The 115,343-nt window shown below is 44.3% G+C and carries 111 protein-coding genes, 3 tRNA genes, 1 riboswitch and 1 other annotated feature (1 of these 116 cut by a window edge); of the genes, 43 read left to right on the top strand and 71 right to left on the bottom strand.

Annotation, left to right across the window (positions count from 1 at the left end; genetic code table 11):
* Positions 1-314, top strand: the 3' portion of a protein-coding gene (locus tag AC0VYQ_RS03300) for a diguanylate cyclase domain-containing protein (RefSeq protein ID WP_475404254.1). Its footprint begins 1,528 nt before the window's first position; only the last 314 of its 1,842 coding nucleotides appear in the window; its start codon lies off the left edge, out of view; the stop codon is at positions 312-314.
* Between the two features lie 12 nt (positions 315-326).
* Positions 327-2,117 carry a diguanylate cyclase domain-containing protein gene (locus tag AC0VYQ_RS03295; RefSeq protein WP_475404253.1) on the top strand — a complete coding sequence of 597 codons (1,791 nt, stop codon included), beginning with the start codon at positions 327-329 and terminating at the stop codon, positions 2,115-2,117.
* Positions 2,118-2,175: 58 nt separating this feature from the next.
* Here the strand turns inward: AC0VYQ_RS03295 and AC0VYQ_RS03290 are convergent, their stop codons facing one another.
* From AC0VYQ_RS03290 to AC0VYQ_RS03280, 3 genes are read right to left on the bottom strand one after another with little or no spacing between them, the layout of a single operon-like run.
* Positions 2,176-2,820 (bottom strand): hypothetical protein, encoded by a 645-nt coding sequence (locus tag AC0VYQ_RS03290; protein WP_029332733.1) that lies wholly within the window; start codon positions 2,818-2,820, stop codon positions 2,176-2,178.
* Positions 2,817-3,989, bottom strand: a complete 1,173-nt coding sequence (locus tag AC0VYQ_RS03285; RefSeq protein ID WP_029332732.1) for a DEAD/DEAH box helicase — start codon at positions 3,987-3,989, stop codon at positions 2,817-2,819. Before AC0VYQ_RS03285 ends, AC0VYQ_RS03290 begins: the two co-directional genes overlap by 4 nt.
* 28 nt (positions 3,990-4,017) lie before the next feature.
* Positions 4,018-4,449 (bottom strand): hypothetical protein, encoded by a 432-nt coding sequence (locus AC0VYQ_RS03280; protein WP_475404252.1) that lies wholly within the window; start codon positions 4,447-4,449, stop codon positions 4,018-4,020.
* Between the two features lie 347 nt (positions 4,450-4,796).
* Between AC0VYQ_RS03280 and pflB the strand changes: the two genes are divergently transcribed.
* From pflB to abc-f, 3 genes are all read left to right on the top strand, one after another.
* Positions 4,797-7,046, top strand: a complete 2,250-nt coding sequence (pflB, locus tag AC0VYQ_RS03275; RefSeq protein WP_285800501.1) for a formate C-acetyltransferase — start codon at positions 4,797-4,799, stop codon at positions 7,044-7,046.
* Positions 7,047-7,070: 24 nt separating this feature from the next.
* Entirely contained in the window at positions 7,071-7,790 is a 720-nt protein-coding gene (gene pflA / locus AC0VYQ_RS03270; protein WP_475404251.1) for a pyruvate formate-lyase-activating protein, read from the top strand.
* 272 nt (positions 7,791-8,062) lie between these two features.
* Entirely contained in the window at positions 8,063-9,739 is a 1,677-nt protein-coding gene (gene abc-f / locus AC0VYQ_RS03265) for a ribosomal protection-like ABC-F family protein (RefSeq protein WP_475404250.1), read from the top strand.
* A gap of 173 nt (positions 9,740-9,912) precedes the next feature.
* Here abc-f and rsgA read toward each other — a convergent pair whose 3' ends face one another.
* The gene (gene rsgA, locus AC0VYQ_RS03260; RefSeq protein ID WP_475404249.1) at positions 9,913-10,962 is read right to left on the bottom strand and encodes a ribosome small subunit-dependent GTPase A; all 1,050 of its coding nucleotides are present in this window, start codon (positions 10,960-10,962) and stop codon (positions 9,913-9,915) included.
* Between the two features lie 269 nt (positions 10,963-11,231).
* Here rsgA and AC0VYQ_RS03255 point away from each other — a divergent pair, with 269 nt between their 5' ends.
* The 5 genes from AC0VYQ_RS03255 to AC0VYQ_RS03235 are packed head-to-tail and all read left to right on the top strand — an operon-like array spanning position 11,232 to position 14,682.
* Positions 11,232-11,612 carry a lmo0954 family membrane protein gene (locus tag AC0VYQ_RS03255; RefSeq protein ID WP_475404248.1) on the top strand — a complete coding sequence of 127 codons (381 nt, stop codon included), beginning with the start codon at positions 11,232-11,234 and terminating at the stop codon, positions 11,610-11,612.
* 30 nt (positions 11,613-11,642) lie between these two features.
* Positions 11,643-12,257 (top strand): hypothetical protein, encoded by a 615-nt coding sequence (locus AC0VYQ_RS03250; RefSeq protein ID WP_088836391.1) that lies wholly within the window; start codon positions 11,643-11,645, stop codon positions 12,255-12,257.
* A 57-nt stretch (positions 12,258-12,314) separates the two neighbouring features.
* Positions 12,315-13,034, top strand: a complete 720-nt coding sequence (liaF, locus tag AC0VYQ_RS03245) for a cell wall-active antibiotics response protein LiaF (RefSeq protein ID WP_029332724.1) — start codon at positions 12,315-12,317, stop codon at positions 13,032-13,034.
* Positions 13,031-14,056, top strand: coding sequence for a sensor histidine kinase (locus tag AC0VYQ_RS03240; RefSeq protein ID WP_034801180.1), 1,026 nt, complete (start codon positions 13,031-13,033; stop codon positions 14,054-14,056). The genes liaF and AC0VYQ_RS03240 overlap by 4 nt, the downstream gene beginning before the upstream one ends.
* The gene (locus AC0VYQ_RS03235; RefSeq protein ID WP_029332722.1) at positions 14,053-14,682 is read left to right on the top strand and encodes a response regulator; all 630 of its coding nucleotides are present in this window, start codon (positions 14,053-14,055) and stop codon (positions 14,680-14,682) included. The genes AC0VYQ_RS03240 and AC0VYQ_RS03235 overlap by 4 nt, the downstream gene beginning before the upstream one ends.
* Before the next feature lie 499 nt (positions 14,683-15,181).
* On the opposite strand, the gene AC0VYQ_RS03230 is transcribed toward AC0VYQ_RS03235, so the two are convergent.
* From AC0VYQ_RS03230 to AC0VYQ_RS03180, 11 genes are all read right to left on the bottom strand, one after another.
* Positions 15,182-16,873 carry a b(o/a)3-type cytochrome-c oxidase subunit 1 gene (locus AC0VYQ_RS03230; RefSeq protein ID WP_214893824.1) on the bottom strand — a complete coding sequence of 564 codons (1,692 nt, stop codon included), beginning with the start codon at positions 16,871-16,873 and terminating at the stop codon, positions 15,182-15,184.
* Positions 16,874-17,344, bottom strand: coding sequence for a cytochrome c oxidase subunit II (locus AC0VYQ_RS03225; RefSeq protein WP_088836389.1), 471 nt, complete (start codon positions 17,342-17,344; stop codon positions 16,874-16,876).
* A 12-nt stretch (positions 17,345-17,356) separates the two neighbouring features.
* Positions 17,357-17,470: a cytochrome C oxidase subunit II gene (locus AC0VYQ_RS03220; protein WP_152638917.1), complete on the bottom strand. Its 114-nt coding sequence runs from the start codon at positions 17,468-17,470 to the stop codon at positions 17,357-17,359.
* A 647-nt stretch (positions 17,471-18,117) separates the two neighbouring features.
* Complete coding sequence (locus tag AC0VYQ_RS03215; protein WP_088836388.1) at positions 18,118-18,825, bottom strand: Crp/Fnr family transcriptional regulator; 708 nt, start codon at positions 18,823-18,825, stop codon at positions 18,118-18,120.
* Between the two features lie 164 nt (positions 18,826-18,989).
* Entirely contained in the window at positions 18,990-20,129 is a 1,140-nt protein-coding gene (locus AC0VYQ_RS03210; RefSeq protein ID WP_475404247.1) for a CDP-glycerol glycerophosphotransferase family protein, read from the bottom strand.
* A 56-nt stretch (positions 20,130-20,185) separates the two neighbouring features.
* A complete protein-coding gene (gene tagD, locus AC0VYQ_RS03205) occupies positions 20,186-20,575 on the bottom strand; it encodes a glycerol-3-phosphate cytidylyltransferase (RefSeq protein ID WP_475404246.1) in 390 nt (129 codons plus the stop codon).
* Between the two features lie 15 nt (positions 20,576-20,590).
* Complete coding sequence (locus AC0VYQ_RS03200) at positions 20,591-21,775, bottom strand: CDP-glycerol glycerophosphotransferase family protein (RefSeq protein WP_475404245.1); 1,185 nt, start codon at positions 21,773-21,775, stop codon at positions 20,591-20,593.
* 39 nt (positions 21,776-21,814) lie between these two features.
* The gene (locus AC0VYQ_RS03195; protein WP_475404244.1) at positions 21,815-23,197 is read right to left on the bottom strand and encodes an aldehyde dehydrogenase; all 1,383 of its coding nucleotides are present in this window, start codon (positions 23,195-23,197) and stop codon (positions 21,815-21,817) included.
* Between the two features lie 192 nt (positions 23,198-23,389).
* Entirely contained in the window at positions 23,390-24,097 is a 708-nt protein-coding gene (gene deoD, locus AC0VYQ_RS03190; RefSeq protein ID WP_029332717.1) for a purine-nucleoside phosphorylase, read from the bottom strand.
* A gap of 28 nt (positions 24,098-24,125) precedes the next feature.
* Positions 24,126-24,830 carry a response regulator transcription factor gene (locus AC0VYQ_RS03185; RefSeq protein WP_088836386.1) on the bottom strand — a complete coding sequence of 235 codons (705 nt, stop codon included), beginning with the start codon at positions 24,828-24,830 and terminating at the stop codon, positions 24,126-24,128.
* Complete coding sequence (locus AC0VYQ_RS03180) at positions 24,830-26,587, bottom strand: sensor histidine kinase (RefSeq protein WP_214766662.1); 1,758 nt, start codon at positions 26,585-26,587, stop codon at positions 24,830-24,832. The genes AC0VYQ_RS03185 and AC0VYQ_RS03180 overlap by 1 nt, the downstream gene beginning before the upstream one ends.
* Positions 26,588-26,795: 208 nt before the next feature.
* Here AC0VYQ_RS03180 and AC0VYQ_RS03175 point away from each other — a divergent pair, with 208 nt between their 5' ends.
* Entirely contained in the window at positions 26,796-28,085 is a 1,290-nt protein-coding gene (locus tag AC0VYQ_RS03175; RefSeq protein ID WP_214893819.1) for an NCS2 family permease, read from the top strand.
* A 107-nt stretch (positions 28,086-28,192) separates the two neighbouring features.
* On the opposite strand, the gene AC0VYQ_RS03170 is transcribed toward AC0VYQ_RS03175, so the two are convergent.
* Positions 28,193-29,476, bottom strand: a complete 1,284-nt coding sequence (locus AC0VYQ_RS03170) for an ABC transporter substrate-binding protein (protein ID WP_475404243.1) — start codon at positions 29,474-29,476, stop codon at positions 28,193-28,195.
* Positions 29,477-29,665: 189 nt separating this feature from the next.
* Here AC0VYQ_RS03170 and AC0VYQ_RS03165 point away from each other — a divergent pair, with 189 nt between their 5' ends.
* A complete protein-coding gene (locus AC0VYQ_RS03165; protein WP_475404242.1) occupies positions 29,666-31,129 on the top strand; it encodes a potassium/proton antiporter in 1,464 nt (487 codons plus the stop codon).
* Between the two features lie 18 nt (positions 31,130-31,147).
* Here AC0VYQ_RS03165 and AC0VYQ_RS03160 read toward each other — a convergent pair whose 3' ends face one another.
* From AC0VYQ_RS03160 to AC0VYQ_RS03140, 5 genes are all read right to left on the bottom strand, one after another.
* The gene (locus tag AC0VYQ_RS03160; protein ID WP_214766664.1) at positions 31,148-31,747 is read right to left on the bottom strand and encodes a DedA family protein; all 600 of its coding nucleotides are present in this window, start codon (positions 31,745-31,747) and stop codon (positions 31,148-31,150) included.
* A 20-nt stretch (positions 31,748-31,767) separates the two neighbouring features.
* On the bottom strand, positions 31,768-31,986 hold the full coding sequence (locus tag AC0VYQ_RS03155) for a hypothetical protein (protein WP_214766666.1): 219 nt from the start codon (positions 31,984-31,986) through the stop codon (positions 31,768-31,770).
* A 161-nt stretch (positions 31,987-32,147) separates the two neighbouring features.
* Positions 32,148-33,122: an aspartate--ammonia ligase gene (gene asnA / locus AC0VYQ_RS03150; RefSeq protein WP_475404241.1), complete on the bottom strand. Its 975-nt coding sequence runs from the start codon at positions 33,120-33,122 to the stop codon at positions 32,148-32,150.
* Positions 33,123-33,188: 66 nt separating this feature from the next.
* Positions 33,189-33,446: a binding site (T-box leader), on the bottom strand.
* Positions 33,447-33,589: 143 nt separating this feature from the next.
* Positions 33,590-34,477, bottom strand: a complete 888-nt coding sequence (locus tag AC0VYQ_RS03145; protein WP_088836378.1) for a carbohydrate ABC transporter permease — start codon at positions 34,475-34,477, stop codon at positions 33,590-33,592.
* Positions 34,474-35,364: a carbohydrate ABC transporter permease gene (locus AC0VYQ_RS03140; RefSeq protein ID WP_088836377.1), complete on the bottom strand. Its 891-nt coding sequence runs from the start codon at positions 35,362-35,364 to the stop codon at positions 34,474-34,476. The genes AC0VYQ_RS03145 and AC0VYQ_RS03140 overlap by 4 nt, the downstream gene beginning before the upstream one ends.
* A gap of 167 nt (positions 35,365-35,531) precedes the next feature.
* Here AC0VYQ_RS03140 and AC0VYQ_RS03135 point away from each other — a divergent pair, with 167 nt between their 5' ends.
* Entirely contained in the window at positions 35,532-37,211 is a 1,680-nt protein-coding gene (locus tag AC0VYQ_RS03135) for a formate--tetrahydrofolate ligase (RefSeq protein ID WP_214893814.1), read from the top strand.
* 10 nt (positions 37,212-37,221) lie between these two features.
* Positions 37,222-38,190 carry an alpha/beta fold hydrolase gene (locus tag AC0VYQ_RS03130; RefSeq protein ID WP_475404240.1) on the top strand — a complete coding sequence of 323 codons (969 nt, stop codon included), beginning with the start codon at positions 37,222-37,224 and terminating at the stop codon, positions 38,188-38,190.
* A gap of 202 nt (positions 38,191-38,392) precedes the next feature.
* Here the strand turns inward: AC0VYQ_RS03130 and AC0VYQ_RS03125 are convergent, their stop codons facing one another.
* Complete coding sequence (locus AC0VYQ_RS03125; RefSeq protein WP_088836374.1) at positions 38,393-38,812, bottom strand: hypothetical protein; 420 nt, start codon at positions 38,810-38,812, stop codon at positions 38,393-38,395.
* Positions 38,809-39,354 carry an imm11 family protein gene (locus tag AC0VYQ_RS03120; protein WP_235195200.1) on the bottom strand — a complete coding sequence of 182 codons (546 nt, stop codon included), beginning with the start codon at positions 39,352-39,354 and terminating at the stop codon, positions 38,809-38,811. Before AC0VYQ_RS03120 ends, AC0VYQ_RS03125 begins: the two co-directional genes overlap by 4 nt.
* A gap of 172 nt (positions 39,355-39,526) precedes the next feature.
* Here AC0VYQ_RS03120 and AC0VYQ_RS03115 point away from each other — a divergent pair.
* Together AC0VYQ_RS03115 and AC0VYQ_RS03110 are read left to right on the top strand one after the other, a co-directional pair.
* Positions 39,527-39,600, top strand: a tRNA-Gly gene (locus AC0VYQ_RS03115).
* 142 nt (positions 39,601-39,742) lie between these two features.
* Positions 39,743-40,552: an MBL fold metallo-hydrolase gene (locus tag AC0VYQ_RS03110; RefSeq protein ID WP_475404239.1), complete on the top strand. Its 810-nt coding sequence runs from the start codon at positions 39,743-39,745 to the stop codon at positions 40,550-40,552.
* Positions 40,553-40,885: 333 nt separating this feature from the next.
* Here AC0VYQ_RS03110 and argF read toward each other — a convergent pair whose 3' ends face one another.
* Genes argF through argC form a run of 7 tightly spaced genes read right to left on the bottom strand, consistent with a single transcriptional unit; the run spans position 40,886 to position 50,032 of the window.
* Positions 40,886-41,818: an ornithine carbamoyltransferase gene (gene argF, locus AC0VYQ_RS03105; RefSeq protein WP_475404238.1), complete on the bottom strand. Its 933-nt coding sequence runs from the start codon at positions 41,816-41,818 to the stop codon at positions 40,886-40,888.
* Positions 41,815-44,850: a carbamoyl-phosphate synthase (glutamine-hydrolyzing) large subunit gene (carB, locus tag AC0VYQ_RS03100; protein WP_475404237.1), complete on the bottom strand. Its 3,036-nt coding sequence runs from the start codon at positions 44,848-44,850 to the stop codon at positions 41,815-41,817. The genes argF and carB overlap by 4 nt, the downstream gene beginning before the upstream one ends.
* Positions 44,840-45,892 (bottom strand): carbamoyl phosphate synthase small subunit, encoded by a 1,053-nt coding sequence (locus AC0VYQ_RS03095; protein ID WP_214766678.1) that lies wholly within the window; start codon positions 45,890-45,892, stop codon positions 44,840-44,842. Before AC0VYQ_RS03095 ends, carB begins: the two co-directional genes overlap by 11 nt.
* Positions 45,889-47,034, bottom strand: coding sequence for an acetylornithine transaminase (locus tag AC0VYQ_RS03090; RefSeq protein WP_159172760.1), 1,146 nt, complete (start codon positions 47,032-47,034; stop codon positions 45,889-45,891). The genes AC0VYQ_RS03095 and AC0VYQ_RS03090 overlap by 4 nt, the downstream gene beginning before the upstream one ends.
* Positions 47,000-47,773: an acetylglutamate kinase gene (argB, locus tag AC0VYQ_RS03085; protein ID WP_214893807.1), complete on the bottom strand. Its 774-nt coding sequence runs from the start codon at positions 47,771-47,773 to the stop codon at positions 47,000-47,002. The genes AC0VYQ_RS03090 and argB overlap by 35 nt, the downstream gene beginning before the upstream one ends.
* The gene (argJ, locus tag AC0VYQ_RS03080; RefSeq protein ID WP_475404236.1) at positions 47,770-48,987 is read right to left on the bottom strand and encodes a bifunctional glutamate N-acetyltransferase/amino-acid acetyltransferase ArgJ; all 1,218 of its coding nucleotides are present in this window, start codon (positions 48,985-48,987) and stop codon (positions 47,770-47,772) included. The genes argB and argJ overlap by 4 nt, the downstream gene beginning before the upstream one ends.
* Positions 48,988-49,000: 13 nt before the next feature.
* The gene (gene argC / locus AC0VYQ_RS03075; protein WP_475404235.1) at positions 49,001-50,032 is read right to left on the bottom strand and encodes an N-acetyl-gamma-glutamyl-phosphate reductase; all 1,032 of its coding nucleotides are present in this window, start codon (positions 50,030-50,032) and stop codon (positions 49,001-49,003) included.
* 910 nt (positions 50,033-50,942) lie between these two features.
* On the opposite strand from argC, the gene nhaC reads away from it, so the two are divergent.
* A complete protein-coding gene (gene nhaC, locus AC0VYQ_RS03070; protein ID WP_214766686.1) occupies positions 50,943-52,316 on the top strand; it encodes a Na+/H+ antiporter NhaC in 1,374 nt (457 codons plus the stop codon).
* Between the two features lie 242 nt (positions 52,317-52,558).
* On the top strand, positions 52,559-52,768 hold the full coding sequence (locus AC0VYQ_RS03065) for a DUF3006 domain-containing protein (protein WP_029332693.1): 210 nt from the start codon (positions 52,559-52,561) through the stop codon (positions 52,766-52,768).
* Between the two features lie 92 nt (positions 52,769-52,860).
* On the opposite strand, the gene AC0VYQ_RS03060 is transcribed toward AC0VYQ_RS03065, so the two are convergent.
* The 5 genes from AC0VYQ_RS03060 to nfsA all read right to left on the bottom strand — a co-directional run bounded on the left by AC0VYQ_RS03060 (position 52,861) and on the right by nfsA (position 57,041).
* Positions 52,861-53,316: a hypothetical protein gene (locus tag AC0VYQ_RS03060; protein WP_214893805.1), complete on the bottom strand. Its 456-nt coding sequence runs from the start codon at positions 53,314-53,316 to the stop codon at positions 52,861-52,863.
* Positions 53,317-53,320: 4 nt separating this feature from the next.
* On the bottom strand, positions 53,321-53,866 hold the full coding sequence (locus tag AC0VYQ_RS03055; RefSeq protein WP_475404234.1) for a TlpA family protein disulfide reductase: 546 nt from the start codon (positions 53,864-53,866) through the stop codon (positions 53,321-53,323).
* Between the two features lie 124 nt (positions 53,867-53,990).
* On the bottom strand, positions 53,991-54,701 hold the full coding sequence (locus tag AC0VYQ_RS03050; protein WP_029332690.1) for an NAD(P)H-binding protein: 711 nt from the start codon (positions 54,699-54,701) through the stop codon (positions 53,991-53,993).
* A gap of 339 nt (positions 54,702-55,040) precedes the next feature.
* Positions 55,041-56,279: an LCP family protein gene (locus AC0VYQ_RS03045; protein WP_475404233.1), complete on the bottom strand. Its 1,239-nt coding sequence runs from the start codon at positions 56,277-56,279 to the stop codon at positions 55,041-55,043.
* Positions 56,280-56,294: 15 nt separating this feature from the next.
* Positions 56,295-57,041: an oxygen-insensitive NADPH nitroreductase gene (nfsA, locus tag AC0VYQ_RS03040; RefSeq protein WP_214802482.1), complete on the bottom strand. Its 747-nt coding sequence runs from the start codon at positions 57,039-57,041 to the stop codon at positions 56,295-56,297.
* Between the two features lie 140 nt (positions 57,042-57,181).
* Here nfsA and AC0VYQ_RS03035 point away from each other — a divergent pair, with 140 nt between their 5' ends.
* Positions 57,182-58,093, top strand: coding sequence for a hypothetical protein (locus tag AC0VYQ_RS03035; RefSeq protein WP_475404232.1), 912 nt, complete (start codon positions 57,182-57,184; stop codon positions 58,091-58,093).
* A gap of 245 nt (positions 58,094-58,338) precedes the next feature.
* On the opposite strand, the gene AC0VYQ_RS03030 is transcribed toward AC0VYQ_RS03035, so the two are convergent.
* Entirely contained in the window at positions 58,339-58,602 is a 264-nt protein-coding gene (locus tag AC0VYQ_RS03030) for a hypothetical protein (RefSeq protein WP_029332686.1), read from the bottom strand.
* A gap of 127 nt (positions 58,603-58,729) precedes the next feature.
* Between AC0VYQ_RS03030 and AC0VYQ_RS03025 the strand changes: the two genes are divergently transcribed.
* Positions 58,730-59,578 (top strand): GNAT family N-acetyltransferase, encoded by an 849-nt coding sequence (locus AC0VYQ_RS03025; RefSeq protein ID WP_475404231.1) that lies wholly within the window; start codon positions 58,730-58,732, stop codon positions 59,576-59,578.
* Here AC0VYQ_RS03025 and AC0VYQ_RS03020 read toward each other — a convergent pair.
* From AC0VYQ_RS03020 to AC0VYQ_RS03000, 5 genes are all read right to left on the bottom strand, one after another.
* Positions 59,536-60,486, bottom strand: a complete 951-nt coding sequence (locus AC0VYQ_RS03020; protein ID WP_475404230.1) for a hypothetical protein — start codon at positions 60,484-60,486, stop codon at positions 59,536-59,538. The two genes, AC0VYQ_RS03025 and AC0VYQ_RS03020, sit on opposite strands and share 43 nt — an antisense overlap.
* Before the next feature lie 114 nt (positions 60,487-60,600).
* Entirely contained in the window at positions 60,601-60,960 is a 360-nt protein-coding gene (locus AC0VYQ_RS03015) for a hypothetical protein (RefSeq protein WP_088836360.1), read from the bottom strand.
* Between the two features lie 270 nt (positions 60,961-61,230).
* Positions 61,231-62,403 (bottom strand): IS200/IS605 family element RNA-guided endonuclease TnpB, encoded by a 1,173-nt coding sequence (gene tnpB, locus AC0VYQ_RS03010; protein WP_475404229.1) that lies wholly within the window; start codon positions 62,401-62,403, stop codon positions 61,231-61,233.
* 79 nt (positions 62,404-62,482) lie between these two features.
* Entirely contained in the window at positions 62,483-62,959 is a 477-nt protein-coding gene (locus tag AC0VYQ_RS03005) for a GNAT family N-acetyltransferase (protein WP_475404228.1), read from the bottom strand.
* A gap of 25 nt (positions 62,960-62,984) precedes the next feature.
* Positions 62,985-63,500, bottom strand: a complete 516-nt coding sequence (locus AC0VYQ_RS03000; protein ID WP_088836358.1) for a GNAT family N-acetyltransferase — start codon at positions 63,498-63,500, stop codon at positions 62,985-62,987.
* A gap of 297 nt (positions 63,501-63,797) precedes the next feature.
* Between AC0VYQ_RS03000 and murB the strand changes: the two genes are divergently transcribed.
* Positions 63,798-64,709 (top strand): UDP-N-acetylmuramate dehydrogenase, encoded by a 912-nt coding sequence (gene murB, locus AC0VYQ_RS02995; protein WP_088836357.1) that lies wholly within the window; start codon positions 63,798-63,800, stop codon positions 64,707-64,709.
* A gap of 86 nt (positions 64,710-64,795) precedes the next feature.
* Here the strand turns inward: murB and AC0VYQ_RS02990 are convergent, their stop codons facing one another.
* Positions 64,796-66,019: an aminopeptidase gene (locus tag AC0VYQ_RS02990; protein WP_214766694.1), complete on the bottom strand. Its 1,224-nt coding sequence runs from the start codon at positions 66,017-66,019 to the stop codon at positions 64,796-64,798.
* Positions 66,020-66,117: 98 nt separating this feature from the next.
* Between AC0VYQ_RS02990 and AC0VYQ_RS02985 the strand changes: the two genes are divergently transcribed.
* Positions 66,118-66,537 carry a DUF1232 domain-containing protein gene (locus tag AC0VYQ_RS02985; RefSeq protein WP_029332678.1) on the top strand — a complete coding sequence of 140 codons (420 nt, stop codon included), beginning with the start codon at positions 66,118-66,120 and terminating at the stop codon, positions 66,535-66,537.
* A 49-nt stretch (positions 66,538-66,586) separates the two neighbouring features.
* Here AC0VYQ_RS02985 and AC0VYQ_RS02980 read toward each other — a convergent pair whose 3' ends face one another.
* Positions 66,587-67,423: a formate/nitrite transporter family protein gene (locus tag AC0VYQ_RS02980; RefSeq protein ID WP_088836355.1), complete on the bottom strand. Its 837-nt coding sequence runs from the start codon at positions 67,421-67,423 to the stop codon at positions 66,587-66,589.
* Positions 67,424-67,612: 189 nt separating this feature from the next.
* Positions 67,613-68,224, bottom strand: a complete 612-nt coding sequence (locus tag AC0VYQ_RS02975; protein WP_475404227.1) for a hypothetical protein — start codon at positions 68,222-68,224, stop codon at positions 67,613-67,615.
* A 129-nt stretch (positions 68,225-68,353) separates the two neighbouring features.
* On the opposite strand from AC0VYQ_RS02975, the gene AC0VYQ_RS02970 reads away from it, so the two are divergent.
* Together AC0VYQ_RS02970 and AC0VYQ_RS02965 are read left to right on the top strand one after the other, a co-directional pair.
* Complete coding sequence (locus AC0VYQ_RS02970; RefSeq protein ID WP_088836353.1) at positions 68,354-69,223, top strand: YitT family protein; 870 nt, start codon at positions 68,354-68,356, stop codon at positions 69,221-69,223.
* A gap of 241 nt (positions 69,224-69,464) precedes the next feature.
* A complete protein-coding gene (locus tag AC0VYQ_RS02965; RefSeq protein WP_214893793.1) occupies positions 69,465-70,073 on the top strand; it encodes a CHASE3 domain-containing protein in 609 nt (202 codons plus the stop codon).
* A gap of 90 nt (positions 70,074-70,163) precedes the next feature.
* Here AC0VYQ_RS02965 and AC0VYQ_RS02960 read toward each other — a convergent pair whose 3' ends face one another.
* From AC0VYQ_RS02960 to AC0VYQ_RS02930, 7 genes are all read right to left on the bottom strand, one after another.
* Entirely contained in the window at positions 70,164-70,538 is a 375-nt protein-coding gene (locus tag AC0VYQ_RS02960) for an ArsR/SmtB family transcription factor (protein WP_475404226.1), read from the bottom strand.
* 77 nt (positions 70,539-70,615) lie between these two features.
* Positions 70,616-71,053: a hypothetical protein gene (locus AC0VYQ_RS02955; RefSeq protein ID WP_475404225.1), complete on the bottom strand. Its 438-nt coding sequence runs from the start codon at positions 71,051-71,053 to the stop codon at positions 70,616-70,618.
* Between the two features lie 20 nt (positions 71,054-71,073).
* The gene (gene thiE / locus AC0VYQ_RS02950; protein WP_475404224.1) at positions 71,074-71,712 is read right to left on the bottom strand and encodes a thiamine phosphate synthase; all 639 of its coding nucleotides are present in this window, start codon (positions 71,710-71,712) and stop codon (positions 71,074-71,076) included.
* A complete protein-coding gene (thiM, locus tag AC0VYQ_RS02945) occupies positions 71,702-72,472 on the bottom strand; it encodes a hydroxyethylthiazole kinase (protein ID WP_088836348.1) in 771 nt (256 codons plus the stop codon). The genes thiE and thiM overlap by 11 nt, the downstream gene beginning before the upstream one ends.
* Positions 72,453-73,262 carry a bifunctional hydroxymethylpyrimidine kinase/phosphomethylpyrimidine kinase gene (thiD, locus tag AC0VYQ_RS02940; protein ID WP_475404223.1) on the bottom strand — a complete coding sequence of 270 codons (810 nt, stop codon included), beginning with the start codon at positions 73,260-73,262 and terminating at the stop codon, positions 72,453-72,455. Before thiD ends, thiM begins: the two co-directional genes overlap by 20 nt.
* A gap of 116 nt (positions 73,263-73,378) precedes the next feature.
* Positions 73,379-73,489: riboswitch (TPP riboswitch) on the bottom strand.
* Positions 73,490-73,550: 61 nt separating this feature from the next.
* Entirely contained in the window at positions 73,551-74,825 is a 1,275-nt protein-coding gene (locus AC0VYQ_RS02935) for a murein hydrolase activator EnvC family protein (protein ID WP_475404222.1), read from the bottom strand.
* A gap of 204 nt (positions 74,826-75,029) precedes the next feature.
* Positions 75,030-76,487 carry a murein hydrolase activator EnvC family protein gene (locus tag AC0VYQ_RS02930; RefSeq protein ID WP_475404221.1) on the bottom strand — a complete coding sequence of 486 codons (1,458 nt, stop codon included), beginning with the start codon at positions 76,485-76,487 and terminating at the stop codon, positions 75,030-75,032.
* Positions 76,488-76,747: 260 nt separating this feature from the next.
* On the opposite strand from AC0VYQ_RS02930, the gene AC0VYQ_RS02925 reads away from it, so the two are divergent.
* On the top strand, positions 76,748-77,155 hold the full coding sequence (locus AC0VYQ_RS02925) for a VOC family protein (RefSeq protein WP_029332666.1): 408 nt from the start codon (positions 76,748-76,750) through the stop codon (positions 77,153-77,155).
* Between the two features lie 53 nt (positions 77,156-77,208).
* On the opposite strand, the gene AC0VYQ_RS02920 is transcribed toward AC0VYQ_RS02925, so the two are convergent.
* From AC0VYQ_RS02920 to AC0VYQ_RS02895, 6 genes are all read right to left on the bottom strand, one after another.
* Positions 77,209-77,721: a type 1 glutamine amidotransferase domain-containing protein gene (locus AC0VYQ_RS02920; RefSeq protein WP_475404220.1), complete on the bottom strand. Its 513-nt coding sequence runs from the start codon at positions 77,719-77,721 to the stop codon at positions 77,209-77,211.
* A gap of 26 nt (positions 77,722-77,747) precedes the next feature.
* Positions 77,748-77,915 carry a hypothetical protein gene (locus AC0VYQ_RS02915; RefSeq protein ID WP_475404219.1) on the bottom strand — a complete coding sequence of 56 codons (168 nt, stop codon included), beginning with the start codon at positions 77,913-77,915 and terminating at the stop codon, positions 77,748-77,750.
* A gap of 24 nt (positions 77,916-77,939) precedes the next feature.
* Positions 77,940-78,380: an organic hydroperoxide resistance protein gene (locus tag AC0VYQ_RS02910; protein WP_475404218.1), complete on the bottom strand. Its 441-nt coding sequence runs from the start codon at positions 78,378-78,380 to the stop codon at positions 77,940-77,942.
* 139 nt (positions 78,381-78,519) lie between these two features.
* The gene (locus tag AC0VYQ_RS02905) at positions 78,520-79,863 is read right to left on the bottom strand and encodes a hemolysin family protein (RefSeq protein WP_214893861.1); all 1,344 of its coding nucleotides are present in this window, start codon (positions 79,861-79,863) and stop codon (positions 78,520-78,522) included.
* 182 nt (positions 79,864-80,045) lie between these two features.
* Positions 80,046-80,528 carry a DUF456 domain-containing protein gene (locus AC0VYQ_RS02900; RefSeq protein WP_214893785.1) on the bottom strand — a complete coding sequence of 161 codons (483 nt, stop codon included), beginning with the start codon at positions 80,526-80,528 and terminating at the stop codon, positions 80,046-80,048.
* A 61-nt stretch (positions 80,529-80,589) separates the two neighbouring features.
* On the bottom strand, positions 80,590-81,795 hold the full coding sequence (locus AC0VYQ_RS02895; protein WP_214893784.1) for a DUF2254 domain-containing protein: 1,206 nt from the start codon (positions 81,793-81,795) through the stop codon (positions 80,590-80,592).
* Positions 81,796-81,988: 193 nt separating this feature from the next.
* On the opposite strand from AC0VYQ_RS02895, the gene AC0VYQ_RS02890 reads away from it, so the two are divergent.
* Entirely contained in the window at positions 81,989-83,473 is a 1,485-nt protein-coding gene (locus tag AC0VYQ_RS02890) for an aldehyde dehydrogenase family protein (protein ID WP_475404217.1), read from the top strand.
* A 60-nt stretch (positions 83,474-83,533) separates the two neighbouring features.
* The gene (locus AC0VYQ_RS02885) at positions 83,534-83,923 is read left to right on the top strand and encodes a tautomerase family protein (RefSeq protein WP_088836339.1); all 390 of its coding nucleotides are present in this window, start codon (positions 83,534-83,536) and stop codon (positions 83,921-83,923) included.
* Positions 83,924-84,366: 443 nt separating this feature from the next.
* Here AC0VYQ_RS02885 and yidD read toward each other — a convergent pair whose 3' ends face one another.
* Positions 84,367-84,651 carry a membrane protein insertion efficiency factor YidD gene (yidD, locus tag AC0VYQ_RS02880; RefSeq protein WP_088836338.1) on the bottom strand — a complete coding sequence of 95 codons (285 nt, stop codon included), beginning with the start codon at positions 84,649-84,651 and terminating at the stop codon, positions 84,367-84,369.
* Positions 84,652-84,752: 101 nt separating this feature from the next.
* On the opposite strand from yidD, the gene AC0VYQ_RS02875 reads away from it, so the two are divergent.
* The 4 genes from AC0VYQ_RS02875 to AC0VYQ_RS02860 all read left to right on the top strand — a co-directional run bounded on the left by AC0VYQ_RS02875 (position 84,753) and on the right by AC0VYQ_RS02860 (position 89,374).
* Positions 84,753-85,718 (top strand): quinone oxidoreductase family protein, encoded by a 966-nt coding sequence (locus tag AC0VYQ_RS02875; protein WP_475404216.1) that lies wholly within the window; start codon positions 84,753-84,755, stop codon positions 85,716-85,718.
* A 200-nt stretch (positions 85,719-85,918) separates the two neighbouring features.
* Positions 85,919-88,276 carry a YhgE/Pip domain-containing protein gene (locus tag AC0VYQ_RS02870; protein WP_214845868.1) on the top strand — a complete coding sequence of 786 codons (2,358 nt, stop codon included), beginning with the start codon at positions 85,919-85,921 and terminating at the stop codon, positions 88,274-88,276.
* Complete coding sequence (locus AC0VYQ_RS02865; protein ID WP_214802488.1) at positions 88,263-88,823, top strand: TetR/AcrR family transcriptional regulator; 561 nt, start codon at positions 88,263-88,265, stop codon at positions 88,821-88,823. Before AC0VYQ_RS02870 ends, AC0VYQ_RS02865 begins: the two co-directional genes overlap by 14 nt.
* Before the next feature lie 272 nt (positions 88,824-89,095).
* Positions 89,096-89,374 (top strand): hypothetical protein, encoded by a 279-nt coding sequence (locus AC0VYQ_RS02860; RefSeq protein WP_214845867.1) that lies wholly within the window; start codon positions 89,096-89,098, stop codon positions 89,372-89,374.
* 47 nt (positions 89,375-89,421) lie between these two features.
* Here AC0VYQ_RS02860 and AC0VYQ_RS02855 read toward each other — a convergent pair whose 3' ends face one another.
* Positions 89,422-90,156, bottom strand: a complete 735-nt coding sequence (locus AC0VYQ_RS02855; RefSeq protein WP_475404215.1) for a metallophosphoesterase family protein — start codon at positions 90,154-90,156, stop codon at positions 89,422-89,424.
* A 359-nt stretch (positions 90,157-90,515) separates the two neighbouring features.
* On the opposite strand from AC0VYQ_RS02855, the gene AC0VYQ_RS02850 reads away from it, so the two are divergent.
* The gene (locus AC0VYQ_RS02850) at positions 90,516-91,514 is read left to right on the top strand and encodes a PTS sugar transporter subunit IIC (protein WP_214802563.1); all 999 of its coding nucleotides are present in this window, start codon (positions 90,516-90,518) and stop codon (positions 91,512-91,514) included.
* An 89-nt stretch (positions 91,515-91,603) separates the two neighbouring features.
* Here AC0VYQ_RS02850 and AC0VYQ_RS02845 read toward each other — a convergent pair.
* A tRNA-Val gene (locus AC0VYQ_RS02845) sits at positions 91,604-91,676 on the bottom strand.
* Positions 91,677-91,842: 166 nt separating this feature from the next.
* On the opposite strand from AC0VYQ_RS02845, the gene AC0VYQ_RS02840 reads away from it, so the two are divergent.
* Positions 91,843-94,950, top strand: coding sequence for an efflux RND transporter permease subunit (locus AC0VYQ_RS02840; RefSeq protein ID WP_475404214.1), 3,108 nt, complete (start codon positions 91,843-91,845; stop codon positions 94,948-94,950).
* A 144-nt stretch (positions 94,951-95,094) separates the two neighbouring features.
* Here the strand turns inward: AC0VYQ_RS02840 and AC0VYQ_RS02835 are convergent, their stop codons facing one another.
* Entirely contained in the window at positions 95,095-95,571 is a 477-nt protein-coding gene (locus AC0VYQ_RS02835) for a DUF456 domain-containing protein (RefSeq protein WP_088836332.1), read from the bottom strand.
* Positions 95,572-95,761: 190 nt separating this feature from the next.
* On the opposite strand from AC0VYQ_RS02835, the gene AC0VYQ_RS02830 reads away from it, so the two are divergent.
* On the top strand, positions 95,762-96,307 hold the full coding sequence (locus AC0VYQ_RS02830) for a methyltransferase family protein (RefSeq protein WP_475404213.1): 546 nt from the start codon (positions 95,762-95,764) through the stop codon (positions 96,305-96,307).
* 22 nt (positions 96,308-96,329) lie between these two features.
* On the top strand, positions 96,330-97,820 hold the full coding sequence (locus AC0VYQ_RS02825) for a phytoene desaturase family protein (RefSeq protein ID WP_475404212.1): 1,491 nt from the start codon (positions 96,330-96,332) through the stop codon (positions 97,818-97,820).
* A gap of 66 nt (positions 97,821-97,886) precedes the next feature.
* Here the strand turns inward: AC0VYQ_RS02825 and AC0VYQ_RS02820 are convergent, their stop codons facing one another.
* From AC0VYQ_RS02820 to AC0VYQ_RS02810, 3 genes are read right to left on the bottom strand one after another with little or no spacing between them, the layout of a single operon-like run.
* Positions 97,887-98,438: a histidine phosphatase family protein gene (locus AC0VYQ_RS02820; protein WP_475404211.1), complete on the bottom strand. Its 552-nt coding sequence runs from the start codon at positions 98,436-98,438 to the stop codon at positions 97,887-97,889.
* Between the two features lie 12 nt (positions 98,439-98,450).
* On the bottom strand, positions 98,451-99,134 hold the full coding sequence (locus AC0VYQ_RS02815) for a response regulator transcription factor (RefSeq protein WP_475404210.1): 684 nt from the start codon (positions 99,132-99,134) through the stop codon (positions 98,451-98,453).
* A gap of 5 nt (positions 99,135-99,139) precedes the next feature.
* Positions 99,140-100,501 carry a sensor histidine kinase gene (locus AC0VYQ_RS02810; RefSeq protein WP_475404209.1) on the bottom strand — a complete coding sequence of 454 codons (1,362 nt, stop codon included), beginning with the start codon at positions 100,499-100,501 and terminating at the stop codon, positions 99,140-99,142.
* A 167-nt stretch (positions 100,502-100,668) separates the two neighbouring features.
* Here AC0VYQ_RS02810 and AC0VYQ_RS02805 point away from each other — a divergent pair, with 167 nt between their 5' ends.
* Positions 100,669-101,238, top strand: a complete 570-nt coding sequence (locus AC0VYQ_RS02805) for a YdhK family protein (protein WP_475404208.1) — start codon at positions 100,669-100,671, stop codon at positions 101,236-101,238.
* Positions 101,239-101,283: 45 nt separating this feature from the next.
* Here AC0VYQ_RS02805 and AC0VYQ_RS02800 read toward each other — a convergent pair.
* Both AC0VYQ_RS02800 and AC0VYQ_RS02795 read right to left on the bottom strand, forming a co-directional pair.
* Positions 101,284-101,356, bottom strand: a tRNA-Val gene (locus AC0VYQ_RS02800).
* A 237-nt stretch (positions 101,357-101,593) separates the two neighbouring features.
* Positions 101,594-102,220, bottom strand: a complete 627-nt coding sequence (locus AC0VYQ_RS02795) for a nitroreductase family protein (RefSeq protein WP_475404207.1) — start codon at positions 102,218-102,220, stop codon at positions 101,594-101,596.
* Positions 102,221-102,412: 192 nt separating this feature from the next.
* Between AC0VYQ_RS02795 and yhfH the strand changes: the two genes are divergently transcribed.
* The 4 genes from yhfH to AC0VYQ_RS02775 all read left to right on the top strand — a co-directional run bounded on the left by yhfH (position 102,413) and on the right by AC0VYQ_RS02775 (position 105,290).
* Positions 102,413-102,559 (top strand): protein YhfH, encoded by a 147-nt coding sequence (yhfH, locus tag AC0VYQ_RS02790; RefSeq protein ID WP_084157661.1) that lies wholly within the window; start codon positions 102,413-102,415, stop codon positions 102,557-102,559.
* 220 nt (positions 102,560-102,779) lie between these two features.
* Positions 102,780-103,625, top strand: a complete 846-nt coding sequence (locus AC0VYQ_RS02785; RefSeq protein ID WP_084157660.1) for a polysaccharide deacetylase family protein — start codon at positions 102,780-102,782, stop codon at positions 103,623-103,625.
* Between the two features lie 12 nt (positions 103,626-103,637).
* Complete coding sequence (locus tag AC0VYQ_RS02780; protein WP_475404206.1) at positions 103,638-104,288, top strand: YkyA family protein; 651 nt, start codon at positions 103,638-103,640, stop codon at positions 104,286-104,288.
* Positions 104,289-104,381: 93 nt separating this feature from the next.
* Complete coding sequence (locus tag AC0VYQ_RS02775; RefSeq protein WP_029332642.1) at positions 104,382-105,290, top strand: EamA family transporter; 909 nt, start codon at positions 104,382-104,384, stop codon at positions 105,288-105,290.
* Positions 105,291-105,349: 59 nt separating this feature from the next.
* On the opposite strand, the gene nagE is transcribed toward AC0VYQ_RS02775, so the two are convergent.
* The 3 genes from nagE to AC0VYQ_RS02760 all read right to left on the bottom strand — a co-directional run bounded on the left by nagE (position 105,350) and on the right by AC0VYQ_RS02760 (position 108,535).
* Positions 105,350-106,858, bottom strand: a complete 1,509-nt coding sequence (gene nagE, locus AC0VYQ_RS02770) for an N-acetylglucosamine-specific PTS transporter subunit IIBC (protein ID WP_475404205.1) — start codon at positions 106,856-106,858, stop codon at positions 105,350-105,352.
* Between the two features lie 159 nt (positions 106,859-107,017).
* Entirely contained in the window at positions 107,018-107,215 is a 198-nt protein-coding gene (locus AC0VYQ_RS02765; RefSeq protein ID WP_475404204.1) for a CsbD family protein, read from the bottom strand.
* 117 nt (positions 107,216-107,332) lie between these two features.
* Positions 107,333-108,535 carry an ornithine--oxo-acid transaminase gene (locus tag AC0VYQ_RS02760; protein ID WP_475404203.1) on the bottom strand — a complete coding sequence of 401 codons (1,203 nt, stop codon included), beginning with the start codon at positions 108,533-108,535 and terminating at the stop codon, positions 107,333-107,335.
* Between the two features lie 181 nt (positions 108,536-108,716).
* Between AC0VYQ_RS02760 and AC0VYQ_RS02755 the strand changes: the two genes are divergently transcribed.
* Positions 108,717-110,756, top strand: coding sequence for a sensor domain-containing protein (locus AC0VYQ_RS02755; protein ID WP_475404202.1), 2,040 nt, complete (start codon positions 108,717-108,719; stop codon positions 110,754-110,756).
* 56 nt (positions 110,757-110,812) lie between these two features.
* On the opposite strand, the gene AC0VYQ_RS02750 is transcribed toward AC0VYQ_RS02755, so the two are convergent.
* Positions 110,813-112,210 carry a basic amino acid/polyamine antiporter gene (locus tag AC0VYQ_RS02750; RefSeq protein WP_214845905.1) on the bottom strand — a complete coding sequence of 466 codons (1,398 nt, stop codon included), beginning with the start codon at positions 112,208-112,210 and terminating at the stop codon, positions 110,813-110,815.
* Positions 112,211-112,324: 114 nt separating this feature from the next.
* Here AC0VYQ_RS02750 and AC0VYQ_RS02745 point away from each other — a divergent pair, with 114 nt between their 5' ends.
* Together AC0VYQ_RS02745 and AC0VYQ_RS02740 are read left to right on the top strand one after the other, a co-directional pair.
* Positions 112,325-113,008, top strand: coding sequence for an MgtC/SapB family protein (locus AC0VYQ_RS02745; RefSeq protein ID WP_475404201.1), 684 nt, complete (start codon positions 112,325-112,327; stop codon positions 113,006-113,008).
* 108 nt (positions 113,009-113,116) lie between these two features.
* A complete protein-coding gene (locus AC0VYQ_RS02740) occupies positions 113,117-114,751 on the top strand; it encodes a peptide ABC transporter substrate-binding protein (protein WP_214766725.1) in 1,635 nt (544 codons plus the stop codon).
* Between the two features lie 98 nt (positions 114,752-114,849).
* Here the strand turns inward: AC0VYQ_RS02740 and AC0VYQ_RS02735 are convergent, their stop codons facing one another.
* The gene (locus AC0VYQ_RS02735) at positions 114,850-115,107 is read right to left on the bottom strand and encodes a hypothetical protein (protein WP_214893752.1); all 258 of its coding nucleotides are present in this window, start codon (positions 115,105-115,107) and stop codon (positions 114,850-114,852) included.
* Between the last annotated feature and the right edge of the window lie 236 nt (positions 115,108-115,343).

Raw genomic sequence — 115,343 nt, 5'->3', positions numbered from 1 at the left:
CAGACCGGCTACAACAACTAATTCAAGGAGAAGAGCTTGTCGCCCGTTTAGGAGGAGACGAATTCATTTTATTCACCGTTCGAGACGAAGATGAGACGACTGCATTTGCGAGTAAGTTGCTCGCATCACTCAATGAGCCGTTTTATATTAAAGATCAAACGATGTCTGTCACACCGTCCATCGGAATTTCACTTTATCCGAGTGATGGAAAAAGTTCGAATGTCCTTTTGATCCGTGCAGACGAAGCCATGTATCACATTAAAAATACGAACAAAAATAATTTTCAGTTCGCGGCTCAACTAAAACGCAACTAGGAGGAAACGCATATGCAACGATCCCCCTACTTCATCAGATGGTTTCCTTCTCTACTAATCATCTCTTTGATTTTAATTCTCTATTCATACACGCAAGGCTCATTCATGAACCACCTTGTCGAACAAGTTCTAGAATACTTGTCGTTTCTTTTAATCGGACTTTTCATCCTCATCGCCTATAAAAAAGAACGTTCACTCGTCGTGCCAAAGCGAAAATTTTGGATTATCGCCTTCATCTCACTTATCTTCTCGCTAGCTGCTTCGATTTTTGAAACCATTAACTTATTCAGTAATACGCTGTCCTTTCCGAACAGTTATAGCTTAATTTGTTTCTCCATATCGCACTATATATTTTTAATCGGGCTTTTTTACCGGATTGCTTCGCAAAAGAGTTTTTCACAACACCTGCTTGCATTCATGGATGCTCTAATCATCGTCGTTTTTTTAGGACTTGCTGCTTTTCATACATTAAGCGAGCTGGCCGACCCGGCAGCTAGTACGTTCCCGTACGATATGATCGTCGTCCTCAACACTTCACTTGGATTGTTTGTTTTCTTCTACTTCTTTTTTGTTCAAGAAACACACTGGGTTTCCCGAACGACGTTATCTCTATTATTCTTGTCACTGTTCATCCGTGGTATGTATGAAGTATCTGCTGTATACTTTCCAGATTTCACGGAACAATATTTAGTCTTTTCTCCTATATTGATTCGCCTTGCCCAAAGTGCGGCAATCTTATGGCACCTTGATCACATCACTGAAGGGAAGCAAGCGTCTCCTGTCGTTCAGAGAACTTGGCTGCCTTTGCTCGCAATCCCACTATTTTTACATTATGTCATCGAACTCGAAGGTAAAAAGTTTGATGTATTCATCATCTTATTGTTACTAATCATTCGACAAATCATCATCGCTCGGCAGCATACGTTGCTCGTACAAAAGTTAAACGAGCGAAACGAACAGTTAGCCGAACGCATCGAACATCGGATCCGGCAAATCAAAGAAAGTGAGCAACAAGTCCTGCCACTGTTTTCAAGTCACCCTGATCCAATCATCCGCTTTGATCAAAACGAAACAGCGACGTATGCCAATCTTGCGGCTCAAGCAACGTTTAAGCTTTCTGCCTTATCCATCGAAGTACCTACTCACTCAGTCTTACATCTTCAGTCTTCCTTACAGCTTGATTCCAATCGTTATCTCGATGAATCCAATCGCCAATATGAATTAACAAAAATCCCTATCCACATCGCTTCAAAATCAGTTGGTCACTTTTTAGTCTTACACGACGTAACAGAACAAAAGGAGCGGCAACAACGGATTGAATACCACGCGTTTCATGATGTCTTGACTGGAATCGGCAACCGTCGTTCGCTCGAACGAACATTCCTATCATTGAAAAGTTCCGTAAACTATCTTGCTTTACTCGATTTAGATGGCTTCAAGCTAGTAAACGATACGTACGGACACGAAGCCGGCGATTACGTTTTAATTGAAGTCGCTCGCCGAATGGATCATGAACTTGAAGGCGATGAATCAATTTATAGACTAGGAGGCGATGAATTTGCATTACTGACTTCGGCTGAAGATGAATTCTCACTCCGGCGTCGTTGTAAACACTTCTTGCACCTATTACGTCGCCCTTATGTTTATAAAGGGCAAACGTTACATGTCTCGGCCAGCATCGGAGTCGCTCCTTTTTTCGAAAACGATGATTTAGAAAGTTGGCTGAAACATGCTGACCTCGCCATGTATCGCATCAAAAACCGTGAAAAAAATGACATTGCACTGTACCATCAAGATTTTTAAACGAACAAACGTCCATTCACCCTGCACTAGGGTTGAATGGACGTTTGTTTTTTTACTGTTATGCTTCAGGTCGTGGTGTAATGTTTCCCTCTTCGATATCGAGTAATAAGTCAATCAACTCTGCACAAAATTCAGGATACTGACGCAGTAATGCGTCGTCACCGACTTCATCGACAAAATCAGCTAAAAGAACACGCACTTCAGGTACAAGTGCCCGTGCAACCTTCATATAGGCGATTGCGAATCGCCATTTGCCTGAAATGTAGAGAAGTTTGCCGACTAACATATCGCCAACCGCAACGTCAATCTCTGTCAAATCGGTCTGATACGTTTGTTCCGACATGATGTCGAAGACGCCGTCTTCTTTTACAAGGAAAAGCGACGGAACAGGATCGGCCAGTCCTCTTAAGGCACGATACAGACTTTGAGACATATCTTCTTTGACTTGTTCTAAAAAACGACCATGCGGTGTTTTCCCTTGTTCATCGGTCTCATAAAAAATCGCCCAATCGACGAACAAGTCTCGGAATAACTCAGCATCTTTTAAATACCAACGTCCTTCCGTCGCGATTTCTTCGATAAATGCGACCCAATCGGTGCTTCGAGCAGTGGCTGCCTCTTGATATAAAGTTTTGAGCGCTGTGTTCATCTCTGCTTCGGATACAGTCGTCGGAAACGGGATAATCTTTCGCTCACTTTTCATCGCGTTGATCCTTTCCGGTGTGGTTTCGCCGGACTTTTAAGTGCTTCGGGTTCCATGACTTCACGTTTTGGAATCAATTCCCCGCCATAAATCTCCATTGGTTCAATTTCCACACCCATTTGTTTCGCTAATGTTTTCAGGTGTTTTAAATCATGATCCGTGACGAGCGCAAGGACCATACCTGACGCGTTCCCACGTCCTGTTCGACCTGAGCGGTGGACAAAATCATCAAGGGATTCCGGTAAATCATAATGCACGACATGCGTCACGGCATCAATGTCTAGACCGCGTGCAGCAAGACCGGTCGTGACGAGTAACGGAAACTCTCCCCGTTTATACGAACGTAACGTCTCCATCCGTTCTCTTTTCCCTTTTTCGGCATCTAAAATCCGGTATTTCAATGAAAACTTGCTTAATTCACCGTTTAACGGACCGAGGAATGAGCGGTTGTTAATAAACGTCAACACTTTAACTTGTTGCATATTAGACAAACGACGTAACATTTCCGGTTTCAGGCGACGGGATGTTTCGATGTAACCAAACTTGACTCGTGACGTCTCCGTTCGTTCGACTCGGATGACTTCCGGTTCGTTCGACAGTGTCCGTCCCCATTCTGCCGTCCGTTCAGGCAATGTTGCTGAAACGAGTGCTAACTGACGGTCACGAAGCGCACTGTTCGCGATTCGTGTCGCCGAGGCGCTCATTCCACTTTCGTAGATTTGATCAGCTTCATCTAAAACAATCAATTTCACTTTATGCATCTTCAACTTTTTCGAGTCAATCAATTCGACTAAACGTCCGGGTGTCCCGACAATGATTTGCGGCTTTTTCTTGAGACGCTCATATTGACGTTTTAACTCAACACCACCGATGAACGCACCTGACTTAATTCCACTTCCTTGAGCAAACAATTGGATGACTTGATGAATTTGCATGACCAGTTCTCGTGTCGGTGCCGTGATCGCGACTTGAACGTGTGGTTCATTCGGATCGATGCGCTCGAGGGCCGGAATGACATAAGCGAGCGTTTTCCCAGTTCCTGTCGGTGCTTCGACCAAAACATCTTTCCCCTCACGGATTAAAGGAATAGCTTGTTCTTGGACGGGCATCATTTGTTCAAAGCGTGCTCGTTCCCACGCTTCATTAATAAAAGGTTTCATAAAATTCATAACGTATCTTCTCCTACTCTCTTGTTCATCATTCGGTTACGTATTCAAAACGATCATCAGTTTCAGTTTTAATACCACGTAACGTCTGCGTATACTCATTTCCGGAATCGATTAACCGAATATGAAAAACGATTTCCGTCTCACTTTGTTGATCTGCACTTAACACTTCGAAACCTTGCGCCATTCGATCTTGCAACTCAACAGCAAGTGTTTCAAAACCAGCAAGTACTGGATAAGTTGCTCTGACATCGATTGGGCGTCGAACTAATCGTGCGAGGTACTTCTGGTCGTAACCGATAAAGTCCTCGAAATCAAAATCATCTTCAAACCGGAGCCAAAACCCGTCGTCTTCAAACTCGGTGATCATCCCGATCCGTTCTGTTCCTTCAGTTGATACTTTTAGGGAAACCCAGTCCCCTGTTCGATAGTCTGCTTGCTCTTTTAATGGCGAAAACTCCATTCACTCCACCTCCACGTTCTATATTCCCTTTTTCATTGTCAACGATACGTCCTAAAAATACAAGGTAGCGCCGCGTGACTTTTATCACACTAGCTTCTGTCTCTATCCATCCCACCGTAAATTAATGGTACAGCTACAGACAAAGCCTTTCATAGCAGTCGTTTTCTGTTTTTTGAACACGGGACACTAACTGATACAATTTACTGTGAAGTAAGTCATAGCAACACTTTTACATTTGTTAAAAGATTCACATATACGTAAAACCTCTACCTTGAATTGTTTGTTACACTATTCACATAAGAGATGTATCAAGAACCACTGACCTTACTAATGAAGGAGTGTTGATGATGTTACTTGAAAAAACACAAGCATGGCAACGATTCGAAGGTGGAGAATGGATGGAAAAGATTGATGTCGCTGATTTCATCCGACGCAATCGCTCAGAATACACAGGAGACGATCAGTTCCTCGCCGGTCCGACCGATGCAACCAACACGTTATGGCAACAAATCATGCAGTTGACAGAAGAAGAACGCATTCGTGGTGGCGTCTATGCCGTTGATGCTGCGACCCCATCCTCGATTCTTTCGCACGGCCCAGGTTATCTCAATCCTGAACTCGAAAAAATCGTGGGTCTACAGACCGATGAACCATTCAAACGTTCGATTCATCCGAACGGTGGTATCCGAATGGTCAACGATGCCTTAGAAGCGTACGGTTTTAAATCAGATGACACTGTTACACAGATTTTTAGCGAGTACCGTAAAACGCATAATCAAGGGGTTTTCGATGCGTATACGCCCGAAATGCGCGCTGCCCGTAAAGCCGGTATCATCACTGGACTTCCTGATGCTTACGGTCGCGGACGCATCATCGGTGACTACCGTCGCGTCGCTCTTTATGGAACAGCTCACCTCATTGCTGCAAGAAAAGCGGATTTGAAAGCACACGGTGGATTTTTATCAGAAGCGATGATTCGTGATCGCGAGGAGATGAACGAACAACTCCGCGCCCTTCATGAACTGACAGAACTCGGTAAACGTTACACATGTGACTTATCACGACCAGCTGAAACGGCCCAAGAAGCATTCCAGTGGGTCTATCTTGCTTATCTCGCAGCAATCAAAGAACAAAACGGAGCAGCGATGTCGCTCGGTCGCGTTTCGACCTTCCTTGATATTTATATCGAACGTGACTTGCAAACGGGTCGATTGACAGAAGAGAGCGCGCAAGAACTTGTCGACCACTTTGTGATGAAACTTCGAATCGTCAAGTTTCTTCGGACACCCGATTACAACGAACTCTTTTCCGGTGACCCGACGTGGGTAACAGAATCAATCGGCGGCATGAGTGAAGACGGTCGCTCGAACGTCACAAAAAGTTCGTTCCGCTTCTTGCAGACACTCGTCAACCTTGGTCCGGCACCTGAACCGAACTTAACCGTTTTATGGTCACCAAAACTTCCACGTGGTTTCAAAGAATTTTGTGCGAAGATGTCCATCCTGTCTAGTTCGATCCAATATGAAAATGATGACTTGATGCTTCCGATTTATGGTGATGATTACGGGATTGCTTGTTGTGTCTCAGCAATGAAAATCGGTAAACAAATGCAATTCTTCGGCGCCCGGGCGAACTTAGCAAAAGCCTTACTCTACACGTTGAACGGTGGCGTCGACGAAAAACTCAAAATTCAAGTCGCCCCTCCTTCCGACTTGATTTTAGATGACGTGCTCGATTATGAAACCGTCATGGCCGCCTATGATAAACAATTGGACTGGTTAGCTGAGCTCTATGTCAATACACTGAATGTCATTCACTTCATGCATGATAAATATAGTTATGAGCGCATTGAAATGGCACTCCACGATCCTGAAATTTTACGGACGATGGCTTGTGGGATTGCCGGATTATCCGTTGTCGCCGATAGTCTGTCAGCGATTCGTTATGCTAAAGTCACACCAATCCGAGATACGGATGGCATTACAGTCGACTTTAAAATCGAAGGCGATTTCCCGAAATTCGGAAATAACGATGATCGTGTCGATCAAATGGCCGTCGATCTCGTCGAACTCTTTATGGAAAAAATCCGGAAACATCCAACGTATCGTGATGCTTTACCAACCCAATCTGTTCTGACGATCACGTCAAACGTCGTGTACGGTAAAAAAACTGGGAATACCCCCGATGGTCGTCGCGCTGGCGAACCGTTCGCACCGGGAGCAAATCCAATGCACGGACGTGACACACGTGGTGCAGTCGCTGCGTTGACTTCTGTCGGCAAATTACCTTATGAGCATGCCTTAGATGGTATTTCCTACACGTTCTCAATCGTTCCGAAAGCACTCGGAAAAGATGAAACAACACGTATCAACAATACAGTCGGTCTACTTGACGGCTATATGGGCGGTACGACTACCCGTGGTCATCACTTAAACGTCAACGTGTTCGACCGCGCCACTTTACTCGATGCGATGGAGCATCCTGAACTTTATCCACAGTTGACGATTCGTGTATCGGGTTATGCCGTCAACTTCATTAAGTTGACACGCGAACAACAAATCGATGTCATCAACCGTACATTCCACGGTGCACTTTAACTTTTCTGAAAGGACTTGATCACTATGACTTACGGGACGGTTCACTCTGTCGAATCTTGTGGGACTGTCGATGGTCCCGGTATTCGCTTCATCGTCTTTACGCAAGGCTGCCCGCTGCGCTGCCAATATTGCCACAATGCGGACACCTGGGAATTCGGTTGTGGTCGAAAAGTATCACCGGAAGAAATCATCAAAGAAGCGAACAGCTATCGTTCCTTCTTTGACGCAACGGGTGGAGGGGTGACCTTCTCCGGTGGCGAACCGTTGGCTCAACCCGAGTTTTTAGAAGCCTCGCTGCGTGAAGCAAAACGAAACGGCTTGCATACCGTCATCGATACAGCAGGTTCGGTCGTCCCGAAAAACCTGGATCAAATCCTAGACTATACAGATCTCGTCTTACTCGATATCAAGCACATCGATGATGCGACGTGCCGGATTTTGACCGGGCGAAGTAACGTCAATACACTAGCCTTCGCAAAATTGCTCGCAGAACGAAACATTCCCGTCTGGATTCGCCATGTCCTTGTCCCCGGCGTGACGATGACGGAAACGTTTTTACGGCAAACAGGTGAATTCATTCGAACACTCGGAAATGTCGAACGGGTTGAAGTCCTCCCCTATCACCAATTAGGTGTCTATAAATGGGAGGCACTCGGGCTCGAATATGCGCTAAAAGATGTCTTACCGCCTACCGCGGAGGAAACGTTTGCCGCGCAAGATTTACTCAACTCGTACTTGTCATGATTGATGTGACTTGATAGACTGAACACATAGTCTATGAAACGGAGGTACAATACCGAAATGAAGCAATCACTCGCTAACGTCTAATGATGAATGAACTCATCACTTTCGCAATCGCTTGCGGATGACTGACGCTACGAGTCTGCTCAATTTCGGTATTTCCCTATTTCAGGTGGATACCTTCTTTGAATTGCACTCCCGCACACCATCCGTACGCTCAGGATGGTGTGTTTTCATTTCATCTCAACCGAAATGAAACAAAGGGAGCTGAGCTTATGCCAACTGAAGTATTATCCATCCATGATTTACAAATCGATTTTGCCGGGCAGTGTCTTTTCCACGATGTCACGTTCTCCATCCGCGACGGCGAACACGTCGCCTTGGTCGGACCGAACGGCGTTGGAAAAACGACGCTCTTGCGCGCCATCCTAAAAGAAATCATCCCGACGACCGGAACAATCCATCGCACGTATGACCGGATTGGGCTCTTAGCCCAACAAATCGAACCCTCGACAAGTGTAGCAATTCAAATCGTCGAACAGGCGGATGTAACCCGTTACGACTTACGTGAACGTGCCTTAACCACTGAAGCCGTGGCCGACTACCAGGCTGCCGTTGACGCAGATGCCTTCACGCTCGAAGCCGATGCGAGACGTGTCCTGAAAGAAGTTCAACTCGAGCAATCTCTTTGGTTTCAGCCTTTGAACACACTGAGCGGCGGCGAACAGACCCGGATTCAACTTGCATGTCTACTGTTGAAGAAACCGGACTTCATCCTGCTTGATGAACCGACCAACCATTTAGATGAAGACACACTCGAGTGGCTCGTCGCGTGGACGCGTCAAACGAAGACGACGATGCTCTATGTTTCACATGAGCGTGCCTTTATCGATGCGACGGCTGACGCCGTCATTGAATTGACTGAAGCAGGAGCCACGCGTTACGAAGGAAACTATGAGATTTACCGTACGTTAAAGGAACAAGAACGGACTGCACAGTGGCATCAATATGAGAAGCAAGAACGAACACGAAAAGAACTCACCCGGATGATTGGTCAATATCAAAATTGGCATCAAAAAGCGACGGCTAGTGCAAGTGAACGAGATCCGTACGCGAAAAAAAAGGCAGCAAAACATGCGACAAAAGTCAAAACAAAAGAAAATCAGCTCGAACGCCTACTGGAACACCGGGTCAAAAAACCGGAAACGCCGTCCCACGTCCATGTCAGATTCGAAGCAGAACATTTTTCAGCGAAATGTCTCGTTTCAGTCGATGCTCTCTCATTCGACTATCCGCATCGCCGGCTCTTTCAGGATGTGTCGTTCTCCATCCGGCGTGGCGATCGAATCGCGTTGATTGGTCGAAACGGTTCTGGGAAAACGACGTTATTACGTCTTTTACTTGGAGAATTGGCGCCATCTGCCGGTATCATCAAACGGCACCCGACTTTAAAAGTCGGTTACTTTTCTCAAGTTCTATCCACTTTACCGAATACCGGCACACTACTTGATGCCTTGCTTGAGACGAGCGAGATTTCGGAAACAGATGCCCGGACACTACTCGCGTGCTTTTTATTTCGGCGGGAGACCGTCTATAAACCAATCGCTGAAGCGAGTATGGGCGAGAAATGCCGGATTGCCTTTTTACGTCTCTATTTTTCCGGCGCGCATTTACTCATCCTCGACGAACCGACGAATTATCTTGATCTTGCGACACGGGAACAAATCGAAGCGGCACTCGAAGTTTTTCCCGGTGAGTTGCTGTTTGTTTCCCATGACCGTTATTTTACCGATCGTTTATCAAACCGAACGATTTCATTGACCGGTGACTTCACAGTCCATCCTGTCGGGACAAAGGCTTTACGGGAACAACGTGCTTCTGATTCGGATGGAATCCGGGCTGACTTACGGCGTTTGAATGAATTGACCGGTGAAATTGACTTTGATGTGTAATTGACGGAAGTCACATCACGAACTGATTTTTAGCACGATGATAGAAGCATGCTAACTTAAAAAGACATACGGTACTTTTCCATGCGCCTCCCACATGCGTATCTAATTACCGCGAACGAAAAAAAACGCTGATGATTCCCTGTAAAGAAGGGGAATATCGGCGTTTCGTTTACTTATCTTTTTTGATACTTTAATTTTGTATGCGCCTGTGCGTTTTTCTGAATTTTCTTCCACTTTTCTTTTTCGGCAGCTTGTAGCGCTGTACTTTGCTTCCGTTCAGCATAGGCAATTTCCCGTTGCAGCTTCAGATAACTTTCCCAGCGTTCACGCGGAAGACTTCCATCTTCCAATGCTTGGCGGACTCGACACCCGGGTTCATTGCCATGTTGGCAATCCCGGAAACGACAGTTTTCAGCGAGCGACTCGACATCAGAAAAAGTCGAAGTCAGCCCGTCACTTCCGTCCCATAATCCCAGTTCACGCATACCCGGTGTGTCGACGAGCAACAGACCGTTCGCTAATCGTTTGAGTTCACGGTGCGTCGTCGTATGCCGTCCGCGTTGATCGTCTTCCCGCACGCCACCTGTTTCCATCAACTGTTCCTCTGCTAACGCATTAACGAGAGTCGATTTCCCGACACCGGATGAACCGACGAGGACAATCGTCTCACGTGGTTCGAGAATATCTCGAAGACTTTCCAACCCGTCACCGTTCAACGAATCAATCGCAAAATAAGGTGTCCCGAAGGCAATCCCTTCAATCTCAGTCAACTCGGACTCGACGGATTCCATCAGACTTCGTTTCGTCAAAACAATGATTGGCTTGACGCCAGCTTCCCAGGCGACCGTTAAATAACGTTCCAGTCGCCGGACATTAAAATCGTGACCGAATGCCATGACGAGCAAAGCTACGTCAACATTCGCACAAATGATTTGTTCTTCGACTTCCGTACCCGCTGCTTTTCTTGAGAATTGTGAGGTCCGCGGAAGAACTTGCTCAATCCGTCCTAATCCCGCTTCTCGCTCTGTCTGGATGATCCAATCCCCTACTGCGGGAAGATCTGCTTTCGTCAATGCCTCAAAGCGCATCTTTCCAGATAATTCACTAAGCGTCTCGCCAGCAGCCGTCATGACACGATACTGTTTTTGAAAGACTGCAGTGATCCGTCCTAAATTTTCATGTTTTCCTGCCTCATGTGCAGGTGGTTTACCCCATTCGTTCAAATGGTTTCCTCCTCTGATTTAAGGGAGGGAAACCCCTCCCTGTTCTCCAGTACGTGTTTGATTTACGTTGATTTGCACATTCATAAACCTCACTCCTCTCCAGTAACTTCCTCCGTATTTTACCATATGTAGCCACTTCAAAACCGTTGGGCGATAAAGTCAGACCTTACTACTCCGCCTCAAGGCCGAGACGAATACGGTCCGAGGGGCGTCGTCGTTTTTCTCACCATCCCTTATCATAAAGGTATCAAGTAAAAGGAGGCTTCATCATGAAGCAATCAAAAGGCAAACAGGCTTTGATGGTACTTGCCGGTATCGCTCTTCTCGCAGTCGTCATCGGGACACTCCCACATATGATTGGACTCGGGCTCGGTGGACTGCTTGCATTTTACGCCATCAGTAAGTTTGTCCGTTCAACAAAAGTCATCGCAAAAATCGGTTTTGGTTTACTCGCAGCAGTCGGAATCGGCTTAGCCCTTTCAAACATTTGGGCGGTATTCGGTATCGCGGCAGCACTTGCCCTCTACATCGGTTACATGCGGATGAAGATGGAACGTGTGAACCCAAACGATTTATTTTCTCGCCGTCGTCGGTCAAACGCGTCTCATTTTGAGGCAGATTGGAAAGACCTCGATCAAAAACGCTTTTAATCGCTACTTATACTCAAGGAGGAATTCACGATGAAGAACGTATTCGACCAACTCAATGATTTTGCTAACCAAATGATGACGGAAGTCAAAAAGGCAGCCGAGCAAGGTGAAGTCCCGGCTAAAAAATTAGTCCGTCATATCCGGATTACCGAATCTGATTTAAAAGAAATCGACCGGCTACTCGAACGTCAACGGTCACTCCTAAGCGAACTCACACAAAAACAAGATGAAGCAAAAGAACTAGCTGATAAGCGGTTTGCCCAAGTCGAAATTGCTAAACAAGCTGAAGAGCAGGAACTTGCAGAACGCGCCGCTATCGAATCCAAACATTACGGTGAACAGTTCCGTTTCTTCGAAGAGTTGATTGTTGAAACGAAACGGGAATTGACGCAACTCGAACGGGAAGCACTCGAGTTGAAACTTAAACTCGAAGACTTGCAAAATAAACGCTATGAGTGGATGATGCGGGAAAACGTTTCTAATTTAAAATCAAAGATGAACCAGGTGCTAGAACGCGAACCAAATGCTACTATTAAACAAGAAGAACATCCGTTTACGGCAGCAGAACCGGATGTCGCAGAACAAACACCAGAAGACGACATCGATTCACGTATTGCGGAACTCGAACGTCGCTTCCAAAAATAAGTATTTTGACGAAGGAGGCCCTTGCCTCCCTTTGTCATGTCAGGGAGGAGATTGATCGTGCGACGATTAAGTACAAAACAATTAGTCGGCTACGTGTCGATCCTATTCGCGCTCGGATTATTTTATGATTTGATGACTGGAGCCGGAAACGTCTTATTTGGAATCTTATTCCCGTTCTTGTTGTATTACGTCGGGATTCATTTTCGGCGTCGCGGTCATGAAAAACTGGCCATCCTGTTTTATATCGTCGGTACGATTATCTTAGCTGGAGTCGTCTTGAGCTCGGCAGCTGTCGGATTCGTCATCGCCGGAATTTTGCTATATCTCGGAATTATCCTTGTCACCCGACACTCCGTCCGCGAATTTTTCTTTTCGAAGATTTCACCACGTCTTTATGAAGAAGAAGGCATTACGATCCAACCTGCCTACTCGTTTTCGACGCAGTCTGAAACACCTTACGTGTTAAAAGACTTGAGTGAACAGTTCATCGTCAAAGATTTAGAAATCGATTTAACGCATGCCTATGTCCCAGAAGGTGAAACACTCATCGTCATCAGTGGTGTCGTCGGAGATGTGCGTATTTTATTACCTTCAGGATATGACTATACGCTTGATACGTCGATTGGTTTTGGAAGCGTCAAAACAGATGTCCGCCGGATCCCGACATTTTTTAACCGTCGCATTCAGTTTCGGGCACCACAATATGAAGAAGCGACTCGAAAAGTCCGCATTCACGTCATGCTTGGCATCGGTAACGTGGAGGTGACCTCGATATGAAACGTGATCACTTCCCGCTCGGTGTCATCGCGCTCCAAGTATTGACCGGATTTCTGACAGCCGTCGTGACGACTGGTTTGTTTTTAAGTACACGCCAAGTCGATTGGCATGTACTTTTCGTCCGTCAACAAGATTTACCTGTCTTATTGCTCGTCGTCGGATTATCCCTGTTACTTCCGCTCGCAATCGGCAGCATCCACTACTTCTTTTTACGTCGTGACTTCAAACGTGTCACAACTGCCATCATCGAACTCGAGCAAGGAAAAGAAGTCACGATTGTCAACGGACCTTACTTCCACACACTGACCCGCCTCTCACGAATTGGGAAACGAATCGATGAACAGGTCGAGACGGTTCAAAAAATCAGTACACGTCCGCAACACGTCGAACAAGTTCGTGTCCAAGCCATCACGGAAGAACGCAAACGTCTCGCACGTGATCTCCATGACTCCGTCTCCCAACAACTTTATGCCATTTCGATGATGACGACGGCTGCCAAACAAACGATTTTGACGCAACCGGAAACGGCAGCGAAACAAATTGACTTAGTCGAGACGATGGCACAGACGGCACAATCGGAAATGCGTTCTTTATTGCTCCAACTACGTCCCGTCGAACTCGAAGGCATGACGTTACAACAAGGACTAACCCAACTGCTCGAAGAACTATCACGAAAACAATCGACGCAACTGAGCTGGAAACTCGAACCGATTGAATTACCGCGCCCGATTGAAAATGAATTATTCCGCATCGTTCAAGAAGGCTTGACGAATGCTTTACGCCACGCGAAAGCATCGCACATGAATATCGAATTGCGTCAATTCAATGAGACAATCATCTTGAGTATGAATGACGACGGTGTCGGCTTTATCGTCGACGAGAAAAAACTCGCCTCGTACGGGATCAACTCGATGCGCGAACGTACGGCTGAAATCGGTGGGACGATTCGCCTCGTCAGTGTGCCCGGTCAAGGAACGCAGATTGAAGTCAAACTTAGAAAAGAACGGATGGTGCAAGTATGATACGCGTATTATTAGTCGATGACCATGAAATGGTTCGCGCTGGAGTCTCTGCCTTTTTATCGACCCAACCTGATATTGAAGTGGTCGCAGAAGCTGCTGACGGACAAATCGGAGCGAAACTTGCTCTTGAACATCGCCCTGATGTGATTTTGATGGACTTAGTCATGGAGCCGGTCGATGGTGTCGAAGGAACACGTCTGATTCGCGCCGAGTGGCCGGAAGCTAAAATTTTAGTCGTCACAAGTTTCTTAGATGATGAGAAAGTTTATCCCGTCATTGAAGCCGGTGCGATGAGTTACGTCCTAAAAACGGCAAGCGCGTTTGATATTGCGGAAGCAATTCGCAAGACAGCGAGCGGACAATCTGTCATGGCAGCTCAAGTGACAGGTAAGATGATGGAACGCCTGCGCAAACCTGCTAGTCAACTCCATGATGATTTAACAGAGCGTGAACAAGAAGTCTTACAGTTAATGGCGCGCGGTATGGCCAATCAAGAGATTGCAGACGAACTGTTCATCTCCCTAAAAACAGTCAAAACGCATGTTTCCAACATTTTATCAAAGCTCGATGTCGTCGATCGGACGCAAGCCGTCGTCTATGCCTTTAAGCACCACATCGTGAAGTAATCTTTTACTTAGTTTTTGCACTCGTCTACGCATCCATTCATTAAAAAAAGGGTCAGCTTATCAAAGCTGGCCCTTCAGACTGTAAACAACGTGCGATTGGGAGATCAAGCGTCATGTTTCGTTGCTTTCCTCGGGCGAGGCGCAAGCCGTTGCCCCTTGGATCCTAGCGGACAACGAGCAGGGTCTTGCCTGCCTCTGAAAGTGCGTTAAAAACGCACTTTTTCCCGCAGGAGTCAACGAAAAGTGACGCTTTTCAAGTAATACCGTGAAGGAAATCCAGGCGTAGAGACGGTTTAGAGCGCGATCCGTCTCGAATCGCTTAGAACCCCGAAAAGCAATCGGTCGCGACCCTGCAGCTTTGCTGTAGCGGCGTGACCGGTTGCCGCTTTGAAGACGAGGCGAGACAGGAAAGCACGAACGGATTGCTTCTCAATATAGCATTTTCACCCTTCAGCGTGTATAAAAAGTGCTAGTAAGCTATCAGCACTTTTCGATAGGGCTACCAGAGTTTCCAACCTGGAGCTCCAGGAGGCGCATTATCAATCATGTGCCAAATCGGTACTGTGTAAGCAAACGCAATCAAAGCAAACGTCACGAAAATCCAAAGTTTCCAGTTCTCAAAGAAGAGTGGTGTCTTCATCGCTGCTTCCTCTGTTTCCGCGACAGGAAATTCAGTACTTCCTTTCGGTGTCCGGAAGGCCAGTTGGAACATCGCAAACAAGAATAAGAGGATTGAAATAAAGAGGATCGTACCACCGATTGCCATCGCAACGTGATAGGGAATCCAATCTGCGACGAGCGAATCTTTGAAATATGCCGCAGGACCCGTCCGTCTCGGATTGCCAAGCAAGCCTGAAATATGCATCGCAGTCGACATAAAGAGCATACCAATCGTCCACGTCGCCGTCTGGATGAGACCAATTGTATTAATCCGTTTTGTTAAGGTCCGTCCTCGTAATAATGGAACAAGCCAATAGGCCGTTCCAAAGAACGTCAACGCGACTGCAGCCCCGACTGTGATATGGAAGTGACCTGTCACCCATAAAGTGTTATGCACGACGATATTCAATTGGTGGGAAGCATTGACGACACCACCGGCTCCAGCCGGGATGAAGAACAACATGCCGACGAACGGTGCAAGAAAACGGACATCCCGGTACGGCATTTTCTTGATCCACCCAAATAGTCCGGTCGCACCTTGACGACGACCTGCTAGTTCGAATGTCGCAAACATCGAGAATGCTGTCATCAATGAAGGAATGATGACAAGGAACGTCAAGACGACTTGGATGTACTTCCAAAATGCTGAAATACCGGGTTCGAGCAACTGATGGTGAAAACCAACAGGGAACGAGAACAATAAGAACAGTAAAAATGACATCCGTGCTAAAGCATCTGAAAAAATCTTACCCCCGACAATCTTTGGAATGACTGTATACCAAACGATATACGCTGGCAATAACCAAAAATAGACGAGCGGATGACCAAAATACCAAAATAATGTCCGGGATAATTCGATCCCGACCTTATCCGTCCAACCGAGTGACAACGGCAAGAGTTGAAAGAGAATCGTTGCTGCGACACCTAGCGTGGCGATGACCCACAACAAAGCGGTCATGATACTCATGTAGGCTTGAAGTGGTGGATGGACACCCTTATGTTCTCGTTTGTAATCCGCGTACATCCGGAACATTGCGGCAGAAGAAACCCATGTTCCCACAACAAAGATCACGAGTCCGATATAAAAAACAGGGTGTGCCTTCAGCGGCGCATAAAATGTGTAGAGAACGGATGCTTCACCTGCTAACACCATCCATGTGACAAGGAGGACACCGACAATCATCAACCAGAATCCAACCCAGCCCAAGCGTCTCGGAAACTCTTCAAAACGCCCGAACGACTGTCCTAAAAATGAAAATAAAAGTCCAAATATGAATAATGTCGTAAAGACAATCGCAAGCATTAGTCCGTGAGCCGTCAGCAATTCATAATAACCGACTCCAGCAATTTCTGGAATAACTCCAGTACGGACGAGTGTCTGTAGTAGACCACATAGTCCACCGATCAGTAACGCCACAAGTGAAAAACTGACGTAGGCAAATCCGAGTTTTGCTTCTTTTAATCCAATCTCTCCTGCGGGGATTCCACGCTCCATCTCAAACTCCATTAATTTTTTCGAAATCGCATTCATTTATTCCACCACCTTAATCTTAGTCGACATCATGTGATGCGCCGATCCACAATATTCGTTACAGACAATTAAATATTCGCCAGCTTCTTTGAATGTGTACTCGATTGAATTGATATGTCCGGGAACGACCATCATATTGACGTTCGTCTTGACGATTTCAAATCCATGGACGACATCTTTAGACGTCACCAGAAAATCGACGGTCGCGCCTTTTTTGATAATCATGTCTTGCGGTGTGAACTGGAAAGCTTGTGAGACCATGACGGCCTCATATTTATTGTCGTCAATTTTTTTTAGACCCGGTTTATCAAATGGCTTCGTCTGATCGACTTGCGTCGGGTCAATCAATGTTGCATCCGACGGTGGTTGATTATCAGAAGCGAATGCTGATACGCCAATGATGATTAAAAAGACTGCCAACATGATACAACCGAATACTAACCATATTTTTTCTAAACGATGAATATGCACCCTGATTCCCCCTTATCTTGAAGTGAATAATAAAAAGATTGATCCCCACATTCCGATGATGACTCCGGCAACGATAAATACAGCGATAAACGTTCCCTTCAGTTCTGTATCTGATTTCTGACGCATGATTCGCATCTCCTTTCCGTCTTTGAATCGATAACTTAACCTACCTTTATTTTAGAAAAAGACACCCTTCGTAATATGTGATAAATGTCACACCAATTGTGACGATTTCGCGCTTTTCTTTTACAAAACACACATAAAGTTCACAACTTGTTACGTACTGAACATATTTTGAACCGCTACTGTTTGTGCGACACAAAAAAGGACCGCATTCAAAAAGAATGTGATCCTACAGCGTGTAGACAAACTATTATGAAGAGTGAACATACTATAAGAGGCAATCCGTTCGCGCGTCCCTGTCTCGCCTCGTCTTCAAAGCGGCGCGACCGACTGCTTTTCGCGGTTCTAAGCGATTCGAGGCGAATCGCGTGCTAAACCGTCTGCATGCCAGGCTTTCCGTCACGGTATTCCTATAAAAAGCGTCACATTTCGTTGACTCCTACGGGAAAAGCAACGAAAAAAGACGCTTGATCTTCCGATAGCACGTTGTCTACAGCCTGAAGGACCACATTCAAAAAGAATGTGATCCTAGACTGTTGATAAGTTCTTCTAAAGTTTAACGTGTTGCGGTTCCATCAAAAGGATGATGTTGGAGCAATTTTTAAGTCAGCTCCAACGTATGGCTCCGTAAGCTACCGCTCAAGTTAAGTTTAAATCCGGCAGACACCGACAGGACACCCTTCACAGTGGCAAAGATCGCGTAAATAGTTCGCATCATGAACGATGATTTTAGTCGTCGTCATCGAAATGACATTGTCTTTTTTCCACTGCGAAAACATCCGGTTGACCGTTTCACGTGGTGCCCCGATCAACTGACCGAGTTCAGTATCCGACGGCCGCTTCGAAATCACGTAATCGTCATCGACTTTTTTTCCGTCCATCGCAATCAGTCGTAAGAGTGTCGAAGCGAGTGCCCCTTGTTTCCCGAACAATAAGAGGTCACGTAACTTCGTTTCCGTTTGTTTTCGCATCAAGGCTTGCCAGCGCATGATATCTAATGCGAATGTTCCATCTTTTTTCATCAAATCTTCGAGTGTCGCTTTCGAGATGAAGCCAATGACACTGTCCTCCATCGTTTCGACACTATAGGAGCTTGGAAATGCTTCTCCGACATCGAATTCACCAAATAAGTCACCTTTGAAATATAAGAACATCATTAGCGGGCTACCTTTTTTCGTGAGCTTTGATAGTTTTACACCACCTTGTTTCACATAAAAAAGTTTATCGTTCATTTCCCCTTCCCAACAGACGATTGAGTCTTTTTTAAAAGATACCTCAGTCATGAACTCTTCAAGTAATTCACGTGTCTCACTCGACAACACGAACGTATTGGCTTCTGTCGTCCCACAAGTAAGCATCTCGCATTCTCCTTTCCGTAGCTTCTGCCTTCAGTATAGAACATCACAAGGGAAAATAGCGTTTTTTCAAAAGATTGTCAAACTTTGTTCAATATTTCACAATTAATCTGATTTTCTAAAGAAGATAGAGGTTTGCGCTCACTAAACAACTAACTAAATCATACTTACTTTTTTTTATAATAATCGTCAACAATACGTTCGACTGCATTTCCCGGATCTTTATCGTACCAAGATTTTTTAAACTGTTTCATCGCCAGCCGACTTTCATGTAACGCTTCTTCTGAATTTAGCCATACGAGAACATCACTCATCTGTTTTGTATAGTGGACAGGAAGAGGATGAGGATAATGACGAATAATCCCAGGATCTTTCCGATATGAGTCAATATCTGGCGTATAGAGAATAGTTGGAATATCAAGCAGACAACTTTCAAATGGAATCGATGAATAGTCTGTAATAAGTACGTCCGTTATTAGTAGATAGTCATTTACTGAAAATTCATCTGTTATTAGATGTATGTGACTTAGTTTATTTGAAAATAAAGATTGAACTGTTGGATGTAATTTAACGAGTACGGTCCACCCTTGATGAGTCAACTGCTCCAATTGCTGAACTACATCGATTTCTGAACCGTCATACTCTCGATAGGTTGGAGCATATAATAGAATACGTCGTTTTTCTTTTCCGTACCTCATTTTTAATTTGTGCCTAATTTTGTGACTCGACTCATTAAACCAATAATCAGTCCTTGGTATCCCTAAGGTTTTAAATCGATTTTTTGGCAGGCCAAACGGTTCCATAAATAAGTCTACTGAGAGTCTTCCGGGTACAATAATATCTCCATAGCGCTCGTAGACACGCTTAAAACGATTTCGTGTCTGATTAGAGTAGTTTAAACTTTTAGAAGAAGTTAATCCAAACTCTTTTAATGTTCCCCCAGCATGCCACAATTGAATCCGCTTAGTACCTAGACGAATCGGTGCTTCACCAAACTCTGCGACGTAATTATCAACAAATACTGTTTTAGAAGTTGCCAAATGAAATGCCAATGCTATTAAATGAATAGGACAGTATTCCAAACTATAGTTTGTTTTCCATTCAGTAGGCCTTTTAATAAAACGTCGATCGTAAATCAAACATCTTAATTCTTTTGGATATTTTTCTTTCACAAGATCATTTATAGGACGTGCATTGTCTCCATAGGTCAACCAAAATAAAGTTTTTTCCTGTATAGGTATGAGATGAAATAGTGTATAGAAAACTTTAAACACACCTAAATATACATAAATGAGCAGTGTCCTCATTTTAAATCTACTCCTTCAAAAAGAGAGACTGCACTATTTAGTGCAATCTCTGTAAGTTACTTAGAACCTAATTCATTTTTAATTTGACTTGTTGAAATACCTTCTGTCCGGTCAAGATAAATTACTTCGCAATGTTCTTTTAAGAAGTCAAACTCACCTTTCCAATCGTCGCCCATCACGAAAATGTCTACATCATAAGCTTGCACATCTGAGACCTTTTGTTCCCAATCATTTTCAGGAATGACTTCATCAACGTACCGAATGGCTTCTAAAATCAATTTACGATTTTCGTAACTATGATAGGCTTGTTTGTGCTTTAAACGATTAAATTCATCAGTAGAAATAGCGACAATCAAGTAGTCCCCCATTTCTTTTGCACGTTTCAAGATATTGATGTGTCCCCAATGCAACAAATCAAATGTTCCATATGTTATTACTTTTTTCATTTGTATTTTCCTCCACTATCTCATGATTTCTCTACAGATATTTTCTGTTGCCTTACCATTATCCCATTCACAATACTTTTTTTCAAATGCCTTAATTTTTGCACCATACCGTGTTCTCCATTCAGGCAAGCGATTGATTTCATTAAATAATTGGTCTTCTGTCAAAAAAATTGGTCCTGGAGCTTCTTTTTCAAAGTCAAAGTAAAACCCTCTTAGATTGTCCCGATAGTGTTCTAAATCGTACGTGTAAAATAACATCGGTCTCTTTAGGTGAGCATAATCGAACATGACAGAAGAGTAGTCCGTCACAAGCACGTCTGCCGCTAAATACAATTCAGAGATATCTGCATGATTTGAAGCATTATGAATGGACCTGTATCCTGATGTATCCATTTGACCACCAATTAAATAATGCATTCGTAATAACAACACATATTCCTCCCCGAACTCTTCTTCAAATCGCCCGAGAGAAAACGGTAGCGAGAACGAATAGTTCCCTTGGTTTATGAATTCATTATCTCTCCAAGTTGGGGCATACAAAATAATTTTTTTTGTTTTCGGGATTCGATATTGTTCGTAGACACGGTTAATTATAGGTTGATATCGATCCTCTTGATAAAAAATATCGTTACGTGGATAACCAACTTCAAGTAACTTACCTTTGAAATGAAATGCTCTTTTAAAAATCTCACTCGAATACGCATTTGGTGAAATTAAAAAATCCCATTTTGCAGCTTCTTGCTCGAATTCTTTTTTATAGCGTTTTGTTGTTGTATTCGCCATTTGAACAGTCTCCATGTCTAATGCAAGTTTTTTCAATGGTGTCCCATGCCAAGTTTGCAGATAGATTGTTTCTCGTCGTTTGTACAGCCAGACAGGTAATCGACTATTAGATACCCAAACACGCGATGTCGCCAACAAATAAATCCATCGGAACGTCATTCGATTAACCGTAAGAATGTCTGGTTCTGTAAATTTGACTTGTGCATCTTTACTAAAAATCAACTCCAACTCTGGATAGTTGTTACGCAATTCTTCATAAATCACACGAGGACTATCACTATATTGCTTCCCCAAAAAACTTTCAAATAACATCCGATTTTTTTTGATTGGCAAATAAGCAAACATCCGCATCAAAACATGCAGTGTACGTTCTATCAACTTCGTTTTTTTAATCAATTGAATTAATCGATGTTTCAATGCTTAAACTCCTTAAAAATATATTCTATGAAAACACCATCATAACAAATAACGCATCCATTTTGAATCGGTATTCGAGCGCATGTAGCGGAACGGCAAATCGAACTTCGTCGTATTGTTGACGACTCCTTTACGATGGCTGAACGTCTCAAAGCTGAATTTCCCATGATAACCACCGATACCACTTCCGCCGACCCCGCCAAATGGCAAGTTATGTTGCGCAACATGCATCAACGTATCATTGATACATCCACCACCAAATGACACACGATCGAGTACACGGTGCTGAACAGCTTCACTCTCTGTGAAGAGATAGAGCGCTAACGGCTTATCACGGTCATTGATGAAACGGATGACCTCTTCCACTTCACGATAAGAATAGACTGGAAGAATCGGTCCAAAGATTTCTTCTTGCATCAACGGACTTTCTGGATCAACGTCCGTCATGACAGTTGGTGCCATCTTTCTCGTCGCTGCATCGACTTGACCGCCAAATAAAATTTCACCTTGGGGCAAGTAGCCACTCAATCGATCCAAATGACTGTCTGAAACAATCTTGACGTAAGAATTCACACCAACACCATTACCATACTGGGCAAAGGCTTCCTTTTCAATCAAGCGTAAAAATTCCTCGCGGACGTCTTCATGGACAAAAACATAGTCAGGGGCGATACACGTCTGTCCTGCGTTTAACCATTTGCCCCAAGCAATTCGTTTTGCAGCAAGCTTTAAGTTCGCATCACGGTGAACGATCGTCGGAGACTTCCCGCCGAGTTCAAGCGTGACAGGTGTCAAATGTTTCGCCGCTGCTTGATGGACGATTTTTCCGACACGCGTCGACCCCGTAAAGAAGATGTAATCAAACTTCTCTTCAAGAACAGCTGAACTGACGTCCGCATCCCCCTCGATGACAAGTCCAAATCGTTCGTGAAATGCCGTTTCAAAGACTTCACGAAGAACACGCGAGACGTTTGGTGTTAGTTCTGATGGTTTCAAGACCACCGTATTTCCGGCAGCGATCGCCCCAATGATTGGTGCAACAGCGAGCTGGAAAGGATAGTTCCACGGCGCGATGACGAGCACGTTTCCGTATGGTTCATAATGGATGTCACTTTTTGACCCGATATGTAACAACGGTGTCCCGACTCGTTTCGGTTTAGCAAGTCGGCGAAGTTTCTTCTCCATCCGTGCGAGTTCGCCGTAGACGAATCCGATTTCCGTCGTAAACGCATCTTGACGTCCTTTATTCAAATCCGTTTTTAATGCCTCATAAATTGCTTCTTCATGCGTTTCAATCGCTTGCTTTAAAAACGTCAACATACTTAGACGAAACGCAACACTTCGCGTCGCACCTGTCTTAAAGAAATTACGTTGCGTTTGAACAAGATTCGAAATAGTTGATTCAATCATCGTCGATTCCATCTCGTGTTCCTCCTCATGGTCTAGGGTATCTTTTCCTCATTCTATCATAGCGAATGAGCAATGATTCAATCGTATGCTCCCTCTTCTTTGTGATTAGACAAAAAAAGCAGGACTCGAAACGCGAGTCCTGCTGTGTTCGTTTCATGAAGACAGTGATTTTACCATCCGCATCGTCTTATTTCATCTGATTGATTACAGCTGAATCGCTGTTTCAAGTGCCACTTTCATCATATCATTGAACGTCGTTTGGCGTTCTTCAGACGTTGTTTCTTCTCCCGTTAGGAGGTGATCTGAAATCGTCAAAATCGTCAAGGCATTGACTTTATGTTTTGCAGCGAGTGTGTAGAGACCTGCTGCTTCCATCTCGATTGCGAGGCAACCGAAGTCCGCCCATTTTTTGAAGTGGTGGAAATCATCTTGATAAAATTGATCCGTCGTGAAGACTTGACCGACTTTTGCGTCGATTCCGTGTTCTTGTGCCATTGTGTACGCTTTATGCAATAACTCGAATGAAGCTGTCGGCGCATAATCCAATCCATTGAAACGGACACGATTTTGAGCCATGTCGTGTGAAGCACTCATCGCGATGACGACGTCACGTACTTTTACATCCGGTGTAATCCCGCCCGCTGTACCGACACGGATCAAGTTTTTTGCACCATACGATTGAACGAGTTCATTTGCATAAATTGACATCGACGGAACACCCATACCTGTTCCTTGAACGGATACTTTTTTCCCTTTGTATGTTCCTGTGAAGCCATACATCCCACGCACTTCATTATAAAGAACAACGTCCTCTAAAAATGTTTCGGCGATGTACTTCGCGCGAAGAGGATCTCCTGGAAGTAAAACTGTTTCTGCGATTTGACCTTCTGCTGCATTAATGTGTACGCTCATGTACGTTTCCTCCTTGACGTTCGTTTAATTAAATAGATAACAACTCTCTAAACTCATTCGGTGTCATGCCGAATTGCTTCTTAAATACTTTTCGAAAATATTTATCATCCTGATACCCGACTTCAACGGCAATCTCATATATACGGGCATTCGTCTCTCCCAGCAATTCCTTTGCCCGATTTAGACGAATCGTTTGGATATAATCCGATAAGTTAACCAAAAAACGCTGTTTAAAGCGCCTTGATATATATTCTCGGCTTAAGTAGAAGCGCTCACTCATGAGCTGGAGCGTTAACTCTTCCGCATAATGTGTCTCGATATACTTCGCAATTTGATCAATCGCCTCTCCCTGCTCTTGAACTGGGCAAATCAGCTCCATCGCTCGGGAAAGCGCATCATTTAAAACATCTGGATCGATCGGTTTCAATAAGTAATCAAACGATTGATGTAAGATCGCACGACGCATATACGTATAATCATCATACCCTGTCAACACGATCGTGACGACCTTTGGATGATGATTTTTTGTCCATTCTAATAAACTTAATCCGTCTACTCCCGGCATTTCAACATCGGTCAGCATCAATCCGACTTTTTCTTCATTTAAGATTTTTTTCGCAGCTGCTCCATCCTCCGCTTCAAAAATATGCGATACTTTCCAGTCACCCCATTCACCAAGTAACTTTACAGCGTCACGAACGTGTTGTTCATCATCAACGATTAGTACATTCATTACAATTCCTCCTGTTCGATTGGAATTCGGATAGTGATTCTGAATCCACCTTCTATTGGAGATTGGAGCGTCATGTTTGTGCGTTCACCGTAAAAAATTTGAAGACGTTCGTATATATTGTGTAAGCCGATACCAGATGTTTGCCGGTCTTCAGGAGCGCGATGTGCCCGCATTTTTTGGTTAATCATCTCAAGATCTGCCTCAGACATGATCGGTCCGCTGTTTTCGACGCTAATGATCAGTTGGTCCCCATCGGTTCTAATTTTGTACGCTAAGTAATTTTCTAACGCATCACTTTGCTGATTAAAGGCATGTTTAAAGTAATTCTCAGCGAACGGTTGCAAAATCATTTTTGGTACTTCAATCGGGTTCATGTGCCACGGGACATCGACGATATAACGAAATTTTTCTGGGAAACGCTGTTGTTGTAAGCGCATATACCCTTGAAGATGGTCGACTTCTTGCTTTAATGTGACAATCGTCTGTTCGTTGTTCATCGAATAACGCATCATTTGTGAAAGACCGGTTATCGAACGGTAGGCGACTTTCCGGTCCCCTTGCAACGTCGTTGTTCCGATCGATTGTAGCGCATTAAATAAGAAGTGTGGATTGAGCTGTGATTGCAACGCACGTAGCTCGTTCGTCCGATTTTCAAGTGCTAACCGGTATTCTCGTTTAATCAAACGATCCATCCGGTGCACCATTCGTTGAAACTGGCGATTCAATAAACCGATTTCATCATTTGTAGTCGCGACAAAACGTGTGGAGAGGTCCCCTTGCTCGACCCGCCAGACATTTGCCGTCAATTGTTTAATCGGTTTTGTAATTTCGAGTGCGACGAGACTTGCCGCCATAATCATTAATAGAAGTGACACTAAACCAATCACCAATAAAATGATTGCCGTTTCATTTGCTCCCTTGATGACAGAAGCATAAGGAATTTTCTTGATCAGTGTAATCGGCACGCCTTGCTTTTCGGTCTTCACATACACGATGAACGAGCTACCGACGTGCATGCTCCCACTTTTTCCAGTCATTTTTTCAGTCGTCACCGGTAATGTCGTTCCTGTCTTCGCGATTAAGTGATTCCCACTCATTAACCATAATGATTCGTCCGGTGAATTTTCAAACAGCTGTAGTTGTTGTTCAAATACCCGAACTGGAATGTCTACTGACAAAAAGCCGATGGGTTCACTCGTTTCGACGCGATCAATCCGGTAACGAAAACTGACGACTTCTTTTTCATCAAGAATCATCGTCCGAGAATTATATGCTGTAATCACATGTTCCGGGTCTATCAACCAACCATTTTCTTGTTGCATCAATCGAAAATAATCAGTCTCTTGTAACCAATCAAATTTGCCACGACCGGAAGTCTTCATATTATAGACAGAGTATTCCGAGTACCCTTTTAAAATCACAAAATGAATTTGTTCAACATCCTGTCTTGATAAAAAGAGACCGAGTAAGGAACGAGCGACGACACTATCTGACTCACCAAGCTCAGCATCGGCACCAGCATTCATAATATTCATCAATGAACGATTAGCGTAGAGACTTGTTGATAACCGTTTCACGTCTTCCATATAATGACTGATTTGACTATTTCCGCGTTGGAGAGCGCTTAAACTCGAACGCTCGGCTTCTGCAATGTTTTGCTGACGTACGTATATATAAGAAGCAGTTGTAGCAAGTGTTGTCGGAACCAAGATAGCGAGGGCTACAAGTAATATAAGCCGCGTCCGGATGCTCTTCATTTTGCCACCTTCCACCCTTTTTCTTCTAATAAATAGTATAGCACAACTGTATCCGCTTACATCCACTTCCTTTTAGCGCTTACGATGGTTTATATATCAAGTTATCCATAATATACTTAAAAAATAATCCTTGATTCCGAATGAACAATCATATAGTATCGTTAATGTTCGCTTTTTAATTAAACTCATCGAAGGTGGTTCTCTATTTATGTTTAAGCTTTCTGCCCATAATACGACCGTGAAACGTGAAATACAAGCCGGGTTCATTACGTTCATCACGATGGCCTATATTTTAGTTGTCAACCCAACGATTTTAGCTGACGCGGGCATTCCGCAAGCACAAGCATTTTCTGCGACCATTATCGCTACACTCGTCGGAACGCTTTTAATGGGGTTATATGCGAATCTCCCCATCGCCGTTGCACCGGGCATGGGACTGAATGCGTACTTCACGTATACTCTCGTCATCGGTGAAAAAATTCCTTATCAGACAGCACTCTCTGTCGTCTTTGTATCTGGAATCATTTTTCTATTGCTCTCGTTGTCTCCAATCCGGACGAAACTGATTGAAATCATTCCACTGACACTCAAGTTAGCGATCACTGGTGGAATTGGACTTTTCATCGCTTCACTTGGACTGAAGATGTCAGGTATTCTTGTTGCAGATGAAGCGACTTTGATTACGATTGGCTCACTGTCTTCACCAGAAGCTATTATTACACTCATTGGTTTGATGACTGCTGCCATCTTAACTGTCAAACGTGTTCCAGGTGGATTACTGTACGCGATGATTCTTGCGGGTGCGCTCGCTTTCATCACGGGAGAACTCAAATTTTCAAATACACTCACGGCTTGGCCAACATTACCGGAAGGCTTGTTAGTCACAAACCCTTTCACAGCGATTCAAGATGTCTTTCAATACGGACTCTTTAGTGGTGTCCTTTCGTTCGTCCTCGTAACGATGTTTGATACGACAGGTACGATGGTCGCAGTCGGTGAACAGGCCGGACTGATTGAGAAGGACGGTTCACTTAAAAATAGTGATCGTGCTTTATTATCTGATTCAACGGCGATGGTCGTCGGTTCGATGTTTGGTACAAGTCCTACGACTGCTTATGTTGAGTCTGCTTCTGGTGTTGCTGCCGGAGGACGTACTGGTTTAACGTCGGTCACAGTCGGTCTGCTCTTTGCGCTCGCAGCGATTTTCGGACCAGTCGTCCAAGCGATTTCAGGTGTTCCTTCGATTACGGCACCCGCTTTAATCCTTGTCGGTGCATTGATGCTTCAAAACATCAAGCAAATTGCGTGGGAAGATTTCAGTGAGGCCTTCACTGCTTTTCTAATCATCATCATCATGCCGCTTTCAGGAAGCATCGCGACCGGAATTGCCTTCGGATTCATCGTCTATCCGATCATGAAAGCCGTACAAAAGCAACGGGTCCATGCCTTAATCTATCTATTTGCCATCCTGTTCTTTATCCAGTTATTTTTCTTATAAGATGTAAAAAACTCCTCTTCCCTATCATCGATTCGATAGGAAAGAGGAGTTTTTCATGTCGATCCCCACCATGTAAACCACTGGTCTGAGATCGCTGTAGTTACTGCTTATTTTTTCATTTTCATCCATGTCTTCGTGAAGTCCTGTAACATCTCTTCTGACGTTTTTTGTTTACCGATATAGGCTTGCATGATTGCTCCGTATTCATTTACAGCACCATCCGGATATTTGAACCAGTTCCATGAAATCGTTTTGCCCTCTTTCGAGTAAGCTTGAATATCTTCTGCAAGCGGTCCTAAGTCCGTCGCTTCGATGGATTTAAAGGCCGGAATGAACTTAAATTTATTGACCATGTAGTCTTTTCCTGTATCCGATGTCGCCATCCACTCGAGGAACTTCTTACCTTCTTCTTTATTCTTCGAGTTTTTATTGACGACCCAGTTATTCGGGACACCAACCGGAAGACGGTCCATTTTTTCTTTATCATCATTGATCGGCATCGGGATGAAGCCCATTTCGATGTCCGGGTTCACATCCGTGATCAACTGTTGCGCCCAGTTCCCTTGCTGAATCATCGCTGTTTTTCCTTCAGCAAACTGTGTGACTTGTGTATTATAGTCTGTCGTCAACGGATTTTTATTCCCATATTCAATCGTTAAGTCAAAGAGATCAATAAATTCTTTAAACTGTTTGTTGTCCTCGAATTTCCCTTTTCCTGCGTTTAAATCTGCAATAAACTGGTCGGGATCATCTTGTTGCGCCATCGGAATATTCAAGAGGTGATTTCCGAGTACCCACCACTCGCCATATCCGATCGAGAACGGTGTAACACCATCTGCTTTAAGTTTTTTAGAAGCATCCGTCAGTTCCGTTAACGTTTTTGGTAAGTCTGTGATGCCAGCTTTTTTAAAGATTTCTTTATTATAAATAAAACCATAGCCTTCTAAGTTCATCGGCATACCATATAGTTTTCCATCAATCGTCATCGGTTCTTTTGAAAGATCGGTTAAGTCACTGACCCACTCCTCGTCTGATAAATCTTCAAGTTTATCTTGCCACGTTTTTGCTTCAGCAAAACCACCATTATTGAAGACATCCGGTTCATTTCCTGACGCGAACTGTGACTTCAAGGCTGCACCATAATCCGATCCACCACCGACTGTTTGAACGACGACCTTCGTGCCTGTTTCCTTTTCGTACTCTTTCGCCATTTGTTCCATGTCTTTCGCAATCTCCGCTTTAAACTGGAATACATTAAGCGTCTTTCCACCTTTGGAAGAATCACTGTCCTTAGAATCGTCGCTATTTAGCGTCCCACCGCCACATGCTGCTAATGCGACGACCATTGCCGTAGTGACGACTGGTACTGTTGCCCATTTACGTTTACGCATTCGGATACCTCCCTGATTTCGAGTTGATAATCGTGCTACGCTTTTACAATAAATGAAAACGCTACCAAATAAGATAGATAATTTTGTCGGGTGTGGTGGAAAATATTGAACAGTCGTTATCCGACCGAAAAACTCGGGATTAGTGTATAATGAAGTTAGAATTAAATTTTAACAAAGGAGTTTGATGCAATGTCCTTACCTTCGATTATTTTACTGATTGGTTCTTTGTTGTTCATCGCTGTCTGGACAACAAAATTATCTAGCCGCTTTAACATACCTGCTTTACTTATTTTCATTTCTTTAGGAATGATTGCCGGTAGTGATGTCACGGGCTTCATTCGTTTTGACGATGCAGAGTTGGCACAGTTGTTCGGTACGATTGCCTTAATCGTCATCTTGTTTGAAGGTGGTCTTCAAACGGTCTGGAAAGATGTCAAAAAAGAGCTCGCCCCATCTTTGTCCCTCGCGACGTTCGGTGTGTTCATCGCAACGACTGTCGTTGCCGTTGCTTCCCACTATATTCTTGGCTTTAACTGGCCCAATTCCTTTTTACTCGGAGCCATCGTCGGGTCGACAGACGCGGCTGCTATCTTTTCTGTGCTGAGTGGTCAATCCGTCCGGCGTAAAGTGGGTTCAACCCTCGAGGTCGAATCAGGGACAAATGATCCAATGGCTGTATTCTTGACGGTTCTCTTTCTTGAGTTTGTCACCAATCCGCAAGATGCCTCTCTTTTAAACGGCTTGTTTTCACTCACTTGGGAGATGGTTATCGGATTGTTACTTGGACTCGCGATTGTTTGGGTCGCTTCTGCCGTGATCAACCGAATCGATTTAAGTTCTTCTAGTTTTTATCCGATTCTCTTGATGTCATTTGGTTTCCTCTCATTCGGTATTGCTTCTGCTTTCTCAGCAAGCGGATTCTTAGCTGTCTATGTCACAGCCATTTACATCAGCAATCATGAACTTGTCTATCGGCAGACACTCGTCCGTTTCACGATGAGCATGGCCCATCTCGCTCAAATCGGAATGTTCATCGTACTTGGTCTACTCGTCTTCCCGAAACAGCTACTTGATCCTCAAGTCATTCTTTCGTCTATCGCGCTAGCTTTGATTTTGATTTTCATCGCTCGTCCACTTTCTGTTTGGTTAAGCTTACTGCCGTTTAAATACAGTTGGCGTGAGAAGATTTTTATCTCGTTTGCAGGTCTTAAGGGTGCTGTTCCAATCATTCTCGCAACTTATCCACTTGTTGCAGGAATTGATAATGCCTCGATGATTTTCAATATCGTCTTCTTCACAGTGCTACTTTCGACATTGATTCAAGGGAGTTTGTTAAGTGTATTGGCTGACCGCTTACACTTAAACGAAACGGGCTCATCAACAATTCAAACCGTCATCGAATTTATGTCGATTGGAAAACCAAACGCTGAAATCATTGAATTAACGATTCCACGTCACCATCCGTTCATCGGAAAAATGATTTCAGATATTCAACTCCCGCAAGAATTTTTGATTACGGCAATCATCCGTGACGACCAAATCGTTACGCCACGTGGTGATACTGTATTCGAAGGAAATGATCAACTGTTGTTGTTGACACCGAAACACCGAATCAAGACGTTAAAACAGTTTCTGTTTCCTAAAACGTCATAACAAAAAGGAGAATCGTGTTTACGATTCTCCTTTTTTCGATTTCCGACGATAAATAATGTAACCGACGATTCCAATGATGATAATCCCGAGAATCCACCACAGTTCTTTTTCAAGTGCTTTTAACATCGATTCTGCACGTGCTACCCCAAATTTTTCTCCTAGCCAAATATAGAAGAACGAGACCGGAAATAATCCGACACTCGAAGCAAGGATATAACGCTTGAAAGAAAGATTAAATAGTCCACAGGGAATCGAGACAACCGATCGAACGACAGGAAAGAAACGACCAAATAGTGCTGACCACGTTCCGTATTTCGAAACAATTCGTTCCCCTTGATCGATTTCCCGTTCTTTAATCAATAACCATTTCCCGTAACGGACGAGTAATGGGCGTCCAGCATAACGACCTAAAAAATAAAATAATGTCGCTCCCATCAGGCTACCAAAGAAGCCGATTAAGACAGCCGTCGTCCAGCCGAGTGTTCCGTTTGAGACATACAGACCCAGTAAGGGTAACCCGACTTCTGCCGGAATTAATTCAGTACCTAATCCAAGAATCATAATCCCTAAAAAAAGCCAGAGATTTGACTCTCCAGCTGCAAATAACCACTCTAACACGGCTTGACCCCTCCTCTTTTTTAACCTCGCGGACGGAGGAGATAATAGATGATGACGACAAGTGTCGTCCATACACCAGTGAAAATACCAATCACACCTACAATAAAGAAACCTAGTGCTACCATTGAGCCTGTTTCTTTATAATCACGCCACATCGTTCGAAGTCCTTTAATGTTAAACCAAAGAAATAGAACAAATAATAACGCAAATACCAGTCCTGTAATGAGTAATGCAGACATGTCTTCACCTCTTTCTTATTTATTCTTATGCCCATTATACGTCAATTCAACACGTTTTCCCTCCGTCTAAGGTCTTATGAACTTACTCATACTAAAAAAGAGACCCCACGTTTGTGAGATCTCATTTTCATTTATTTCTTCTATATAATATAGTTACTCGCTTACAGAAGGTGCACACCTTGCTCGCGGTACGAAAGACGCGTTTCCTCTGACCAGACGGATGCTTGGACTTCCCCGATGTGACGTTTCTTCAATAGGAACATCGCCATTCGTGATTGCCCGATCCCTCCTCCCATCGTCAACGGGAGTGTCTCTGAAAGAACACCTTGATGGAAAGGAAACTCTAATTTTTCGTGTTCTCCTGTCGTCTCGATTTGAGACAAGAGTGCCGCCCGATCGACGCGAATTCCCATCGATGATAACTCAAAGGCACCAATTTCCGGGTGATGAACTAAAATATCACCGTTTAGTGACCAGTCGTCGTAATCAGCTGCTCGGCCATCATGTTTTTCGCCGGATGCCAACGCACCGCCGATTTGCATCAAGAATACCGCACCGTATTCTTTTGTCACTTCCGTTTCGCGTTCTTTCGTCGAAAGGGTTGGATAAGCATCTTCAAGCTCTTGTGTCGTCATGAAGTGAATCGTCTTCGGTAACGTCGCTTCGATTCCGAACTGCTCTTGAACTTCTAATTCAACTTGGCGAATCGTTTCATAGATGGATAAGACCGTTGTCTTTAATGAATCGATTGTCCGAGCTTCTTTTGAGATGATCCGTTCCCAGTCCCATTGATCAACATGAATCGAATGTGTCGCGTCGAGTACTTCATCCCGACGGATCGCATGCATCAATGTATATAGCCCTTCGCCTTCTGCAAACCCATATGTGTGCAACGCTTGGCGTTTCCACTTCGCGAGTGACTGAACGATTTCAAGTTCTACTTGATGATCGATTGCATCAAAGCGAATGACACGCTCCGTTCCGTTTAAGTGATCGTTGACACCTAGTGTGCTTTCTACGAATAAAGGTGCTTCTACACGTGTCAATCCGAGTGTTTTAGAGAATTGATCCTCAAAGCGTTTTTTTACGAGTGTGATGGCTTCCTGTGTCTGTTTCATCGATACGAGTGTTGTCATGGTTTTCTTCCTCCTCAATTGTGTTTTGAAAAAGAAGCCATAAAAAAGAGCCCTTCTCTCCCAAGAATATGGGACGAAAGACTCGGTTCCGCGGTACCACCCATGTTAGTAGCAAAGCTACTCACTCAAAAGACTTGATGAATCATCATCTCAATCTTCGGCCATATGATAACGGACAGGCATTTCCGGCTACGCCTACTGACAATCGTGTTCGGGTAGCGACTCCAGGATGTTCTTCACAACTTGTTTCCGACTGGGCTCTCACCGTCCCCAGCTCGCTAATACGGTTTTTCAAGGTGTTACTCTTCCCTTCAACGTCGTTGTTACAATTGAATTGAGATTATCGTACACTATGCCGTCACACTTTGAAAAGCTTTTTTTTTCAAAAAAATAAAATTGTCTGACTAGTCTGATTAAGTTTATCAAGCAAAAGCGTTCCCGCAGAAGCGAGAACGCGCTTTCAAAAATCATTTGATGGAACCACTCGTAATTCCTTGAATGATTTGCTTTTGCATCGCGAAGAAGAAGAGCAGTAACGGGATGATACCAAGCACGAGTCCGGCAAGCGCCAAGTCCCATTGTTTCGTGTATTGACCGAAGAAATAGAAAGTCGCCAGTGGAATCGTCCGTAAATCAACATCACGTAACATCAGCGATGGTAACAAAAAGTCATTCCAAATCCAAAGCGTGTTCAAGATGACGATTGTGACCGTGATGGGCTTGAGGAGCGGGAAGACGATCCGCCAAAAGACACCCCACTGTGAGCAGCCATCAATAATGGCCGCTTCTTCGATTTCTTCCGGAATGGATTTCATGAACCCATGATACAAGAAAATCGATAATCCTGATCCAAACCCGAGATACATCAAGATTAAGCCCCAGTAACTATTTTGCAAACCGAGCTGACCCGATAACTTCGATAACGGAATCATGATTGATTGGAACGGAATGATCATCGCTGCGACGAACAAAAAGAAAATAATCGTCGACAAGCGTGTTTTCGTCCGAACGAGTTTCCATGCCGCCATCGAACAGAAAATAACGATGATTGCATTCGCACCGACCGTGATGATGACGGAATTCAAGAACACTCTTCCGAAGTTCATCGCTTCCCAGGCATCCACGTAGTTTGAAGCCATCCACTCTTTTGGAAGGCCGGATGTATTCGTAAAGATGTCTCCTCTCGACTTAAACGAATTCGAAAGTACGTAGTAAAAGGGGATCATATAGAGGAGTCCCATGATGAGCGCCGCAATTTCGACCATTCCAAGTCGAATCGAATAGCGTCCCTTTTTTTTCGGTTTTTGTTTTGGCGTTTGTTTTTCTGGCGTCGGTAAAGGTTGGGCTGTACTCATGCTTCCACCTCCCGCTTTTTCGTTAAGTAGACCTGTGTGACTGTAATCGCCGCAACGACCACAAAGAAGATGACAGCCTTCGCTGAACCAAGTCCTAAATTATTATTTGTAAAGGATTCTTTGTAGATGTTCAAAGCGAGCATCTCTGTCGACTTGAACGGACCACCGTTCGTTAACGATAAGTTCGTATCGAACAGTTTGAATGACCAGGAAATCGTTAAGAATAAGCAAATCGTCACCGACGGCATGATCAATGGAATCGTAATATTACGCAGTGTCGATAAGCGATTCGCTCCATCAATTTTTGCCGCTTCAACCAATTCTTGCGGTACATTTTGTAACGCAGCGATATAGATGACCATGATGTACCCGCCACCTTGCCAAATCGAGACGATGACGATTCCCCAAAAACCTGTTCGGGCATCTCCGAGCCATGGTAATTCAAAAAGACTCCAACCCGTTAACTCGCCAATCGAAGAAAAACCTTTTACATAAATAAACTGCCAGATGAACCCAAGAATCAATCCACCAATCAAGTTCGGCATAAAGAAAATCGTTCGTAAAAAATTACGAGTCCGAATGTTTTGTGTTAATAAAAATGCCAGGATGAATCCAACTAGATTGGTCAAGACAACAGCAACAATTGTATAGCGCGTCGTTAACCAAAATGACTGTTGGAACTGTTCATCACTCGTAAACAATCGAACATAATTGTCAAAACCAATCCAATTCAGTTCACCTGTAATCCCGTTCCAATCCGTGAATGAATACATAACGCCATTAAAAAATGGAACAAGAACAATGACCGCGAAAACCAAAAAAACCGGTCCTACGAACATCCAGAAATCCAGTCCGCGTTTTAGTTTTTTCTTATTGCCTGATGCCATTTATCATCCCTCCTCTACCTTACATTACGAAATTCGACAAAAAATGAAAACGTAACGATTTGACTCTTTGGGTGGAAAATATTGAACGATTATTTGGCGTGTCTGTTTTAGATACGCTACTATAAGGAAATAGAGAGAAATCTATAATTGGAGAGGGAGAAGCTGCCATGGAAAAAACCATTCGTTCTGACTTAGAAATTGCACAACAAACGATTTTAAAACCAATCTCTGAGATTGCTGATCAAATCGGACTTACGGAGGCTGATTACGACAGCTACGGAAAGTACAAAGCAAAGTTAAGTGATGGATTAGCAACTCGCCTCGCAACTAAAACGGATGGGAAGCTCATTTTAGTCACAGCCATCAACCCGACGGCTGCCGGTGAGGGAAAATCAACTGTGACCGTCGGTTTAGGTCAAGCACTCCATCGTCAAAATCATAAAACGATGATTTGTTTACGCGAACCCTCCCTTGGACCAACTATGGGATTAAAGGGTGGCGCTTGTGGCGGTGGGTATAGTCAAGTGTTACCGATGGAAGAAATCAATCTTCATTTCACTGGAGACATGCATGCGATTACTTCGGCTCATAATACGATTAGTGCTTTACTCGATAACCACATGCATCAAGGAAACGAGCTTCACATCGATCCACGTCGCATCACCTGGAAACGCGTTCTCGACTTGAATGACCGCGCCCTCCGAAACATTACGATTGGTCTAGGGGGACCCGCACACAGCATTCCACGACAAGACGGTTTCGATATTACAGTCGCTTCCGAAATCATGGCCGTCTTATGCTTAGCCGACTCCTTAAAAGATTTAGAAGAACGGATCAGCCGGATCGTCGTCGCTTATTCTTATGATCAGCAAGCAATCACGGTCAAAGACATTGAAGCGTCGGGTGCTGCGACATTACTGCTAAAAGAAGCGTTCCGTCCGAACCTTGTCCAGACCGTCGAAGGAACACCCGCTTTAATTCACGGCGGGCCATTTGCAAATATCGCCCACGGCTGTAACTCACTCATCGCAACACGGACTGCACTTAAGTTAAGTGATTATGTCGTGACAGAGGCTGGATTCGGCGCTGACCTAGGGGCTGAAAAATTCTTCAACATCAAATCAAGAATTGGTAATCTCCATCCAGATGCTGTTGTCATTGTCGCGACGATCCGAGCACTTAAGATGCATGGTGGCGTCGCAAAAGATCAACTCGTCGAAGAAAACCTAGCCGCCTTAACAGAAGGACTGGCGTTGCTCGAAAAACATGTCGAGACGATGGATTTATTCGGTGTTCCCGCTGTTGTCGCACTCAATCGATTTTTCACTGATACAGAAACAGAACGGCAAACCGTCTTAACATGGTGTCGCGAACGAAACATTCGCGTCGCAGAAAGCGAAGTCTTCAGCCAAGGTGGTGCTGGTGGCGAAGCACTCGTCAGTCAAGTCATGGAGGCACTCGAGGAAGAGAGTCAATTCAAACCGTTGTATCCAGCAGAGTTACCCCTCAAGCAAAAAATCGAACGAATCGCAACGCGTGTCTATGGTGCTGCTGACGTACATTTTGAAGACAAAGCATTGCGCGAACTTGAACGTTGTGCAGAACGCGGGCTGAATGACCTGCCGATTTGTATGGCGAAAACACCGTTTTCTTTAACGGATGATCCATCAAAATATGGTCGGGTCGAAGGATTTACCATCACCGTTCGTGAAATCAAGCCGGCCATCGGTGCCGGATTCATTATTGCTCTAACCGGGAATGTATTAACGATGCCGGGTCTTCCTAAAAAACCGGCTGCTAATCAGATGGGGATTGCTGAAGACGGAACAATCTTTGGTCTTTCGTAATCAAGAGAGGATGAGACATGTGACAATTAATCATACACACTGGATTGCTTCTGATGGCTATACAACAAATATGCGGATCCTAGAAGCACAAGCACCAAAGGGAGTCGTCATCGTTTTCCATGGCATGATGGAACACGGGGCACGCTATGACGAATTCGCAGAATTTCTCTATGCTCACCACTTCCATACTTTCATTCCCGATCTTCGCTGTTTTGGTGAACGTGCGCAGCAACAAGATGCCCTCGGTCATCTAGAGCCGAACCAAGGGTTTGAACAACTCATTCAGGACGCAGAGGAACTCGTACAAGATATTAAGCAACAGTATCCTGAATTACCGGTTTTCGCATTCGGACATAGTTTTGGTTCCCTCATCTCACGCCGCCTTGGTCAAACGCTTGGGCATGTGCTAGCAGGCGTCATCGCTAGTGGTCCACCTACCGATGCTGGAGTTTCAGGAACAGTCAGTAAACAACTCGTCAAACGGTTGATTGCTAATACTTCCGCCAAACAACCAGCTGAAGGGATGGGGCGTGCTGTATTCGGTCGATACAACTTACGTTTTTTCCCCGCCCTTTCGTCGAATGCCTGGTTATCCTCGGACCCACAATCCGTCTTGCGGTATGATGAAGATCCACTTTCAGGGCAGACCGTAACACTCGGATTTTTCCATGAGCTCTTGACGGCAACCAAATCCGTCAATGCGCTAGCAAATATTTATCAGCACCCACGGCATCTCCCCCTTCTACTCGTCGCCGGAGAAGATGATCCAGTCGCCTTTGATGGAAAAGGAATTCACGCATTGTTTGATGCCTACAATCGCGTTCGCGTTGAAGATACTCAACTGACCGTCTACCGCGGTTTACGTCATGAACTCTTCCATGAGTTCGAACGCATTCGTGTGTTCGCAGACATTGCCGGTTGGTTGAATAATCATATCAATGCTCCATATCCTGCTTCCATTCGAAAACAGGGCTCTTAAAAGGGCTCTTATTCGAAACAAAAAGGGCTTTTTGCATACGGGAACCAAGTGTGCATCCAGTCATCATGAACGAGATGAAGCAAAAAAACGCCGATGACTCCGTATGAAAAACGGAATCATCGGCGTTTCTTATGCCAAGGACGAAACGGTCCATCACAAAGAATTGTGAAGGGAATCGTTTTGAATTAGCACCTTTTTCAATTCAAGAAATCCATTTTAAAGATGTCATGATTGTTTCGATTTCTTCTAACTCGAGCGATTCGCGATCCGCTGAGTACGTTAATAATACAAGGCGTTCTCCATCTGAATACGCAAAGATGCGAAGGAAAATTCCTTCCTCTTTTCCATCTACTGCGAGCAACGCTTCTTTTGTTGAATTACGACGCGTTTCAAGTGGACTCGTCAATTCGATATCAAATTCTTCAACCAACAGGTTGATTTCTTGTTCGGCTGCTTCGAATGGCGTCAATTCCTCCGATTCCGATTCATAAATCGAAAGTTGTAAGGTTCCCATCGCATTTTCTTCTGTCGAATAAAAACTGACAAAAGTCTCTTCTTCTTGATATTCAAATGCTTGTGGATATTCAAGTGTAATCCAATTATCGACCGTGTATTGTTTCATATTAATTCCTCCATTCGATTTATCTCGTCAAATTGTATCCCGGTCACGGTTAATCGTTCTAAATACCGTGCTAGCTGACTGGAGACGAAAATTCGATCTGTCAGTTCGTCTCGTAATAGATGATGGACACCGAGCGAATCTTGAACGAGTCGCTCTGTCATGAAGTAGACATACTTTTTTCCGATCGGTCGGAAAATGTTCGTCTTATGTAGATGTTCCACCCGTCTGACCGCTAGTATATTGATGAGATAGTAGTTGCTCCATCCCGATCTCGTTTGAAGTTGAACCCGAAGACATTGAACAGAAAACGGTGTAAACTGTTCAAGCGCCTGTTTCATCCGTTCAGAGACCAGCGGGATGTTCAACACGTTCGGAAGCACGTCCGGTAACATATCCGCATCCTGTTCAATCGAAAAGGCAAGTAAGCTTGCGTTAAGGAACCACTCTCCTGTCGTGAAGCGATGACGATCGATTTGATGATGGCATTGTGCCCTCCATCCTTTTCCCATCGGCTGTTCGCTCCAAACTTGAACTTTGTTCACTACTCATACGCTCCTCTATCCATCTTCAGCCATTCACAATCGTTACAGGAAGCTCATGTAAACGATTTAGCTATTATTATTGTACACATAAAATCAACCGAAATAGCTTTTTTTCATAAAAGTTATGGAAATAACTGCTTTGCTATGCTACTATATTTCATGTAGCACTCATGCGGGTGTAGTTTAGTGGTAAAACCTCAGCCTTCCAAGCTGATGATGAGGGTTCGATTCCCTTCACCCGCTCCAATTTTAAGACATAACATAGGTCAACGACCATAATCCCTCTAGAGGGCAGGCGGCTTGCGCGATGCAAGCCGTCTTTTTTGTTGTCTTCTAGGGTAATTCCTCATCGTTTCAGGGTATAGTTCGATATAAAAGGAGGGATTTCATGATCCAGATGAAGATGCCGGGCGTGACCGTCTATCAAAGTACATTGATGAAAACAACTTCAACCTTGATTGAAACGCCGGATTGCTTGATTGTCGTCGACCCTGGCTGGTTGCCGGATGAAATTGCGACGATTCGCCGAGATGTTGAAATCATCCGCCATGAACGTCCGCTCTATATCGTTTACACCCATGCTCACTTTGATCATATTTTAGGAGCTTATGCTTTTAAAGACGCCATCGCGATTGCATCGCGTCGGTTCATCGAAACTGACACACAAGTCGCTTTAGAAGAAGTTCAAAATTTTAATGATGAATACTATATCGATTCTCCTGTCCTCTTTCCGGAGATCACGCATATCATTGAAGAATCGGAAACAACACTCACCATCGGATCGACTAAACTTATTTTCTTTTTGACGCCGGGGCATGAAGAAACACACCTATCCTTCGTCGTCATGCCAATGAATTTACTCATTTGTGGGGATTATGCGTCAGATGTTGAAATCCCCTTGATTGAACATGACTCGACGGAATATTTAACGACGCTCGAACTACTTGAATCGTTCATTTATGAATACGAGGTGAAATTGCTCGTACCAGGTCATGGACATATCTGTGATGTGCGGACGGATATGATTGAACGTCTACATCATAGTTATGATTATATTCTCGGCCTCCGTGCCGGAAAAAAGTCGGAATGGTCTGCATCTTGGCAACGAACTCCCTTCATGCATCGCCTCCATGAAAAAAATAAACGACAGGTCAATAAAGAGCATGAAGCCCGTCTCGCACGACGGCAGTTCGATTAATTCCCTTCGTCTCTTTCACCGGAAAAGGGGGACTGACTCATGCGTCAGTCCGATATCGATTTTCACAACGGACGTTTCCGTCCTACATCAACCAAATGGCCGATACTCCCTTTTCTCATGGGATCATCGGCCATTTCAATGCATATTCTTTTCAATCATGGCGTCCGCTTATTTAGGACACGCAGCTCATCTCTTGTAGAAAGGATAAGGAAACACTCGCTTCACGCAACTTCTACAGGAAAAGGGCAAGAGGGCACCTCCCCTGAGAAAAGCGCATGAAAGATAGATTCCTTTTTGATTTTATTTTTCAAGCAACAAACCAACGTCTGTCACTTACTTGCCCAGCAGCTCAATCATCAGTGCTTTTTGAGCATGAAGACGGTTTTCTGCTTGATCGAACACAACGGAGTGCGTCCCATCGATGACATCAGCCGTCACCTCTTCCCCACGGTGTGCCGGCAAACAATGTAAGAAGATGACTTCATCTGCTGCCTCGCGAAGCAAAGATAGATTCACTTGATAGCCTGCAAAGGCATTCAGGCGCTCAATCGACTCTGACTCCTGCCCCATGCTCGTAAACACATCACTGTAGATGACTTCTGCACCTTTTACAGCTGCTACGGGATCCGTAAAGAGCTGGATTGTTCCACCTGTCGCCTTCGCGATTTCTATCGCCTGTGCAACGATTTTTTCGTTCGGCGCATACGCATCCGGACTACAAATACGTACTTCCATCCCACTCAGTGCTCCACCGAGCAATAAGGAGTGCGCCATATTGTTTCCGTCACCGATATACGTCAAAATCTTGCCTTGACGAGAACCTAAGTGTTCTTCAATCGTCAGCAAATCTGCAAGTACTTGGCACGGATGATGTAGATCCGTCAGGCCGTTAATGATGGGAATCGTTCCATGCGTAACAAGCGTTTCGACCGTCTCATGGGCAAACGTCCGAATCATCAATGCATCTACGTAACGACTCATGACTTTGATCGTATCGCTTAACGGTTCTCCGCGTCCGATTTGCATGTCAGCACCACTTAGGACGACCGGGTATCCGCCTAGTTCGACGACACCGACTTCAAATGATATCCGCGTCCGTGTCGATGCTTTTTCGAATAAGAGCGCAACCTTTTTTCCCGCCAGTGCCGTTTGATAGTCGCTTGGGGATTGTTTGACTGCTTTTGCAAGCTCAAGTAGCTCTGTTAAACTTTCAGCCGTCAATTCTTCCAGCGTCAACATATGTTGTAACTTGTGCTTCGTCTTCATCCTTTCATCCACTCCTTTTGCTTGATCATCCATTCGCTTAACGGCTTGACTGGAATCGATGCACAATCACGAACCGTTTCGTAATATTCGGCTAGATGTTGCTCAGTAATGACATGAACGCCTTTTGCAAGCGCTTGTTCCCGGAGTCCTTTTTCTTCAGGAATGAAAGAAAAAAAGGCAACACACTCGTCAAACACAGGGAAATCTCCGAGCGGCGTCGCTTGTCCCCACGCTTCTGTCCCGTGACCAGCAATCGTATGCGCAGGTTTGGTCATGTGACGTTTCGTTGTTTCATCGAATAAGAAACGCTCCTTTGCATGACCATTTTCTGTCCACTGTAACGTTTCTCCGGTCGAACGCATAATCGGACCCGTTTTTGGATCAACATGCGTCAGTTTCAACGTCGAGAAGACCGGTGTCTTGACCGCATGGAAAGAGAGTTCCATCCGCTCTGACGGCAATTCGATTTTTTGACCGATCGCTGCCTTTACAGCCCATTCAAGTAACGGTTGTCCCGTTACCTTCGCGACGATCGGTAATGTCCGTGACGCGCGAGGATTAATTTCTAGAACATAGATTTGTTGTCCCGTGACGACGAATTGAATATTGAACGCTCCACGGTATGAGAGATGCTGACCGATTTTTTTAGAGATCCGCTCGATTTCATTTTGTAGCTGAGCTGAGGCTGACTTTGGCGGAAGAACCATCGTCGAGTCACCTGAATGAACGCCTGCCGCCTCAATTTGTTCCATAATGATTGGAACGTAACTCGTCGTCCCATCTGAAATACAATCGACTTCAAACTCTTGACCTGCGATATAAGCATCGAGGAGCACGGGGAATGTCAGCGATGGTAAAAGCGCTTCTAACATCGCGTCGTCGTTTAAAATATGCATCCCTTTCCCGCCAATCACATACGATGGACGAACGATTAAAGGATAACCAAGTGCCATCACAGTTTTCTTTAATGCATCAACTGTCATGACTTCTTCTCCCGGAATATGCTTGATGTCTAATTGATCGAGAAAATCGTAAAACCGGTGGCGGTCTTCCATCGCATCAATCGTGTCTGAGGTCGTGCCTAATAACTGATACCCACGTGCTTCGAGATCGGCTGCTAAGCTGATTGCCGTCTGTCCCCCGAACTGAACAAGGACATCTTGGCATTGTTCTGCTTCTAAGACATGAACGACATCCTCAATCGTCAACGGCTCAACGTAGAGGCGATCTGCCACTTCGAAATCCGTCGAAACGGTTTCCGGATTGTTGTTAATCATGATGGTTTCGTACCCGGCACGTTGTAAAGCGCGGACCGCATGGACGGAGCAGTAATCGAATTCAATGCCTTGTCCGATTCGAATCGGACCCGCTCCGATGACTGCGACCTTTTGTTGATTCGATGGTTGTACTTCAGTTCGCCCAGACCAACTTCCGTAGTAATAAGGAGTCGTACTGACGAATTCTGCTGCGCACGTGTCAATCATTTGGAAGGCGGGAGTAATGTCATGCGCTATCCGCAGTTCGTGGACATCTTCCGCTGCCACACCTGTGATGTCGGCAATCTGCTGATCGGTAAAACCGTGCCGTTTCGCTTGTTGGATGGAAACAGGTTTCGTCAGGTCGAGCGAGTCGCGCATCGTCAGCAACCGAGCAAACAGTTCTAAAAAGAGCGGTTGGATACTTGTCTGTGCCGCTAGTTCGTCCTGCGTCGTCGCCTGACGATCGAGCAAGGCGAGCATCGCCAACAACCGTAAATCGGTTGGAGTCGTGATTTCCTTCCACAACTGCTCACTCGTCGCCTCACGCATCCACGATGGATAGAGTGGTGCCTGTTCGACCCCTGCACCACGCCATGCTTTTTGCAGTGCTTCTTCTAACGTTTTCCCCATCGCCATACTTTCACCGGTCGCCTTCATCTGTGTTCCGAGCGCACGGTCACACCCTGAAAATAAATCAAACGGGAAACATGGTACTTTCGCCGTAATATAATCGAGTGCCGGCTCAAAACTCGCCATCGTCTCTTTCGTCACAGGGTTGATGCAATCATCCAAGCGTTCACCGAGCGCAAGACGTGTCGCTAGTTTTGCAATCGGATACCCTGTTGCCTTCGAGGCCAAGGCGGAAGAACGACTGACACGCGGGTTGACTTCGATGACGAAATACCGGTGCTCTGTCGGATGAATCGCGAATTGGATATTGCAACCACCGATCACACCGAGTGCGGAAACGATGCGACGTGCCTCGGTCCGAAGAAGTTGATTCATTCGATCAGAAATCGATTGGATTGGAGCAAAGACAACCGAGTCACCCGTGTGGACACCGACTGGGTCGATGTTTTCCATGTTACAAACGATAATCGTCGTATCGTATGCATCACGCATCACTTCATATTCCACTTCCTTGTAACCTGCGATGCTGACTTCGACCAAACACTGGGAAATCGGACTTGCTTGCAGACCGTTCATCGCAAGCGTACGTGCTTCTTCCTTCGTCGTCGCGATTCCACCACCGGTTCCCCCTAATGTGAACGCAGGACGGATGACAAGGGGTACACCGTGGTCCTCCATGAAATTCTCCAGTTCCTCAATCGTTTCAATCGTTTGACTATCCGGGAGTGGTTGATGTAATTCAATCATCCGTTGTTTGAAACGTTCACGATCCTCTCCATCCCGAATCGTTTCGAGCGATGTTCCGAGCAGCGAAACACCATATTGCTCGAGGATGCCCGCTTCATCCAGCGTGAGCGACAGGTTCAAAGCTGTCTGTCCTCCAACGGTCGCAAGTAAATGCGTCGGGCGTTCTCGTTCGATGATTTCTGTCGCCTTTTCGAGTGTCATCGCTTCGATATATACTTGATCCGCCGTCGACGGATCCGTCATGATCGTAGCCGGATTCGAATTCATGAGAATGACCTCGCAGCCCGCTTCCCGAAGTGTTTGACATGCTTGCGTTCCGGAGTAATCAAATTCCGCCGCTTGACCAATGACGATTGGTCCCGATCCAATGACCATGACTTTTTTGTTATCCAACATGGGCTACCTCCTGTGATAAAACCGAGGCGACGAATTGATCAAACACGACCATTGCTTCTGTCGGTCCCGGATTTGCTTCTGGGTGAAACTGCACTGTCATGATTGGTTGCGATGGATGAATCAATCCTTCAATCGAACCATCGTTAATATGTTCGTATGCTGTAACTAGCTCTGACGCCGCAACACTCTCTGCCTCAACGACGTACCCATGATTCTGCGAGGTCATAAAAACACGACCGGAAGCAAGGTGACGGACGGGGTGGTTTGCCCCCCGGTGCCCGTGATGTTGTTTCGTGATTTGGCAGCCGAAGGCTTTCGCGATGATTTGATGCCCCATACAAATGCCGAGCGTCGGATAATCCATCGCGAGCTGTTTAATTTCTAAGAGAAATGGTTCAAGTTGATCCGGATTTCCAGGACCATTCGAGAACAACAGCCCGTCCGGTTGCAATCTTTTGATGGCGGACGCTTCTGTATCGAATGGAACAACTGTCACGCGCATACCCCGTGCCAGTAAAGCTTCAATCATCGATTTTTTGACGCCATAATCCAGACAAACGATATGTCCATCAGCATTCTCGAGTTCATATGTTTTCATCGTCTGGACGGAGACGGATGCGATTCCTGTCTGATGGCGTTTCTCGTATAGAGCGTCTGCCTCAATACTTCCCATTTGATCGCCAGATGATCGAAGTTGATGGACAAGCGCCCGTGTATCGACTCCTGTCAGAACAGGTATATCCGCTTCTGCTAACCAGTCGGCAAAATCCGTTCGTGCTCCGTTTTGTGCGAGCGTTTGAACAATGACACCCGCGACTTGAATCTGATTACTTTCTGCTTCATCATGGGCGATTCCGTATTGCCCAATTAGCGGATACGTGAAAACAAGGATTTGTCCACGGTAAGAGGGGTCCGTCAATACTTCTTGATAACCGGTCATACCGGTGAAAAAGACGACTTCTCCTTTAGCGGATGATGTACCGACCAGCTCTCCTGAATACGTTGTTCCATTTGCAAGCGTTAATGTACCTATCCCGTTCATACCATGACCTCCTGTTGGCAGACTTGTTTTATTTTTTCTAGCGCAAGATCTAGTTCCTCCCGTGTCACAAATAGAGACGGTAATAAACGAACTACGTGTGGTCCGGCACTGACGACGAGCATCCCTACTTGTTGAAGCGCTTGGACAATTCCAGCGACCGGTCGTTCGAATTCAATTCCAATCATCAAACCACGTCCTCGAACACTATGCAGACTTGTTTCAGGCAACTCTGCTGCGAGTCGTCTCATCAAGTAATTTCCTTTCTCCTGCACCTCGTGTAAAAGCTCGTCTGTCAAGAGAAGGTCGAGTGTCGCTTCCGCTGCTGTCATCGCTAGCGGGTTCCCGCCAAATGTCGAGCCGTGTGTCCCCGGTGTAAATATGGTCGCCGCTTCCGCTGTCGTGATGATCGCTCCAACCGGAAAACCGCTTCCGAGCCCTTTCGCGACTGTAATGATATCTGGTTTTAGTGGTGTCTGTTCAAAAGCGAAACGTGATCCAGTTCGCCCAATCCCCGTTTGGACCTCATCGACGACGATTTTGACGCCATACGCTTTTGTCCGTTTCATTAACGCCTCCAACCAAGCATCGTCCGCGACGATGACACCACCTTCACCTTGGATGATTTCAAGCCAAACGGCGCCCGTTTTTTCCGTGATGGCATCTAAACTACTTAAGTCGTTGAACACGAGGTGTTTAAAGTCCGCTACCATTTCACCAAAGCCTTCTTTGACTTTTTCTTGACCTGTCGCTCCCATCATCGCGAATGTACGCCCGTGGAACGATTGGCTGAATGACAAGATTTCTGTTTTTTGCGTCCATTTGCGAATTAATTTAAACGCACCTTCATTCGCTTCTGTTCCGCTGTTACAGAAGAAAGCATGACTCAAGTGACTGTTCTCCGTCAGTAGCGTCGCGACACGTTCCTGCTTACTGCTTTCAAATAAATTTGACGTATGCCAAAGCTGACCAAGTTGTTCTTTGAGGCGTTGCTCTACGTAAGGATGCCGATGTCCCGTGTTGCAAACGGCAATCCCCATCATAAAATCAAGATACGTGATGCCTTGCGTATCTTTGACGAACGATCCCGTCCCTTCGACTAATTCGATATTATGACGTTGATAAGTTGGTAGTAATGCGCTCATCTGTTTCCTCCTTGACGCGAGTCCCCTGACTCGTCACGTATTTCCCGGACCGAATCCGAACGTCTGGAATCCCTTGTTTTGATGCTTCAATCACCGCTTCTACTTTCGGAATCATGCCACCATGAATCTCATTTGTCTTTATGCCGCCTTCCAACATTTCTCGCGTGACGACTGCTTGATAAACACCATCTAACCGGACTCCTTCGACATCCGTTAATAGCTCAAACGCATCGACATCGAGTGCGTTTGCGACGGCAATCGCACATGTATCGCCATTGCTATTAAGCGCACCGGACGGACCGGTAATCAGCGACGTCACGACCGGAATATAGCCTGCGCCGAGTAGCGTTTCAAACAAGGTTTTATCTACGAAGCGAATATCACCAACTGCCCCTAACCCTTGTCGTTGCTCTCCGCCAATGCTTGCACCGTCAATCCCCGTCAATCCGACTGCAGGTAGGTCTGATCGATTGAGCTGATAAACGATTTTTGACTGAACCTCGCCCCCGAGGACACGTTCTGCCCCGAGTAAGACCTCCTCGGTCGTCACACGGACGCCTTCCCGGAAGACGGATTCGATTTCTAAGGTTTCACAATAAGCTGATAAAGCGGGGCCGCCACCATGCAAGATGATTAATTCGTGACCAGCATCGCACCAGTCTTTCCATTCTTTAAAATAACGGGAATCGAGTTGTTCAAAAATACTCCCACCGAGTTTGATCATTTTTCGTTGTTTCATGTCCGGTAGCTCGCATTGATTTTGATATAGTCGTACGTCAAATCACATCCGAAGGCACATCCGACGGCCGCCCCACTATTTAAATCGACTTCAATCGCTACCGTATCCGCCGCAAGTTCATTTGAAGCAAGTGTCTCATCGAACAAAATCGGCATACTCTGTCGTAAGACCCACTGTGAACCAATCCGAATATCAATTTTCGAGACATCAATCGGTTCATCGATGCTTCCGATTGCTGCTACAATTCGTCCCCAGTTCGCGTCTTCTCCGAAAATCGCGGTTTTAACGAGCGAAGAACCAACGATTTGTTTGGCGATTTTTCGTGCCAATCGTTCTTCGTCCGTTCCTTGAACCGTTACTTCAATCAACTTCGTTGCGCCCTCTCCGTCTCGTGCAATGAGCTTCGCAAGTTCTTGACAGACATACGTGACCGCCTGCTCAAACTGCTCCGCTTCTTGCGTATCAAGCATGATTGTCGGCGTTTTTGCCGCACCACTCGCTAACATCATGACCATGTCATTGGTTGAACTATCACCATCGACCGTAATGCAATTGAACGTCCGGTCGATTGAGCGTTTTAATATCGTTTGCAGGACGTTTGGTTCGACGGTCGCATCGGTCGTTAAAAATCCGAGCATCGTCGCCATGTTTGGATGAATCATTCCTGACCCCTTCGCAACACCGCAAATCGAAACTTCACTTCCATTCATCAAAAATTGATACCCGGCCGTTTTGATACCTGTGTCAGTCGTTAAAATCGCATGGGCAAAAGCATCCGCTTCTTCTTCCGCCTCACTCGCCACCAGTTGATCGACTCCAGCTACTAACGTGTCAATCGCCAACGTTTGACCAATGATCCCGGTCGATGCGATTGCGACTTGTTCCGGTTTAATCTGTAAGTGATTCGCGATTGCGTGTTGCGACGTATAGGCATGGGTCAAACCTAATTCACCGGTGCAGGCGTTAGCATTCCCGCTATTGACTAAAATGGCATGAATACGCCCCTCTGAGGCTTCCATCGCTTGTTTTGTCACTATAATCGGTGCTGCTTGCATTTGATTTGTCGTATAGACAGCCGCCGCACTCGCTCCTCCTTCACATACCAACAAGCCCAAATCTTTCCGTTTTCGTTTGAGTCCAACATGTATACCTGTCGCCTTAAAGCCTTTTGGTGTCGTCAGCGTCAACGGTGACACGGTTTGTAAGTTCAACACGTTCGTTCCTCCTTTAAATGAATAATGGTTGCTGGGTCAAACCGAGTGCTTCCTCATATCCGCACATCAAGTTCGCATTTTGAATCGCTTGCCCGACTGCACCCTTTTGCATGTTGTCAATGACTGAAACGACTGTCAGATGTCCTGTTCTCGCGTCAGCGTATATCGTCAAATCACAGTAGTTACTGCCGACGACCGATTTAATTTCCGGATCATTTCCGTTAATTCGGACGAAGGGTTCGTTCTCGTAAAATGCATGGAGCCACTCACGCCATTGCGTTTCCGATTTATTGATGCGTGGAGTCAATGTCATCGTCGCCATGATTCCGCGATTGATTGGAATTAAATGTGTCGCGAACGAAACGATGGCGTCTTGCCCCGTCACGGTTTGAATGACCGATTCGATTTCGGGGATGTGCTGATGGCGATTCATCTTATACAGACGCATGTTTTCATTCGATCGCACATGATGTGTCTGTTCGCTAAAGGATTTCCCGGCTCCCGATAACCCTGAACTGGCATGAATGATAATCGGCACCGGCTCGATGACCTGTTCTTTTAAAAATGGTAGGAGACCGAGGAGTACGGCCGTCGCATAACACCCTGGATTGGCAATCAAACGACTCGTTTTTATCGCTTCGCGGTTCCATTCTGATAGTCCGTATGTTGCTGTTGCTTGAATCATTGGCTCGACCGCTGGTTTTTCGTACCAATGTTCATATGATATTTGGTCGAGACGTAAATCGCCGCTTAAATCGATGACTTTCCCTTTCCAATCTTTCAGCTGCTCTAAGTACTGTTTTGAAATTCCGCTTGGAGTCGCCAAAAAAATGAGTTCCGTTCCAACCTCCTCTAAATGAGCAAGTGAGAACTCCTGTAAGAGGGAATAGTTTTTTTTATTCATGAATGTGTATATTTCCGTAATCGATTCAGTTGCCTTCGAATCACTCACGAGAGAGACGATTTCTAAATGGGGATGTTGCTCAATCATTCGTATCAATTCGACTGCTGTATATCCCGTCGCACCTATGATTGTACATTTCATGTCGGATACTCCTTCGTTAATAATGATAAACTGATTTAAACACATGTATATTTATACTGTCAAATGTATTTTTATTAATTTATACACAAAAAAAGACTTTGACCGATGACACCTTTCAGTAAGATGTAACTGGTCAAAGTCTTTTTAGTTCATGTTTCTCATCTTTTTTCAGCACGTTGTGCGACGAGATGATCGATTCCAAAAACGCTTGCCCCCATCAAAGCAATAACAACAACAAAAATCGCTGTAAACATATGTATCCTCCTCTTGTTCACAAAATCGACATCACTACTTTCTTATTGTGCAAGATTTTTTATAAAAAAGAAAGCGTTTACGACAAAAAATCGTCACATTTTTTTGTATTCCTGGTTATATTTCTGAATAAAACTCAGGCTGTAGACAAACTCTTATGAAAAGCAATAATTCTACATGGAAATGCTGTCCGTTCACGCTTCCTTGTCTCACTTCGTTTTCAAAGCTGCAATCTTCCACGTCACAGTAAGCAAAGCTGCCGGGGATCGCGGAAAGTTGCTTTTCGCAATTTAAAGCGATTCAAGACCGAGCGCGCTCTAAAACGGCTGTACGGTTTACCTTTCCCTGCGCTACGGCCTAAAAAGCGTCGCTTTTCCGTTGATTCCTACGGAAAAAGTACGTTTTTGACACGACCTGTCAGAGGTAGACAAGACCCTGCTCGTTGTCCGTAGGGTCAAGGAGCAACGCCTTGCCCTCGCCTGAGGAAAGCAACGAAAAAGGGAAAAGCTTTTTTCACCCCATGTTACTTTGTCTACATGCTGTAAAACTTTCTTAGTTGACGCAGTCGAGAATCTTCGATAAGATTGCATTTGTTCAGTACTTTCACACGTAAAAGCAAACAAGCATAAACGTAACAAAGATATAAGGAGGTGGAAGCATGCGCATGTCCTTTCGTGAATCCGCAGCTATCCTAGGAATTAGTATCATTATCTTATTGTCCGCATTATTCGGTGCACAGGCCGAACCCCATCTCGCTATACTCGCCAGTCTTATTTTTGTTGTAGGGTATGCCGTGTATCGCCGCTTCCCTTTCAGTCAACTTGAAGAACATATGATTAACGGTATTCGAGAAGCGATTAAACCGATTTTAATCATGTTACTCGTCGGCATGACAATCGCCGTCTGGATGATGAGTGGTGCCGTTCCAACCTTGCTCCATTATGGCTTATCGACATTATCTGCGACCTGGTTCGCGCCAACCGCTTTAATCATCGCGATGATCGTTTCGACCTTTACAGGCAGTTCATTTACTACAATTGGTACGGTCGGTGTCGCCTTGATGGGAATCGCCGTCGTCCTTGGTGTCAATCCCGCCCTTGCTGCAGGTGCAATCATCAGCGGTGCTTGTTTTGGAGATAAAATGTCTCCTTTATCGGATACGACGAATTTCGCACCAGGTATCGTCAACGTCTCTGTTTTTGATCATATTCGTTTTATGATGGGAACAACAATTCCCGCTATCGCGATCACATTTGTTCTCTTCCTTATTTTTGGACGAGGTGAAGGATCAATTGATTCAGAAGCGATTGGAGCAACACAACAAGCACTCGATAGCCTTTTCCGCTTATCTCCTTGGACATTGCTTTCTCCACTTCTCGTGATGGTACTCGCTATTCGGAAGATGCCAGTCATTCCAACATTGATTGCAGGCGTTTTAAGCGGATTATTACTCACAGGTCTCGTTCAAGGAAATTGGAACATCGCGCAATGGATGTCTGTCATCCAAAATGGTCTCAAGCTCGAAACAACGAATGAAACGGTTGCGAGCATCATTAGTAAAGGTGGCATCCAATCAATGATGTGGTCCGTCTCCCTCGTCATGCTCGCGTTAGCGTTCGGCGGTGTCTTACGTGGTATCGGAGTCATCGATGTCATTATCGAAAAAACCGTTTCGAAACTGCAACGTGACGGGAGTATCATCTCGTCTGCTGCACTTGCTGCAATCGGCGTTAACTTCATGGCAGGTGAACAATACTTGTCTATTTTATTACCGGGACAAGCCTTCAAGAAAATTTTTGAAGAACGGTCAATTGACCCACGGTTTTTATCCCGTGCGCTTGAAGATGGCGGCACACTTGTTAATCCTTTGATTCCTTGGGGTGTATCCGGGGCATTCTTTGCCTCGACACTCGGTGTGCCCGTCACATCGTATGTGCCATTTGCCTTTTTCTTAATTTTATCTCCCCTCTTCACTTTTATCTTCGCCTTTACACGGCCAACAAAAAAACAAGTCACGAAGAGTGTCGCGTGACGTAAATCTATTATCAGTAAGGCATACCATTCATAAGTCGAATGGTATGCCTCTTTTTTCTCACTTCTACATGTGAAAGAGTGATATTCAAGCGATTCTCGACTAATTTAGATAAATAAGTGTAAAGATAAAACGAAGTGGGAATATACCAAACATAAGATTAAAATTACAGAGAACTAGAGAGAGAGACTGCAACCCTTTTAAAATGGTTGCCTTCGATGTAATTGTAGGAGGAGTCCAATATGATCAAACGTGGTACGCTTGAACGGCTTGATGGTAAATATGCTGTTCTTCTCTGGGAGAACGGTTCAAGTTTTATCCCTCGCCGCTATTTACCGACTGAGGCACGATTAGGTGACACAATACTTTTTGATGGTACAACGTATTCAATTGATGCATCGAGTACATCCCAATCGTCCTTTCAGACGTTTTCCTTTCGGCAAATGGGTTGATGATAATTAAAAAGCCATTTAGACAATGAATCGACTACTTGAGCGCCCTTGCCCAGGTCAGTCTTTCCATCTTCTAAATGGCTTTTTCGCGTTTAATCATTCCTTACGTACAAAGACTGATGCCTACATTCGGGGCACTTCGCGTGGTGCAAATCGTCAATCGAAATTCGATGTAGTACTGTCTCATCTCGTTCACAGCGATGAATCGGTTCGATGATAGCTGAAGTAATGAAGAGTGCACACCAAAAACGTGTTGAAATCGTATCGCAACAGGGACACTGAAACAAATCGTATTGATGCGGGACCCACCCGCCTTCAATTGCATCGATATGTGCATGATAGTTCTTAATTAACATCGCCCGGTTTTGATCATCGATGTGCGCTCGGCTAATGAGTGGTTCCTGATAAGGCGGCACGAATAAAAAAGGCAATGCTGTTCTGTACTGTTCTAGTCCATAGGTTAGCATCGAAGGGAATTCCCCCCATTCCTCCCGCTGACCGATTTCAGCGACGATGTGATAAGAACAGTCGCGGCAGTGAATCTCCATTCCCTCATCCTCCCTTTTTCCCTACCATCTCTTTTAGCATACTTGATGTAACAGGACCAATGTGTTTTGCGACGATGACTCCATCCGTATCAATGACGTAAGTCGCCGGCATCGCGACTAATCGATAAGCATTTTCTGATTGGCCCTGCGTATCATAGAGCACCCCGTAATCAACAGGAGTCTCTTTCAGAAAATCGGCTACATCTGAAACCTTTCGTTCGGATGTCGTCACGTTGATGCCATAGACGGGCACGTCCACCGCTTTAGCAAAGGCGTTTAATTCAGGTATTTCTTGTTTACATGGTGGACACCAGGTCGCCCAAAAATTGATCACAATCAATCGATTCGTCAAATCAGATAGTTCCACCATTTTTCCATCCTCTTCCAGCTTGAGATTCGGTGCCTTCATTCCAATCTCTAATCCGCCTTGCGCTTGTTGCGTCGCTTGAGTAAATTCTTTAATCTGTTGTGCTTTATAGGCGTCATAGCTTTTATATGCAATCCCACTAATCGCTAACCCGACAATCACGTATAGTAAATATTTTTTCAACTGCTGCCCACTCCCTCTTTCTATTAGTGTAGCAGAATCAGCCTCTGAATCTATGAAAAAACGAGCATACCCTTCCATTTTCCCCGGAAGTGATATGCTCGTTTATATACATCCTTTTTTACTGTCAATTATAGCGAGGAAGTTGTTGTTTAACCCGACGATTGTCTTTGATGCTTTCAAACGATTCGTCTCCACCAAGCGCTTCATTTAGTGATGTTTTTCCTTGTTTCACCTCTAAACGTCGATTGAAAAGTGCCCGATTATCGACCGATGCCGCCAAAATCGACGCGACATCAATTTCAGAAATCGTTGCATCTTTTACATCTTTTAAATCCTCATCGGCTTCGATTAGTCCAAGACCTTCTCCATCAACGATGTTGACCGGACAAATGATTGTATACGTCAAACCACTATGCTCAATTTGCTCTTCTGCCGCATTTTTTGCGGCATAGAATGGATAAACTTCTTTTTTAAATTGATTCGGTCGATCAGCGCCATAGGCACTGAGGAGGACAAAATGACGAACACGCGCCTTTTTCGCAGCATCAATCGTTTTTAAAGCAACCGTTCGATCGAGCAACTCAATTTCAGTCGCTTCACCATCGACACCCGCGGTCGCTGCACAAATCACAGCATTTTGACCTGCCACCCCGAGATCAATGACCTTTTCAAGCTCAGTTTCAATGTCGACGTAATGTGCTTTGACACCGAGTTTTTCGAAGCGATCGACGAGATGCTTATGTCGAACGATGACAGTGACTTGATGACCTTTCGCAAGCGACTTGACGACGCGAGCTCCGATTGTACCTGATGCACCTACAACTAATACATTCATATGCTAGGTCCCTCCTCGATAAGCTAGTCACCTCTATTGAACTACTCATACTTATGCAGATAAGAGCTTCCTTCATCGCTTACTCCTGTTAAAAATATCAAAAAGCAATCAAGAATTCTCATCATCCCGACGATTAGGTGTTCGGATTTCGGTACGTCGTCTTTTAAGCCGCCTACTCAAAGATATGTTCATTTCGGCCAAAGAAGCATGAATATTGAAGATATGGACAGGTCTTCAGCTATGATATCTTCCGTTCTCAAAAGCGCAACTGCGTACATCAATTTATACCCGCAATAGGGAGAAGGAAACCTTTCAAAAAGGAACCTATTTTTTTTAATGTCAGTCATTCGCCAGTACACCGTAAAACGTCGTCTGTAATTTTTCTCTCAATTGTGTCAGGGCTTTTTCATCCGGGAAATCATAGAAAATGCCATTCAATCGATCACTGACAACGTCAATTTCAAGATGCTCTCGCTCAGACATCAATGCCAGGGCTAAGCCTGCTGTCGCCATTTGACGGTAACTGATGTCTAAACTCATCTCCTCTTTCATATAAGCATGTGCTGATGAAATTTTAGTCCAGCCTGTCGGCTTCAACAGATGCGTCGCTACAGCTTGAATGACTTCTGACTGACGATTGGCTCGTGCCCCATCATTGTCTGTTTTTCGGTGACGAGAATAGGCAAGCGCCATCGCTCCGTCCATATGGTATTCCTTTCCTTTTTGAAACGCATATTGATTCGCTTTTCCGCTAGCGTCTTGCTCCGAGAATGTTCCTGTCGAAACAAGATCAATCCCGCCGATTTGATCAACTAAACCAATGAAACTATCAAAAGAGATAACGATTTTGCTATCGATGTCTACATCAAGTAGTTCACTGACGGCGTTTTGCGTACACGCTTCCCCACCGAACGCAAAAGCATGCGTGATTTTATCTTTTTTCCCATCCTCACAACTGATCGGTGTATACGTATCCCGCGGAATCGACGTTAACTGAATCGTCCGTGATAACGGTACGAATTGCATGACGGATAGTGAATCAGACCGTGAACCTCGTAACGATTCTCCGGGTCTTGCGTCACTTCCGATCAATAAAAAAGTAAACGGCTGTGAGGCAAACAGGATAAAGCCAATCACTAGAACTAAGAGCAGACCAAATATTTTCGTTTTGAAGCGACGTTTCTTTCTCTCAACAGGTTGTTTCTTTAAACCATCCTGCCTCGTCTCACGTGGTACCTTTTCTTCCGAGCGTCCATTTTTACGTCGATTCGACCGTGTCCGCTCCGCCATAATCGTTCCGACTTGATTTGCAGACCTTCTGACTACGGTGAAAAGTCGTCCTCCGATACCAGTCCGTGTTCTTTTCTGCGAGCCCCGGTGATTTTGTTGAACTGAACGCGACGTCAAAGCTGGTCCATCCTCGACGTATCGATGATTCTGCCGTTGTGAGGCGTCAATCCGCATTCGCTCATCTTCTGCTCGATGCTCAATTGGTGTATGTGTCGAAGTACGTCGCGCCTGCTCTTCTTCCTGTCGTTTTCGTTCTAGTCGAGAACGACCTGATTGAAACTCATCCATAGTAGTACCTCCGTTTTAGTCTTGCGATAACTGCTTATCTTGTAAGAACTTACGTAAATACGTCCGTTTCGGTTCCTTCATCGAGGCAGCCATTTGATAGACCCATCCCTCAGTTCGTGCGCCATCCGTCCGCTCTCCGTAATACGACGAGGTTTCTGCCTCATACTGTTCTAGCAACTCACGCATCTTGTTGTCATTAGTATACGTATTACGATGGAAGATTGCCTCCATCGGAAGACGGGGTTTTTTACCTGGCTGTTGATCCGGCAAACCGACTGCAACACCAAATAACGGTACGACGTGACTTGGCAACTCAAGAAGTTCACTCACTTTTCGAGCGTCATTACGAAGTGAACCGATATAAACTGTCCCGTATCCTAATGATTCTGCTGCTACGACGAGGTTCTGTGCGGCAAGTCCTGCATCAACCGCTCCGACGATCAACGCTTCCGTCGTTTCGACTGTGTCAGCGACTGAGCCATTCGCAATCTCTGCTGCCAGCATATGTTTATGGTAGTCGATACAGAAGACGAAGAAGTAGCTATTATCTGCTACATAACTTTGTCCACTCGCTACTTCGACGAGTTGCTGTTTTTTTTCTAAATCCTCAATTCCGACAATTGCATAGGCTTGTTGATAAGAAGACGTCGAAGCAGCCTGGGCAGATTGGATTAATAGTTCAATCGTCTGTTCGTCGAGTTGATGTTCCTTAAATTTCCGGATCGAGCGGTGGTTTAATAAATGTTCAATCGTTTCATTCATCTGAATCTCTCCCTTAAATTAATCTTTCCCTTTAAAAATAGGCAATGATTGTGTAAAAGAGCAAATGAAAGATGTTCGTTTTATGAAAAAATCGGGAAATGAATAATGAAGTGTTGTGTTTTTGTCGAAGGAGGGCGATCATGAGAATTCGAAAATTACGTCTTTTACTGGAGCAATATGGCGATACGACCCTTCGCGACATTATCGTAGAGATCTATCGCCAACTTCCCAAACAAACAATTGAAGATAAAGAATTAGATTTGATGCTGTCGCAATTCGCAAAATATAAAGGTCTACAAAAAGAACAAGAACAACCGACAATCGAACAAACCATCGAACAGACAGAATACTTCATTCAACTCGCCTACGATGGTGAGTATTTAGAACCAAGTGCAATCGTTTCCGTACGCGAACAAAAAAACTGGTACGTCACAGCAAAACGATTATTAAAACACCTGCGACATTATGTCGGTCGAAAGAACGGAACGCGTGTTGCTTTCGAAGAATTCTTTTTTTTACTGTCTTCCGCCGCTGGTGAAGAACCTCTTTTCCTGAGTAACGACCCCTTCCGACTGATTAAAGTCTCTCAAGTTGAGCTCTTCCAAGAACTCGTTGGTTACTACAAGCTCGACACATCCGATAATGCGTGGATGAAGCGTGCCATCTACACGGCGTTAAAGGTACCGATCGACGTCGACACGGAACGCAGTGACCTCTTCCTTGCCGTTCTCGAGCATTGTGAAACGCGACAAGAGCGTGAGTCTTACCTGTCGTTATTGAACATGCATGCGAAAAAGCTTCAAATGAACGTTCGCATCGATGCAGACAAGCTCATCCTCTATCAAGAGATTCGCTTCGCAGAACTTCATGCCCTGATCGCTTTACGTGAACTAGAACGAGCCGAAACGATGCTTTTCACAGAATATATTCCTTATTTTTCACACCGTTCGACTCCATTTCGCTATTATCTCGACTTGCTGGAACAGGCGGGTCTAGACGAAGAACATGATCGGATTGAACGCGTTGGCCGAACCAAACATATTCATTTTTAAATACAAAAAAGAGCTTCGGAAAGGTTTCCCGAAGCTCTTTAGCGTGTAGACAAACTCTTATGAAGCGTGAACATGCGATAACGAGACGGATTGAGCTCTATACCGTCTGCATGTCTGAATTTCTGTCACGGTATTCCCTAAAAAGCGTCGCATTTCGTTGACTCCTACGGGAAAAAAGACGCTTGATTTCCCGATAGCACGTTGTCTACAGCCTGAGAGCTTCGGGAAGGTTTCCCGAAGGTCTTTCAATCTGATGTATTGACGATTCCAAGTCCTACAGTTGCAAGCAGTGCGATACAGGCAAATAAAAATGCCATGTCATTCGGTGAGTCAAAACCATCATATGTCGGTTCTTTTCGATCAATGATGAGTTCATCCATCGTTCCATAGCTTCCATACGTCACAGCTTCTCGGACGCTCGTTTCTTGTTTATCTAAATCTTGTGCTTGAACGGGATGGATACTACTCAAAAACAAAAAGAAGCAGACATAGATAAACTTTTTTCCCAATCTAATCCCTCCCCCGTTTCTACCAGATTACTTTTACCTTTTATGATAAAAACTATTATTTTCCTTTTATTGCTTATAGTATACTTAAGATATTGTTTCATCCTAATCAGAAAAGGAAGTGTAGCGTTTGAAAATTTTACGGTACGAGCAATTGTCGCACGGTCAACGTCGTCTCGTCCATCAGTTGTTACAAAAAAACCGCTTATCTCCTCTGTCCCTCTCATTCCAACCACCTGAAAAATATCAATGGGCTTTAATCAAGGAGGATGCCGTCTGCGCGACATTAGGATTTAACCAATTTGCCTCGTCCCTTCAAATCATCAATGCCGCTTACACGGACTTGATTGCTTTCCGCACTTTGGCGCATTTCGTCCATGATTACGCGCTCTCTCTGCATCCTCATCAAATCGACGTTCAAATCATTCCACCACATGATTTCGGGTTGGTCTCGACTTGGAATACGCTCGGTTATACACTCTCTTCTGAACAATTTCGCTTCATCGGTCTCATCAATGATCATGCCGCGTCACTTCAATTCAAGCCACTTACTCTCCGAAACCGTTCCTTGTTCTTAAATCTCAGAAACGAGTCGATTCAATCCTCACATTTTTTATTTAGCTATGACGTATCCCATATCGAATATTTGATTGAACAGGGGGCATTGCCGTACCTTGTCTACGATCAACAAACAATCGTCGGAACAATCATCATCCAAAAACAAAAGCAAACGATTCGTTTACTCGAAATTACGTGTATCCCTGAATTGAAGAATCAAGGATATGGGCGAAGAATTCTTGAGACCTTTCAAGCTAAATTAAAACGCACGACAGTTCGGACATTCGAGACGTATTGTTTTTCAACACATCAAGAAGCCCTTCGTTTATATGACCCCGATACATTCTGTGATATTCAACTCTTCTCACACTGGCATACTTACTCTAGAGAATCTTTACGTAACCGCTCAACGATTTCTTGATATTCCGCCAGGACGTAGGCATCCTCCACTTGTTTGAAATCAACATTTGCTCGGATCCTTAGCTGCTCCCCCATCTGATATAGACTGTCGATATAGTCGTTTCCTAACGCACTCGCTTGACCTGGTTGGTGGTTATGAAAGGCTAACAGTGCATCTTCTAAAAGCAGTTGTTCATCCTCCGTTTTTAAAACTGCTTCAAGCAACTGTTCAAATACTTCTGTATGCCGACCGACCATCGCGTAAAAGAGTGGATAGTGTTTGGCATATTTAAAATCAACTTGATATTTTTTAGTCTCGAAGATTGTCTGAATGCTTGACGGATTCGACCGCTTTAACTGCTCAACAAAACCGATTGTTGCCGGATGGTCTGTAAAAAATTCTAGGCTTCGTACGTCCATTTCGTCTTCTAAATCAAGCAACAAATAGAGATCAAGCATATTAATCACGTGCGTTTCTAAAAAACGATCACTCCGTTGCAAGGATGTCGTGTAGTCTAAATCAAGACCTGCCTCTATCGCCAATTGAAAAAGTTCATGATTGATTGCACTGTATAGACCGACTGGAAATGCTAACGGTTGACGGACAATTGAACGATGTCCATCAAGCTCTTTTAATTGATTGAGATCTACACCATGTTGTACCAACAAACGGAAAAAGAGCGTTCTATCTTGTATCGCCCCCAACTTAAGTAACAGACGATCGAGTTCAATGACTGGTTGGTTCGTATCGAGCGCTAGCGACAAGTGCTCTGATGACTCTAAGTCAAAGGCTCGCTTCACGAAATTTAAAGCGACCCGTTCTTGTTCGGACAACTCAGCATTGTAATACTCAAAATCTTTTCGATTCAATTCTTTAAATGCACGTACTGCCTGACCAACTGCCTCATTTTTCACAAATCGTTTCATCATCGGTTTGCCCCCCTGAATACTGCTTCTCTTCGTAGTGTACGCAATATTATCTTTTCTTGAAAGCCAAAAAAATCCTGATGCCTTCCTCACAATAAGGAAATCCACCAGGATCTATCAATTCTCGCCTACTTTTAAAGGCATCGATCGAAAAATCTCATCTTGCTTTCCGACTTTTTCGACACTCGTTCCAATTGAACCGCTATATTCAATTGTCTGCTCCGGCTGAATGAACTCATAAGTAATGGCAGGTTCTCCACGCAATCGAACCTGGATTACTTGTCGATGTTGCAGGGAAAACGATGCCTTCACTTCTAAAAATGATGCTTCACTGATTCCATGATGTTTTTCAAGCATCGTCTTTAACTGTTTTTCTGAGTTCTGTTGGCTGCTTTGAAGCTCTGCGTAAGAAATTCCGACCGCAAAAGATAAAAGTCCAATCAGACTTAACGCGAGAATGACCAGTACTTTTTTCATGGACTGATTCACCTCCGAATGAAATTCGTTCTGCTCTCATCATCGGTTCACTCCGCTATTTTTTGAAGTATTTCTCGAAAATAAGCGTTTCCTCATGTCTACAACAATTGGGACGACAAGGGAGAGACGTCTTCCCAACCTAGATGAGCAATTTAGTTGCTAGGTAAAGGAATATTCAATACTCTTCTTTAAGCGTTGAACTACCTCCACCTACGCTTCGCTTAGAGGTGGAGGATTCCTGAGTGATCCGACCTAACGGTCGAAACCTGATCAGGCTAACCCCGTCGTCCCGACGGTTGAAGAAGCTAGGATGCGTTCAGCTTCTTGTTTGAGGTTCAGTCCTGCGTTCACATCACGCTCGTGGTGGATGCCGCAACTCGGGCATGTCCATTCACGCAAGCCAAGATGTTTCACGTCTTTGTGTTGATGTCCGCAACTGGAACACAGTTGACTAGAGGCGAAGGTCTTGCCGACTTTCACGACGGTCTTTCCGTACCATGCCGCCTTGTATCCGAGCATGCGGAAGAATTCCGACCAACTGACATCCGAGATGGACTTGCTCAACTTGCGATTCTTCTGCATGTTCTTCACTTGCAAGGTCTCGATGCCGATGACGTCGTGGTTTTTGACGATCTCGGTCGATACCTTGTGCAGGAAATCGGTTCGCTTGTTGGCAATCTTCTCGTGGATGCGGGCGACCTTCCGCTTCTGCTTCTGATAGTTCTTCGCCTCGGAAAGTGTTACTTTCTTGTCCAAGGCCAACCGTTGACGATGAGAGAGCTTGCGTTGTTCACGCGCTAGCTTTTTCTCAAGCGAGCGGAAGTAACGGTCATTCTTGTACACCGCGCCGTCCGACAGGATGGCGAAGTGCTTCAATCCGACATCGACGCCGACGGATGAGCCCGTCTTCGGCATTTCGTTGCTCTCCTGCTCGACGAGCAGGGAGACGAAGTATTTTCCTGAAGCGTTACGTCGGATGGTCGCGTTCAAGATTCGTCCGACGACCTGCCTCGAGTTGGCGAAACGGACCCACTTCAACTTCGGGAGTTTTAACTTGTTGCCGACGATCGAGACTTCTGGAAGTTGAGACTTACCCTGAATATTCGTCTTATACGCTTGAACGGGGTTGCACTTCGACTTGAAGCGGGGCCGTTCGTTCTGCTTCTTGAAGAAGCGGTCAAAGGCATCAGCAAGATGTTTGACGCTGGTTTGCACAGACATGCTATCGACTTCTTTCAACCAGTCGAACGCTTGCTTCAACAACGGGAGTTCTTTTGAGCAAGACCCGTAGGACAGCCCTTTACCTGTCGCTTTATACATCTCATCCCACTTCGCCAAGAAGTGATTGAAGACAAAGCGTGAACAACCGATCGTCTTCGCGATCAGGATTTCCTGCTCTTTCGTCGGGTAGATTCTGAATTTGTAGGCCTTGTGTGTCAACATGATGTTCATCTCCTTACAAATTACAAAGGATATACCCGAAACAGAGGGTGGCGATTCATCTCCCACTTTCACTAGGGTTTCACCCGGATCGTTTAGAAGTGGGCGTATTCTCGCCTAATTTTGATAAATGCATATCAAGGTGTGGAATTCCATCCTCCAGATACACATCAGATGTCTCTTCAAACCCAAACGATGCATAAAACTTTTTTAGATGGGCCTGGGCCTGCAAATAAATCCCTGTTTCTTCTTGTGTCCGGATGTGTTCGATTGCTTCATTCATCAAGCGACGTGCAATGCCGCGCGACCGAAAATCAGCATGGACGGCGACACGACCAATCGCTACAGCACCTGATTGATTTTTAGGGAGTACTCGAAGGCAACCGATTAACTGCTGATCTGCATAGGCAAGTGCATGAATCGCCTCCTGATCACGATTATCGAGCTCTGAATAGGCACATTCCTGCTCAACGACAAAAATATCAGTTCTTAATTTTAATAACTGATAAAGCGTCAAGGCACCAAGCTGATTAAACCGAATAAATTCTGTATGATACATGAATTACACTCCTCTGCTTTAATGTTCAGCCTCTAAATAGACGGGTTAGTCTGCATGAATAGACGACGACGGGTATCCCTTTAAAGACCGTTTCTTTTTCCCAACCCAATCCGTTGGCGCGAGCCACCTTTTGAGAAGAATGATTTTCTGGATGAATGATTGAAATCAGACGATCGTTTCCACGTTCAAATGCCTCACGCATCAGACGTTTCGCTGCTTCACGCCCGTATCCGACTTTCCAGTGCTTCGGCTTTAACCAATATCCGACTTCAAGTTCTTCTACTCCGTCGACTTCTTGTAGGATGAGTCCTGCAAAACCGATTGGTTCCTCATCCTCTTTTTTTTCAATCAGCAAAAAGCCCGTCTGACGATCATCTTCATACCGCTCGAATTGTTGGTCGAACCATAAACGGGCCTCCGTCTCATCCAATGAAACACCACCGTTAATATACTGCATCACCAATTCATTTTGAACGAGTTCTTTATAAAAGTCGAAATCTTCCTGAGAAAAAGGTCGCATTCTCAAACGTTCGCTCTCCATATCGATTCCCCTCCTAATTTTTAGAACATCCTTCTATCTGTATATGTAATTGCCCCTTTTCTAACCGATTCATACCCGAAATCCTTATTTTGTCTTGTTCACCTTTCGAAATTCGGAATTTCAGATATATATTTTCATTACTAAGCGATGACAGTTTTCGGATAAACCTTGCATTTTTCGTGTCAACTCTGTATTTTGGGAACTATGTGCTAAACATCAATTACGTAATTAGTGTAAAATATATTTTGAGCGTACTTTCGCTGAATGGAATTCATAAAAAAAGGACTGAGAACTTATATGACTGAACAGTTGTTGACTGGGCTTTACGAGGGATTAAACGAAGACTCTGTATTAGTGAATGAACCGTTAAAATATCATACGTATACGAAAATGGGAGGAATTGCCGACCTTTTCATCATTCCTTCTTCTTACGAAGAAACAGCTTTTGCTGTTCGCTATGCTTATGAGAACGATCTCCCATTGACATTACTCGGTAATGGATCGAACCTCGTCGTACGTGATGGCGGGATTCGTGGCATCGTCTTATCATTTGAAAAATTGACGGATATTTCGGTCGAAGAACATGAGCTCGTCGCACAAAGCGGCGCGGCCATCATCCAGGCCTCACGCGTCGCTTATGATCATGCGTTGAGTGGTCTCGAGTTTGCCTGTGGAATCCCCGGCACAGTCGGTGGTGCGCTCATCATGAATGCTGGTGCGTATGGAGGGGAAGTCAAAGATTGTCTTCAGAGCGCGACGGTTTTAACACGCCAAGGTGAGCTGTTAAACATCACACGCGACGAACTCGAACTTGGATACCGGACAAGCTGTTTCGCTAAAAAAGAATATATCATTCTCGAAGGACGTTTTTCTTTGACGGAGGGTGATCCTGTTCTCATCAAGGAAGTCATGGACGATTTGACGAATAAGCGTGAAACGAAGCAACCCCTCGAATACCCTTCTTGCGGCAGTGTCTTTAAGCGCCCTGAAGGATATTTCGCCGGAAAGTTAATCCAGGACAGCGGACTTCAAGGGACAAGAATTGGTGGAGCGGAAGTCTCACAAAAACATGCCGGTTTCATCGTCAACATCGAAAATGCAACGGCGACTGATTACATTTCGCTTATTCACCACGTTCAGGAAACGGTGCAGGATAAATTCGGGATTCTCCTCGAGACGGAAGTAAAAATCATCGGTGAAGAACTTTAATACGAATACTTTCCTTAAACACAAAAAAAGTAACAGGAACGGATACCCGTTCCTGTTACTTTTTTTAGCCTCCATTCGGCTCATCCTTAAATTGACCAGTTGCCGTTACGCATTAACGCTTCGCGTGTACCGTCTGCTAATTCGCCATCGATTGCCATATCTGCTGAGCCAATCATGAAATCAACATGCGTCATCGAATCATTCGCCCCTTGCTCGGCTAATTCTTCATTCGATAAGCTTGGTCCATTCTCAAGGCACGTCGAGTAGGCACGACCAATCGCGAGGTGACATGAGGCATTCTCATCGAACAACGTATTGTAGAACAAGATGCCCGAGTCAGAGATTGGTGAATGGTGCGGCACGAGTGCTACTTCTCCGAGATAACGTGCTCCTTCGTCGAGCGAAATCAACTCATCTAATGCCGCTTGACCCTGTTTCGCTTCTGCTTTGACGATTTTCCCATCTTCAAACCAAAGCGTAAAGCCATCAATCAAGTTTCCGCTGTAGCTGAGTGGCTTCGTACTCGAGACATGACCGTTGACTCCTGTCTTCTTCGGTAACGTAAAGACCTCCTCCGTCGGAAGGTTCGCGATGAAATCAACACCGTCCGCATTCGGTCCACCACCACCGAGCCAAACGTGACGCTCTGGCAACTCGATCGATAATTCCGTCCCTGGTGCCGAGTAATGAAGTGTTTTATATTTTTTCTCCGTCAAGAATGTCGCTTTCGTGCGGAGGTTGTGATCATGTTTCTCCCATGCAGCGACTGGATCTGCTTGATCGACACGGGTTGCCTTTAGAATCGCTTCCCATAGCTCTTCTACAGCGTTTTCCGAGTCCGGGAATACCTTAGCCGCCCAAGCATCTGAAGGTGCAGCAACGACACACCAGCTTACATTGTCGCTCATGACGAATTTACGCCAATTGGCTAGTGCAACTCCTGCTGCTTTATTCGCGCGCGCGATACGACTCGACTCGACTCCGTTTAAAAGATCTGGATCTTCACTGACGACAGATAAGAAGGCTGTCTTTTCATCAGCTAACTGATCGAACCGTGCTTTTAACCACTCTGGAAATGCGTCAAACGAATCTTCCGGTGCATCGAAATAACGGATTTTCGTCATTTCATCATCTGACCATTGCACGTAAACGTTCGATGCGCCTACTTCGTAAGCAACACGTGTAATTTCACGAACAAGTGGTGCATTTTCGATGCCAGCACGAATTTCTAGTTGCTGACCGGATTGCAAATTGATTCCTGTACGTACAGCGAGTGCTGCATACTTTTTGAGTTGTTCTTGAGTCGGCATTATGTAATCCCCTTTCGTCTCTTACTCTTATTTTCACGAAAGAGTTGCAATTTTGCAAGAAATAAGGTGAAACTAGGTGTAGAGAAGGAGTGTTGAACATGGAATTCGTACCAGGAGATTTCAAATCCGCTTACACATATTTCCACCGTCAGGCATTGGCGTTAGTCGGAGATCACAAAGCACAGGAAGATTTATTGATTCGAGGAGAAGTTGGCTTAGCACATTTAACAAAAGATATCGCTTCAGAAGAAGGGTCTGATATCGAACGTGAAGCAGAACTCGTGCTGTATTTCCAACTTAAACAGTTACTTGAGATGTTACGTGCCCTTTATCAAAAACGTTTTTCGATGAAGGAAGAACAAGAACAATTATTATTGACGGCTGTGCTCTATTTTACTTCCCCAGTCGATGCACTACCTGACGAAAATGTACTCGGTCTGTTCGATGATGCTCAAATCGTCGAATCGATTTATGAAGAACTCGCAGCAGATGTCGATCGCTTCCAACATCTCGAATAAAGAAAAAGGTAAGGGAGACGGGAAAACCCGTCGCTACCTTACCTTTTCTTTATGCTTTTTTTTTCGTCGCGATGTTGATTGTCGCAGCTTGTTGTTTTGATTGATCCACTTCTAGCTTTTCTTTATTCAACCACGTGTAAACCATTCCCATGAAGAGTGCTCCACCGATGATGTTACCGAAGAGAGCAGGAATTAAGTTATGGATTGCTCCGGCAAATGAAATCGCCTCTGGGTGAGGTACGACAAGCGCGATTGAGAACAATGCCATATTGGCAATGACATGGTCAAAACCTGATGCGAAGAAGACAGCAACTAAAACCATCATCATCATGATTTGTGCCAATTCATTTTTCATGTTTTTCGGAATGAAAATCGCTAAACAAACCATCCAGTTACAGAAGATTGCTCGCGTAAAGATTTCCCATGTCGAGTGATGGATTTTCGATTCAGAGACAGCAAACAACCAGTTGTTTGCGCCTAACTCTTGAATGATTCCAGTTTGCGAAAAGAGTAACGCGAAGGCAAGTCCTCCGAGACCATTACCAATCAAACAAATCGTCCATACTTTAAACGTATCCATTTTCGTAGTGTATCCACGCATCGTCGCCGTAGTAAAGTACATCGTATTTCCTGTAAACAGTTCTGCACCGCCGTAGACGATTAAGACAAGCGCAACACCAAAAGTTAATCCACCGACGAGCGTCATCGCAGCCGATTCATTTAGATAAAGTCCGTTGATTGCTTTGAGTGTAAATATGATAGCAAAACCGATGAATACCCCAGCAAGCATGGCACGAACTAAATATTCGAGTGGACGCATTTGTAGCATTTTAGTTGATTTAACCGCTTTATTTCTTAGCCCTTCTAATGCTTCTACTTCATTCATTGTAGAAACCTCGCTTTCTTCTTGTTCAACACTTCACAATGTTTGTTCACTTATTATCATACTTCCATCTTATAAGATGTTCAACCCCTGCCTACCCCTTATTTAAGGTTTTTACGAAAGAATGACATGTAAACGATACCATTGTGTCAAGTTTGTGAAAAAAGCTTTTTCTTGCTAGATACAACTACTTTACGGGTATATTTTGAGTTGTGAACGGAAGTATTCCAGAAAGGATTTTCGCCTTGATTCAACTAATACATAGTCGTCAATGACTACACGATTAAAGCGGTTAGTGGACGTCGAAGCTCGCTCAATATCGCGTGGTGTATACCCTTCAAAATCAGTACGCGTGATTTTAATTTGAAGGATTGATACAGGATCCGTATATTGAATTTCAACTGTCATTACATTAGGAATCGCTAAAAAAAGAGCCAGCGTATGGTGCATGACGAGTTGCGGAAATCGACTTTTGATAAAAGAGGGTGTAGACGGATCAATCCATTCATGATTTGTCCCGACCCATTCTTTTCTGGATTTACCCGTCACTTCATAACGTAAGGAGACGGTAGTTCCTTCAATCTGTACTTGTTTAAGTGCGTCTGAAAATGGAAATCGTTCAATAAATCCTGTCATTGCATTTGTATTTGTAACCGATGTTCCGACATATCGAGTGACCAGTGCTCCATCACGCCACTTATTGTCAGGGGATTCCCTCGAGTAATGCAACATAAAAACGGAACCTGTACTTAATCCAATGAGCGCACAGCATAAAAATAAAAGGATTTTTTTCAATTCACTCAATTCCTTTCGACCCGCGTCACCTTTTTACGATATTTTTCAGTTGAGGGGTTGAATTTAATGCTATATAGGCGTACTCTTGCAGGCAGATACTTTACGAAGGAGGAGCATGAGGATTTCTCATCAATCACAATGAAGACTAAACAAACGAGCAAGAAAAAACGAACAGAAAAAATCAGTTTCCTTTTAATCGGTACACTTCTTTACTCCCTTTATATCAGCCTTTTATTATCTCCAAATGACATTGGATCTGGCGGCATCATGGGAATCACACTTATTTTCCAGGAGTTGTTCAATACGCCTATCGGACTGACCCAACTTGTCTTGAATATCCCGCTTTTCTTACTTGGTTTTCGCTTCTTAAGAAAACGATTCATGCTACTTTCAGGAATTATCGTCCTTATTTCTTCATTTTTAATTGATTGGATTCCAACACAAGTGGTTCCTGAGTCATTAAACGATCCTCTCGTCGCCTCCATTTTTGCAGGGTTAGTTTCCGGGCTCGCAATGGCATTAATCTTCTTTGGCGGCGCTTCGACAGGTGGACTCGACATCCTCGGAAAGTTCTTTTATGCCCGCTTCCATAACTGGCCGCTCCCGCGTATTTTTTTAATGCAGGATTTAGTGATCTATATCTTAGTTTGGTTAGTCTTCGACTTAAAACATGTTATGTATGCATTAATTATGAGCTTCGTTCGCGCCAAGGCGTTGCAAACGGTCTATAGTTTTTACTCTGCTTCTAAACAATGTATTATCATTTGTGAAAAAGCAGATGAAATCAACGACGTCATCACAAAAGAACTCGGTCGTGGTGTCACGATTCTCGATGCGCGCGGTGGCTATTCCAACCGGACAAAGAAGATGGTTTATGTCGTCGTACAGAATAATGAAATCGTTCGTCTTCAGGAAATTGTTTCCTCTGTCGAACCTAATGCCTTCGTCACCTTCTCTGAGATTCATACCGTCTTTGGAAATTACAAAGAACATTCCTACTCTTTTTAAATGAACCGCACACGATGAAACGACAACCCCCTGTCATGAGGTGGGTTGTTTTTTGTAAACGAAGGCTGACCCATCATATACGTCTACGTTTGGTATCGCTTCAGGTTTCATCTCAAAATATAAAACGATTGGATTCCCGTAACCAAAAGATGTTCCCCTAAAAAATAGATAACTCTTCACTTTTTGGGAATTAGTGGTTAAGCTAATGACATTACTAGTTAGCTTACGAAGGAATGATTGCATGAATAAACTTTGGCGCTACCGCATCTCTCTCATTCTTTTAGTCAGTTTGTTCGCTTCGATTCCTCTCATCTATGCCTTGACAGGTTATCGTACCATTTCAAAAATGACAGAAGAGATGCACGCCCATGATATCCCGATGATTAAACAAGTCGACCAACTCGTCGAATACAATCGGGATCGGGCAAATGCCGTTCGCGGCCTATTGCTCTATGAAGACGACCGCTACATTGAACAATACTACTTCTGCACGACCAAAATTCATGATTTACGCCGTGTGCTCAATGCTTCGAACGAAACACCCGTACCGATTAAAGATTTGTTAACCCGTAACAATGCATGGGAAAAAGAAATCGAAACCGTTTTCAGCCTTTATGAAACAAACGGTTCACAAGCAGCTACCGCTTTAGCGAAACAATCGACGCAGACCACGCAGACCATTCTTGAAGATCTTGCTCAAGTTAAAGATCAATTGTATACCGAATTAGATCAAGAACTCGAAAATACGGCGCTCGTGACAGCATCCTATAAACGGATGTGCTTTAGTCTATCCATTTTAGCCTTTCTACTCATCAGTGTGACCATCACGCTCTTCCATCGAATCAAGTGATCTGTTGTTTCATACGATTAGCTTCGTGAAAAAGCTAAAAAACGCACCGCAGTTCTTTATCGGACTGCGGTGCGTTTTTTTGTATTTTTCTCAAGAAGAAGCCTTTCCTTCATTCACATGCTCCATTGCCAAATGAACTAACGACGAGACATGATGGTCATCAAGTGAATAATAGACAACTTTTCCTTCTTTACGATATTTGACGAGACCTTGTTTCAATAACGTTCTTAAGTGATGCGAAGCCGTCGCAATCGAACAATCAACTGATGCCGATACGTCACAAACACAAAGTTCTCGCTCGACCGTCAATGCATAAGCGATTCGTAGACGCGTTGCGTCCGATAACACTTTAAACAATTTCCCAATCTCAAGCGTCGGGATTTTTTCAACGGCATGACCAATTTCAGTTGCACGTTTTTGATCGATCGCAATCGTCTCACAGCGTGGTGCCTCCACTGTCTTCACCTCTCCTCCAAACTATTGCACCATCCTAAAACAACAAATGCAAGTAAGATGACTACGATGATTCGCGAGGTGAAGATTCATTTCCGATGTTTTTTTTGGATTGTACGAAAAACTGCCCATCCCCCTAATCGATTCCCGATATCCCAAACGATTCGATTAGTATCAACAGCTCGTACACCGATGTCGATGATACTTGTATTTCGCAATCGCTCCTTATATCGATTCGATAGGAAGCGTGGTAACGGTACTTGTAACATCACCCGATAAAATAAATCGAGGTGTGTATGTCCCCAGATTTCCGTAGCGATGGATGCCGTTTTAATCAACAGCGGCCGTTTATATCGTTGTCGGTGTTTGTTTTTTAACAAAGCCGCCAATTCAAATGCATAACGATTCGGATACGGAAACAATTTCCAACCTAAATGATACTTTCCGCGATTGTCGATTCGAATGATTTGTGGTTCGATTCGATACCGAATCCAGCCTCCCCGAAAGCGAATGACTTGCCATTTCACGTACATCACCTCTTCAGTGATTATACCCGGTCTGATACTATTTGACGCGCAGTCTGAACCGCCTCTTTGAACTCCCGTGCCGCACGTTCAATATCTGGTGCTGCAAATAAGGCAGAGACGACAGCATATCCTTCAAGCATCTCGAATAAGTCGGGCACCACATGATGTGTGATTCCACCAATCCCGACGAGAGGAAGGGAAACAGCCCGGCGAATCGCTTGGAGTGTTTCGTTTGTCATCTGACTCGCATCGTCTTTTGTCGCCGTTGGATAGAGTGACCCTACGCCAAGATAAGTTGCCCCGTCTTGCTCTGCTTCGATTGCCTGTTCAACGGTCGAGACAGAAACCCCAATCGTGGCTTCCGGTAACAGCTTACGTGCCTCCCGCAAAGGGATGTCCTCTTGCCCGATATGCAGACCTGCACCGACGATTTGTGCGATATCAATCCGGTCATTGATGATGAGTGGGACGCCGTAACGAAACATCATTTTCTTCAAGTCGCTCGCTTGTTCGAGAAATTCTTTCCCTTGCGCCTGTTTTTCACGAAGCTGGACCATCGTCGCGCCACCTTTTATTGCTGCTTCGACCGCATCAATCAAGGCAACGTCCGGGTGAAAGCGCCGATCTGTTACCGCATAAACCGTGTAATCATTCTCCACTGGTCAATACCCCTTTCAAACTTTCTTCTGTAGTTAAGCTGATTGCGTTGAACAACCCCATCCGGAAATCACCGAGTCCCGCTGCTTCATCTGCGACTTCACCCGCTTTTCCCATTAAATACGTCCCATAGGTCGCTGCTTCGAATGCATCATACCCTGCTCCAAGTAGGGTCCCGATGAGCGATGCCGTCATACAGCCTGTCCCTGTAATGTGTCCGAGTCGTGGCGTTCCTACGGTTAGTTTTACTTGACGCTTGCCGTCTGTAATGAAATCAACCGGTCCCGTTACGACGAGAGTCGTCCCGAGCCGTCCAGCAAACTCATGGACGACTTGAAAATCTAATGTCTCTCCTGAAGCGACATCGACTCCTTTTGAACGTCCGACTTGACCGATGAGCGTCTTGATTTCAGAGACGTTCCCCTTAATGACCGTAAAATGAATTGCTTCGAGTAACTCTTTCGTGAATTGTGTCCGAAGTGTCGTCGCCCCCATTCCGACTGGATCTAAAATAATCGGTTTCTTCAATCGGTTGGCCGTTTGACCTGCCAACAATTGCGACGCTCGTGAAGCTGCGTTCAATGTCCCGATATTGATAACGACAGCATCTGCATGTCCAACCATTTCCTCGACTTCTAGGATATCTTCCGCCATGACAGGTGAACCCCCGAGCGCAAGGGTCATATTGGCACACTCATTAATCGTGACCGCATTCGTTAAATGATGAATTAATGGTTTTTTATCATGAATGGTTGTAAGCATCCGTTTCCCTCCAAATGTCATAAAAGTGATGTGTCGGTCCGATTCCGTTCCCTAAGGCAAATCCATGCCGGATTGCTTCAGTTACGTACCGTTTAGCATAAATCACGCTATCCTTCAGGGAATCTCCCAGAGCAAGACGTGCCGCAATCGCGGAAGATAATGTACATCCTGTCCCATGTGTATGCTGGCGTTTTAATCGTGCCTCCTGAAACAGATGATGCATCCCTTCCGTGTATAAAATATCCGAGGCATCCGTACTTTCGAGATGACCGCCTTTTAACAGGATAGCGATGTCTCGTTTTTGTGCGAATTCCGTCGTCGCCAGCTTCATTTCATCAACTGTCGAAATCGCTTGCCCTAACATGCGTTCCATTTCCGGAATATTCGGGGTCGTCAAGGTTGCAAGCGGCATCAAGTGCTCCATTAATGCTTGTTCAGCATATTTCCTTAACAGGGCATGCCCCCCTTTTGCGACCATCACGGGGTCTAAGACGACTGGTCCCTTATAATGTTTCAAACATTTGGCAATAACTTGAATCGTTTTTTCATTCGAGACCATCCCAATTTTAACGGCATCTACACGAATATCGCTAAAAATCGAGTTCAACTGGGCTTCGACAAGCGTTGGTGATACATCTTCAACTGCTTGTACGCCTAACGTATTTTGCGCTGTGATAGCAGTAATTACACTCATACCGTAAACCCCAAGAGCAGAAAAAGTTTTTAGGTCGGCTTGAATTCCAGCTCCACCACTAGAGTCTGATCCAGCAATCGTCAGTACATGTTTCATCGATAGACCTCACTTTCTATGAGAGCACAAGGAGAAAGCGGAACGAAAAAAAGCGTCGTCCGCTGTAAAAAAGCAGACGACGCCATGAAAAACCAACGAGTGTGGTCACTTATTCATGTCTTCAATCTCAACTTTCCTACGCTGGTATTATCCAGATCAGGTGATAGGGTCGAAAACAGAATGGTTTTCCTCTCAGCCAGATTCCTCCAGCTCCCCTAGTTGCTCATGATTTAAATTTCCCTTTCACTGTAGCATAGCGTCATAAAAAAAACGAGCCGAAGCTCGTTTTTATAAGTATGCTAATGGATTAACTGTATTAGCTGGTCCTGTCGCACTGTATTGGTAACCACCAATATGCAATTCAAAATGAAGATGTGCGCCCGTCGAGTTTCCCGTATTTCCGAGCGTACCGATTTGTTGTCCTTGCGAGACCGTTTGTCCAGCATGAACTGATAATGAATTCATGTGCGCGTAAACTGTTGTATACACTTTCCCATTCAAGAAATGTGAAATCATCACGTGATTTCCGTACGGTCCACCGCTTCCTGCTGTGATGACCGTTCCTGAAGCTGCTGCGACGATTGATGATCCGACTGGCCCTCTAAAGTCGACACCATTATGGAAAGTATACCCATTTGCACCACTCGCTGGTCCGAATCCTTGTGAAACACTTCCTGACGCAGGGCGAACGAACTGCGCCGAACCGCTCGGAACACTAGCGACTGGCGTAGCACTTACGACCTTCTTAGACGTCCCGGCGTTGTTTTTTTCCGCCGCTTTCGCCGCCTTTTCCGCTGCCGCTTTTTCAGCTGCTGCCTTTTCCGCTGCTACTTTAGCAGCTGCCTTTGCTGCCGCAATCGCACGTTCTTGCGCTTCTAATGTCGCTTGAAGTTCTTTCGCATTCAGAAGTTTTGTCGTAAATTTTGTTTTACCTTGACGTAGTTTTTTTAAGGTTTCACTACGCGCTTTCATTTGCTGTTTGAGTTCCTTTTTTTGAACCAAAAGGGCTTCTTTTTCTTTCACTCGCTCTTCCTTTTTATCCACGAGCGTCGCTTTAGCATCCGCTAATTTTTTTTGCGTTTCAAGGTAAGCAGAAATCATCTTGTCATCTTGTTCAGCAATTTTTTTCCCTGCCATCACACGACTAAAGAGATCGCCAAGATCTTTCGAACCAAAAATGACTTCTTCCCATTTAATAGAATTCCCATCATTTTCTTGAAGCACACGAAGGCGGTCTCCTAACAGCTCTTCCTGGCGTTTTAACATTTCTTCATAATGAATAATGTCTGCCTCAAGCTCTTCAATTCGTTCATTCAACTGACGAATCTGTTTATTTTTTTCTGAGACACGAAAAATATTTTCATTGATTGCTGCATCAATCGCATTGATTTGACGTTGCTCTTTTGAAATTTTAGATTCTTGTTTTTTGATTGATTTTTCTAGTTTACGTTGTTCAGCTGCATTATCTGCTTTCTTTTCTTTGATTGTAGCCGCTTGAGTGATTGGGGTGTTCGTCAATAATAACGTCCCTAATAGTACGGTAGAAAATAACTTTTTTAGCATATGTGAGTTCCTCGCTTATGTATGAATTCGATTTTTGAAGTCATGTTTCGTAGTAAAACTATCTGAAATTGATTATAGCACCGTAATAGTTTCAGAAAAATTTCATTTACGTTTCAAATGAAAACGTTATTTTGTAATATAACAACTAATTATTCAAACTATATAAAAAAAGAACCTCTACAATGTAGAGGTTCTTTTACGATTTTATAACATTGACATAGGATTAACACTATTTGCAGGGCCTGTTCCGCTGTAGATATAACCGCCGACATGAATTTCGAAGTGTAGGTGTGGTCCAGTCGAGTTACCCGTGCTACCAAGTGCACCGATTTGTTGTCCCTGGCTGACACGTTGTCCTGCACGCGCATTCAATGAACTCATGTGCGCGTAAACCGTCGTATACGTTTTTCCGTTCAATTGGTGAGCAATCATGATGTGATTCCCGTAAGGACCACTGCTAGAAGCCGTAATGACAGTTCCTGTTGCTGCTGCGACGATTGGTGTTCCAACCGGTGCACCAAAGTCGATTCCATTATGGAATCCGTACCCATTTTCACCACTTGCTGAGCCGTATCCCTGTGTAGTCGCACCACTTGTCGGATGAATGAACAATGCTGAAGATGCAACTGGAGCCGGAGCCGGAGCTGGCTTCGGTGCTATTGGTGCTGGTTTTGGTGCTACAGGTGCTGGTGCCGGCGTTGATTGTTTTGTTGAATTCGTTGTTGCTTTTTGACGCGCTGCTTGTTTTGCAGCTTGCTCGGCTGCCGCTTTTTCTGCAGCAGCTTGCTCAGCTGCTGCCTTTTCTGCCGCTGCCTGATCGGCTGCTGCTTGTGCCGCTTGAGCTTCAGCACGGGCTTTTGCTTCTCGTGCTTCTTGTGCTTTGCGCTCTTTTTCAATCCGTGCTTCACGTTCACGTGCCGCTTTTTCTGCCGCGATTGCTTTTTCTTGCGCAATCAAGATTTGTTGAACTTCTTTCGCGTCCATCAACTGTGTCTCAAATTTCTTTTTTTGCTTCTTAAGTTCTTTAATGCGTTTGTTTCGTTCACTGATTTGTTGTTCGAGCTCTGCCTGTTGACGTTTTAATTCTTTTTTCTCTGTCACAAGCTTTGCTTTTTTATCTTTAAGTTCTGCTTGGGCATTCGCTAATTTCTTTTGCGTGTTCCGGTAATCCGTAATCATCTTATCATCTTGTTGTGAGATGGATTTCCCGGCTAGCACACGGCTGACGAGATCTCCGACATCTTTTGAACCAAAGATGACTTCTTCCCATTTAATCGAATTACCATCATTTTCTTGCATGACACGTAAACGATCGCCGAGCAATTCTTCTTGACGTTTCAGCTTGGCTTTATATTTTTCGATTTGCTTACCAAGTTCGACGATTTCAGCTTCTGTCGCCTTGATTTGACGATCTTTTGCTTCGACGGCAAACATTTTTTCATTCAATGCTTCGTCTAAACGATTCACTTCTTGTTGTGTCTTCGAAATTTTCTCACCTTCATGATTCACAGAAGACTCAAGATTTTTTTGTGTATTTTGGTTTTCTTGTTGCTTTTGTTCGTTTTTGGCTTTTTGTTCACTTAAATCATCTGCTGATGCAAAATGAGGAGTTGATGAAAGGACAAGTGCGGAAACGATGAGCGACGCGAACGTTTTTTTCATGTAGTATTCCCTCTTTTTCTCTATAATTTTATCGTAGTCAAAAGTATGCTTTATTTAAATTTCATTTTAATGTTTAAATTTTATAAGAACGTTTTTGATTATAGCATTCATTTTGCCTCTATTATATTTCAGTGAGATTTCATTTTGTATAAGTTTGTTGGTTAATTATGTAATACGATGAAGCTCCTTTAGTGAAAATGCCTGCGCTTTGCACCTTGAGAGAAGTTTTGGCACACTAGTGGTGTAAGGGAGGAATTATAGTGAAACTTGATCATACTGGAATTGCCGTCCGTGATATGCAAGAAGCCATTACTTTTTATACAACAATTTTAGGCGGGAAATTAGTCCGTGAATATTCAAACCCCGCTCCAGGCGTGGCATCGAATATCGCTGTCATTGAATTTGAAGATGCACACATTGAACTACTGACACCAACAAGCGCTGACAGTCCAATCGCTCGTTTCTTAAAACAACGCGGTAAAGGGGTACATCACATCGCCTACCGCGTTGACGATTTAGATCAAGCGATTCTCGATGCAAAAGAACAGGGACTTACGTTCCTCGAAGATACGTACCGGTCAACGCCTTTTGGCCGTCGTTTGATTTACATGAATCCGAGGCATTCACACGGGGTCATCACTGAGCTTTGCGATTACCCAAACGCTTAACGCAAAAACAAATCCCCTTCACGACCTGTGAAGGGGATTTGTTTTGCATGAACTTATGCGAGCTTCGCTAACATCTCACGGTTGAACGCCGGAATATCATCTGGTTGACGACTCGAGACGAAGTTATCATCGACGACGACTTCTGTGTCTTCGAAATCAACCCCAGCATTTTCTAAATCGATTCGAATTGATTTATACCCTGTCATCTTGCGCCCCTTAACGATTTTAGCGTTAATCATTAATTGTGGACCATGACAAATCGCGAAGACTGGTTTCTTCGACATATCGAACTCTTCTACGAAAGAGACAAAACGTTCGTCTTCACGTAATAAATCTGGTGAAAATCCACCCGGAATCAACAGCGCATCATAGTCTGCCGGTGATGTTTGATCAATTGTTACATCAACAGAGACTTTCGCTTCTTCTTGTTTACCAACGAGTTCTGCGCCTTTTTCTGAACCGATGACTGTCACTTCATGACCTGCCTCTTTTAATGCGTCGACTGGTCCTGTGAACTCAACATCTTCGAAATGGTCCGCGAGTACGACTGCTACTTTTTTACCCATTAAAATCATCCCCCAAGTTATGAAAATCAGTTATCTTGCGCTTGATCTCTTGCTATAGCTGGATCATCCGGCATTTGCTCTTTGCCTTTAAGCACCTCTTCTTGCTGTTCTGGCGATAATTCACGCTCTTGTTCCGTCAGACGCTTACGTTCATTTTCTAGTAACTCACGTGAACGATCCGTATCATTTGCCATCATGAATCCCTCCGCTACGAAACCTTATTCGCTAAGTGCGTCGACTACTTTGACAGATAGATCGACATCGATGTTGCCGCGTGTTGCTTTAGAGTATGGGCAGAATCCGTGCGCTTTTTCAAGTAATTCTTCTGCTTCGTCTTGCGAGACGCCGACGACTTCTACAACAAGTTTAGCTGCGATTTTAACGCCGTTATCTGCTTCGTCTTGTAAAAGACTCACTTCCGAGTTCGTCCGTGTTTCGACACGTTTTTTTGCTTGGCGTGCCATTAAGTTATATGCACCATCGAAACATGCCGCGTATCCTGCTGCGAATAGTTGCTCTGGGTTTGATGTCGGAATATCTTCTTTACCTTTTGTACCAGGCATTACTAAATCTAAATTAATGACGTTATCGTCAGAAGAGACTTTTCCATCACGGCCCCCTACTGCCGCCGCGCGTGAAGTAAGAATTGTTTTAGTCATGAAATAGAACCCCTTTTCCTCTGGTTTGAGTAACTTTTTTTGCCACATAAACAGTAATACCACTGACTGCCCGAGTATAAACAAATTCTCTACGCCTTTTATCAAGAAAAAAACAAGGTCACCCTGTGGGCGCCTTGTTTTACATAATTTCTTCTTCAGTTGGTGTAGTGGATTCTTTTTCAGGGAGTTGTAGATAAATCGATTTTACTTGGTGATTATCGACTTCCATCACTTTGACCGTATAGTCTTCATAACGGAACTCTTGACCGCTCGACACTTCCGTATCTTGCGCCATCACCCAACCGCCGATTGTATCGATATCTTCTTCCTCGATTCCGAGGTTAAACCGTTCGTTCAAGTCATCGATTAGGACACGTCCAGAAATTCGATACAGTCGCTCATGAATTTGTTCGATGTCGGCTTTCTCATCTTTATCGAATTCATCACGAATCTCACCGACGATTTCTTCTAATATGTCTTCCATCGTGATGACACCGGCAGTACCACCATACTCATCGATGACTAAAGCCATCGGTGTTCGTTCGACTTGCATTTTCAACATCGCATCTTGCAAAGGTGAATACTCTGAAACAATCGGCAAATTATGCACGTAATAACTTAACGCCTTCCCTTTGTTTGCCATGTGATCAGTAAAGAGTTGCTTCGCATTGATGAAACCGAGGATTTTATCCTTGTCCCCTTCCTCTGCGACCGGATAGCGTGTGAACTGATATTCTTCGACAAGCGCGATGATTTCATCCATCGACGCATCATTGGAGATGGTAATCAAATCTGTTCGCGGCAACATGATGTCTTTTGCGATCCGTTCGTCAAAAGAAAAAATGTTCTGCATGTAAGACAGTTCCGTCTGGTTGATTTCACCACTCTTATAACTTTGTGTCATGATAATTTTAATTTCTTCTTCCGAGTGTGCTTCTTCATGCCCTGCCGGCTCTACACCGAACAAGCGCAGGAAGACTCGCGCTGATCCATTTAAAATCCAGATGAACGGCTTCATCACTTGACCAAACCAATAAAGGGGTGGTGCAAGCAACATCGTAATCGCTTCTGTTTTTTGGATTGCTAACGACTTTGGCGCTAACTCACCTAAAACAACATGAAGGAATGTGACGATTGAAAAGGCTAAGACAAACGAAACAATCGTAGAAATTGAATCAGGTAACGCAATCTCTGCGAAGAGCATTTCTAGGATTGCACCTACTGTCGACTCTCCTAGCCACCCTAGACCAAGTGCTGTCACCGTAATCCCTAATTGACACGCTGATAAATAATAATCGAGGTTTTCCAATAATTTTTTGGCAATGACCGCTGTTTTATTGCCCTCTGTAATCAATTGATCGATTCGAGACATCCGCATTTTCACGACCGAGAACTCTGCCGCTACAAAAAATGCTGTCAAAACAATTAATAATCCAATAATGAGAAGCCTGATAATAATCGTTGTTGTGTCGAATGTCTCCATTGCATGTGTACTGTCCAATCGTTTCCCCAAGAGAAGGGGATTCACCTCCATTTAATTAAGCTCAGCTTGAGCTTTTGCATAAAAAAGAAGCTTTTATAAAAATAAGCTTCTCCTCTTTTTTATATTCATACTATAACGGAACTTACACTAAATGTGTACTTGAAGCAACCTTTGCTTTTAGGTCAAACAATGTACAACATAAAGACGACAATCATTAAGAGCATGGCAATCCCTTTTAATAATGCACTTGATAAAATGCCTAAAACCGTTCCGATACCAATCGACATTGATTCATTCCACGTCTTTTTACTGATGATTTTTTCTGTTAAGATTGCGAAAACAAACGGGAAAATCAACAGACCCACACCAGGAATAATGAACGGTCCTGCAATCAATCCGACTGTCGTTGCAATTTTAGCCGCACGTGATCCACCACGCCGATCGACTGTGTAAGAACTTACTAAATAGTCGAGCGTGAATAATAAAATGATAAATACCGACTGAATGAGCCAAAAACTAATCGTTAACTCGGTAAACCCGAAACCAAATCCATATATCAAAAAACCGACGATGAGTAACGGTGCACTTGGAATGATTGGATAAACAAGTCCTACAAAACTAGCTATGAAACAGACCGCAATCAGAATCCAAAGTAAAATCGTCATACATATCTCCCACTTTCTTTGTTCTCTCCTCCTAATTTACGCGCAAGGCACGAATTAAGTTTCAAGCAAGCGCTTTTTCTAAGACCTTTTCCAGATGCACACGATCCCAGTCATTTAAAGAAGACCAATCCAATTCTGAACAAACGAACGGGATAAACGTTTGAATCGTTGCCCGATGTTCGGACAAGGCATTTCGTTTCGCGCTCTCGAGTGACTCTAGCATCGTTGCAAGCACAGAAATATCTTCTTGTCCGTAGTGTCGCAGTTGATAAAACGTCTCGTATAGTAATTCCGAGAAAGTAACGCGTTTAACGATGACAGAGCCTTCGCCGCCGATTAACAGACTGCCATCCGGAAGCATCGCAAAATTGCGTAGCAGGTCACCGATTTGTCGAAGCGCGTGTCGCGCCGTATTCGGGTCGTTAATCCCCGGAGAAATTGCGCGTAACCCGACTTCAGATAACTTTTGGATGACAAACGTAAAATCTTGCACGGAAGAACGTGTTGGTCCAATGATGATTCCTGATTCCACACCTTCTTCGTTTGCAGTACCAATCGCTTGTCCTTGTGTCACATAACTCCCAATCGTGACATCGACTTGAATATTCATTCCTTCTTTCGCCAATGCACCGTAATCAAGCAATTGCAAGTAACCAGACTCTGACGCGACGATTGGATATTGTAGCGAATCATAACCATCAGAAATAAAATGATGTTTTTCCGCTTTCAAATTATCAATTTGTTCCTCTATCAATTGAATGCCTTCCCGGTGCAAACGATCCAGTAATGTCGTCACACGAATCGATTGGCTAACGATATGGATGAAAGCAACGAAAGCAATGATTGAAATTAAGACGACGAGAACAGCAACGGCAGAAGCAACGACACTTCCTCGTAAAGAAGGACGGACGAAAAACAACATCGTAATCGAATACGTAACTGCCCCGATAAAGATTCCGAAAATATGTTGAACTTGTCGATTTTCGATGAAGTTCGGTAATGTTCGTGGTGAGAACTGTGATGAATAGGTCGTCAAGACGACTAAGATTGTCGAGAAGGTAAACGTCATCATCGTCAACAAACCAGCAAAGACAGAACTATGAATCGTTCTTCCTAAATCGAGCGTTGTTTTCCAATCATCCGGAAAGTAGTTTTTTAAATATAAATCAGTCGCGAGGACACATGCCGTCAACAAGGCACCACCTACCCCATATAACAAGGGCCACCACCAGTTTGTCTCTTGATAAATCAGCTTCAATCGCTTCATCAACCCAACTCCATTCTTGATATATTGCTATATTTTTTAATTCCTGTTTCTTCATCTAGTGAAACCTTTATCATTCTTCTTTTTCAATAAAAGCTGAGTCACTTTATTTTGTGAAAGTGTCAGATTGTGTTTTACTTCTTTTCATAACGTGAATAACTTAATTGTTATCAAAAAGAATTGGAGATGAAAAGTCATGCAACAGACAAACGAGAACGTTCTGAAAACTGATTTCACAAAAATCTTCATCGATGGTCAGTGGCGCAAAGGCGCAAGTGACAGCAACATGGAAAATACGAATCCTTTCACAGGGGAAACACTATTTGAAATTTCAGCTGCAAACAATGACGATTTGGACGAAGCTTATCAAGCAGCGAAAATCGCTCAAAAAGAGTGGGCAAAAACACCGGCTCTTAAACGCCAAGGATTGATTGAACAGTTCTTGAAAGTCATGTACGAAGAAAAAGAAACAATCATCGATTGGTTAATTAAAGAATCAGGTAGTACACGAATTAAAGCTGAAGGTGAATTCCTTGCTTCCGTTTTAATCGTTAAAGAAGCAGCAACGTTCCCACTTCGGATGCATGGTGAAATTCGCCCATCTGTCGTACCAGGCAAAGAAAATCGCATCTACCGCAAAGCGCTCGGCGTTATCGGCGTTATCAGCCCTTGGAACTTCCCATTCCACTTAGCGGTCCGCTCGATCGCAACGGCAATCGCAATCGGGAATGCAGTCGTCGTCAAACCAGCGACTGATACACCCGTCTCAGGTGGGTTAATCTTCGCAAGCCTGTTTGAAAAAGCCGGTCTTCCAAAAGGTGTCTTGAACGTCATCGTCGGTCGCGGTTCTGAAATCGGCGATTCAATCGTTGAACACCCAGTTCCTCGTTTAATCTCATTCACAGGTTCTACTGAAGTTGGTCGCCATATCGGTGAACTTGCTGGGAAACACCTGAAGAAAACTGCATTGGAACTCGGTGGTAACAATGTCTTCGTCGTTCTTGACGATGCTGATCTCGATCGTGCCGTCGAATCTGCTGTCTACAGCAAATTCTACCACCAAGGTCAGATTTGTATGTCAACGAACCGAATTCTTGTCGCAGATTCGATTCATGATGAATTCGTTGAAAAATACGTCGCTCGTGTTAAAGAACTACAATTCGGCGATCCATCAAAAGACCGTACACAAGTCGGTCCATTGATTAATCAATCACAAGTCGATCGTATTATGGAAGATATCGAAAAAACAAAAGCTGCAGGTGCTACAGTTCGTGTCGGTGGTGAAGCAAACGGGAATGTCATCGCACCAACGGTCGTGACTGGTGTAACGAACGATATGCCACTCGCTAAAAACGAAATCTTCGGACCTGTCGCAGTCATCATCCCGTTCAAAGATGGCGAACATGCGCTTGAACTCGCAAACTCACTCCCATACGGGTTAAGCGGTGCCGTTCATGGTTCTTCAATTGAACGCGCGACTGAATTTGCGCTTCAAGTTGAAACAGGAATGATTCACATCAATGACCAGTCCGTCAACGATGAACCACATATGCCGTTCGGTGGCGAAAAAGACTCAGGTCTTGGTCGTTTCAACGGTGAATGGGTACTCGAAGAGTTCTCAACGGTTCAATGGGTATCTGTCATGCACGAACGTCGCCAATACAAACCATTCTTCGAATAAAATAAAAAATGCGGGCATTGCCCGCATTTTTTTACATACTATCTAAAAGGAGTGTTCATAATGCCACTATTACGTTTTGATGTGATTGAAGGACGAAATGAAGAAGAATTAAAGGTGCTCCTCGATACAGCGCATGATGCGATGGTCGAAGCTTTTGATGTACCGGAACGCGATCGTTACCAAATCGTTCACACGCATAAAGAACACGAGATGATTATTCAAGATACAGGACTCGGTTTCGAACGGACACGAAACCTTGTTTTGATTAGTGTCACGAGTAAATCGCGGACACAGGAGAAAAAACAAAAACTCTATCGCTTACTCGCGGAACGACTTGAAGCAAACTGCGGTCTCGCACCAAGTGACTTGATGGTGTCAATCGTTGAAAACGACGCCGCTGACTGGAGTTTCGGAATGGGCGAGGCACAATTCTTAACCGGAAAGTTGTAAATTCCAAATACCTTATTTCATCAAAAAAGCCCTAATTCCTAAAATGGAATTAGGTCAACGTGTAGACAAACTCTTATGAAGCGTGAACATGTTATAACAAGAGGCAATCCGTTCGCGCTTTCCTGTCTCGCCTCGTCTTTAAAGCGGCAATCTTCCGCGCCACTACAGCAAAACTGCAGGGTCGCGACCGATTGCTTTTCGCTTCATAAGCGATGCGAGACGGATTGCGCTCTAAACCGTCTGCATGACTGGATTTCCGTCACGCTATTCCCTAAAAAGCGTCACGTTTCGTTGACTCCTACGGGGAAAGCAACGAAAAAGACGCTTGATTTCCCGATAGCACATTGTCTACAAGTTGGCCTAATTCCTAAAAGGAAATTAGGTCTTTTTACTTGTATGAATCATCCATCTCAACCGTTCGCATGTAAAATCAGAGACCGCTCTCAATCAACCGTTTCTTCATCATTCTCTCGTTCTTTTGGATTCTCTCGCTGCAGCGGTGCTTTCCAACTAAACGTTTCCGGAACAAAGTCGAGTCCACCCGGGTGGAACGGTTGGCAACGTAACAGGCGACGTGTCGTCAAGTATCCACCTTTCATGGCACCATGCTGTTCAATTGCTTCTTTTCCGTAATGCGAGCACGTCGGATAAAAGCGACATGTCGCCGGCTTCATCGGAGAAATCACTTTTTGATAGAAATGAATGCCACCAAGCATAACTTTTTTCATAATACTTCACCCTCTTTTTTTCATTTTAACGCATTCCTGCACTTATATCAGTTTAGATGATCTATAGTTAAATCCATTACTACTAAAAGGATGTGTTTCATATGAAGGCTCTTACGTTCAGTTCATTCGGAGACTCCTCCGTCCTCACGTATCAAGAAGTTCCTGCTCCCATTATCCAATCTCACGAGGTCTTAATTGAAATGAAAGCAATCGGTCTTAATTTTGCTGACATCTACCGCCGAAAAGGTAATTATCACTTAGAAGGAGCCGCTCCCTACATTTTAGGATATGAGGGTGCTGGTATCATCACTCAGATCGGGGAAGACGTTTCCGGACTTAACGTCGGTCAGCGTGTTGCCTTTGCCGATGTACCGAATGCGAACGCAGAACAGGTTGCCGCTCCATCCGACCGTGTCATCCCGCTTCCCGATGAAATCTCTTTTGAAGTCGGTGCTTCCCTGCTCCTACAAGGATTGACAGCCCATTACCTGACACGTGACAGCTACGCGATTCAACCACGCGATCTTGTTTTGATTCACGCAGCAGCTGGAGGTGTCGGACAACTGCTGACTCAAATCGTTCATTCGCATGGAGCCGTTCCAATCGGGCTGACCTCTTCCGAAGAAAAAGCACTCATCGCAAAAGAAAATGGTTGCGAAGAAGTTTTTCTTTATTCGGACGACTGGGTTGAGCAAATTCTGACAGTAACGAATAATCGTGGTGTCGATGTCGTCTATGAATCCATTGGTACAACATTAATGAACAGTTTTGACGTCACAAAAGTAAGAGGAACCGTCGTGTTTTACGGAATGGCCGGTGGAGATCCCGTCGCAGTCGACCCCCGCTTTTTAATGGATACATCAAAAACACTTACAGGCGGTGATTTGTGGAATGTTCTCACATCACGTGAAGAGCGGATTCGACGGGCGGGTGAGCTGTTCAGTTGGGTGATTTCAAATCAGCTCCATGTATCTGATCCAACTTCATTCCCACTCGCTGAGGGAGCATGTGCCCATGACTATCTTGAGAGTCGAAAAAGTACAGGGAAAATCCTCTTGATTCCTTAAAGACGCTCGTTTTTTGAAGCACGTCTCATTTTTTCCTACATTAAATATTATCTCTTTTAAAATCAATCACAGTCAGTCATTACAAAATAGTAAAGATTTGATTAAATGAATTGCTTTCTATTCTGAAAGAGAGTAAAGTAAATCTCATCAAAACCGAAAACTCAAATAAGTTTTAAGTTTTCAAAAGGGGATTTATATTCATGTTTCGCTCAGAATGGAAAAAATTAAAAAGCCCGATGATGGTGATTGTCATCTTGGCAATCATTCTTGTTCCCTTTCTTTACAACTCCATTTTCCTATCTGCATTTTGGGACCCGTACGGTCAGACAGAAGATATTAAAGTGGCCATCGTAAATGAAGACAAGACGATCAAGTATGAAGGTGAAAAAATTGATATCGGGGATCAATTCATCAAAAAATTAAAAAAGAACGATGACTTTGATTGGCAGTTTCTTTCAAGTAAAGAAGCCGAAAAACAGTTACGTTCCGGGGATATCTATATGACGGTCGTCATTCCAAAAAACTTTTCAAAGAATGCGACAACCTTACTCGATGAACATCCTAAAAAAATTGAACTCGAGTATTATTTGAACCCTGCGAAGAACTACTCAGGGACACAGATTTCAAGTAATGCCGCTAAACAGTTAAATGAAAAAATTCGAAAATCCGTAACGAAACAATACAGCAGTGCCATCTTCGGAGCCCTTAAAAAAATCGCGCAAGGTCTTGAAGATGCCTCAGAAGGTTCATCGAAGCTTGAAGATGGTGCCAACAAAACGACAGACGGTGCCAAAACGCTTACGACGAATCTCGGCAAACTGACAGATGGTACAAACGACTTGTCAACGAACTTAGCCAAGGCAGCGGATGGTTCGTCTCAACTCTCGACAGGTCTCAACACACTTAACGATGGTGCTCAGACGCTCGCTGAGAAATCTGGTGAGTTATCGAGTGGTCTGAACCAACTGGATGACAACAGCGGTAAACTCATTAAAGGATCAACTGACCTGCAAGCTGGCTCTACTCAACTTCGTCAAGGTCTTGAATCGGCTTCTGCCGGATCAACTCAACTGCGTCAAGGTATTGAGAGTGCTTCTGCTGGTGCATCAGAGTTAGATAGCAATCTTCCGAAATTCAATGCCGGACTCAATCAACTGAATGAAAAAGCACAGGAAGTGGATGCGACGATTACAAACTTGAACAGTGCCGCTGCAACTTTAAAACAAGATTTAAGCGCTCGGCGTGAAGCAATTGAAGCTAATGTCGCGACAATCAAGGGGGTCATTTCTTCTTCTGAGAATTTATCGGAAGAAGAAAAAAGTACGTTACTTGAATCGATCGCGACGATGGAACAGAATGTTCAGAGTCTCGCGCAACAAGAAACGGCTCTCGATGCTAGTCTTGCTGCTGCCAACAATGCGACAGATAAAATTAATCAGTTAGCAGTCGGTGGACAAAACATCGCATCTGCCGTCTCGCAACTTGATGATGGTCTAGTAAAATTACTTTCAGGCGCAAAAGATTTGGAACAAGGTCAAAACAAACTGCTTTCAGGTGCAAAAGACTTGGAACAAGGTCAAACTGATTTCAACCAAGGTTTAACGACGTATACAGATGGTGTTCATAAAGCAGCTGACGGTAGTACACAGTTAACTGCCGGCGCCCAAAAAATTGCGACTGGTACAAACGATGCCAGTACGGCAATGGGAAGCCTGAACTCAGGACTTGGTCAACTGACAGACGGTGCGGTAGCACTCTCATCTGGGGCCGGTCAATTGACAGACGGTGCTTCACGTTTAGCAGATGGTAACTCCAAACTCGCTGACGGAGCAAAAACGTTGAAAGATGAGCTTGGAAAAGGTGCAAAAGATGCGACGGTCAAACCTTCGAACGATCGCGACAACATGCTCGCTGAGCCTGTCGTATTAAAAGAACATGACTACTCGACCGTTAGTAACTACGGTTCCGGACTGTCTGCTTATATCTTAAGTATCGCGTTATTCGCAGGCGCATTGATGTTCTCTTCGGTCTACCAAATTCGTCCAGCACACGGAGAGACGTTATCATGGCGCTTCCTCGTTGGTAAACTTTCATTGATTTTACCAATCGGTGCATTGCAAGGGGTTGCCGCCGCGACCGCTATCGTTTACGTCCTCGATTCGACTGTCGCGAGTGTTCCGGCCCTTTATGGCTTCGCCGCCTTGACCGGGATGACGTTCATTACCTTGCTATTCGCTTTGACGATGTTATTTGGCCGCGTTGGACAATTCGCAGCGTTCCTGCTATTACTCCTTCAAATCGGTGGTAGTGGTGGTACGTTCCCAGTCGAAATGACACCAAGCTTCTTCCAGTATATTCACCCGTTCCTACCGATGACGTATTCAGTCAGTGGGTTCCGTGAAGCACTTGGACTCGGTGTCACAGATGCTCTTGCTTCTAATAGTCTAGTCCTCGGATCGATTCTAGCCGGAGCGTTAGTACTTGTCTTCGTAGGTGCTTTAAGCGCTAAACGTATTTTGCTTTCGACGAAAGCGAGAAAATCACATGACGCAGCATGAAAAAGAACAAGTCATCCTAAACGCGGCAATGGATTGTTTCTCTGAACTCGGTTATAAAGGAACGACGATTGAACGAGTTGCAAAGCGGGCCCATGTTGGAAAACCCACTGTTTATCAGCTGTTCGAAAGTAAGCTTGATTTGTTTGAATCTCTTGTAACCTTCGTGTTACAAGAGATGCGAACTGAAGCTGAGAATGCTTACGTCGAAGGTGCAAGCGTGGAAGACAATAAACAGGCGATGATCGATGCAATCGTTAATCATCAGCAGCAACATTTATTCATCTTAAAAATTACAGAAGAGACGCACAACTTAAAACTACAAGAGATGCAGGAGTTACGGACCCGCATTGAAAAACATGTTGTTGACTATATTAAAAACTTACTCGAAACACGCCTCGAGCTAGATGTCAGTTCCTCTGGAATCCCGATTGATGTAACAGCGTTTCTACTGTTTCGAACGTATATCGCTTTGATTGCCGAATGGCCATTGATCGGCGATGAGCTTGACCTAAAAATCATCAGTCAAGCCATGCTCAAGCTACTGTAACCAAAAAGAATGACTTCTCCTGTTAAGGAAGAGTCATTCTTTTTTTGTCTAGTACCGCTTTCTTACTGGCATGCCGTTTGACTAAATGGTATGTCTTTTTCATCGTCCTGAACAAGAAAACATTTTGATACAGCTTCTTCACCCAATCCCACCTATTCTTATCTCTCTTCGTTTGATTCGAAATGAATCAATGATTCCCTTTTACAGAACCCCTTTATTTTGAGTTTAATCGTATACTTAAACTATCTTGCTTGAATGGAGTGTTACCCTGTATGCAATCGTATATGCTTCTCCCGCTTTATCTCTTGGTTCTGCTTGTCTACGTCATCATTTCACTGATTGATATGTGGAAATCCTATACGGCAACCAGCAACTCGTCGGACTTCCTGTTTTTCATCTTGACGCTAGTCGCACTGTTTGCAGGCTTTCTGCTTGCTCCAGTCCTGTCGTTACTTTTTCAATGGAAACGCAACCGACTCAAACGAAATATCGGGCTCGTTCTCTTCTTGATTCTCATCATCGCATACATTGCCCGATTTTTTATTTCTTAAATCAAGGCAGCGTCGTTTTTGAACGATGCTGCCTTTTTATTTTTTCATCAGCTTCTTCCCCCTAAAAACAATTTCCGTAACAACTCTTTTGACGGCATGTCTGACGCATTAAATGATTCGAGGTACGCCGCGTCATCATACGGTACATCCATAAATTCTACGTCCCAGTTCTCACTATCTCCTGACACGACCGCAAATGGTGCGATTGCCTCCGGTTGGCACCCTAACGCTCCCGGATTCACATATGTCGTTCCGTTTACTTGAACGAACTGTCGCGGATGGTGATGCCCAAAACAAATCAGGGTGGCACTCGTATCAGCAAATAACTGCGGAAGTGTTTCTTTATTACCATCAACCGTCGGACGAAGCGGTTCTTCTCCAATCATTGCCTGCACGTCCCGATAGGCATAATGCGTGAACAGGATGCGCCGTGATTCAACTACTTTTGAGATTGTCCGCGGCAGTCGCCCTAAAAAAACTCGATTTTCTGCCGTTAATTGATTCGCAACCCAACTGTGATGTGCTTTCGCATGAAGATAACTGTCCGGATACCGTTCCTCATTCAATAATGCCAAGACATTTTCATCATGATTTCCACTGATTGTCCGAATTTTTTTATCACTTCGAATCAAGTCAATCACTTCATTGGTTTGCGCACCAATTCCGACCAAATCACCGAGGCAGTAAATCGTCTCGATTTCTTGATCCCGGTGGAGTATGGCAAGGACCGCTTCTAAGGCTGACGCATTGCCGTGAATATCTGTAATAAGTGCAAATTTCATGTAACCGCCTCCATTCCAGGTTTACTAACGTTTCTTCTTCCTTTCCTCTTTTAAGCTGAAAGTGAACTGAAAAATAAATTGTCAGAAAATATTGATTATTCATTTAATGCATGTTAGGCTTAGAAAAATTCAAGCGAGAGGAGCACGACACGATGTACCTTCCACAAATTGCGGGCCGACTGATTATTCTATGCACGAGGGACTGAAAACTTTTCCGAGATTTTCCGGAATCGATTTTTGGGCCCTCCTTTCGATGCATCGAATGAGGCGCCCGCACTATTCATGGCGCCTATCCAGTTAACGGATAGGTTTTTTTAATGGAAAAATAGAGAGGATGAAGAAGAGTGAAGGATTATGCGATGGATCGAATGGTAAAGGTATCAGCCGGGATGGCGAATGCAGTGCTCGTTACACTTGGCGTGGGCTTATTGATTGAGACGTTCGGAAACTTATTACATATCGAAATGTTACTGACGATTGGCGGCATCGCAAAAGTTTTACTTGCCCCGGCGCTCGGTGCCGGCATCGCCTATCAACTTGGTGGTAATACGCTCGTTCTCTTCAGCGCAATGATTGCGGCAACAATCGGTGGTGCTGCCCTCCAGCCGACTGAAGCCGGTCTCGTCTTAATTCCCGGTCAACCGATCAGTGCGTTGATTGCTGCAGCCGTCGCTGTTTATGTCGGAAAACGAATGACAGGCAAAACGAAGTTCGACATGATGGTGATTCCAATGTGTGCCGTACTTGCAGGAGGCATCACTGGTCTTGGTGCTGCTGCCGTAACGACACCCTTACTTACAAAATTCAGTGCAATGGTCACATCTTCTGTCGAAACATCGCCAATCGCGACTTCACTCGTCATCGCACTCATCTTTAGCGTAATTTTAATGTCTCCTGCTTCATCTGCAGCACTCGCCATTGCGCTTCAGCTTGATCCCGTCGCAAGTGCCGCTGCGCTTATCGGCTGTTCCGCACAATTCGTCGGTTTTACTTTGATGGCCTATCGCCAAACCGATCCCGGCGGTTTGATTGCCTCGTTCTTCGTGACACCAAAAGTTCAGTTTCCGAATATCGTCAAGAATCCGCGAATTGTAGCCGCACCGTTTTTAGCAGCTATGATCTCAGCGCCGGTCGCAACACTCGTGTTGTCATTAAAAGTTCCATATGAGTTAGCTGGACTTGGATTGAACTCGATGATTGCGCCACTCAATATTTTCGTCAATCAAGGGTTTAACGCGTTCGCCGTCTTCGTTGTTACAGGCATTCTCTTACCCGGCGTCCTCACATTCGTCTTCTACCGGGCGACAACATTGTTCGGTTGGACAAAAGTCGGCGATCTCCACCTTGAAATCCAATAAAGTATAAGCTATTCCCGTTCAATTAAGGGAATAGCTTTTTTAACGACAAAAAAAAACTCGCTCATCAAAAGATGAACGAGTTTTCGGTATGATTCTGACTGGGCTCGAACCAGCGACCTCTACCCTGTCAAGGTAGCGCTCTCCCAGCTGAGCTACAGAATCATGATATCGTGTTGCTGGGTATGTCTTTATTATATCAGCATATCGAAAAGTGTAAAGTGTTTTTTCTAACTTTTTCATAAAAATTAAACCGTTTTAAAGTTGCAGCCCTTTAAACCGTCGTCTAGTATGTAATTAAGCACATACAAAAATAAAGGAGGGACATCTTTTGAACTTTTTAACACGTTTTAGCTTAAAAAACTCTGTCGCTGTATTTATCATCGCTATTCTTTTAGTGTTAGGCGGGGTCTATTCATTTACCCAACTCAAGGTCGACCAGTTTCCTGAAATCGAATTCCCGCAAATTTCAGTTGAAGCCGTTTATCCTGGTGCATCCCCTGAGGATGTCGATCAACAAGTCGTCTCAAAACTCGAAACCGCTCTCAAAGGGATTGAGGGGTCAACAAAAATTTCGAGTTCTGCGTACGAAAGCATCGGGATCATCAATATTGAATTCCCGTTTGATACCGACATGGACCAAGTCGAGCAACAAATCGATGCGGCGATCCAGGATGCAAACTTACCTGAAGAAGCAAGTACTAAATTAAACCGCTTCTCCTTTGGTTCGTTCCCCATCTATAATATCTCCTTCTTTAGCAAAGACGGAGAAGACATTGAATCACTATTAAAAGATCAAATTGAGCCAGAATTGAACAAAATCCCAGGTATCAACAGCGTTTCGGTCGGCGGTTACAAAGATGACCTCGTCCAAATTACCGTTGATAAAAAGAAGGCGACCGCAGCCGGTCTGTCGCTCTCAAGTATTAAAGATCAAATCAATGCCAAATACGTCTCCTTCCCATCTGGACAACTTGCGGAAGGTGATTCCAAGATTCCAATTCGTGTCGAAGAAAAACTTGAAAATCTCGACAAAATCAAAAATCTACAATTAACATCGTCCATCGGTACCGCAGCTGCTCCAACAGGACCACCTACTGGTGCTACCGGAGGAACAGGTGCACCAACTGAAGCAACTGGTCAGGAGGCACCTCAAGAACCAGCAGAATCGATTCGTTTAAAAGATATTGCGGACATTGAATCCGTCTCAAAACAGAGCGAAAAAACGCGTTATAACTTGAAAGATTCACTCTCGATGGCAATCACAAAAAAACAGGATGCCAACACAGTTGAAATCGCTGATCAAGTCACAAAAATTCTCAACAAATATGAGGATCAAATCGATTATACAATCGGGATTGATTCAGCAAAAGATATCGAAGAGTCCGTTTCGACACTCGTCAAAGAAGGTCTTCTCGGTGCTCTATTCGCTTCGATTGCTGTACTTCTGTTCTTACGTAATATTCGTGCGACCATCATCGCAATTATCTCGATTCCACTTTCACTATTGATTGCTGCGATCTTCTTGAACTGGCAGGACATTTCACTGAACATCATGACCCTTGGTGGGATGGCTGTCGCGGTCGGTCGGGTCGTCGATGACAGTATCGTCGTCATCGAGAATATTTTCCGAAGGGTCCGCAAGTCAGAACAAGGGATGACTAATGAAGTCATCGAACAGTCGACGAAGGAAATCTTAAAAGCGATTACTTCATCGACATTAACGACCGTTGTCGTGTTCTTACCCATCGGATTCGTTGGTGGAATTACTGGTAAGTTCTTCTTACCATTCGCTTTAACCATCATCTTCTCGCTACTCGCTTCATTGCTCGTCGCGATTACGATTGTTCCGATTTTAGCGAAGTTTGCATTCAAAAAGGTTCCGGCGGAAGAAAAAGAAGGCGTCCTCCAACGCTGGTACGGGACATTGATTGAAAAATCATTATCCCATAAAGCGATTATCTTGATTGTCTCTTTCTTACTCCTCGGTGGATCACTCGCCATCGTACCGCAACTTGGCTTTACGTTTATTCCGAATGAAGCTTCTAAAACATTGACAGCATCGCTTGAGCTTCCGGCTGCGACATCACTTGAAAAAACAAGTGACGTCTCACTGAAGATGGAAGAGATGTTTGACGATGAAGAAGCGATTGACGATGTGACGACGTCTGTCGGAGCGCGTGACTTCACGACAGGTCTTCGTCTCGATAATAAGGCAAGTTACTTCCTTAACTTAAAAGCAGATGCTGATGTCGAAAAAACAATCAAGTCACTTGAATCACAAATGGATGAGATTGCAGCCGCAGACGATGTTGATGCTAAAATCAGCATCGCCGAACTTTCGACTGGTGGTCCTCCTTCGAACAATAACGTGGACATCGATTTGTTCTCGAATGATCTCGAAGCGCTCCAAACAGCAGCAAAATTAGTCGAAGACAATATGAAAGAAAACCGTGATTTAAAATATGTTACAAATAACTTTAGTGAAAAACAAAAGCAATTCCTCGTTGAAATTGATACAGAGAAAGCAAGCGACCTCGGTCTCTCTGGTTTCCAAATTCTCGGTACCGTCAATGACCAAACGAAACCGGTCACGGTCGGCACGTTGACACTCGACGATAAGGAACAAGACGTTCAATTGTCTTATGCAAAAGAGTTAACATCACGTGAAGATCTTGAAGATGTTCAATTGTTCTCAGCGACAGGTCCGGTTCCTTTAAAAGATGTCGCTACAGTCAAAGCGGTCGATACGTTCACATCGGTTCAGAAACTCGATGGAAAAGTCTACGCACGTGTCTCAGGACAAGTTAAAGGCGATAACGTCCAAACGGTTTCGAGTGACGTTAAAGCAGATGTCGAGAAAATTGAGTTACCCGATGGTGTATCTCTCACCAGTGGTGGCGGTAATGATGATACGGTCGAAATCTTCCAGTCACTCGGAATCGCAATCGTCGTTGCGATTGGTCTCGTCTACTTGACGATGCTGATTACGTTCGGCAAGGCGCGTATCCCATTCATCATCTTGTCATCGCTCATTTTCGTACCAATCGGTTCACTCGTCACACTCTTCTTAGCGAACGAACCATTGTCCGTCAGTGTCATGATCGGATTCTTAATGTTGATCGGTATCGTAACGACGAACGCAATCGTTCTCGTCGATCGTATCGGACAAAATGTCACCCGTGGATTACCAATTCGTGAATCGCTCATCGAAGCTGGTAAAACACGTCTCCGTCCAATCTTGATGACGGCATTCGCAACAATTATGGCGCTCGTTCCACTTGCTCTGACGACTTCGTCCGGAACGCTGATTTCAAAAGGTCTTGCGTTGACGGTTATCGGTGGGTTAACGACTTCAACACTCTTAACGTTAATCATCGTACCTGTCGTCTATGAGTTATTCTTCTTCAAAAAGATCAAAAAAGAACGTAAAGCGTAACGAAAAACCCTTCTCGCCTGTGCGAGAAGGGTTTTTTAGTGTGTACAGATAACAATACGAATCCTCTTCCTTTTCCGTTGCCTTCCTCGGGTGAAGCGGTCTTTCCGAGTGGAAGAAAGCACGGCTCTTTGTTTCGTCACTTCTTTATTTTTCAAGGTATTCATCGGTCCGTTCAATCGTTCCGTTATGTTTTGCGACTAGGCCATCCAAAACTGATGGTTCAAATTCCTCACCAATCGCGATCACTCCTGTCTTCCCGGGTGGTATGACCCCTAACGTCCGTTTAAACGTCTCTTGAATCGCTTGGTTTTCTTTCAATTCTTTTGATCCACCAATCAGCATACCAGTCATCGAACCGAGGAGAATCCCGAACGGTCCGCCTAATATCCCGACTGCCATCCCAATCAGTGAACCTTTAAACGCTTTATTCGAACCACTTAAATCAACGGCATCCTCAAACGAAAATGCTCCATTCTCGCTTCGTTTAATGATCGCGACTTGCTCAAAATCCACTTGCCCATTCGCATGATACTTCTTCAGTTCACTGAACACTTGATACGATGTTGATTCTTCTTCAAACGTTAACGTAATGATATGATGCTTTTCATCTTTTTTAGCCACAGCTTCCACCTCTTTCATACCAGACGGACCGATACAACTGAACGACGAAGCATACATCAAGTATTTACCATTTTTATATCCATATGAAACCTTTTAGCAGACTTTAGACGATTGAAATTCTATAACTTTGGGTAAATTAACATGTACGTGCTTTTTCTAAATAATGAATCATGTAAGGGGCGAATCTGTGATGTCAATTTTAGATTATGCCTTCATCCTCGTATCACTGTTTTGGCTACTCGAATTGTTTCTCTTTCGAAATCGTCAAAAAGAATCATCTCCATATGCAGAACAACGTAGTTTCTACTTAATTTTCATAACGTTGTCTCTCACAATTATTTTCTCGTTGCTATTCAGTCGAACAGACCAAAGTCTCCCTCGACAAATTATCGGACTAGGTTGTTTAGGAGGCGGAGTCTTTTTACGTTACTGGGGCATTCTCCACCTAAAGAACCAATTTACACGGCACGTTACGGTAAATACGGGTGACCGTCTTGTCAGTACGGGACCGTATCGGACATTACGCCACCCACTTTACACTGGACTATTGTTTATCACGATCGGTTTCCCGTTATTTTTCGCCAATTGGATCGTTACGATTGTTGCCGGTCTTGTGATGTTCTTTATGTTGCGCCACCGGATTCGAATTGAAGAAACGTTACTCACAGCCGGTTTTGGTCCAGCTTATACAGAATGGGCGACGACACGAAAACGTTTGATTCCTTTCATTTATTAAATTCTAAGGAGAAGTGATTCTATTGAAAAAACAAGCAGTGGTTGTCGGAGCAGGTTTAGCAGGAATGTCAGCAGCGATCCGTCTTGCAGGAGACGGTTATGCCGTCACGATGCTCGAGCAGAACGGCAATGTCGGTGGGAAGTTGAATCAACGAAGCGGGAAAGGATTTACGTTTGATACAGGTCCTTCTATCTTAACGATGCCTTGGGTCCTCGAACAACTTTTCTCAAGCGTGCATCGTCGCCTCGAAGACTACTTAGAAATTGAACGGATCGAACCTCAATGGCGGACGTTTTTCGAAGACGGGACAGAACTCGACGTCAAAGGTGACTTACCTGGCATGCTCGATGAATTTAAAAAAGTTTCGGATCAAGCCGATTTTGTTGAACTCTTCGGTTACTCTAAAAAAATGTATGACCTGTGTTTAGATAGCTTTTATAAATATAGTCTTGAAGACTTAAAAGATTTAAAGAAATACCATACGATGTCCGAGTTACTTAAGATGGATCCGTTGAATACAGTTGCGAGTGGGACAAAAAAACATTTGAATAACAAACATCTCGAGCAATTGTTTAATTACATGGTGATGTATGTCGGTTCCAATCCATACGAAGCACCTGCCGTCTTCAACCAAATGATTTATGTCCAAATGGGAATTGGCATCTATTACGTCAAAGGCGGTATGTACAAGATTGCCGAAGCGATGCAAGCATTGCTTGACGAATTGCGTGTCACTGTTCACGTCAACACGCCGGTCGAACGTGTCGTCGTCGAAGGAAAACGCGCAGTCGGAGTCGAGGCGAAAGACGGTACGTTTTACCCGGCTGATGTCGTCGTCTCGAATCTCGAAGTCATTCCGACTTATCAAAACCTTGTTCCGGACAAAAAAGCAGGCAAACAAGCGAAAAAGTTAAATGATTCGTTTGTTCCTTCTGTTTCTGGTCTCGTCTTGTTACTCGGAGTCAACCGTGAATACGAATCATTAAAACATCATAATTTCTTCTTCTCGGAAGATCCAGAACGCGAATTTGCACAAATGTTCAAGGATGGTGTACCACCTGAAGATCCAACGATTTACGTTGGTGTCTCGTCGAAATCTGACGATTCACAGGCACCGGAAGGAAAAGACAATCTATTCGTTTTGACGCACGTTCCTCCCCTTACGAAAAACCCCGCTGGTAAAACGGATTGGGATGCGTATCGCGAAGTCGTCCTCGACAAACTTGAACGGATGGGGCTAGACGGTTTACGCGATTCGATTGAATTCGAATATCGTTTTACACCGGAAGACTTACAATCACTCTATGGACCGAATGGCGGTTCGATTTACGGTGTCGCTGCAGATCGGAAAAAGAACGGCGGCTTTAAGATTCCTTCGAAAAGTGACCTGTACGAGGGACTTTACTTCGTCGGTGGTTCGACGCACCCAGGTGGCGGTGTGCCGATGGTCACATTGTCCGGCCAACTGACGGCAGACTTGATTAAGAAACATGAAGGCGCCGTCAACGTTTAAGTGTGACCCTATACAAAAGAGGCAGTGATTTCCGGTACGTACACGGAAGTCACTGCCTCTTTTAGTTCACCTTGTTACTTGCCGACTTCCGCTATAGCATTCGCCTTCGAAGTCGAGTCGGTACACCGCTGGCATCGGTAACGTTTGCCAAAAGGCATAGTCATACTGCGCATCAAAATGCTGCATCAATAAGGCCATGATGTTTCCATGCGTTCCGATGACAAGCACCTCTTTTTGATGTGTCCGCAGTAACTCGATCGTACTCGCAACGACACGTTCTGTCGCCACTTGATTCGACTCACCACCGTACGGATTATCATCCGGATGTTCCCAAACGACACGGACTGCTTCTTGAAAATCAGCCAAGGCCCCTGGAGCGAGCACTCGCTCCGCGAAATTTGACTGTTCCTTAACAGCGAGCCCCCGATTTGCTGCTAAAGGTTGAACTGTTTCACGTGCTCGCTTGTATGGACTCGTATACACATGATCTACTGCAATATTTTGAAACACTGAAACTAATGCTTCGGCATCTTGCTTTCCTTTCGTCGATAACGGCCGATTTCGTTCATCGGTCGAATACGTCGAATGCGCATGGCGCACGAGATAGATAGTCGTCATGATATTCCCCCCTTATGTTGACCAATCCGGGTAATCAGTTAACCGATAACCGATTCCCCGAACCGTCTCTAAATACCGATCAATCGGAAATCCCGCGTCACGCAATTTTTCTCGGACATGCCGAATATGCGAATCGACGGTTCGAGGTTCAAGCATGTTTTCATAACCCCAAACAGATTCCAATAAACGTTCCCGCGAAAGAATCGTGTTCTTGGCATGTAGCAGTTTTCCGAGTAACTGAAATTCTTTTTTCGTAAGCAAAATTCGCTGGCCCTCGTATTCACAGCGATAGGCAGCAGAATCATACTGAAGACCATGAAAATTAATTTCTCCATTTCGAGACTTCCCGATTAACAATTCGATTCGAGCAAGCAGCTCCCCTTCTTGAATCGGTTTCGAAACATAGTCATCTGCGCCGACTTCGTGACCACGCAAAACATCTTCTCGTTGATTTCGGGCTGTCACCATAATGATTGGAAAATCAGCGAACTGCCGGATATTTTGACATAATTTCCAACCATCGACTTTTGGCATCATGACATCCAGTAATGCTAAATCAATCGGAACCGTTTGAACGATTTGTAAGGCTTTTTCTGCTGATTCAGCTAAAAAACAGGTGTGTCCATAGGGCTTTAAATATAACTGAAGTAACTGCCGCATGCGGGCTTCATCATCCACGATCAATATCCGTGCCATCTTTGTTACACCTCCCATTGGACAGTTACTGTCGTCCCTTGATTTTTTTGACTCTTAATCTCTAAGCTAGCCCCATGCGCTTTGACGATGGCACTCGCAATCGCTAAACCAATCCCTGCACCTCCATAATGACGAGATCGTGAAGGTTCGCTTCGATATAATCGTTCTTGGACTCGTTTGATATCTTCTTCTGCTATCCCAATCCCCGTATCTCGAACCGCAAAAAAGGGCCCACCTGAATTTCTACCATAATTGATTTCAATTGATCCAGTTTCTGTATATTTCCGTGCGTTATCAAGAAGATTCAATACGACTTGACCGAGACGAACGTCATCTCCTTCAATCGTTACAGCGTCACCCATGACCGTTAGTGTTAATCCTTCCGCTTCAATCGCGGGACGAACTTTCTCGACAAGTGATGGAATGAGTTGCTCAAGTGATACCGGTAACCGTTTAATCAAGAATTCATTTTCATCTAAACGTGCTAATAGAAGAAGTTGCTCAATTAATTCCGTCACCTGCGTGCTTTCCTCTTGAATAATCTTAATATACGAAGCTTTTTCAGATTCTGTTAAATCAGGTCGGCTTAAGATATCCGCATAACCTTTCATATAAGTTAACGGTGTTCTCAATTCATGGGAAACATTTGCTAAAAATTCGGTACGTTCCCGATTCAGAAGATCGAGATCTTTCGCAAGTTTTGTAATCGAACGTGCCAACGCGCCTAGTTCGTCTTGCCGTTCGACCGGCAAATCAGCAGACAAGTTCCCTCTACCAAGTTCTGCCGTCGCTCGTTCCATTTCGATTAAAGGACGTGAAATCACCCGCGTAAAGAACCAAACAACAAAGACCGTCAAGACGAGTGCGACGATTCCCATTCGTATAAATTGCCGGGTTAACGGATCAACTACTCGTTGTATTAAATCTGCCTGGGCGAACATGAACACATGACCTACATGTTTTCCCGATACAGTGATCGGGCTATCTGTCATCAAATAGTGCCCTTTCGTCTCAGATGGATTAACAATCCGACTGTTTTGCTGGTATGTAAAGTCGGTATGGACAAGTTTTTGTCGCATCTCATTCGTCAGTCGGTCAGATGTACTTTTGATTTGTCCATATTGATCGGTCACGACAACCGTGAACTCGGACGTCGATTCCATCAAACTGACATGATGAATCGTCTGTTCCGTAAAAGATTGCTCGAGTACGTCGCGATGCGTATCTCCCCGATTCAACAGACCTAACATGACTTCATCCGAACGATCTTCGACAAGATTCAAGTACAAAGCACCAAACAAAATACCTCCAGTCACTAAAAAAGCACTCAAAAATAGTACTCCGATATAGTGCGATATGCGTTTCAAGTCATCCCTCCTCATACCGTGCTCTTCTTGTTCATTATAAACATCAATTGATTTTAGACTCCAACTGAACGGTACAGGATGCAGAAATGTCACGCTTTCTGCACGGTTTCTGCACGAATAATGGGTAAAGTAATCGTGTCATCACATTATACAGGGGGAATTTTCAAATGAAGAAAACAATCGTAACAGGTCTTGCCTTATCGACGTCCTTATTGCTTGGTGCATGTGGGAATGAACAAGATAAAGAAGCAAACCACAATGACATGCAGAGTGAAATGCAGGACGATTCACATGAAGGAATGATGCATTCGAGTGACGGGGATTTACCAGATGGTATTAAAAAAGCAGCAAATCCTAAATTCGAGGTCGGCTCAACAGCAATCATGTCGTCGAAGCATATGAAAGGGATGGATGGAGCGGAAGCGACAATTGCCGGTGCATTTGATACGACCGTTTATGCCGTGAGCTTCACACCAACAGATGGCGGAAAGAAAGTGACCAATCATAAATGGGTCGTCCAGGAAGAGTTAACACCAGTCCCCTCTTCTCCACTTAAAAAAGGTGACACGACGACAATTGATGCTGACCATATGACTGGTATGAATGGCGCTAAAGCAACAATCGATGATGCTGAACAAACAACCGTCTACATGGTTGACTTCAAACCGACGACTGGCGGCGACACTGTCAAAAATCACAAGTGGGTGACAGAAGACGAACTTCAAGCAAACGAATAAACTAAAAAAGTCCCGTTCATCAACTGATGAACGGGACTTTTGGTATGATTCTGACTGGGCTCGAACCAGCGACCTCTACCCTGTCAAGGTAGCGCTCTCCCAGCTGAGCTACAGAATCATGATGCAGTACGTTATGTACTTGCTAGGACATTTATTAATATAGCAAGAAACTAAACAGCTGGCAAGTAGTTTCCGTAAAAAAAATAAATTTTTCATAAAAAAACAGTCGGGCTGACTCAAAAAGAAATCACCTTTCTTTTTACGCGTTTTTTTTGCAAGCGTCGCGTGAAGCTAGTGATTCCTTTTAAACAAGATGAGTGTGGCACATGTTTACTTTTGAGTCAGCCCCTTGTTTTTATAATATTGTTGTCACTTGATCGACTGGTAAACGAAGTGCCGGGCGTTTTTTCGCATTTTCAACGGCTTTACCGACAGCAATCAACATAACAGGAACAAAACGTTCTTCTGTGATGAACGTATCAGCGAATACTTGATGATCGAAACCGCCCATCGCAAGCGTCGAGAGCCCTTTCGCTTCTGCCACAAGCATCAACTGCATCGCAGCTAAGCTGGCATTCGACATTGCCGCGTCACGGCCGTATGCAGCACTTTGGTAAGCACCTTCTACTTGCCCTTTGATTGAGTCAAATAACTCTTCCGTCATGCCGCCCGCTTCGACAGCGGGTCCGTAGACCGGATTGTAATTACGGTTTGCCTGCGTATCACCCAGCACGGCGATGACGACTGAAGAAGACGTGATGGCTGGTTGATTGTAAGCAATCGGTGCGAGCTGTTGTTTCGCTTCTTCTGAGTGGAAGGCGATGAAATGCCAATGTTGTAAGTTCCAAGCACTTGGTGCAGCTGTTGTTAATTCGATTAATTCTTTTACATCCGTTTCAGTTAATGTAAATGACGCATCATAATGACGAACAGAACGTCGTTCATTCAATGTTTGCAATGTTTCTGAAAAAGTTTGGTTCATGATGTAATCCCCCTTAATAGTATCTAATTTACTTTGATATCGTATCATCCTGTTTCTCGACTGTCATATGACAAGACTTATTTAACTTCATCTGTTATAAAACAAATATTGACTTTCATTATCTGTACTAATACAATGAGGTTATATAAACAACGTTGTATACACATTGATCACCATTAGGAGGAGATACAAATGGAACAGCCACTTTACCAAGAGACATCTGCTGAATTTTATCGTCAACTCCCTGCAAAAACTTGTGCTACCTGTGGAAAAGAGATGGATGAACAATGCGAATCTTACCAGTCCGAATGTACGGATTGCACAGTCACTGAACAATAAGTGAGCAATAACAAAGAGGACAAACAGATCCAAACGGGTCTGCTTGTCCTCTTTTTCATATTTAATTTAAATCAAATATCATCTGTTTTAATCTAACTTACTGAGTCATAATTTGAAAAATCTTACTCAGTTATCTTTTTGTAACATATTTGTTACAAATGAAACAGACAAAATGTTACAGTTAACCTATACGATTTTCTGCAAAGGAGCTATAACAGCGATGGATTCATACAACACTGGAAATCCGATTGGTCTTGGACCACGAAAACGACATTCTAAGAACAAATTTCTTCGCAAGCTATCGATTTTATTCACCTTACTTTTACTTTCTGTCGGTGGATTCATCGCCTATCAATACATCAAGCCGAAACAACAGCTCGCTACTGTAACGGTCACAACGCTCGGACAAGTCCCTGTTGCTAACATGGAAAAATCCCGGGTCGATCAATGGAATGGTGTGACAAAAAAAGTCGCCTATTTAACGTTTGAGGATGGCCCTAGCGCCTTAACCACAGACATTTTAAATGAACTGGCGCAACAACAAGTCAAAGCTACTTTCTTTTTCATCGGAAGCAACATCGACGCCCAGCCGACGCTTGTAAAAGATGCCGCAACAGCAGGACATTACATCGGGCTGCATAGCGAGACCCATGACTATGAAACGCTCTATAAGAAAAAACAATATGTCAAAGAGATGCTGAGCGTCCAAAAAAAGATTAATCAGTTAACGGGACATTCGCCTCTTCTGACGCGTCCTCCGTATGGCTCGTCTCCCGGTATTTCAAAAACGATCGCGAATGATGTGGCGTCTGCGAATCTACGTGTCTGGGACTGGTCGATTGATTCGATGGATTGGTATTACAAAGACAGTGCAAAAGAAGTCGCAAAAACTGTCATCGACCGGGCAGAAGATCCCTTCGAAATTATTTTATTACATGAACAACCACAAACGTTACGCGCACTTCCGGCAATCGTTGCCGGTTTAAAGAAAAAAGGCTATCAGTTTTCGATTTATGATGAAGACTTCCATATTCCGTTTAATTTTGTTCAGCAATCCAATCTATAAGGAGTTTCGTTCATGAAAAAAATATACCTGTTCCTCACTTTTCTCTCGAGTTGTGCTGCGTTACTTTTAAGTGGTTGTTCAACAGATTCCTCTATGGACTTTTATGACAAACTCGAGGAGCACGCAACATACGAACAAGACGCGACCACGCTCGCAGAGTCTAGAAGTAGAAAAGATGAAATTTCCGTTAACACGTACCAAGCAGTTCTCGATGCAGGAGCCGAGGAAATCAAGCGGTCACAAAATGAACGTGAGGAATTAATGGCTTTAAACGAAGAACGATCCTCTTTGCTTGAACAAGAACAATCGTTGCGCCGAGAGGCTTTCGCCAAGTTAGATATGCAAGAATTAAAAGATTACGTCGCAGAACTCGAAACCGGACCGAAACGTGAAGGATCTCGCGTGATTGAAGTCATCGAACAGCGTGAACAAGCATTCACTACGTTCGTTAAGCAGTATACCGCTTCAATGAACGCGGAGGAAAAATTACTCTCCTACTTGACCGAGAAACCGAACTTCGTTAAGATTGATGAAGCAACAGCCGACTTAAATCGTACTACGCGTCAGGCTACAGCTACGTTAAACGATTTTAATCGTTTAACTGCTCGCTACAATGAATTAAAACCCGCCTTTTACAAAGAGGTAGGTCTCAACATTAAATAACTCACACAGGTTGCAACCAAACCCTGTCCAAAAAACCTGGACTAGGCCCTGTTGCAACCTTTTTTGTGCGTTCTAAAACATGGAGGCAACCAAATGAATCGATCAAAAGCAACACTTTTCGTTTTAATCGGCGCTATCAGTTACGGTGTCCTTTCAACGATTGTCAAACTAGCTTATGCTGCCGGCTTCGACTCTGCTACAGTTTCAGGAAGTCAGTTTCTCTTCGGATGGCTCATGATTTTCATCCTTGCGCTATTTACAAAAAATCTACGTCTCGCACCTACGACCGCTATGAAACTGGTCATTATCGGCATCTCCAGTGGGACGACAGGTTACCTTTACTATCAGAGCCTGCAGACAATATCTGCTTCCGTCGCAATCATCTTATTGTTCCAATTTACGTGGATTGGTGTTGTTATCGATTCAATCATTTCGAAACGCTTACCTTCACGGGCACACTTCTTGTCAGCAATCCTCTTGATTGGCGGAGCCATTTTGGCAAGTGCTGCTTACACGAGTTCGCTTGACTTCCGCGGAACACTGTTCGGATTAGGAGCAGCGGTCAGCTTCTCCATCTTTTTACTCGCGAGCGGACGTGTCGCAAATCATCTTCCGGTCATCAAAAAGAGCTTTTATATGATGACAGGTGGGTTACTTTTCGTCATGATTATGTATCCACCTACTACTTTCTTGAGCGAAACAAATTTTGAAAATGGAATGTTGCTTTATGCCCTTCCACTCGGCTTATTCGCTTTGATTTTACCACCACTTTTATTTGCTGCAGGTGCACCACATCTCAGTCCTGCCAGCGTCTCATTGCTCGGGGCTGCCGAGCTCCCAACAGCAGTTATCTGTTCTGTGCTCATTTTAGGCGAACATTTAATGGGCTCGCAATGGATTGGTATCATCATCATTTTAGTCGGTATTTTTTATCCGATTTATGCCCACGCCCCAAAACAAAAAACAGTCACTGCGTCGCACAATCAACGTGACTTTTCTTAAAAGTGTATCTCCCTTCAAAACAAAAGACCATCGCTCATGAGCGATGGTCTTTTGTTTACTTATTTTTGACGTTTCATGGCATCCGCGACGAATTCAACATCTGTCCCGATGATGATTTGGACGTTTGTCGCCCCCATCTTCATGACACCTTTTGCACCAGCGGCTTTAATCGCTGCTTCATCAATTACACTTGTATCTTTGACTTGTAAACGTAAACGTGTTGCACAATTATCAATCGCCGTCACATTTTCCGTACCTTGTAGACCTGCAAAGATTTTTGCTGCTTGTTGCTCATACTTATCATCTGAAACACCTGTTACGATACCCGTGTCTGTTACAAGCGATTCATCTTCACGACCTGGTGTTTTTAAATCAAACTTCGTAATCATGAAGTAGAACAGGAAGTAATAGATGACCGCGAACGCGAGACCAACCGGAATCAGCAACAACGGTTTTGTAGCGATTCCAAAATTCAAGGCATAGTCGATAAAACCGGCCGAGAATGAGAACCCATGTAAGATGCCAAGCAAATTGACGACGGCCATCGAAAGACCTGTCAAAACGGCATGCATGACATACAAAACGGGTGAAAGGAACATGAATGAAAATTCAATCGGCTCTGTAATCCCCGTTAGGAAAGAAGTCAATCCTAAACCGATCATCGCTCCTGCAACAGCTTTTCGATTTTCTTTTCGTGCTGCCATCACCATTGCAGCAGCAGCTGCCGGTAGCGCAAACATCATAATCGGGAAGAAACCAGCCTGATAGATACCCGCTGTCGGATCTCCGGCAAAGAAACGGGCAATGTCTCCATTGACGATCGTCCCGTCTGCTTTTTCATACGAACCGAACACGAACCAAAAAATATTGTTTAAGACATGATGAAGACCGACAGGAATCAAGAGACGGTTGAAGAATCCAAACAGTGCGGCACCGCCTGCTCCGAGGCTGACCATCCATTCTCCGGCACCATTGATCCCATCTTCGATGAACGGCCATAAGTAACCAAAGATAAAAGCTAAAACGAGCATGACAGCAGAGGTGATGATCGGAACGAACCGTCTCCCACCAAAGAATGCTAACCAATCTGGAAGTTTAATGTTATAAAAACGATTGTAAAGCAACCCAGCTGTAATTCCGGCAATGATTCCGCCAAATACAGCCATATTGACCATCGAACCGAGACTCGCCTGATTCGCAATCGCACTCAAGGTCGCACCGTCAGCTTTCGTCGAAGAGTCATTGACAATGGCCGCTATCGCATCATACTTCGCTTGAATTTGGGCGTTGGAATAATCTTTGTTCATTGAATCAACACCATTTTTTAAAACGAGATAACCAACTGCCCCAGCTAATCCGGCTGCCCCGCTGGCATCAATCGAAAGTCCGATTGCGACACCAATAGCGAAGATGAGCGGCAGGTTATCAAAAATTGCCCCTCCCGCTGCAACCATCAATGGGATATCCAGCATGTCTGCCGATCCGAGTCGTAAGACAATCCCTGCGGCTGGTAATACGGCGATTGGTAACATTAAGGCTTTACCAATCCGTTGAAGAAATTGCAACATACACTTCATCCTTTCTTAAGTAAATAATGATTTGTGATAGAACAATGAAAACGCTTTTACAACTGTTATTATTTCATATAAACATCTAAATGACTAGACCTTTATACAAATTTATTCATAAAAAAAGTACCCGAACGTTCGGGTACTTTCAGCCATGCATTAATGACGATTCGTATCCTCAAGATCTTGCTGGACATTTCCGACTGTCTTTTTCGCGCCGCCTTTTAGTTGATCTTTCTTCCCATCACGTTCTGTTGATTTATCCCCTGTTGCTTTACCAAGTGCCTCTTTTGCTTTACCTGCTGCTTTATCGACTGCACCATCGAACTTTTTATTCAAACCACTGTTATCTGACATATTCATTACCCCCTATTTTTTTTGCGAATAATAGTATTTTCCCACCTCTAAAAGAATCAAACATAAAAAAGAAAAAGACTTCCCGTCATTATCGACTGGGAAGTCTCGATCCATCAATTATTGCGTTACTGAGGCGCCTAATACTTGTTCGATTCGTTCAAAGGCCCAGTCGAGCTCTTCTTTCGTGATGACGAGTGGCGGTGCAAAACGAATGACCGTCTCATGCGTTTCTTTACAGAGCAAACCTTTTTCTTTTAATGCTTCACAATATGGACGAGCCGCTTCTGTCAACTCAACCCCGATGAAAAGACCGCGTCCGCGGACTTCTTTAATGATTGGATTTTTGATTTGTTTTAGTTTCTCCATGAAATACGTTCCGAGTTCGAGCGACCGCTCAGGTAACTTCTCATCTTCAAGTACTTCAAGCGAAGCAACTGAAACGGCACATGCTAATGGATTTCCACCAAATGTCGAGCCATGCGAGCCTGGATTAAAGACATTCAGTACGTCCCGATTTGCCGCGACACATGAAATCGGGAATACTCCGCCCCCTAGTGCTTTTCCGAGAATATACATGTCTGGCGTCACTTCGTCCCAATCCGAAGCAAACCATTTGCCTGAACGTCCGAGACCTGATTGGATTTCGTCAGCCACGAGCAGGACGTTCTGCTCTTTACAGACAGCTTGCGCGTCTTTTAAGAAACCATCGTACGGAATCAAGATTCCCGCTTCCCCTTGAATCGGCTCAACGATGAAAGCTGCCGTGTTTTCAGTGATTGCACCTTTTAAGGCTTCCAGGTCACCATACGGAATCGTTTTGATTCCAGGTAACAGTGGTCCAAAACCACGTTGGTATTCTGCTTCCGTCGACATGGAAACAGCAGTCATCGTCCGCCCGTGGAAGTTTCCTTCGCACACGATAATCTCAGCGTCGCCCGGAACCCGTTTTACTTCATACGCCCAACGTCGTGCAGCTTTTACTGCTGTTTCGACGGCTTCTGCACCGGTGTTCATTGGTAGAACCATATCTTTATTCGTCAACTTCGCTACTTTTTCATAGAAGAAACCTAACTGATCATTATGGAACGCACGTGACGTCAACGTAATCTTATCAGCCTGGCGTTTTAAAGCTTCGATGATTTTAGGATGACGATGCCCTTGATTGACGGCTGAGTAAGCACTGAGCATATCCATATACTGACGTCCTTCCGGATCTTTGACGAAGACGCCTTCCGCTTCTGAAATGACGATTGGAAGTGGATGATAGTTATGTGCCCCGAACTGCTCTGTCTGTTGAATGATTTTTTCTGTTTGATTCATAAATAGTCCCCCTTTGACTCTTTAGAAAACGCTTTCAAATCGATTATAACAGATTCCTCAAAATAATCTTCATACAAAAATTAAACATCCAAGAGGGTTTATCTGCATGTTGATTGAATATATTGGGAATAGACAAGACAACTGAACTATCAATTTGCGTAACAAGGAGTGTGTGCATGTAATGGACCGTTCGACCATTGATTCCTATGAAGTCGTCATGAGTAAGTTCCCCTTACCTGCCTTCATCTTAAATCTGGATTTAACCGTTCGTATCTGGAACCCTTCGGCTGAAGACTATTGGGGATGGTCTGCAGATGAAGTGTTAGGTCGAACACTCCCGTTATTAAATCCGGAAGACGTTGCTTTTAGTGAACAGATTTGGAAATCATTTTTAGAACGTCGTCAGGCCATTCAACTTCCGAACACGTATTTTTTACACAAAACAGGTACAAGCATGACCTCGACAATGTTGATCACGCCATTGTTTGACGATAGCGATGAATACGTCATAGGTGCTTCTTTTTGTAGTCTTCCTTCAACCGCTCAACAATCTGGTACGAAACCGCTCTTTCAAGGATTGATGGACTTACGCTATGCGTTTGATCAAATCGCCTGTGTCCTCGTTTTGGATGCACGGGGCACTATCGCTTATGCGAACGCCAACATGGTCGATTTCACAGGTTTTTGTCCGAATCAGCTAATCAAGCGCCCTTGGACGCAGTTGCTCAGTGCAGCCGAAAACGAAGTATTGATGACCATCCGCTCGCAAATTAAACAAAAAAAAGCCTGGTCCGGAAAAGTACCGATTGAAACGTCATCGTCCGAAAAAAAGTTTCTCCAAGCGACACTTATTCCGATTTATGATGCGGCCGGTGTCCGGTTCCAACACCTATTTATCGGGACTGATGTGACCGAAACAACGCGTCTTGAAGAGGAACTTAATTTTCTAGTCCACCATAACGAAATGACGCACTTACTCAATCGACGTGGATTTTTAAGAGAAGGTGCAACAATGTTCGATCACGCTTCACCCACTCAGCCGCTCGCTTTAATCTTATTTGATATCGATCGTTTCAAAGTCATCAATGATTCGTTCGGAACGCACATCGGTGATCAACTTTTACAAGCATTAGCCATTCGTCTCTCACAGCAGACAGAAGGTACCTTAACCTTTCATCCGATGAGTGATTTATTCGGTCTACTCATTCCCGCTTCCGACAGAAATACGTTGTTCCAACTCGTCCGTAAGCTCCAACAAGTCATTCAACGCCCTTACTACATTAATGGTCATTCATTAATCATCTCCTGTACGTTCGGAATCACGCTCTATCCGTCAGAGGCCAGTTCACTCGAAGATTTATTCCGGCGATCAGAAATGGCACTATACTCAGGAAAAGCTGTCGGAACAGGAACGATTCAATATTTAACACATGAAATGGATCAACAATTTACACGAAAAGTACAGCTTGAACGTTCTTTATTTACAGCTTTGGAAGATGGCGCGTTCTCACTCGCTTATCAGCCAATCATCAACTTGAAAACGAGACGTGTGAATGGCTTCGAGGCATTGCTGCGTTGGAATCATACAGCACTCGGAAGTATTCCGCCGGCTGAGTTCATTCCGCTTGCCGAAGAAGCAGCACTCATCACACCCATCAATAACTGGGTCGTACTCGAGGCGTGCGAACAACTAGCCAAGTGGCAACAGACGATTGACCCTAAGCTGACGATGGCCATCAACATTTCGCCCCACCAGTTCCAAAGCGATTCCTTTATCCGGACGCTCCAACACTTGATTTCAAATAAAATAATCTCGCCTCGCTCAGTGACGCTTGAGATGACAGAAAACATCGCTATCCTACAAACACAGCGAACACTCGAACGGATGCAATTAATCAAGTCACTCGGTTTCCGCCTGTCCATCGATGATTTCGGAACAGGTTATTCTTCACTTCAATATTTAAGTGCTTTTCCAATCGATGAACTCAAAATCGATAAAACTTTTATTGATGGGATTGACGTTGGAAATGTAGGATTATTAGATTCCATTATTCAACTAGGTCGGAATTTGAACCTTAATTTAGTTGCGGAAGGAGTCGAAACTTCCAGCGCTGAAGCGTATCTAAAAACAACATCATGTCAACAGATGCAAGGATTCATCTTCGCAAAACCTTTATCCGCCGACGAGGTCGACAAACGATTTAATTCCTCAACTAGCTGATATCGCTTGTTGAAAATATAAAAAGGGCTGACTCAAAAGTCAGCCCTTTTTTACGATTACAACTGGATTTGACCAGCGACCATACCATAAATGGCAATCCCCGCTAAAATTACGAGCACACCGCTCGCAATCATCTCGTAACGTGACATGCCACTACGTTTTTGCTCACGTTCTGCTAACGAGTAGGCAATGATACCTGGAGCATAAACCAATGCTGCAATGACGATGTACCAAATACCCGACGCATACACGAGCCAAATCGAATAGAAGGAAGCAATAATAGAGAAAATCAACATCTTCGTATTGCGTTCCGCCTTAGAGAAACGAACGCTATAGATCGCCGACAACAAGTACGGTAAAAGTGCACAAATCCCGGCAATACTCGATAAAACAAGATACGTTTGGGCCGAGAACAAAGCAACCGCCGCAACGAGTTGTGTCGCAATTTGTGTGATAAGCAATGCGCCGACGGGTGCTCCATTCCGGTTCGTCTTCGCGAACACTTTTGGAAAAGCTCCATCTTTCGCGACAAGATAGGAAATCTCTGAAGCTAAAATCGTCCAACCGAGCAAAGCACCCGACAACGAGATAATTAATCCAATCATGATGATGGTTGCACCGACCGGTCCGATTGCGGCTTCCAAAACATACGCCATTGTCGGTTCATTTAATCCGGCTAGTTGCTCTTGCGTCAGGACACCGAGTGATAACACTGAAATCAAGATGTAAATGACGAGTACGCCGACGAGACCTGTCACGGTCGCCTTACCGACATCACTCCGCTTGTTCGCACGTGACGATAAGACGACGGCTCCCTCAATTCCGACGAATGCCCAAAGCGTGACAAGCATCGTTCCCTTCACTTGTTCAAAAATCGATCCAAGCTCCGTTCCCTCTCCCCAAAAATTAAGATTGAACGTGCGTACATTAAACGCAATCCCGACGAGCAGAATGAAGATTAGGATGGGGACAAGCTTAGCGATTGTCGTAATCAAGTTAACGAGTGTTGCTTCTTTAATCCCACTCGAGACAATCCAAAACAGTCCCCACACGACGACGACACTCATCATCAATAAAAATAGTCGATTTTCCGCTGAAAAAATCGGGAAGAAATAACTGAGTGCGTTAAAGACTAACGTGATATTCGCAACGGTACCGATCCAGGCTGATACCCAGTACCCCCAAGCGCTATTGAAACCAACGAAACGACCGAAGCCTTCTCGTGCATACGCATAAATACCACCTTCAAGCTCCGGCTTACTATTCGCCAAGTGCTGAAAAACTAATGCCAACATAATCATACCGAGCCCTGTGATGCTCCAACCGATTAAAATCGGACCAGCACTTGCTTTTTGAGCCATCGCTCCTGGCAGGTTAAAGGCACCCCCTCCAACCATCGAACCGATGACCATTGCTGCTAATGCAAAAAAACCAATCTTTTGTTGATTCATGATGTAAACACTTCCTCCAAATCTGTATATCTATTCATATTAAACGTATATTCATTCGAAGACACAAAGTTCATTATAACAAAACCCACTTCAATGTAAAGAAAGGATTTGATGATGATGGCATGGGTGCATTCGTTCCAACTAGAGGACTTATATAAATTAATGATTGCCGCAACATTTGGAATCATTATCGGATTCGAACGTGAAGTCAAAAACAAGCCAGTTGGTATACGTACTAGCCTCGTAATTACCCTGATCAGTTGCCTGTTAACCATCGTTTCAATCAACTCCGTTATTTTTTATGAAAACATTGCTTCTCATGTCCAGATGGATCCGATGCGAATCGTCGCCCAAATCGTCGCCGGAATTGGATTCATCGGAGCCGGCGTCATCCTCCGACGTCCACATGATATCGTCAGTGGTTTGACGACAGCAGCAATTATCTGGGCGGCGAGCGGCATCGGGATTGCCGTCGGTGCAGGATTCATTATTGAGTCAAGCTTTCTCGTACTTTTTCTATTCGTTTCGCTCGAAAGTATCACCTGGATCATGAAACGATTCAACAACAGCCGGTTTGAAGCAAACGTCATCGTCGCTCATTTGACTTTACCGGAAACACTCGATGCAGAAACGGTTAAAAAAGCGCTCGAACAACAAGGCGTCCGGATTACGAATATTCGTTTACGCGGCACGCCACAGCAATTGACATTGCGGATGTACTCGCCTCACCGTGTCACGATTTTCATACTTTATGACTACTTGAAATCGCTCGGAATTGAGCAAATAGACCTTGATCAGTGAGAATTATCAGAAAATTTATGTTGCATTTTCATCCATTTTCACTTAAATTTACATTATGTTCAAACTTTTCTGAAATTATTTTAAATTAATCGGGGGGTCATTTTTCACATGAAGAAACAGACTAAAATCGCCTTTGCTGGCTTATCGAGCATGGCGCTACTCGCAGTAGCAGCTTGTGGTCAGGATAATGAATCGAACGGTAGCTCGTCATCAGATGGTAACAAAAAACAAGAAGTGACATTTATCTCTACAACGGATGTCCCACAACTCGATCCAACGAAAACGACGGACTCGACATCAATCATCGTGACAAACAACGTATTCGAAGGCCTTTATCGTCTGGATGGTGAAAATAAACCAACGCCTGGGATGGCTGAAAGTGTTGAAGTATCCGATGATAAACAAACATATACCTTCAAACTACGCAAAGACGCAAAATGGTCGGATGGTTCATCGGTCACAGCGGATGATTTCATTTACTCATGGAAACGTGCACTTGATCCGAAAACAGGTGCTGAATATGCGTACATCTTACAGGATTTAAAGAACGCCAATAAAATCATGGCGGGTGAAGCAGAACTCGACGAACTCGGCGTCAAAAAAATCGACGAACAAACACTCGAAGTTCAGCTCGAAGCACCTGCACCGTATTTCCTTGGTTTGACGAGTTTCCCTACGTACTTACCACTTAAGCAATCATTCGTCGAAGAAAAAGGCGACAAATTCGCGATGAATGTTGAATCGATGAACTTCAATGGACCTTTTATCTTGTCAGATTGGCAATCGAACGCCGGATGGACATACAAAAAGAATCCAGATTACTGGGACAAAGCAAACGTCAAAATGGATAAAATCGATGTGAAGGTCGTAAAAGAAATCTCGACTGGCGTCAACTTATTCGAATCAAAAGAAGTTGATTTCGCACCGATCACTTCTGAATTCGTTTCACAATACGAACAGTCAGAAGACTACAAAACACGTCCAGACGCACGGATCAATTTCTTACGCTTCAACCAGAAAAATAAAGCACTTCAAAATGAGAACATCCGTAAAGCCCTTGCACTTGGTTTCGAGAAGCAAGGCATCACAGATGTCATCCTGAACGATGGATCAGAACCTGCGAACTTCATCGTCGCAAAAGATTTCACGTTCACACCGGACGGCGAAGACTTCCGTGCGAAATACCCAGACCTTCAAAGCTTTGACGCTGCAGAGGCGAAAAAAGCCTGGGAGGCCGGTCTAAAAGAGTTAGGTGTTAAAACAGTTGAACTCGATATGCTTTCACGAGATGAGGATGCCTTCAAAAAGGTATCTGAATTCTTAAAAGGTGATCTCGAGAAGAACTTGCCTGGCTTGACGGTCAAAATCAAGCAACAACCGTTCAAAAACTTCCTTGATCTTGAGTCAAAAGGTGACTATGACATCTCCGCTGCCGGCTGGGGCCCTGACTACCAGGATCCAATGACGTTCCTCGACATGTGGTTAACGGACGGAAGCTTTAACCGGATGAACTACTCGAATAAAGAGTTTGATCAACTTGTTAAAGATGCGAAGAAAGAAACAGATGAAGCAAAACGTTGGTCTGATCTTCAAGAAGCTGAAAAAATGCTTCTCGCAGAAGATTATGCAATTGCTCCAATCTATCAAAAAGGTGAAGCTTACTTGCAACGGGCTAACATCGACAAATTATACCGCCACCCATTTGGTGCTGACATGAGCTTTAAATGGATGGAAGTTAAGTAAGTAACATATGGAATCCAAAAATCCATTCCGGTGGGTTTTTGGATTTTTTTATTTCATAAAACAACAAAGACCCCTTCTGCCGGAGCCGTCTGGGGTCTTTACTGTGCGATTTGTTTATAGAATTCAATTTTTTCATGTTGTCCCTCTTCTACTGCTCTGAAAAACTCGGCGAAAAATTCATACAACACCGTTCGCTCTTGATAGGTCGGACCTGCTTGACGGATGACAGAAAATGCAAGGTTTCGCAGTTGACGTTTTGTTCGTCGCCGCTCTGGCAACTCATAAAATTGGTCGATGAACGAGCGATAGACGCAAGCAATCAGTTCTTCATGTCCTTCAAAATACGATTTATCCATACGATCCTTCCTTTCTTTTTTCTTTTATATTTTACGAATCAAGGGTTAAAAAGTTTCACTAAAAGTGATGTTTTTCACAGATGATATAAAAACAACTATAACAAGGATTAGATAATGATTCAACTTGGAAAATATTAAGATTCAATAACAACTGTAAAGGAATGATGGGATTTGAGGCGGGAAGGAAATCAATAAAGCAGGTGAACACTAGTCGTAGTGAGTGTTCACCTTTTTTA

The sequence above is a fragment of the Exiguobacterium sp. QJM3NY_9 genome, from assembly GCF_056173545.1.
The sequence above is the reverse complement of the archived record's forward strand: the minus strand, read 5'-3'. Positions and strand labels throughout refer to the sequence as shown.

Bases quoted from the DNA above. Each gene is read 5' to 3' on its own strand.
- AC0VYQ_RS03125 (WP_088836374.1), bottom strand. From the start codon at position 38,812: ATGAAACAATACACGGTCGATAATTGGATTACACTTGAATATCCACAA.
- tnpB (WP_475404229.1), bottom strand. From the start codon at position 62,403: ATGTTGACACACAAGGCCTACAAATTCAGAATCTACCCGACGAAAGAG.
- AC0VYQ_RS03230 (WP_214893824.1), bottom strand. From the start codon at position 16,873: ATGAATGCGATTTCGAAAAAATTAATGGAGTTTGAGATGGAGCGTGGA.
- AC0VYQ_RS02905 (WP_214893861.1), bottom strand. From the start codon at position 79,863: ATGGAGACATTCGACACAACAACGATTATTATCAGGCTTCTCATTATT.
- AC0VYQ_RS02875 (WP_475404216.1), top strand. From the start codon at position 84,753: ATGAAGGCTCTTACGTTCAGTTCATTCGGAGACTCCTCCGTCCTCACG.
- AC0VYQ_RS02915 (WP_475404219.1), bottom strand. From the start codon at position 77,915: ATGGCAAATGATACGGATCGTTCACGTGAGTTACTAGAAAATGAACGT.
- AC0VYQ_RS03140 (WP_088836377.1), bottom strand. From the start codon at position 35,364: ATGGCATCAGGCAATAAGAAAAAACTAAAACGCGGACTGGATTTCTGG.
- AC0VYQ_RS02865 (WP_214802488.1), top strand. From the start codon at position 88,263: ATGACGCAGCATGAAAAAGAACAAGTCATCCTAAACGCGGCAATGGAT.
- AC0VYQ_RS02805 (WP_475404208.1), top strand. From the start codon at position 100,669: ATGAAGAAAACAATCGTAACAGGTCTTGCCTTATCGACGTCCTTATTG.
- tagD (WP_475404246.1), bottom strand. From the start codon at position 20,575: ATGAAAAAAGTAATAACATATGGAACATTTGATTTGTTGCATTGGGGA.
- AC0VYQ_RS02745 (WP_475404201.1), top strand. From the start codon at position 112,325: ATGGCATGGGTGCATTCGTTCCAACTAGAGGACTTATATAAATTAATG.
- AC0VYQ_RS03060 (WP_214893805.1), bottom strand. From the start codon at position 53,316: ATGGAGATTCACTGCCGCGACTGTTCTTATCACATCGTCGCTGAAATC.
- AC0VYQ_RS03155 (WP_214766666.1), bottom strand. From the start codon at position 31,986: ATGTCTGCATTACTCATTACAGGACTGGTATTTGCGTTATTATTTGTT.
- argC (WP_475404235.1), bottom strand. From the start codon at position 50,032: ATGAAATGTACAATCATAGGTGCGACGGGATATACAGCAGTCGAATTG.
- AC0VYQ_RS03175 (WP_214893819.1), top strand. From the start codon at position 26,796: ATGTTTAAGCTTTCTGCCCATAATACGACCGTGAAACGTGAAATACAA.
- AC0VYQ_RS02965 (WP_214893793.1), top strand. From the start codon at position 69,465: ATGAATAAACTTTGGCGCTACCGCATCTCTCTCATTCTTTTAGTCAGT.
- AC0VYQ_RS02870 (WP_214845868.1), top strand. From the start codon at position 85,919: ATGTTTCGCTCAGAATGGAAAAAATTAAAAAGCCCGATGATGGTGATT.
- AC0VYQ_RS03035 (WP_475404232.1), top strand. From the start codon at position 57,182: ATGAGAATTCGAAAATTACGTCTTTTACTGGAGCAATATGGCGATACG.
- AC0VYQ_RS02860 (WP_214845867.1), top strand. From the start codon at position 89,096: ATGCAATCGTATATGCTTCTCCCGCTTTATCTCTTGGTTCTGCTTGTC.
- AC0VYQ_RS03195 (WP_475404244.1), bottom strand. From the start codon at position 23,197: ATGGAATCGACGATGATTGAATCAACTATTTCGAATCTTGTTCAAACG.
- AC0VYQ_RS03000 (WP_088836358.1), bottom strand. From the start codon at position 63,500: ATGGAGAGCGAACGTTTGAGAATGCGACCTTTTTCTCAGGAAGATTTC.
- AC0VYQ_RS02890 (WP_475404217.1), top strand. From the start codon at position 81,989: ATGCAACAGACAAACGAGAACGTTCTGAAAACTGATTTCACAAAAATC.
- yidD (WP_088836338.1), bottom strand. From the start codon at position 84,651: ATGAAAAAAGTTATGCTTGGTGGCATTCATTTCTATCAAAAAGTGATT.
- AC0VYQ_RS02895 (WP_214893784.1), bottom strand. From the start codon at position 81,795: ATGAAGCGATTGAAGCTGATTTATCAAGAGACAAACTGGTGGTGGCCC.
- AC0VYQ_RS03290 (WP_029332733.1), bottom strand. From the start codon at position 2,820: ATGAAAAGTGAGCGAAAGATTATCCCGTTTCCGACGACTGTATCCGAA.
- AC0VYQ_RS03110 (WP_475404239.1), top strand. From the start codon at position 39,743: ATGATCCAGATGAAGATGCCGGGCGTGACCGTCTATCAAAGTACATTG.
- nfsA (WP_214802482.1), bottom strand. From the start codon at position 57,041: ATGAATGAAACGATTGAACATTTATTAAACCACCGCTCGATCCGGAAA.
- AC0VYQ_RS03255 (WP_475404248.1), top strand. From the start codon at position 11,232: ATGAAGCAATCAAAAGGCAAACAGGCTTTGATGGTACTTGCCGGTATC.
- AC0VYQ_RS03295 (WP_475404253.1), top strand. From the start codon at position 327: ATGCAACGATCCCCCTACTTCATCAGATGGTTTCCTTCTCTACTAATC.
- pflB (WP_285800501.1), top strand. From the start codon at position 4,797: ATGTTACTTGAAAAAACACAAGCATGGCAACGATTCGAAGGTGGAGAA.
- AC0VYQ_RS02785 (WP_084157660.1), top strand. From the start codon at position 102,780: ATGGATTCATACAACACTGGAAATCCGATTGGTCTTGGACCACGAAAA.
- deoD (WP_029332717.1), bottom strand. From the start codon at position 24,097: ATGAGCGTACACATTAATGCAGCAGAAGGTCAAATCGCAGAAACAGTT.
- AC0VYQ_RS03180 (WP_214766662.1), bottom strand. From the start codon at position 26,587: ATGAAGAGCATCCGGACGCGGCTTATATTACTTGTAGCCCTCGCTATC.
- AC0VYQ_RS03145 (WP_088836378.1), bottom strand. From the start codon at position 34,477: ATGAGTACAGCCCAACCTTTACCGACGCCAGAAAAACAAACGCCAAAA.
- AC0VYQ_RS03065 (WP_029332693.1), top strand. From the start codon at position 52,559: ATGATCAAACGTGGTACGCTTGAACGGCTTGATGGTAAATATGCTGTT.
- AC0VYQ_RS02920 (WP_475404220.1), bottom strand. From the start codon at position 77,721: ATGGGTAAAAAAGTAGCAGTCGTACTCGCGGACCATTTCGAAGATGTT.
- AC0VYQ_RS02910 (WP_475404218.1), bottom strand. From the start codon at position 78,380: ATGACTAAAACAATTCTTACTTCACGCGCGGCGGCAGTAGGGGGCCGT.
- AC0VYQ_RS02765 (WP_475404204.1), bottom strand. From the start codon at position 107,215: ATGTCAGATAACAGTGGTTTGAATAAAAAGTTCGATGGTGCAGTCGAT.
- AC0VYQ_RS02885 (WP_088836339.1), top strand. From the start codon at position 83,534: ATGCCACTATTACGTTTTGATGTGATTGAAGGACGAAATGAAGAAGAA.
- AC0VYQ_RS02820 (WP_475404211.1), bottom strand. From the start codon at position 98,438: ATGACGACTATCTATCTCGTGCGCCATGCGCATTCGACGTATTCGACC.
- AC0VYQ_RS03130 (WP_475404240.1), top strand. From the start codon at position 37,222: ATGAGACATGTGACAATTAATCATACACACTGGATTGCTTCTGATGGC.
- AC0VYQ_RS02740 (WP_214766725.1), top strand. From the start codon at position 113,117: ATGAAGAAACAGACTAAAATCGCCTTTGCTGGCTTATCGAGCATGGCG.
- AC0VYQ_RS02755 (WP_475404202.1), top strand. From the start codon at position 108,717: ATGGACCGTTCGACCATTGATTCCTATGAAGTCGTCATGAGTAAGTTC.
- AC0VYQ_RS02850 (WP_214802563.1), top strand. From the start codon at position 90,516: ATGGATCGAATGGTAAAGGTATCAGCCGGGATGGCGAATGCAGTGCTC.
- AC0VYQ_RS03050 (WP_029332690.1), bottom strand. From the start codon at position 54,701: ATGAATGTATTAGTTGTAGGTGCATCAGGTACAATCGGAGCTCGCGTC.
- AC0VYQ_RS03240 (WP_034801180.1), top strand. From the start codon at position 13,031: ATGAAACGTGATCACTTCCCGCTCGGTGTCATCGCGCTCCAAGTATTG.
- AC0VYQ_RS02775 (WP_029332642.1), top strand. From the start codon at position 104,382: ATGAATCGATCAAAAGCAACACTTTTCGTTTTAATCGGCGCTATCAGT.
- AC0VYQ_RS03095 (WP_214766678.1), bottom strand. From the start codon at position 45,892: ATGAACGGGATAGGTACATTAACGCTTGCAAATGGAACAACGTATTCA.
- AC0VYQ_RS03185 (WP_088836386.1), bottom strand. From the start codon at position 24,830: ATGAATGTACTAATCGTTGATGATGAACAACACGTTCGTGACGCTGTA.
- AC0VYQ_RS03250 (WP_088836391.1), top strand. From the start codon at position 11,643: ATGAAGAACGTATTCGACCAACTCAATGATTTTGCTAACCAAATGATG.
- argB (WP_214893807.1), bottom strand. From the start codon at position 47,773: ATGAAACAACGAAAAATGATCAAACTCGGTGGGAGTATTTTTGAACAA.
- AC0VYQ_RS02930 (WP_475404221.1), bottom strand. From the start codon at position 76,487: ATGAAAAAAACGTTCGCGTCGCTCATCGTTTCCGCACTTGTCCTTTCA.
- AC0VYQ_RS03285 (WP_029332732.1), bottom strand. From the start codon at position 3,989: ATGAATTTTATGAAACCTTTTATTAATGAAGCGTGGGAACGAGCACGC.
- AC0VYQ_RS02900 (WP_214893785.1), bottom strand. From the start codon at position 80,528: ATGACGATTTTACTTTGGATTCTGATTGCGGTCTGTTTCATAGCTAGT.
- nhaC (WP_214766686.1), top strand. From the start codon at position 50,943: ATGCGCATGTCCTTTCGTGAATCCGCAGCTATCCTAGGAATTAGTATC.
- AC0VYQ_RS02780 (WP_475404206.1), top strand. From the start codon at position 103,638: ATGAAAAAAATATACCTGTTCCTCACTTTTCTCTCGAGTTGTGCTGCG.
- AC0VYQ_RS02855 (WP_475404215.1), bottom strand. From the start codon at position 90,156: ATGAAATTTGCACTTATTACAGATATTCACGGCAATGCGTCAGCCTTA.
- AC0VYQ_RS03210 (WP_475404247.1), bottom strand. From the start codon at position 20,129: ATGAGGACACTGCTCATTTATGTATATTTAGGTGTGTTTAAAGTTTTC.
- AC0VYQ_RS03280 (WP_475404252.1), bottom strand. From the start codon at position 4,449: ATGGAGTTTTCGCCATTAAAAGAGCAAGCAGACTATCGAACAGGGGAC.
- AC0VYQ_RS03215 (WP_088836388.1), bottom strand. From the start codon at position 18,825: ATGCTTACTTGTGGGACGACAGAAGCCAATACGTTCGTGTTGTCGAGT.
- AC0VYQ_RS03090 (WP_159172760.1), bottom strand. From the start codon at position 47,034: ATGAGCGCATTACTACCAACTTATCAACGTCATAATATCGAATTAGTC.
- AC0VYQ_RS02830 (WP_475404213.1), top strand. From the start codon at position 95,762: ATGTCAATTTTAGATTATGCCTTCATCCTCGTATCACTGTTTTGGCTA.
- AC0VYQ_RS02990 (WP_214766694.1), bottom strand. From the start codon at position 66,019: ATGCCGACTCAAGAACAACTCAAAAAGTATGCAGCACTCGCTGTACGT.
- AC0VYQ_RS03005 (WP_475404228.1), bottom strand. From the start codon at position 62,959: ATGTATCATACAGAATTTATTCGGTTTAATCAGCTTGGTGCCTTGACG.
- AC0VYQ_RS03020 (WP_475404230.1), bottom strand. From the start codon at position 60,486: ATGATGAAACGATTTGTGAAAAATGAGGCAGTTGGTCAGGCAGTACGT.
- nagE (WP_475404205.1), bottom strand. From the start codon at position 106,858: ATGTTGCAATTTCTTCAACGGATTGGTAAAGCCTTAATGTTACCAATC.
- AC0VYQ_RS03165 (WP_475404242.1), top strand. From the start codon at position 29,666: ATGTCCTTACCTTCGATTATTTTACTGATTGGTTCTTTGTTGTTCATC.
- AC0VYQ_RS02795 (WP_475404207.1), bottom strand. From the start codon at position 102,220: ATGAACCAAACTTTTTCAGAAACATTGCAAACATTGAATGAACGACGT.
- AC0VYQ_RS02970 (WP_088836353.1), top strand. From the start codon at position 68,354: ATGAAGACTAAACAAACGAGCAAGAAAAAACGAACAGAAAAAATCAGT.
- AC0VYQ_RS03015 (WP_088836360.1), bottom strand. From the start codon at position 60,960: ATGAAAAAAGTACTGGTCATTCTCGCGTTAAGTCTGATTGGACTTTTA.
- thiD (WP_475404223.1), bottom strand. From the start codon at position 73,262: ATGAAACATGTACTGACGATTGCTGGATCAGACTCTAGTGGTGGAGCT.
- AC0VYQ_RS03170 (WP_475404243.1), bottom strand. From the start codon at position 29,476: ATGCGTAAACGTAAATGGGCAACAGTACCAGTCGTCACTACGGCAATG.
- AC0VYQ_RS03235 (WP_029332722.1), top strand. From the start codon at position 14,053: ATGATACGCGTATTATTAGTCGATGACCATGAAATGGTTCGCGCTGGA.
- yhfH (WP_084157661.1), top strand. From the start codon at position 102,413: ATGGAACAGCCACTTTACCAAGAGACATCTGCTGAATTTTATCGTCAA.
- thiM (WP_088836348.1), bottom strand. From the start codon at position 72,472: ATGCTTACAACCATTCATGATAAAAAACCATTAATTCATCATTTAACG.
- AC0VYQ_RS03045 (WP_475404233.1), bottom strand. From the start codon at position 56,279: ATGGATGAGTTTCAATCAGGTCGTTCTCGACTAGAACGAAAACGACAG.
- asnA (WP_475404241.1), bottom strand. From the start codon at position 33,122: ATGACAACACTCGTATCGATGAAACAGACACAGGAAGCCATCACACTC.
- carB (WP_475404237.1), bottom strand. From the start codon at position 44,850: ATGTTGGATAACAAAAAAGTCATGGTCATTGGATCGGGACCAATCGTC.
- murB (WP_088836357.1), top strand. From the start codon at position 63,798: ATGACTGAACAGTTGTTGACTGGGCTTTACGAGGGATTAAACGAAGAC.
- abc-f (WP_475404250.1), top strand. From the start codon at position 8,063: ATGCCAACTGAAGTATTATCCATCCATGATTTACAAATCGATTTTGCC.
- AC0VYQ_RS02815 (WP_475404210.1), bottom strand. From the start codon at position 99,134: ATGGCACGGATATTGATCGTGGATGATGAAGCCCGCATGCGGCAGTTA.
- AC0VYQ_RS02985 (WP_029332678.1), top strand. From the start codon at position 66,118: ATGGAATTCGTACCAGGAGATTTCAAATCCGCTTACACATATTTCCAC.
- AC0VYQ_RS02760 (WP_475404203.1), bottom strand. From the start codon at position 108,535: ATGAATCAAACAGAAAAAATCATTCAACAGACAGAGCAGTTCGGGGCA.
- argF (WP_475404238.1), bottom strand. From the start codon at position 41,818: ATGAAGACGAAGCACAAGTTACAACATATGTTGACGCTGGAAGAATTG.
- AC0VYQ_RS03135 (WP_214893814.1), top strand. From the start codon at position 35,532: ATGGAAAAAACCATTCGTTCTGACTTAGAAATTGCACAACAAACGATT.
- AC0VYQ_RS02980 (WP_088836355.1), bottom strand. From the start codon at position 67,423: ATGAATGAAGTAGAAGCATTAGAAGGGCTAAGAAATAAAGCGGTTAAA.
- AC0VYQ_RS02735 (WP_214893752.1), bottom strand. From the start codon at position 115,107: ATGGATAAATCGTATTTTGAAGGACATGAAGAACTGATTGCTTGCGTC.
- AC0VYQ_RS02935 (WP_475404222.1), bottom strand. From the start codon at position 74,825: ATGCTAAAAAAGTTATTTTCTACCGTACTATTAGGGACGTTATTATTG.
- pflA (WP_475404251.1), top strand. From the start codon at position 7,071: ATGACTTACGGGACGGTTCACTCTGTCGAATCTTGTGGGACTGTCGAT.
- AC0VYQ_RS03220 (WP_152638917.1), bottom strand. From the start codon at position 17,470: ATGCGTCAGAAATCAGATACAGAACTGAAGGGAACGTTTATCGCTGTA.